Source organism: Citrobacter sp. MGH103 (genome assembly GCF_001034475.2).
GTDB classification, from domain to species: domain Bacteria; phylum Pseudomonadota; class Gammaproteobacteria; order Enterobacterales; family Enterobacteriaceae; genus Citrobacter; species Citrobacter freundii.
The window spans coordinates 2,648,010-2,763,352 of record NZ_CP073043.1 but is presented as its reverse complement, the minus strand read 5'-3'; the positions used below and the strand labels follow the sequence as shown (position 1 = coordinate 2,763,352).

The 115,343-nt window shown below is 51.8% G+C and carries 111 protein-coding genes, 2 tRNA genes and 3 pseudogenes (1 of these 116 only partly in view); 52 read left to right on the top strand and 64 right to left on the bottom strand.

Annotation, left to right across the window (positions count from 1 at the left end; translation table 11 throughout):
• Nucleotides 1-430: 430 nt before the first annotated feature.
• From sufA to ldtE, 7 genes are all read left to right on the top strand, one after another.
• The gene (gene sufA, locus SK33_RS13330; protein WP_003029385.1) at nt 431-799 is read left to right on the top strand and encodes a Fe-S cluster assembly scaffold SufA; all 369 of its coding nucleotides are present in this window, start codon (nt 431-433) and stop codon (nt 797-799) included.
• 8 nt (nt 800-807) lie between these two features.
• Nucleotides 808-2,295 (top strand): Fe-S cluster assembly protein SufB, encoded by a 1,488-nt coding sequence (gene sufB, locus SK33_RS13325; protein ID WP_032949159.1) that lies wholly within the window; start codon nt 808-810, stop codon nt 2,293-2,295.
• Between the two features lie 16 nt (nt 2,296-2,311).
• Nucleotides 2,312-3,058, top strand: coding sequence for a Fe-S cluster assembly ATPase SufC (gene sufC / locus SK33_RS13320; protein WP_003029383.1), 747 nt, complete (start codon nt 2,312-2,314; stop codon nt 3,056-3,058).
• Complete coding sequence (sufD, locus tag SK33_RS13315) at nt 3,033-4,304, top strand: Fe-S cluster assembly protein SufD (protein WP_048219009.1); 1,272 nt, start codon at nt 3,033-3,035, stop codon at nt 4,302-4,304. The genes sufC and sufD overlap by 26 nt, the downstream gene beginning before the upstream one ends.
• Nucleotides 4,301-5,521, top strand: coding sequence for a cysteine desulfurase SufS (sufS, locus tag SK33_RS13310; protein WP_048219007.1), 1,221 nt, complete (start codon nt 4,301-4,303; stop codon nt 5,519-5,521). Before sufD ends, sufS begins: the two co-directional genes overlap by 4 nt.
• 12 nt (nt 5,522-5,533) lie before the next feature.
• Nucleotides 5,534-5,950, top strand: coding sequence for a cysteine desulfuration protein SufE (gene sufE, locus SK33_RS13305; RefSeq protein ID WP_003029378.1), 417 nt, complete (start codon nt 5,534-5,536; stop codon nt 5,948-5,950).
• Nucleotides 5,951-6,073: 123 nt separating this feature from the next.
• Complete coding sequence (ldtE, locus tag SK33_RS13300; RefSeq protein WP_003029376.1) at nt 6,074-7,078, top strand: L,D-transpeptidase LdtE; 1,005 nt, start codon at nt 6,074-6,076, stop codon at nt 7,076-7,078.
• A 68-nt stretch (nt 7,079-7,146) separates the two neighbouring features.
• On the opposite strand, the gene lpp is transcribed toward ldtE, so the two are convergent.
• The 3 genes from lpp to ynhH all read right to left on the bottom strand — a co-directional run bounded on the left by lpp (nt 7,147) and on the right by ynhH (nt 9,307).
• A complete protein-coding gene (lpp, locus tag SK33_RS13295; RefSeq protein ID WP_003029373.1) occupies nt 7,147-7,383 on the bottom strand; it encodes a murein lipoprotein Lpp in 237 nt (78 codons plus the stop codon).
• 309 nt (nt 7,384-7,692) lie between these two features.
• Entirely contained in the window at nt 7,693-9,105 is a 1,413-nt protein-coding gene (gene pykF / locus SK33_RS13290) for a pyruvate kinase PykF (RefSeq protein WP_003029366.1), read from the bottom strand.
• Nucleotides 9,106-9,112: 7 nt separating this feature from the next.
• On the bottom strand, nt 9,113-9,307 hold the full coding sequence (gene ynhH / locus SK33_RS26440) for a protein YnhH (RefSeq protein ID WP_242637968.1): 195 nt from the start codon (nt 9,305-9,307) through the stop codon (nt 9,113-9,115).
• 376 nt (nt 9,308-9,683) lie between these two features.
• Between ynhH and SK33_RS13285 the strand changes: the two genes are divergently transcribed.
• From SK33_RS13285 to SK33_RS13275, 3 genes and pseudogenes are all read left to right on the top strand, one after another.
• Complete coding sequence (locus tag SK33_RS13285; protein ID WP_048219006.1) at nt 9,684-10,706, top strand: methionine ABC transporter ATP-binding protein; 1,023 nt, start codon at nt 9,684-9,686, stop codon at nt 10,704-10,706.
• Nucleotides 10,699-11,366, top strand: a pseudogene (locus tag SK33_RS13280) (methionine ABC transporter permease). Before SK33_RS13285 ends, SK33_RS13280 begins: the two are co-directional and overlap by 8 nt.
• Nucleotides 11,367-11,387: 21 nt before the next feature.
• A complete protein-coding gene (locus SK33_RS13275; protein WP_003029358.1) occupies nt 11,388-12,200 on the top strand; it encodes a MetQ/NlpA family ABC transporter substrate-binding protein in 813 nt (270 codons plus the stop codon).
• 80 nt (nt 12,201-12,280) lie between these two features.
• Here the strand turns inward: SK33_RS13275 and ttrA are convergent, their stop codons facing one another.
• Genes ttrA through ttrB form a run of 3 tightly spaced genes read right to left on the bottom strand, consistent with a single transcriptional unit; the run spans nt 12,281 to nt 17,096 of the window.
• A complete protein-coding gene (gene ttrA, locus SK33_RS13270; RefSeq protein ID WP_048219004.1) occupies nt 12,281-15,346 on the bottom strand; it encodes a tetrathionate reductase subunit TtrA in 3,066 nt (1,021 codons plus the stop codon).
• Nucleotides 15,339-16,361, bottom strand: coding sequence for a tetrathionate reductase subunit TtrC (ttrC, locus tag SK33_RS13265; RefSeq protein ID WP_048219003.1), 1,023 nt, complete (start codon nt 16,359-16,361; stop codon nt 15,339-15,341). Before ttrC ends, ttrA begins: the two co-directional genes overlap by 8 nt.
• Nucleotides 16,362-17,096: a tetrathionate reductase subunit TtrB gene (ttrB, locus tag SK33_RS13260; RefSeq protein ID WP_003029352.1), complete on the bottom strand. Its 735-nt coding sequence runs from the start codon at nt 17,094-17,096 to the stop codon at nt 16,362-16,364.
• 227 nt (nt 17,097-17,323) lie between these two features.
• Here ttrB and ttrS point away from each other — a divergent pair, with 227 nt between their 5' ends.
• The 9 genes from ttrS (at nt 17,324) to ydhT (ending at nt 26,254) form a co-directional block, all read left to right on the top strand.
• Nucleotides 17,324-19,057: a tetrathionate respiration histidine kinase TtrS gene (gene ttrS / locus SK33_RS13255; protein WP_102191136.1), complete on the top strand. Its 1,734-nt coding sequence runs from the start codon at nt 17,324-17,326 to the stop codon at nt 19,055-19,057.
• Nucleotides 19,032-19,616: a tetrathionate respiration response regulator TtrR gene (gene ttrR, locus SK33_RS13250; RefSeq protein ID WP_003836549.1), complete on the top strand. Its 585-nt coding sequence runs from the start codon at nt 19,032-19,034 to the stop codon at nt 19,614-19,616. Before ttrS ends, ttrR begins: the two co-directional genes overlap by 26 nt.
• A 92-nt stretch (nt 19,617-19,708) precedes the next feature.
• The gene (fumD, locus tag SK33_RS13245; RefSeq protein WP_003029345.1) at nt 19,709-19,918 is read left to right on the top strand and encodes a fumarate hydratase FumD; all 210 of its coding nucleotides are present in this window, start codon (nt 19,709-19,711) and stop codon (nt 19,916-19,918) included.
• 481 nt (nt 19,919-20,399) lie between these two features.
• Nucleotides 20,400-21,026 (top strand): ferredoxin-like protein, encoded by a 627-nt coding sequence (locus SK33_RS13240; protein ID WP_048219002.1) that lies wholly within the window; start codon nt 20,400-20,402, stop codon nt 21,024-21,026.
• A 119-nt stretch (nt 21,027-21,145) separates the two neighbouring features.
• Nucleotides 21,146-23,248: an aldehyde ferredoxin oxidoreductase gene (locus tag SK33_RS13235; RefSeq protein ID WP_003029336.1), complete on the top strand. Its 2,103-nt coding sequence runs from the start codon at nt 21,146-21,148 to the stop codon at nt 23,246-23,248.
• 10 nt (nt 23,249-23,258) lie between these two features.
• Nucleotides 23,259-23,924: a YdhW family putative oxidoreductase system protein gene (locus SK33_RS13230; RefSeq protein WP_003029334.1), complete on the top strand. Its 666-nt coding sequence runs from the start codon at nt 23,259-23,261 to the stop codon at nt 23,922-23,924.
• Nucleotides 23,925-23,987: 63 nt separating this feature from the next.
• A complete protein-coding gene (locus tag SK33_RS13225; protein ID WP_048219927.1) occupies nt 23,988-24,656 on the top strand; it encodes a 4Fe-4S dicluster domain-containing protein in 669 nt (222 codons plus the stop codon).
• The gene (phsC, locus tag SK33_RS13220) at nt 24,653-25,438 is read left to right on the top strand and encodes a thiosulfate reductase cytochrome B subunit (RefSeq protein WP_003029330.1); all 786 of its coding nucleotides are present in this window, start codon (nt 24,653-24,655) and stop codon (nt 25,436-25,438) included. Before SK33_RS13225 ends, phsC begins: the two co-directional genes overlap by 4 nt.
• Nucleotides 25,439-25,441: 3 nt before the next feature.
• Nucleotides 25,442-26,254 carry a protein YdhT gene (ydhT, locus tag SK33_RS13215; RefSeq protein ID WP_048219001.1) on the top strand — a complete coding sequence of 271 codons (813 nt, stop codon included), beginning with the start codon at nt 25,442-25,444 and terminating at the stop codon, nt 26,252-26,254.
• Between the two features lie 9 nt (nt 26,255-26,263).
• Here ydhT and SK33_RS13210 read toward each other — a convergent pair whose 3' ends face one another.
• From SK33_RS13210 to SK33_RS13190, 5 genes are all read right to left on the bottom strand, one after another.
• Nucleotides 26,264-26,941 (bottom strand): amino acid ABC transporter permease, encoded by a 678-nt coding sequence (locus SK33_RS13210; RefSeq protein ID WP_032949181.1) that lies wholly within the window; start codon nt 26,939-26,941, stop codon nt 26,264-26,266.
• Complete coding sequence (locus tag SK33_RS13205; RefSeq protein ID WP_003029324.1) at nt 26,931-27,716, bottom strand: amino acid ABC transporter permease; 786 nt, start codon at nt 27,714-27,716, stop codon at nt 26,931-26,933. Before SK33_RS13205 ends, SK33_RS13210 begins: the two co-directional genes overlap by 11 nt.
• Entirely contained in the window at nt 27,716-28,534 is an 819-nt protein-coding gene (locus tag SK33_RS13200) for an amino acid ABC transporter ATP-binding protein (protein WP_003029322.1), read from the bottom strand. The genes SK33_RS13205 and SK33_RS13200 overlap by 1 nt, the downstream gene beginning before the upstream one ends.
• 1 nt (nt 28,535) lies before the next feature.
• On the bottom strand, nt 28,536-29,369 hold the full coding sequence (locus SK33_RS13195) for an ABC transporter substrate-binding protein (protein WP_003836534.1): 834 nt from the start codon (nt 29,367-29,369) through the stop codon (nt 28,536-28,538).
• 209 nt (nt 29,370-29,578) lie between these two features.
• Entirely contained in the window at nt 29,579-29,719 is a 141-nt protein-coding gene (locus tag SK33_RS13190; RefSeq protein ID WP_003832695.1) for a hypothetical protein, read from the bottom strand.
• 332 nt (nt 29,720-30,051) lie between these two features.
• On the opposite strand from SK33_RS13190, the gene SK33_RS13185 reads away from it, so the two are divergent.
• Complete coding sequence (locus SK33_RS13185) at nt 30,052-31,533, top strand: APC family permease (protein ID WP_048219000.1); 1,482 nt, start codon at nt 30,052-30,054, stop codon at nt 31,531-31,533.
• A 21-nt stretch (nt 31,534-31,554) separates the two neighbouring features.
• On the opposite strand, the gene SK33_RS13180 is transcribed toward SK33_RS13185, so the two are convergent.
• Both SK33_RS13180 and SK33_RS13175 read right to left on the bottom strand, forming a co-directional pair.
• Nucleotides 31,555-32,253 carry a cache domain-containing protein gene (locus tag SK33_RS13180; protein WP_003029308.1) on the bottom strand — a complete coding sequence of 233 codons (699 nt, stop codon included), beginning with the start codon at nt 32,251-32,253 and terminating at the stop codon, nt 31,555-31,557.
• Between the two features lie 24 nt (nt 32,254-32,277).
• Nucleotides 32,278-33,003, bottom strand: a complete 726-nt coding sequence (locus SK33_RS13175) for a FadR/GntR family transcriptional regulator (protein WP_003029304.1) — start codon at nt 33,001-33,003, stop codon at nt 32,278-32,280.
• Between the two features lie 315 nt (nt 33,004-33,318).
• On the opposite strand from SK33_RS13175, the gene SK33_RS13170 reads away from it, so the two are divergent.
• The 4 genes from SK33_RS13170 (at nt 33,319) to SK33_RS13155 (ending at nt 38,424) form a co-directional block, all read left to right on the top strand.
• Complete coding sequence (locus tag SK33_RS13170; RefSeq protein WP_048218998.1) at nt 33,319-34,746, top strand: gamma-aminobutyraldehyde dehydrogenase; 1,428 nt, start codon at nt 33,319-33,321, stop codon at nt 34,744-34,746.
• Nucleotides 34,747-34,757: 11 nt separating this feature from the next.
• The gene (locus tag SK33_RS13165) at nt 34,758-35,231 is read left to right on the top strand and encodes an ester cyclase (RefSeq protein WP_048218996.1); all 474 of its coding nucleotides are present in this window, start codon (nt 34,758-34,760) and stop codon (nt 35,229-35,231) included.
• Between the two features lie 88 nt (nt 35,232-35,319).
• Complete coding sequence (locus SK33_RS13160; protein WP_048218995.1) at nt 35,320-37,212, top strand: NAD(P)-binding protein; 1,893 nt, start codon at nt 35,320-35,322, stop codon at nt 37,210-37,212.
• 3 nt (nt 37,213-37,215) lie between these two features.
• Complete coding sequence (locus tag SK33_RS13155; protein WP_048218994.1) at nt 37,216-38,424, top strand: c-type cytochrome; 1,209 nt, start codon at nt 37,216-37,218, stop codon at nt 38,422-38,424.
• 43 nt (nt 38,425-38,467) lie between these two features.
• Here the strand turns inward: SK33_RS13155 and pdxR are convergent, their stop codons facing one another.
• Complete coding sequence (gene pdxR, locus SK33_RS13150) at nt 38,468-39,943, bottom strand: MocR-like pyridoxine biosynthesis transcription factor PdxR (protein WP_048218993.1); 1,476 nt, start codon at nt 39,941-39,943, stop codon at nt 38,468-38,470.
• A 106-nt stretch (nt 39,944-40,049) separates the two neighbouring features.
• Here pdxR and puuE point away from each other — a divergent pair, with 106 nt between their 5' ends.
• From puuE to SK33_RS13120, 6 genes are all read left to right on the top strand, one after another.
• Complete coding sequence (gene puuE / locus SK33_RS13145) at nt 40,050-41,312, top strand: 4-aminobutyrate transaminase (protein WP_048218992.1); 1,263 nt, start codon at nt 40,050-40,052, stop codon at nt 41,310-41,312.
• Nucleotides 41,313-41,525: 213 nt separating this feature from the next.
• Nucleotides 41,526-43,658 carry a TonB-dependent receptor gene (locus SK33_RS13140; RefSeq protein ID WP_048218990.1) on the top strand — a complete coding sequence of 711 codons (2,133 nt, stop codon included), beginning with the start codon at nt 41,526-41,528 and terminating at the stop codon, nt 43,656-43,658.
• Nucleotides 43,659-43,667: 9 nt separating this feature from the next.
• Nucleotides 43,668-44,678, top strand: a complete 1,011-nt coding sequence (locus SK33_RS13135; RefSeq protein ID WP_048218989.1) for an ABC transporter substrate-binding protein — start codon at nt 43,668-43,670, stop codon at nt 44,676-44,678.
• A 158-nt stretch (nt 44,679-44,836) separates the two neighbouring features.
• The gene (locus SK33_RS13130; protein WP_003029285.1) at nt 44,837-45,892 is read left to right on the top strand and encodes an ABC transporter substrate-binding protein; all 1,056 of its coding nucleotides are present in this window, start codon (nt 44,837-44,839) and stop codon (nt 45,890-45,892) included.
• Nucleotides 45,879-46,883, top strand: a complete 1,005-nt coding sequence (locus tag SK33_RS13125) for a FecCD family ABC transporter permease (RefSeq protein ID WP_003029283.1) — start codon at nt 45,879-45,881, stop codon at nt 46,881-46,883. Before SK33_RS13130 ends, SK33_RS13125 begins: the two co-directional genes overlap by 14 nt.
• Entirely contained in the window at nt 46,880-47,632 is a 753-nt protein-coding gene (locus tag SK33_RS13120) for an ABC transporter ATP-binding protein (RefSeq protein ID WP_048218988.1), read from the top strand. The genes SK33_RS13125 and SK33_RS13120 overlap by 4 nt, the downstream gene beginning before the upstream one ends.
• Here SK33_RS13120 and SK33_RS13115 read toward each other — a convergent pair.
• The 15 genes and pseudogenes from SK33_RS13115 to SK33_RS13045 form a co-directional block, all read right to left on the bottom strand.
• Nucleotides 47,619-48,341, bottom strand: coding sequence for a substrate-binding domain-containing protein (locus SK33_RS13115; protein WP_048218987.1), 723 nt, complete (start codon nt 48,339-48,341; stop codon nt 47,619-47,621). The two genes, SK33_RS13120 and SK33_RS13115, sit on opposite strands and share 14 nt — an antisense overlap.
• A 169-nt stretch (nt 48,342-48,510) precedes the next feature.
• Nucleotides 48,511-48,587, bottom strand: a tRNA-Val gene (locus tag SK33_RS13110).
• Between the two features lie 4 nt (nt 48,588-48,591).
• Nucleotides 48,592-48,668 (bottom strand) — tRNA-Val (locus tag SK33_RS13105).
• 199 nt (nt 48,669-48,867) lie between these two features.
• Nucleotides 48,868-49,345, bottom strand: a pseudogene (locus tag SK33_RS13100) (glutathione peroxidase).
• Nucleotides 49,346-49,557: 212 nt separating this feature from the next.
• Complete coding sequence (gene gap, locus SK33_RS13095) at nt 49,558-50,568, bottom strand: type I glyceraldehyde-3-phosphate dehydrogenase (RefSeq protein WP_048218986.1); 1,011 nt, start codon at nt 50,566-50,568, stop codon at nt 49,558-49,560.
• Between the two features lie 78 nt (nt 50,569-50,646).
• Complete coding sequence (locus tag SK33_RS13090; protein ID WP_048218985.1) at nt 50,647-51,627, bottom strand: GlxA family transcriptional regulator; 981 nt, start codon at nt 51,625-51,627, stop codon at nt 50,647-50,649.
• 72 nt (nt 51,628-51,699) lie between these two features.
• A complete protein-coding gene (locus SK33_RS13085) occupies nt 51,700-52,482 on the bottom strand; it encodes a DUF1120 domain-containing protein (RefSeq protein ID WP_178317598.1) in 783 nt (260 codons plus the stop codon).
• 4 nt (nt 52,483-52,486) lie between these two features.
• Nucleotides 52,487-53,038: a hypothetical protein gene (locus SK33_RS13080; RefSeq protein ID WP_048218984.1), complete on the bottom strand. Its 552-nt coding sequence runs from the start codon at nt 53,036-53,038 to the stop codon at nt 52,487-52,489.
• A complete protein-coding gene (locus tag SK33_RS13075) occupies nt 53,035-55,281 on the bottom strand; it encodes a fimbria/pilus outer membrane usher protein (protein WP_251363587.1) in 2,247 nt (748 codons plus the stop codon). Before SK33_RS13075 ends, SK33_RS13080 begins: the two co-directional genes overlap by 4 nt.
• A 113-nt stretch (nt 55,282-55,394) precedes the next feature.
• The gene (locus tag SK33_RS13070) at nt 55,395-56,375 is read right to left on the bottom strand and encodes an IS5-like element ISKpn26 family transposase (protein WP_000019445.1); all 981 of its coding nucleotides are present in this window, start codon (nt 56,373-56,375) and stop codon (nt 55,395-55,397) included.
• Between the two features lie 364 nt (nt 56,376-56,739).
• Entirely contained in the window at nt 56,740-57,381 is a 642-nt protein-coding gene (locus tag SK33_RS13065; protein ID WP_003029239.1) for a helix-turn-helix transcriptional regulator, read from the bottom strand.
• A 127-nt stretch (nt 57,382-57,508) separates the two neighbouring features.
• Nucleotides 57,509-58,477: a threo-3-hydroxy-L-aspartate ammonia-lyase gene (locus SK33_RS13060; protein ID WP_048218982.1), complete on the bottom strand. Its 969-nt coding sequence runs from the start codon at nt 58,475-58,477 to the stop codon at nt 57,509-57,511.
• A 27-nt stretch (nt 58,478-58,504) separates the two neighbouring features.
• Nucleotides 58,505-58,900 (bottom strand): RidA family protein, encoded by a 396-nt coding sequence (locus SK33_RS13055; protein WP_003029233.1) that lies wholly within the window; start codon nt 58,898-58,900, stop codon nt 58,505-58,507.
• Nucleotides 58,901-59,122: 222 nt separating this feature from the next.
• The gene (locus SK33_RS13050; RefSeq protein WP_003836470.1) at nt 59,123-59,431 is read right to left on the bottom strand and encodes a monooxygenase; all 309 of its coding nucleotides are present in this window, start codon (nt 59,429-59,431) and stop codon (nt 59,123-59,125) included.
• Nucleotides 59,432-59,467: 36 nt separating this feature from the next.
• A complete protein-coding gene (locus SK33_RS13045) occupies nt 59,468-60,259 on the bottom strand; it encodes a PhzF family phenazine biosynthesis protein (protein WP_044699919.1) in 792 nt (263 codons plus the stop codon).
• A gap of 129 nt (nt 60,260-60,388) precedes the next feature.
• Here SK33_RS13045 and SK33_RS13040 point away from each other — a divergent pair, with 129 nt between their 5' ends.
• Entirely contained in the window at nt 60,389-61,087 is a 699-nt protein-coding gene (locus tag SK33_RS13040) for an RluA family pseudouridine synthase (protein ID WP_048218980.1), read from the top strand.
• 39 nt (nt 61,088-61,126) lie between these two features.
• On the opposite strand, the gene mdtK is transcribed toward SK33_RS13040, so the two are convergent.
• Nucleotides 61,127-62,500 (bottom strand): multidrug efflux MATE transporter MdtK, encoded by a 1,374-nt coding sequence (mdtK, locus tag SK33_RS13035; RefSeq protein ID WP_003029224.1) that lies wholly within the window; start codon nt 62,498-62,500, stop codon nt 61,127-61,129.
• 217 nt (nt 62,501-62,717) lie between these two features.
• Between mdtK and SK33_RS13030 the strand changes: the two genes are divergently transcribed.
• The gene (locus tag SK33_RS13030; protein WP_003029220.1) at nt 62,718-63,365 is read left to right on the top strand and encodes a riboflavin synthase; all 648 of its coding nucleotides are present in this window, start codon (nt 62,718-62,720) and stop codon (nt 63,363-63,365) included.
• Between the two features lie 41 nt (nt 63,366-63,406).
• On the opposite strand, the gene cfa is transcribed toward SK33_RS13030, so the two are convergent.
• On the bottom strand, nt 63,407-64,555 hold the full coding sequence (gene cfa / locus SK33_RS13025; RefSeq protein ID WP_003836458.1) for a cyclopropane fatty acyl phospholipid synthase: 1,149 nt from the start codon (nt 64,553-64,555) through the stop codon (nt 63,407-63,409).
• Nucleotides 64,556-64,845: 290 nt separating this feature from the next.
• Nucleotides 64,846-66,051 carry a purine nucleoside transporter PunC gene (gene punC / locus SK33_RS13020; protein WP_003836456.1) on the bottom strand — a complete coding sequence of 402 codons (1,206 nt, stop codon included), beginning with the start codon at nt 66,049-66,051 and terminating at the stop codon, nt 64,846-64,848.
• Between the two features lie 113 nt (nt 66,052-66,164).
• Here punC and punR point away from each other — a divergent pair, with 113 nt between their 5' ends.
• On the top strand, nt 66,165-67,097 hold the full coding sequence (gene punR, locus SK33_RS13015) for a DNA-binding transcriptional activator PunR (RefSeq protein WP_003029215.1): 933 nt from the start codon (nt 66,165-66,167) through the stop codon (nt 67,095-67,097).
• Here punR and purR read toward each other — a convergent pair.
• Nucleotides 67,094-68,119, bottom strand: a complete 1,026-nt coding sequence (purR, locus tag SK33_RS13010) for an HTH-type transcriptional repressor PurR (RefSeq protein ID WP_048218979.1) — start codon at nt 68,117-68,119, stop codon at nt 67,094-67,096. The two genes, punR and purR, sit on opposite strands and share 4 nt — an antisense overlap.
• Before the next feature lie 297 nt (nt 68,120-68,416).
• On the opposite strand from purR, the gene cydH reads away from it, so the two are divergent.
• On the top strand, nt 68,417-68,506 hold the full coding sequence (cydH, locus tag SK33_RS13005; RefSeq protein ID WP_003029209.1) for a cytochrome bd-I accessory subunit CydH: 90 nt from the start codon (nt 68,417-68,419) through the stop codon (nt 68,504-68,506).
• A 176-nt stretch (nt 68,507-68,682) separates the two neighbouring features.
• Complete coding sequence (locus tag SK33_RS13000) at nt 68,683-69,852, top strand: MFS transporter (protein ID WP_016150189.1); 1,170 nt, start codon at nt 68,683-68,685, stop codon at nt 69,850-69,852.
• Between the two features lie 39 nt (nt 69,853-69,891).
• On the opposite strand, the gene sodB is transcribed toward SK33_RS13000, so the two are convergent.
• Complete coding sequence (sodB, locus tag SK33_RS12995) at nt 69,892-70,473, bottom strand: superoxide dismutase [Fe] (protein ID WP_003029205.1); 582 nt, start codon at nt 70,471-70,473, stop codon at nt 69,892-69,894.
• A 127-nt stretch (nt 70,474-70,600) separates the two neighbouring features.
• Nucleotides 70,601-71,431, bottom strand: a complete 831-nt coding sequence (locus tag SK33_RS12990; RefSeq protein WP_048218977.1) for a C40 family peptidase — start codon at nt 71,429-71,431, stop codon at nt 70,601-70,603.
• 334 nt (nt 71,432-71,765) lie between these two features.
• Between SK33_RS12990 and grxD the strand changes: the two genes are divergently transcribed.
• A complete protein-coding gene (grxD, locus tag SK33_RS12985; RefSeq protein WP_003832760.1) occupies nt 71,766-72,113 on the top strand; it encodes a monothiol glutaredoxin 4 in 348 nt (115 codons plus the stop codon).
• 53 nt (nt 72,114-72,166) lie between these two features.
• Here grxD and rnt read toward each other — a convergent pair whose 3' ends face one another.
• The 4 genes from rnt to SK33_RS12965 form a co-directional block, all read right to left on the bottom strand.
• A complete protein-coding gene (rnt, locus tag SK33_RS12980; protein ID WP_003029200.1) occupies nt 72,167-72,814 on the bottom strand; it encodes a ribonuclease T in 648 nt (215 codons plus the stop codon).
• A 94-nt stretch (nt 72,815-72,908) separates the two neighbouring features.
• Complete coding sequence (gene gloA / locus SK33_RS12975) at nt 72,909-73,316, bottom strand: lactoylglutathione lyase (RefSeq protein WP_003029198.1); 408 nt, start codon at nt 73,314-73,316, stop codon at nt 72,909-72,911.
• A gap of 97 nt (nt 73,317-73,413) precedes the next feature.
• The gene (locus tag SK33_RS12970) at nt 73,414-74,511 is read right to left on the bottom strand and encodes an alkene reductase (RefSeq protein ID WP_003029197.1); all 1,098 of its coding nucleotides are present in this window, start codon (nt 74,509-74,511) and stop codon (nt 73,414-73,416) included.
• Between the two features lie 54 nt (nt 74,512-74,565).
• The gene (locus SK33_RS12965; RefSeq protein ID WP_003836447.1) at nt 74,566-75,165 is read right to left on the bottom strand and encodes a TetR/AcrR family transcriptional regulator; all 600 of its coding nucleotides are present in this window, start codon (nt 75,163-75,165) and stop codon (nt 74,566-74,568) included.
• Nucleotides 75,166-75,266: 101 nt separating this feature from the next.
• Between SK33_RS12965 and SK33_RS12960 the strand changes: the two genes are divergently transcribed.
• The 3 genes from SK33_RS12960 (at nt 75,267) to sodC (ending at nt 77,058) form a co-directional block, all read left to right on the top strand.
• Nucleotides 75,267-75,506 (top strand): DUF1289 domain-containing protein, encoded by a 240-nt coding sequence (locus SK33_RS12960; protein WP_003029191.1) that lies wholly within the window; start codon nt 75,267-75,269, stop codon nt 75,504-75,506.
• Nucleotides 75,507-75,555: 49 nt separating this feature from the next.
• A complete protein-coding gene (locus tag SK33_RS12955) occupies nt 75,556-76,452 on the top strand; it encodes an aldo/keto reductase (protein WP_003029189.1) in 897 nt (298 codons plus the stop codon).
• An 81-nt stretch (nt 76,453-76,533) separates the two neighbouring features.
• Nucleotides 76,534-77,058 (top strand): superoxide dismutase [Cu-Zn] SodC, encoded by a 525-nt coding sequence (gene sodC / locus SK33_RS12950; protein WP_048218976.1) that lies wholly within the window; start codon nt 76,534-76,536, stop codon nt 77,056-77,058.
• Here the strand turns inward: sodC and SK33_RS12945 are convergent.
• The 3 genes and pseudogenes from SK33_RS12945 to SK33_RS12935 all read right to left on the bottom strand — a co-directional run bounded on the left by SK33_RS12945 (nt 77,034) and on the right by SK33_RS12935 (nt 80,173).
• Nucleotides 77,034-79,074, bottom strand: a pseudogene (locus SK33_RS12945) (FUSC family protein). The gene sodC and the pseudogene SK33_RS12945 sit on opposite strands and share 25 nt — an antisense overlap.
• Nucleotides 79,071-79,934 carry an efflux RND transporter periplasmic adaptor subunit gene (locus SK33_RS12940; protein WP_048218975.1) on the bottom strand — a complete coding sequence of 288 codons (864 nt, stop codon included), beginning with the start codon at nt 79,932-79,934 and terminating at the stop codon, nt 79,071-79,073. The pseudogene SK33_RS12945 and the gene SK33_RS12940 overlap by 4 nt, the downstream one beginning before the upstream one ends.
• Before the next feature lie 2 nt (nt 79,935-79,936).
• Complete coding sequence (locus SK33_RS12935; RefSeq protein ID WP_003029180.1) at nt 79,937-80,173, bottom strand: DUF1656 domain-containing protein; 237 nt, start codon at nt 80,171-80,173, stop codon at nt 79,937-79,939.
• Nucleotides 80,174-80,365: 192 nt separating this feature from the next.
• Between SK33_RS12935 and slyA the strand changes: the two genes are divergently transcribed.
• A complete protein-coding gene (slyA, locus tag SK33_RS12930) occupies nt 80,366-80,806 on the top strand; it encodes a transcriptional regulator SlyA (RefSeq protein WP_019076732.1) in 441 nt (146 codons plus the stop codon).
• A 47-nt stretch (nt 80,807-80,853) separates the two neighbouring features.
• Here the strand turns inward: slyA and slyB are convergent, their stop codons facing one another.
• Entirely contained in the window at nt 80,854-81,321 is a 468-nt protein-coding gene (gene slyB / locus SK33_RS12925) for an outer membrane lipoprotein SlyB (protein ID WP_003029175.1), read from the bottom strand.
• Between the two features lie 274 nt (nt 81,322-81,595).
• Here slyB and anmK point away from each other — a divergent pair, with 274 nt between their 5' ends.
• The 5 genes from anmK (at nt 81,596) to pdxY (ending at nt 86,176) form a co-directional block, all read left to right on the top strand.
• Nucleotides 81,596-82,717 (top strand): anhydro-N-acetylmuramic acid kinase, encoded by a 1,122-nt coding sequence (anmK, locus tag SK33_RS12920; RefSeq protein ID WP_003029171.1) that lies wholly within the window; start codon nt 81,596-81,598, stop codon nt 82,715-82,717.
• Between the two features lie 87 nt (nt 82,718-82,804).
• A complete protein-coding gene (mliC, locus tag SK33_RS12915; protein ID WP_113772693.1) occupies nt 82,805-83,134 on the top strand; it encodes a C-type lysozyme inhibitor in 330 nt (109 codons plus the stop codon).
• A 59-nt stretch (nt 83,135-83,193) separates the two neighbouring features.
• On the top strand, nt 83,194-83,850 hold the full coding sequence (pdxH, locus tag SK33_RS12910; RefSeq protein ID WP_003029169.1) for a pyridoxamine 5'-phosphate oxidase: 657 nt from the start codon (nt 83,194-83,196) through the stop codon (nt 83,848-83,850).
• 126 nt (nt 83,851-83,976) lie between these two features.
• Entirely contained in the window at nt 83,977-85,251 is a 1,275-nt protein-coding gene (gene tyrS / locus SK33_RS12905; RefSeq protein WP_003029168.1) for a tyrosine--tRNA ligase, read from the top strand.
• Between the two features lie 64 nt (nt 85,252-85,315).
• The gene (gene pdxY / locus SK33_RS12900; protein WP_003843540.1) at nt 85,316-86,176 is read left to right on the top strand and encodes a pyridoxal kinase PdxY; all 861 of its coding nucleotides are present in this window, start codon (nt 85,316-85,318) and stop codon (nt 86,174-86,176) included.
• Nucleotides 86,177-86,259: 83 nt separating this feature from the next.
• Here the strand turns inward: pdxY and gstA are convergent, their stop codons facing one another.
• The 12 genes from gstA to blr all read right to left on the bottom strand — a co-directional run bounded on the left by gstA (nt 86,260) and on the right by blr (nt 96,613).
• The gene (gene gstA, locus SK33_RS12895; protein WP_003029164.1) at nt 86,260-86,865 is read right to left on the bottom strand and encodes a glutathione transferase GstA; all 606 of its coding nucleotides are present in this window, start codon (nt 86,863-86,865) and stop codon (nt 86,260-86,262) included.
• A 104-nt stretch (nt 86,866-86,969) separates the two neighbouring features.
• Nucleotides 86,970-88,475, bottom strand: coding sequence for a dipeptide/tripeptide permease DtpA (gene dtpA, locus SK33_RS12890; RefSeq protein WP_003029162.1), 1,506 nt, complete (start codon nt 88,473-88,475; stop codon nt 86,970-86,972).
• A gap of 613 nt (nt 88,476-89,088) precedes the next feature.
• The gene (nth, locus tag SK33_RS12885) at nt 89,089-89,724 is read right to left on the bottom strand and encodes an endonuclease III (protein WP_003029161.1); all 636 of its coding nucleotides are present in this window, start codon (nt 89,722-89,724) and stop codon (nt 89,089-89,091) included.
• Nucleotides 89,721-90,416 carry an electron transport complex subunit E gene (locus SK33_RS12880; protein ID WP_003029158.1) on the bottom strand — a complete coding sequence of 232 codons (696 nt, stop codon included), beginning with the start codon at nt 90,414-90,416 and terminating at the stop codon, nt 89,721-89,723. The genes nth and SK33_RS12880 overlap by 4 nt, the downstream gene beginning before the upstream one ends.
• Nucleotides 90,417-90,419: 3 nt before the next feature.
• Nucleotides 90,420-91,040: an electron transport complex subunit RsxG gene (rsxG, locus tag SK33_RS12875; protein ID WP_003029155.1), complete on the bottom strand. Its 621-nt coding sequence runs from the start codon at nt 91,038-91,040 to the stop codon at nt 90,420-90,422.
• Between the two features lie 9 nt (nt 91,041-91,049).
• Nucleotides 91,050-92,102 (bottom strand): electron transport complex subunit RsxD, encoded by a 1,053-nt coding sequence (rsxD, locus tag SK33_RS12870; RefSeq protein ID WP_003029152.1) that lies wholly within the window; start codon nt 92,100-92,102, stop codon nt 91,050-91,052.
• Nucleotides 92,103-94,220, bottom strand: coding sequence for an electron transport complex subunit RsxC (rsxC, locus tag SK33_RS12865; protein ID WP_048218973.1), 2,118 nt, complete (start codon nt 94,218-94,220; stop codon nt 92,103-92,105).
• Nucleotides 94,213-94,791: an electron transport complex subunit RsxB gene (gene rsxB / locus SK33_RS12860; protein ID WP_003029148.1), complete on the bottom strand. Its 579-nt coding sequence runs from the start codon at nt 94,789-94,791 to the stop codon at nt 94,213-94,215. Before rsxB ends, rsxC begins: the two co-directional genes overlap by 8 nt.
• Entirely contained in the window at nt 94,791-95,372 is a 582-nt protein-coding gene (gene rsxA, locus SK33_RS12855; RefSeq protein WP_003029144.1) for an electron transport complex subunit RsxA, read from the bottom strand. The genes rsxB and rsxA overlap by 1 nt, the downstream gene beginning before the upstream one ends.
• A 76-nt stretch (nt 95,373-95,448) precedes the next feature.
• Nucleotides 95,449-95,889 (bottom strand): DUF2569 domain-containing protein, encoded by a 441-nt coding sequence (locus SK33_RS12850; RefSeq protein ID WP_003832803.1) that lies wholly within the window; start codon nt 95,887-95,889, stop codon nt 95,449-95,451.
• 91 nt (nt 95,890-95,980) lie between these two features.
• Entirely contained in the window at nt 95,981-96,196 is a 216-nt protein-coding gene (ydgT, locus tag SK33_RS12845; RefSeq protein WP_003029138.1) for a transcription modulator YdgT, read from the bottom strand.
• A 291-nt stretch (nt 96,197-96,487) separates the two neighbouring features.
• The gene (gene blr / locus SK33_RS12840) at nt 96,488-96,613 is read right to left on the bottom strand and encodes a division septum protein Blr (RefSeq protein ID WP_003029134.1); all 126 of its coding nucleotides are present in this window, start codon (nt 96,611-96,613) and stop codon (nt 96,488-96,490) included.
• Between the two features lie 240 nt (nt 96,614-96,853).
• Between blr and SK33_RS12835 the strand changes: the two genes are divergently transcribed.
• Entirely contained in the window at nt 96,854-97,894 is a 1,041-nt protein-coding gene (locus SK33_RS12835; RefSeq protein ID WP_032935818.1) for an oxidoreductase, read from the top strand.
• Between the two features lie 101 nt (nt 97,895-97,995).
• On the opposite strand, the gene add is transcribed toward SK33_RS12835, so the two are convergent.
• The 3 genes from add to malX all read right to left on the bottom strand — a co-directional run bounded on the left by add (nt 97,996) and on the right by malX (nt 101,873).
• Nucleotides 97,996-98,997, bottom strand: coding sequence for an adenosine deaminase (gene add, locus SK33_RS12830; RefSeq protein ID WP_003029130.1), 1,002 nt, complete (start codon nt 98,995-98,997; stop codon nt 97,996-97,998).
• A 100-nt stretch (nt 98,998-99,097) separates the two neighbouring features.
• Complete coding sequence (locus SK33_RS12825; RefSeq protein WP_048218971.1) at nt 99,098-100,270, bottom strand: MalY/PatB family protein; 1,173 nt, start codon at nt 100,268-100,270, stop codon at nt 99,098-99,100.
• Between the two features lie 10 nt (nt 100,271-100,280).
• Nucleotides 100,281-101,873 carry a maltose/glucose-specific PTS transporter subunit IIBC gene (gene malX, locus SK33_RS12820; protein WP_003843555.1) on the bottom strand — a complete coding sequence of 531 codons (1,593 nt, stop codon included), beginning with the start codon at nt 101,871-101,873 and terminating at the stop codon, nt 100,281-100,283.
• Between the two features lie 169 nt (nt 101,874-102,042).
• Here malX and SK33_RS12815 point away from each other — a divergent pair, with 169 nt between their 5' ends.
• Complete coding sequence (locus SK33_RS12815) at nt 102,043-103,071, top strand: Mal regulon transcriptional regulator MalI (RefSeq protein ID WP_032935811.1); 1,029 nt, start codon at nt 102,043-102,045, stop codon at nt 103,069-103,071.
• Nucleotides 103,072-103,118: 47 nt separating this feature from the next.
• Here SK33_RS12815 and SK33_RS12810 read toward each other — a convergent pair whose 3' ends face one another.
• Both SK33_RS12810 and manA read right to left on the bottom strand, forming a co-directional pair.
• Entirely contained in the window at nt 103,119-104,627 is a 1,509-nt protein-coding gene (locus SK33_RS12810) for a YdgA family protein (protein WP_003028973.1), read from the bottom strand.
• 106 nt (nt 104,628-104,733) lie between these two features.
• On the bottom strand, nt 104,734-105,909 hold the full coding sequence (gene manA, locus SK33_RS12805; protein WP_048218970.1) for a mannose-6-phosphate isomerase: 1,176 nt from the start codon (nt 105,907-105,909) through the stop codon (nt 104,734-104,736).
• A 262-nt stretch (nt 105,910-106,171) separates the two neighbouring features.
• Between manA and fumB the strand changes: the two genes are divergently transcribed.
• Nucleotides 106,172-107,818, top strand: a complete 1,647-nt coding sequence (gene fumB / locus SK33_RS12800) for a class I fumarate hydratase (RefSeq protein WP_003028969.1) — start codon at nt 106,172-106,174, stop codon at nt 107,816-107,818.
• 140 nt (nt 107,819-107,958) lie between these two features.
• Nucleotides 107,959-109,362 carry a class II fumarate hydratase gene (fumC, locus tag SK33_RS12795; RefSeq protein WP_003028966.1) on the top strand — a complete coding sequence of 468 codons (1,404 nt, stop codon included), beginning with the start codon at nt 107,959-107,961 and terminating at the stop codon, nt 109,360-109,362.
• On the opposite strand, the gene tus is transcribed toward fumC, so the two are convergent.
• From tus to SK33_RS12780, 3 genes are all read right to left on the bottom strand, one after another.
• Complete coding sequence (gene tus, locus SK33_RS12790; protein ID WP_048218968.1) at nt 109,359-110,288, bottom strand: DNA replication terminus site-binding protein; 930 nt, start codon at nt 110,286-110,288, stop codon at nt 109,359-109,361. The two genes, fumC and tus, sit on opposite strands and share 4 nt — an antisense overlap.
• Nucleotides 110,289-110,361: 73 nt before the next feature.
• The gene (gene rstB / locus SK33_RS12785; RefSeq protein WP_003028962.1) at nt 110,362-111,663 is read right to left on the bottom strand and encodes a two-component system sensor histidine kinase RstB; all 1,302 of its coding nucleotides are present in this window, start codon (nt 111,661-111,663) and stop codon (nt 110,362-110,364) included.
• Between the two features lie 228 nt (nt 111,664-111,891).
• Entirely contained in the window at nt 111,892-112,410 is a 519-nt protein-coding gene (locus SK33_RS12780; protein ID WP_048218967.1) for a membrane protein, read from the bottom strand.
• Nucleotides 112,411-112,644: 234 nt separating this feature from the next.
• On the opposite strand from SK33_RS12780, the gene SK33_RS12775 reads away from it, so the two are divergent.
• Nucleotides 112,645-112,989 (top strand): DUF1294 domain-containing protein, encoded by a 345-nt coding sequence (locus tag SK33_RS12775; RefSeq protein WP_003028959.1) that lies wholly within the window; start codon nt 112,645-112,647, stop codon nt 112,987-112,989.
• A 26-nt stretch (nt 112,990-113,015) separates the two neighbouring features.
• On the opposite strand, the gene SK33_RS12770 is transcribed toward SK33_RS12775, so the two are convergent.
• Entirely contained in the window at nt 113,016-113,807 is a 792-nt protein-coding gene (locus SK33_RS12770) for an MBL fold metallo-hydrolase (protein ID WP_016150203.1), read from the bottom strand.
• A gap of 190 nt (nt 113,808-113,997) precedes the next feature.
• On the opposite strand from SK33_RS12770, the gene SK33_RS12765 reads away from it, so the two are divergent.
• Nucleotides 113,998-114,840 carry an aminoglycoside phosphotransferase family protein gene (locus SK33_RS12765; RefSeq protein WP_032949241.1) on the top strand — a complete coding sequence of 281 codons (843 nt, stop codon included), beginning with the start codon at nt 113,998-114,000 and terminating at the stop codon, nt 114,838-114,840.
• A 115-nt stretch (nt 114,841-114,955) separates the two neighbouring features.
• Nucleotides 114,956-115,343, top strand: the beginning of a protein-coding gene (locus tag SK33_RS12760) for a HoxN/HupN/NixA family nickel/cobalt transporter (RefSeq protein WP_003028954.1). It continues 641 nt past the right edge of the window; 388 of the gene's 1,029 nt are visible here — the first part of the coding sequence; the start codon lies at nt 114,956-114,958; its stop codon lies beyond the right edge, outside the window.

Sequence of the window (115,343 nt, the reverse complement as noted above, 5' to 3'; positions counted from 1 at the left end):
TGTTTAAAATCGGGAACACGCCTCGCATAACCTCCATTTTAGGATTTGGGGGGCAAAATCGCGCTGAGGGCTCAATTTGGGGCGTTAAATAGTCTGTACTTATCTATCACGAGAAAAGACTAAGTTACTGATTATATAATAATCACATGATTTCATTAAATTTTCAAAACCTATCTCTTAAATAGACATTATCTATACATCTTTTGATCTTTGACCTGCCTGAACGATGAGATTTTTATAATCCATTATTAATCAATGTATTGAACAAAAAATTCCATCCCTGTAAACCCTCGCTGCAGGGTCTATGCTTAGTAAAAGTAGTCAAAAAGGGCGGTTAACCCGAATGCCCCTGCTGTTGAGGGGTTGAAGTGATAATCATTATCACTAACATGTTGTTATAGCTTAAAAGCTAGTGACTCGAGGTAACCCTATGGAATTGCATTCAGGAACATTTAACCCGGACGATTTTGCCTGGCGTGGACTGACGTTAACACCTGCGGCTGCGGCGCATATCCGTGAACTGGTGGCAAAGCAACCCGACATGTTGGGCGTACGCCTGGGCGTGAAGCAAACGGGATGCGCGGGATTCGGCTACGTGCTGGATACCGTCCGCGAGGCCCAAAAAGACGATCTGTTGTTTGAAACGGATGGCGCCAGACTGTATGTGCCTTTACAGGCGATGCCGTTCATCGACGGCACAGAAGTCGATTTTGTTCGCGAAGGATTAAATCAGTTATTTAAATTTCATAACCCGAAAGCCCAGAACGAATGCGGCTGTGGCGAAAGTTTTGGGGTATAGGCGGTACTATGTCTCGTAATACTGAAGCAACTGACGATGTCAACACCTGGGCTGGCGGGCACCTTAATTACAAAGAGGGCTTCTTCACCCAACTGCAAACCGATGAGCTGGCGAAAGGGATCAACGAAGAAGTCGTGCGTGCGATTTCGGCAAAACGTAATGAACCCGACTGGATGCTGGAATTCCGCCTGAATGCCTTTCAAGCGTGGCAAACCATGGAAGAGCCGCACTGGCTAAAAGCGCACTACGACAAGCTGAATTATCAGGAGTATAGCTATTATTCCGCACCGTCCTGCGGTAACTGCGATGAAACCTGCGCGTCTGAGCCGGGAGCCGTGCAGCAAACGGGGGCGAATGCGTTTTTAAGTAAAGAGGTCGAGGATGCCTTTGAACAGCTTGGCGTACCGGTCCGTGAAGGCAAAGAGGTGGCGGTTGATGCTATTTTTGACTCGGTATCGGTGGCGACCACCTATCGCGACAAACTGGCGGAACAGGGCATTATTTTCTGTTCGTTCGGTGAGGCGATTCACGATCATCCTGAGCTGGTAAAACAATATCTGGGCACGGTGGTTCCAGGTAATGACAACTTCTTTGCCGCGCTGAATGCAGCGGTGGCATCTGACGGCACGTTTATTTATGTACCGAAAGGCGTGCGTTGCCCAATGGAGCTGTCGACCTATTTCCGTATCAATGCGGAGAAAACCGGGCAGTTTGAACGCACTATTCTGGTCGCGGATGAGGGCAGCTACGTCAGCTATATCGAAGGCTGTTCGGCTCCGGTGCGCGACAGCTACCAGCTGCATGCGGCGGTGGTCGAAGTCATCATCCACAAAGATGCTGAAGTGAAATACTCGACGGTGCAAAACTGGTTCCCCGGGGATGGTAACACCGGCGGCATTTTGAACTTCGTCACCAAGCGCGCTCTGTGCGAAGGTGAAAACAGCAAAATGTCATGGACGCAGTCGGAAACCGGCTCGGCCATTACCTGGAAATACCCAAGTTGCATTTTGCGTGGCGACAACTCTATCGGCGAATTCTACTCCGTGGCCCTGACCAGTGGTCATCAGCAGGCCGATACAGGCACCAAGATGATCCACATCGGTAAAAACACCAAATCGACCATTATCTCGAAAGGGATCTCCGCCGGACACAGCCAGAACAGCTATCGCGGTTTAGTGAAAATCATGCCGACCGCCGCCAATGCCCGCAACTATACCCAATGTGACTCGATGTTGATCGGGGCGGATTGCGGAGCGCACACATTCCCATATGTGGAGTGTCGTAACAACAGCGCCCAGCTTGAGCACGAAGCCACGACGTCGCGCATTGGTGAAGATCAGCTGTTTTACTGCCTGCAGCGCGGTATCAGCGAAGAGGATGCCATTTCGATGATCGTGAATGGTTTCTGTAAAGACGTGTTCTCTGAACTGCCGCTGGAATTTGCCGTGGAAGCGCAAAAACTTCTCGCCATAAGTCTTGAACACAGCGTCGGTTAAAATTTAAGGAAAGCACATGTTAAGCATCAAAGATTTACAGGTCAGTGTGGAAGATAAGGCGATCCTGCGTGGGCTGAGTCTTGAAATTCGCCCCGGAGAAGTGCACGCCATTATGGGGCCAAATGGTTCCGGGAAAAGTACGCTTTCCGCCACCCTGGCCGGACGTGATGACTATGAAGTCACCGGCGGGACGGTAGAATTCAACGGTAAGGATTTACTGGAACTGTCACCGGAAGACCGGGCCGGTGAAGGGATCTTTATGGCATTCCAGTATCCGGTGGAAATCCCCGGCGTCAGTAATCAGTTTTTCCTGCAAACGGCACTGAATGCGGTGCGCACCTACCGTGGCGAAGAGTCACTGGACAGGTTTGACTTCCAGGATCTGATGGAAGAAAAAATTGCGTTGCTGAAGATGCCGGAAGATTTGTTGACGCGTTCGGTAAACGTCGGTTTCTCCGGCGGTGAGAAAAAGCGTAATGACATTTTGCAAATGGCGGTGTTGGAGCCTCAGCTGTGTATTCTGGATGAGTCGGACTCCGGGCTGGATATCGATGCGCTGAAAATCGTCGCCGACGGCGTGAACTCGCTACGCGACGGGCAACGCTCATTCATTATCGTCACCCATTATCAACGCATCCTGGACTATATCAAACCCGATTATGTTCACGTTCTCTACCAGGGGCGAATAGTGAAGTCCGGTGATTTTACGCTGGTCAAACAACTTGAGGAGCAAGGTTATGGCTGGCTTAGCGAACAGCAGTAACGTGCTGCAACAGTGGCACCATCTGTTTGAAACGCAAGGTGAGACGCGCTCGCAACATGCCCAGCAGCATCTGCAGCAGATGCTGCGTCTGGGGCTGCCAACGCGTAAGCATGAGGACTGGAAATACACGCCGCTGGAGGGGTTAACCAATAGCCAGTTTGTCAGTCATGTCTCTGAGATAACGTCTGCCCAGTGTGAAGCGTTAGCGCCGGCAATTGATGCCATACGACTGGTATTTGTCGACGGGCAATTCTCTCCAACGCTGAGCGACAGAGCGGAAGGTAGTGGTTTTGACATTACCATTGACGATGCGCGCCAGATGTTGCCAGCGGCTATCCAACCGGAAGTGTTTCTGCACCTGACCGAAAGCCTGTCGCGTAGCGTCACTCACATTCAGGTGAAGCGTAACCAGCGCCCAGCGAAACCGCTGCTGCTGCTGCACATTACCCAGGGGCTGGCGGGCGATGAGGTGAACACGGCGCACTATCGCCACCATCTGGAGCTGGCGGAAGGCGCAGAAGCCACCGTTATTGAACACTATGTCAGCCTCAGCGAGCTTCGCCATTTCACCGGCGCACGTTTAACCATGAATGTCGCGGCGAATGCGCAATTGCGCCACATCAAACTGGCGTTTGAGAACTCACAGAGCCACCATTTCGCGCATAATGACATTCAATTGGGGGCGGATGCCACGGCCGCCAGCCACAGTTTTTTACTCGGTGATGCGGTGCTGCGTCATAACACCAGCACCCAGCTTAACGGCGAAAACACCACGCTTCGGCTCAACAGCCTGGCAATGCCGGTGAAAAATGAAGTCTGCGACACCCGCACCTGGCTTGAGCATAACAAAGGATATTGCAACAGCCGTCAGCTGCATAAAACGATCGTCAGCGATAAGGGGCGGGCGGTATTCAATGGCCTGATCAACGTCGCTCAACACGCTATTAAAACCGATGGCCAGATGACCAACAATAATTTGCTGCTTGGTAAACTGGCGGAAGTGGATACCAAGCCGCAGCTTGAAATCTATGCCGACGACGTGAAATGCAGTCACGGGGCGACGGTAGGGCGGATCGACGACGAGCAGATGTTCTATTTGCGTTCGCGCGGGATCGGCCAGCAAGATGCCCAACAAATGATTCTCTATGCGTTTGCCGCTGAGCTAACGGAAGCCCTGGGCGAGGAAACGCTGAAACAACAGGTACTGGCATGGATCGCCCAACGCTTGCCGGGAGGCGTAGCATGACATTTCCCATTGAAAAAGTGCGGGCCGATTTTCCGGTTCTGACGCGTGAAGTGAATGGTTTACCGTTGGCGTATCTGGATAGCGCGGCCAGCGCGCAAAAGCCGAACCAGGTGATTGATGCCGAAGCTGAGTTCTACCGTCACGGCTATGCGGCGGTCCACCGCGGTATCCATACGCTGAGCGCTCAGGCTACGGAAAAAATGGAGAATGTGCGCAAGCTCGCTTCGCTGTTTATTAACGCCCGCTCCGCCGAAGAGCTGGTGTTTGTTCGCGGTACGACGGAGGGCATCAACCTGGTGGCGAACAGCTGGGGCAGCAGCAATGTGCGGGCGGGCGATAACATTATCATCAGCGAAATGGAGCACCATGCCAATATTGTGCCCTGGCAGATGCTGTGTGCCCGCGTAGGTGCAGAACTGCGCGTTATCCCGCTCAATGCCGATGGTACGTTGCAGTTGGAAACGCTGCCGACGCTGTTTGACGATCGCACGAAGCTGTTGGCGATTACCCACGTATCTAACGTGCTGGGCACGGAAAACCCGTTGGGTGAGATGATCGCGCTGGCGCATCAATACGGCGCGAAAGTGCTGGTGGATGGCGCGCAGGCGGTGATGCATCATCAGGTGGATGTGCAGGCGCTGGATTGCGATTTTTATGTTTTCTCCGGGCATAAACTTTACGGTCCAACCGGTATTGGCGTTCTGTATGCCAGAGAGTCGCTGCTGCAGGAGATGCCGCCGTGGGAAGGCGGTGGTTCAATGATTGCGACGGTGAGTTTGAGTCAGGGAACGACGTGGGCCAAAGCGCCCTGGCGGTTTGAAGCCGGAACGCCAAACACCGGCGGCATTATCGGACTCGGCGCGGCTATTGAATATATTTCAGCGCTGGGGCTGACTGAAATCAGCGAATATGAACAGTTCATGATGCGCTATGCGTTGGAACAGCTGGCGGATGTGCCGGATTTAACAATCTACGGACCGGATAACCGTCTGGGTGTGATTGCGTTTAACCTCGGCAAGCATCACGCCTATGACGTCGGGAGTTTTCTTGATAACTATGGCATCGCCGTGCGGACGGGGCATCACTGCGCAATGCCGCTGATGGCCTATTATAACGTTCCCGCTATGTGCCGGGCGTCGATTGCAATGTATAACACCCATGAAGAAGTGGATCGCCTGGTAACGGGCCTCAAGCGTATTCACCATTTACTGGGCTAACAAGGAGGCGTTATGGCTGCGCTACCGGATAAAGAAAAGTTGTTGCGTAATTTTCTGCGTTGCGCTAATTGGGAAGAGAAATACCTGTACATTATTGAACTGGGTCAGCGTTTGCCGGAACTAAACGACGACTTACGCTGCCCGGAAAATAGCATTCAGGGATGCCAAAGCCAGGTATGGATTGTTATGCGTCAGAATGGCGAAGGGATTATTGAATTACAGGGCGACAGTGATGCGGCAATTGTGAAAGGGCTTATTGCCGTGGTATTCATTTTGTATGATCGCATGACGGCCCAGGATATTGTGAATTTTGATGTGCGCCCGTGGTTTGAAAAAATGGCGCTCGCACAGCATCTCACACCGTCTCGTTCACAAGGGCTGGAGGCGATGATTCGGGCTATTCGCGCCAAAGCCGCAACTCTTAGCTAAACTGATAAAACACGTCAACTTTCAGACCGACTTGAAAGCGTTCGTGTAAGGCAACGCAGTGACTCGTAGGCCGGATCGGGCGCTCGCCGCCGTCCGGCAAGAACGCCAGGGGGGTGAGTGAGTATGAAACGCGCGTCTGTTATTACGTTAATGCTAATCGGCGCCTACAGCGCTATTCAGGCCGCATGGGCGGTCGATTATCCTTTGCCCCAGGCGAACAGCCGCCTTGTTGGGCAAAACCAAACCTACACCGTGCAGGAAGGCGATAAAAACCTACAGGCGATAGCCCGTAAGTTTGATACCGCTGCAATGCTGATCCTTGAAGCCAACAATACTATTGCCCCCGTACCTAAACCCGGAACGCTGATCACTATTCCCTCACAATTACTGCTACCGGATGCACCACGCGAAGGCATTATTGTGAATCTGGCGGAATTGCGTCTGTATTACTTCCCGCCGGGAGAGAATATTGTTCAGGTATTCCCGATTGGTATCGGTTTGCAGGGGCTGGAAACGCCGGTAATGGAAACCCGGGTTGGGCAGAAAATCCCGAATCCAACCTGGACCCCGACACCAGGCATCCGTAAACGCTCTCTGGAGCGCGGCATCACATTACCGCCTGTTGTACCTGCCGGACCAAATAACCCGTTAGGACGCTTTGCACTGCGTCTGGCGCATGGAAACGGTGAATATCTGATTCATGGCACCAGCGCGCCGGACAGCGTGGGCCTGCGAGTGAGTTCTGGGTGTATTCGCATGAACGCGCCGGATATCAAAGCGTTGTTTGCTCAGGTCCGCACAGGCACGCCGGTCAGGGTGATTAATGAGCCGATAAAATATTCGATAGAGCCGAACGGCATGAGGTATGTCGAAGTGCATCGACCGCTGTCGCCTGAAGAGGAACAAAACGTCCAGACCATGCCGTATGTGTTACCAGCCGGCTTTACCCAGTTTAAAGACAATAAAGCGGTGGACAACAGTCTGGTGGAAAGGGCGTTGTATCGTCGTGCAGGTTATCCGGTCACCGTCACTGCCGGGCAAGCATCGGTCGCGAGCAATGGGCCAGAAGTGAAGTCTGCGCAAAATGGTGTGCCGGGAGAAGATGCTGAGGTGCGCGCTACGCAATAACAGGGAAGGGGAATTCAGAGCAAAAAAAATGGCGCACAATGTGCGCCATTTTTATTACACAGATACTATTACTTGCGGTATTTAGTAGCTGCGTTGTCCAGACGCTGGTTAGCGCGAGCTGCGTCATCTTTAGCAGCCTGAACGTCGGAACGCATTGCGTTCACGTCGTTGCTCAGCTGGTCAACTTTAGCGTTCAGAGTCTGAACGTCAGAAGACAGCTGATCGATTTTAGCGTTGCTGGAGCAACCTGCCAGCAGAGTAGAACCCAGGATTACCGCGCCCAGTACCAGTTTAGTACGATTCATTATTAATACCCTCTAGATTGAGTTAATCTCCATGTAGCGTTACAAGTATTACACAAAGTTTTTTATGTTGAGAATATTTTTTTGATGGGAATGCACTTATTTTTGATCGTTCGCTCAAAGAAGCATCGAATTGTGCAAAAACGGCTAAAAAACCGAGTGAAAACAGAAAGCTTCCATCGGATTCATCTTAGATAATCACGGATTAGATAGTGAAATCCGATTTGATTTTTTATTAATTGTGGCTATCGATTAAATAAAAAAAGCGCCACCAGGGCGCTTTTTTAAGCAAATTAATTCGCGATGGAATTATTACAGCACGTGAACGGATGCGGTGTTGGTGGTGCCGCTCGGAACCAGTGCACCAGAAACCATAACTACAACGTCACCTTTCTGAGCCAGACCGCTTTCCAGAGCGACTTCTTTACCCAGGCGATAGAAATCATCGGTAGAGCTGATTTCTTTAACCACCTGTGCAACAACGCCTTTGCTCAGCACCAGCTGACGCGCGGTAGTTTCGTTGGTGGTCAGCGCCAGGATGGTAGCATCCGGGAAGTATTTACGTACTGCACGAGCAGATTTACCACCCTGGGTTGCGACGACGATCAGCGGCGCGTCCAGTTTTTCAGCAGTTTCAACCGCGCCACGGCAAACGGCTTCGGTGATGCGCAGTTTGCGGCTGTCGTTGTTGAAGTCCAGACGGCTGGTCATCACACGGTCAGTACGCTCACAGATGGTCGCCATGATGGTAACGGCTTCCAGCGGGTATTTACCTTTTGCTGACTCGCCAGACAGCATTACTGCGTCGGTACCGTCGAGGATGGCGTTCGCTACGTCACCGGCTTCTGCACGGGTCGGACGCGGGTTTTTGATCATGGAATCCAGCATCTGGGTCGCAGTGATAACGACTTTACGTGCGCGGATACATTTTTCGATGATCATTTTCTGCGCGAAGATAACTTCTTCAACCGGGATCTCAACGCCCATATCGCCACGCGCAACCATGATGCCGTCAGACGCTTCGAGGATTTCGTCGAAGTTGTTCAGGCCTTCCTGGTTTTCGATTTTGGAGATGATCTGGATGTTTTCGCCGCCGTGCGCTTTCAGGTGCTCACGGATTTCAACGACGTCAGAACGTTTACGGATAAAGGACGCTGCAACGAAGTCAACGCCTTGCTCGCAACCGAAGATCAGGTCTTGTTTGTCTTTTTCAGCCAGTGCTGGCAGTGCGATGGAAACGCCCGGCAGGTTAACACCTTTGTTTTCGCCCAGGTCGCCGTTGTTCAGCACTTTACAGATAACTTTGTTACCTTCGATGGCGGTAACTTCCATGCCGATCAGACCATCGTCAACCAGAACGGTGTTGCCGACGGACAGATCTTTCGTGAAGCCTTCATAAGTAACAGCAACGATTTCGTTGTTGCCTACGACAGATTTGTCGGTGGTGAAGGTGAAGGTCTGGCCTGCTTTCAGGGAAACGTCGTTACCGCCTTCCAGTTTGATGGTACGGATTTCCGGACCTTTGGTGTCGAGCAGGATTGCTGCTTTCTTGCCGGTTTTGCTCATGACGTTGCGCAAATTCTTGATGCGCTGACCGTGTTCTGCATAGTCGCCGTGAGAGAAGTTCAGACGCATGACGTTCATGCCCGCGTCCAGCATTTTGGTTAACATCTCTTCGGATTCGGTTTTCGGACCGATGGTGCAAACAATTTTCGTCTTTTTCATGACAGTCTTAGTCTTTAAGTTGAGAAGGATATGGAAATCTGGCTCCCGCCGCGCACGGACGGGAAGCTAAACCTGAGTTACGAAAGTTGTGATGCCTCGCTCTAAGGATAGGTGACATCGAAAGAGCGTGCAGAGGAATGTGTGCTTGTGTTTCAGCCCAACGGGATGGTGAGTTTTGTAGTCGTTGAGTTTTACAGGTCAATGTGCTGAAACCATTCAAGAGACAATTGGCGCGCATTATACGCTGAAAATTATCAAAAAGGAAAATGGAAACAGCGTTTCAAAACACTTCTGTGCAGTTTTACAAAAAATATTCATTAATTTGTTCAGGTGTATGGATAAAGCAGTTGTTTGCAGCCGTGGTTTGTTGCGCAACACGCTGTAAGCGCCATCCCGATGCCTGTATTTTGCGCGCATTCCGTCACCCACAAAGACATATTTCTAAAAGTTATATCAAATACTTTTTAATTCATTTTAAAAGACCATTCCGCTGATTACACTCGTTTGGACATCCATACTGCTAAACAGCCAAAAGCGATAGCAGAAGAACAATAAGCAGCAGCGGATACCCAAACGACATGATTGTCCTGAAAAATATTTCGAAAGTGTTTACGCCAGGCAGGCTTGCCATTACCGCTGTCGATGACGTCAACCTGACGGTTGAACAGGGACAGATTTACGGCATTATTGGTTACAGCGGGGCAGGCAAAAGCACCTTAATTCGTTTGCTTAATGGGCTGGAAAAACCGACCTCCGGCAGCGTGACGATTAACGGCCACGATATCTCTGCCGCCCGCGGGGAATCGTTACGCCAGGCACGACTGAAAATCAGCATGGTGTTTCAACACTTCAATTTGCTGTGGTCACGGACCGTTAGCGAAAATATTGCTTTCTCTATGCAAATCGCTGGCGCGTCCAAAGCGTCCATCAAACAGCGGGTTGCTGAACTGATTACGCTGGTTGGGCTGAGCGGTCGTGAAAATGCGTATCCGTCCCAGCTCAGCGGCGGGCAAAAACAGCGTGTAGGAATTGCCCGCGCGCTGGCGAACAATCCGGATGTCCTGCTGTGTGACGAAGCCACCTCGGCGCTGGATCCGCAAACTACCGATCAGATCCTCGATTTACTCCTCGATATTAACCGTCGCTTCAAATTGACCATTGTGCTGATCACTCATGAAATGCACGTAGTACGCAAAATCTGCGATCGCGTGGCGGTAATGGAAAATGGCAAAGTTGTTGAGGAAGGCGACGTACTCAGCGTCTTTACCCATCCACAGCAGCCGATCACCCGACAGTTCGTTCGTCAGGTGAGCCAGTACACCGAGGAAGACGAGTTTAATCCGCAGTTGGCAAGCGAGCTTGGCGGCGTAGTTATCAAGCTTACGTTTACCGGGCAACGCACGCACCGGCCTGTGGTTGGCGAGTTGACCCTGCGCTATGGGCTGCCATTCAATATCTTGCACGGCAAAATGACGCAAACCGCACACGGTGTGTTTGGTCAACTTTGGGTGCACGTGGTGGCCTCTGAGGAACAATTGAACAATATTTTGGCCGACCTGCGCCAGAGCGACATTGAAGGCGAGGTGATTCAACATGGCTGAAGAACTGTTTCCCCATCTGAAGTGGGAGCAACTTTAGCGGCAACCCAGGAAACGCTGTATATGACGGCCCTTTCGGGTGCTGCGACCTTTATTCTGGGCATCGCGCTTGGTCTGGCATTGTTCCTGACCGCGCGCGGCGGATTGTTCCCCAACCGAGCGGTATATAGCGCTATTTCGCTGGTGGTGAATATCTTTCGTTCAATCCCATTCATCATTTTGATCGTGCTGCTGATCCCGTTTACCAAAGCGATGGTAGGCACCATTCTCGGCGCCAATGCCGCGTTGCCTGCGCTGATCGTCGGTGCTGCGCCGTTTTATGCACGTCTGGTCGAAATCGCTCTGCGTGAAGTGGATAAAGGCGTTATTGAAGCGACACGTTCGATGGGCGCACGGCTGAGCACGCTTATTTTTCGGGTTTTACTGCCGGAATCCTCTCCTGCTCTGGTGTCCGGGATCACCGTGACGCTAATTGCGCTGGTTAGCTACAGCGCGATGGCAGGGGTAATTGGTGCCGGTGGTTTAGGGAATTTGGCCTATCTGGAAGGATTCCAGCGCAACCACAGCGACGTCACGCTGGTGGCGACGGTGACGATTTTGCTCATTGTCTTCATCATCCAGCTTTGCGGCGATGTGATCACCTCTCTGTTAGATAAACGCTAATAAAATACGGAAACCATCATCATGAAAAAATCACTGACGTTACTCGCCGCAGCGACCTTAAGCGCCCTGAGCTTTGCCTCCTGGGCAGACACTCTGACCGTTGGTGCGTCTAACGTGCCGCACGCGGAGATCCTTGAACAGGCCAAACCGATTCTGGCGAAACAGGGGATCGATCTGGAGATTAAACCGTTCCAAGATTACATTCTGCCGAACACCGCGCTGGCTGGTCGTGAGATTGACGCTAACTACTTCCAGCATATTCCGTACCTGAACAGTGTGATAAAAGATCATGCGGGCGATAAAACGTATGACTTCGTCAGCGCCGGAGCAATTCACATTGAGCCAATTGGTATCTATTCGAAAAAAGTGAAATCGCTTAAAGATCTACCGGAAGGCGGCAAAGTCATCATGCGCGACGCGGTATCTGAGGAAGGCCGTATTCTGTCGATTTTCGAAAAAGAGGGTGTTATTAAGCTGAAGCCGGGCGTGGATAAAGTAACCGCGCGCATTAGCGATATCGTCGAAAACCCGAAAAAGCTGAAGTTCCTGCCAAACGTGGAAGCCGCGCTGTTACCGCAGATGTATAACAACGACGAAGGCGATGCGGTGGTGATTAACGCCAACTACGCCATCGACGCCGGGCTGGATCCGGTGAAAGATCCGATTGCCGTTGAAAGCGGTGAAAACAACCCGTACGCCAACATCATTACCGTGCATCGTGGCGACGAGAAGAAGAAGGATATCGTCGCATTGGTCGATGTCCTGCACTCCAAAGAAATCCAGGACTGGATCCGTACTAAATATAAAGGCGCGGTGATCCCGGTTAATAACTGATCCGCTGTTTGCTGAGTGGCGGCAGTGCCTTATCCGGCCTACGACGTCTTGTAGGCCGGGTAAAACGCGTTCACGCAGAACTACACTCGCTCAATTCTCGCTGGCAACCCCTGACGCACCGACGCACCCGACACCCAGTCAAGCCAGGTATTGGCAACCTGCCGGGTAGGATCCGCAAAGCCCAAATCATTGAGATTAATCCCTGACTTTATCTGTGCATCAAATGCCATTGGCTTGCCGTCGAGCGTATGCTGAGCTGCGCCCATCTCTTTATGCCCGTAACCGTGTTCAATGGCGATGACACCCGGCATGACGCCATGCAGCAGACTTATCTGCGCTTGCGCCTGACCGCCAGGGGTGGTGATACGCACGATATCGCCATGTGCTAAACCATACCGCTGACCATCCTGCGGATTGAGCGCCACCAGATTAACCGGTTTCAGATGATGAAGGCGTGGGATAACCGCCGTGGCGCTGGACATGGTATTGGATTTAAAGGAAATCAGTTTCAACGGCCACTCTTGTTCCGGGAACAACTCCTCGACCGCACGTCCATCAGACAGACGTGAAGGATACCAGGCCGGGCAACCGCTGTAGCGCTCGCCGGTAATTGCATGACGGTGCGCGGCGACGTTCGCATTCCAGATTTGGAGCGGTTTTTCCCAGGCATTGCCGACGCGGTTATCAACTCGTCCGCTGATGTCCGGCGCAAAGCGCCCGCCGCGGGAGTAGATAAACGCAACTCGGCTGATTTCATCGGGTTTCAGCGTTTGGGTCATCACAGGCATGATCCGCTGTACTCCGGTCAGCGCTATGTCTTCCGGCTGTGCCTCTGCAACCGGGGCTTTGCCCATAAACGCAATATTGGCGGCGAGGCGCAGGTAGTAATCTTCCGCACGATTCAACGGATAGTGATTACCTTGCGGATCGGTAATCGCATTGTCGCCGAATCCAGGTAGCCCAATGCGCTTTGCCACTGCGATACAGAAAGATTCGATCGAGGCCGATTGACCGTCAGCCGTGAGGCTGGTCGCAGGTCTGACGACAGGCCAACGCGCGGTGGTGGCTTTGCTGGCCACGCCTGCCCACGGAGCGCTAAATCCCCAGCTTTCGAAGTTGTGGGTATCCGGCACGATGTAATCTGCCAGCGCCGTGGTTTCGTTCATAAAGGCGTCAATCGCGATAAACAGCGGCAAGCGAGCAGGATCCTTGAGCTTTTCTTCCGCCACGCCACGTAATCCCGCAATGCCGTAAAACGGGTTGGTCATGTTTGAGATCCAGGCTTTCAGCGGATAAGGGTAACCTTCAAGCGCTGAGACGAGGAGTTCGGTAAGCTGACCTGCGACAAACGGATACCAAGGGGCCTTAGCCGGGAAGGGGGATTGTCCGGCAGCTACCTTATTGCGGTACTCTTCGGAAGACTCATAAGCGGTTTTACTGCGCGCGATGCTTAACCCTTTCGGCTTTACCTTCCCGGCGAAGCTGTCCATGTTGTAGCGCGGACCGTCGGTGGCACCATTGAATTTGCCGCCACCAACAAACACACCGCCTTCAAGACTGAGGTTGCCAATCAGCGCATTGAGCATCATTACCGACCAGGCATTATAAAATCCATTGCCTGCCATCATTCCACCGTGCGTAATTACTGCCGCTTTACGTCCGTGGCGGGTGAATGCGTCGGCCAGAGCGCCAATGTCTGCTTCTGACACCCCACACTGCTGGCTGTACTGCGTTAGCGACAGTTTCTCTGCGGACTCTTGCAGACACTGGAAGCTGCTTTTTACCGTTACCGTCTGCCCGTCAGCCAGCGTCACCTCGCGGGTAACAAACAGTTGCGCACGCGGGCAACTGTTGGCGGCGACAATCTCACCGGCCTCGTTGACGACCACCGGCTCCTGGGCGGCGTTTGTGCTCAGATGGGCGAGGGTCAGGTGTTGTCCGGCAAGCGTTGGAATTTCATCGGTAATCACAAGATGAGTGGCGTTAGTCCAGCTTTTTTCTCCTGCCTGCTGCATGGCCTGCACGCCGGGAATGGCGAGATAATCAGCGTTATAGCGTTGTTTATCGATAATCCAGCTTATCATCCCCATCGCCAGCGCGGAGTCGCTTCCCGGTCGTACGGGCTGCCAGTGGCCGCGATCGTCAGCCAGCACCGTGGTTAATGGCAGGGCGGGCGCTACCACAACATAGCGGAAGTCGTCACGTAAACGGGCGCTGGCCAACTGGCGGGCCTGGCGCTTAAACGGGTTGCCGGATTGCGCCGGAGAGGTGCCCATAAACAGCGCGAATTCGACGTTATCCCAGTCTGGTTTCACGTGGGTATTTTTATCCAGATCGCCCATTAACGCGCCGGAACCGGCCCGATAGGCCAGACCGCAGTAAGCGCCATGAGCACCGAAATTTTTACTGCCGAAACTGTTCAGTGCGAAGCGACGTAAAAAGGTATCACGTCCTTCATCGCTGGTATTAGTGACCAGCAGTTGATTGGATTTTGGGCCAAAGCCGGGATGTTTCGCATCAAGCGGTGTAGCGGGATCGTGGATGGCTCTCAGACCATCAACGTGGCCTTCACCAAACAGATCTCCGCCTTCCACCACCTCTTTGATCAGCTGTTCGAAGCTGATGCGCTGCCATTTTCCCTCACCGCGCTTACCGACGCGCTTCATGGGCTCCAGAATACGTAACGGGCTGTACAGACCTTCGAGTAAAGTTGCACCACGGGCGCAGGCGGTGGAACGTGCGTCAAGACCTGACTCCCCGGCCAACTGTTCCATTGCCGTGGTAAAGGGGACGGAGGCGTCTATATGGTGCTCGTGCGACAACGGATGATAAGGGTTGCCCGCAATGCGCAGCACCTTGCCTTGCTCAGTGTCAACGCGAACCCGCACGCCACACTGCGTCCAGCAACCAAAACACTGTGTCATGGAGATCACCTGCTGCGGGTTTTGCTGCCAGTGCGGCCGGGCGTTGGCTTCAGGGATGAGCGCGTTTGCAAAGATGCGGTCACGGGTAATTTTGCCCGAGGTTCCGTCCAGCAAACCGTCTATCGCGCGCTTTGCCACATCCCGATAACTCAGGCCAAAAGTCACCATGCCACCTACGGCAAGGCCCACTTTAAGCCACTGACGACGGGTTAAATTAGCCATGTTGCATTCTCCTTGCGATCGCGTTCAGGGCTTCACGAACAATAATAATCAGTGCTATCCACAGGCCGAAGGTACCCACAATGGCCAGCCAGCCATCGGTGCCGCCGGGCAGGGTGTAGGGATTAAACTGCGCGTTAAATTTCGGTATGGTCTGCACCTGGATGAGTAACGTCCAGCGCATTAGCCAGCACAGCGCCATGGCGCTAAAAGCGAGTAATATACGCAGCGGTAGCGACAAGGGGTAACGTACAACCAACCCGCAAAGAACAAGTGAAATAAGCCATAACGCAACCCAACCGATAGCGTAGTGTTGTGCTGAAGAAGCCACATCCAGCCATTGGCGGATAGCCGAACCGGAAAGCGTATTACCGCTCGCCCAGATCAACACCACGATAGCCAGTGCGATCAACGTGACCATTTGCCCCCACGCTAGCTTACGCGGCAGTACGTCCTTGTTATTTGTCGTGGCAATAAGCAGGGCAAGAAACGTTTGCAGCGCGCTGAGGAACATCGCAACCGGAAAGGCGTAACTGAACCAGATGGGACGCGCCTGCACCACCGACACTTCACGGCCGGTGTAAACCAGCAATCCGATGGCGGACAGTGCGCTACCAAGTGCTAACCATTTTGTGACGTTGTAACTTTTTAGCGTTAGCCGTTTAACGTGCTGCGCCAGAAACCACAGACCTAAAAAACCGGTAAACAGCGGTAAGAACAGTGCGCCCCACGGCATCCAGGACCACGGCGTCGGATACGCATAGAAATGCCAGACGCGGGCGGTTTGGTGTAGATCAGCGGTCAGCGCCAGCGGTGCGGTAATCGCGCAGGTCAGGGCGATCAACAGCGTCAGATTCTCCAGATCTGCCGTTTCTTTTTTGCGCCAGTGGAGAACGCAGGCAAACAGTGCGGCGCAGGCGGCAATGCCAATGAAAAAGAAATATTGTACGGCCCAGGGTAACCAGCTTACGTCCTGGGGATGGGCCAGAACCTCGTCGATAATTAGTGAATGGTTCATTTAAACCTCCTGCCAGAGAGCGGGTTGAGCACGTCCAATCAATGGGGTGACAAATGCCTCATCCAGTCCCAGATAGAACACGTGAGGAGACGTACCGCTTTCCGGCTTCAGGACTTTGATGGTGTCATGGTGTTCATGCAGCATTTGTGAAATGCGGCTGTGTGGATCTTTAATATCACCAATGATGCGCGCGCCGCCGACGCAGGATTCTACACAGGCCGGAAGCAGCCCCGCTTCGAGGCGGTGAACGCAGAAGGTACATTTATCGGCGGTTTGCGTTTCATGGTTGATGAATCGCGCATCATAAGGGCAGGCCTGCACGCAATAGGCGCAGCCAACGCAGCGTGTGTTGTCGACCACCACGATGCCGTCTTCGCGTTGGAAAGTGGCCTGTACCGGGCAAACGGGCACGCAAGGGGGATTATCACAATGGTTGCATAGTCGCGGCAGCAGGACGTTGGTGACGCTTTGCTGACCTTCAATCTGTACTTGATACTGGTTGACGAGGGTACGAAATTCGCCCTGTGGCGTCTGGTTTTCAATGGCGCAACTGACGGTACAGGCCTGGCAGCCAATACAGCGTCGCAGGTCAACCAGCATGGCGTAGCGATGCTGTTGTGAGCCTTCATGGCGTTCAGGCGAAAAGGGAAATTGTGCCTGAGCCAGCGGTACCAGTGATGCGCCAGCGGTCAGGACGCCCAGTTGCTGGAGAAACTGCCGTTTACTGCTGTCCATATTTTCTCCCGTCACGATGCAACAACGAAACATTGGTCACGCCGTTGATTTGCGTGTGATGAATAAAGAATCTCAATGATTTACAGTGTAAAAATCGTGACGGGGTATACTCTATTGTGGTTAACCACATACCCGGCTTGTTGTTGATCTAAAACAACATAATTGACAGGGACAATTGAGTGGGACGCAACGTAGTAAGATGTCTGACAGTGCTGGCGTCGCTGTGGATGCTAAGCGGCGCGGTCAGGGCGCAGACATGGAACATTGGCGTTTTGGCGATGCGCGGGGAGGTTTCTACACGTAATCACTGGCAGCCGCTGGAAACCTTGTTGAATCAGCAAATCCCCGGTGAGCAGTTTCATATTCAGCCGCTGGACCTGCGACAGATGCAGGAGGCGGTGAATCGTGGAACGGTGCAGTTTGTTGTCACTAATCCGGCGCAGTTTGTTCAGCTAAACAGCCGTTCTGCGCTGCGCTGGCTGGCTTCGCTACGCTCCACCCGTGGTGGGAAAGCCACCAGTAACGTGATCGGCAGCGCGATCCTCGTCAGACGCGACAGCGGGATAACCTCCCCACACGATCTGATCGGCAAAACGGTTGGCGCCATTGATGCTCAGGCGTTTGGCGGCTATTTGCTGGGATATAAAGCGCTCAGTGATGCCGGTCTGCGCCCTGAACGCGATTTACGTCTGACGTTTACCGGATTTCCCGCCGATGCCTTACTCTATTTATTACGTGAAAAAGCCGTGCAGGCGGTGATCGTGCCGGTGTGCCTGCTGGAAAAAATGGATGAAGAAGGCCTCATTCGTAAAACCGATTTTATGACCGTGTTGAACCATCCGACCTCAATTCCCTGTCTGACCAGTACACCGCTCTATCCTGACTGGTCATTTGCCGCACTACCTGCAGTGAGTGACGAGCTGGCCGATCGCGTCACGCGGGTGCTGTTCAATGCACCGCAAAACGCGACATTTCGCTGGGGAGCGCCCGCCTCGACCCGCGAGGTGGAAGCGTTGTTGCGCGATGTCCGCCAGCATCCGCAGCAGCGTCAGCTGTGGCTGGATGTCAAAAGCTGGTTTATTCAACATCGGCTGGCGATGGGAGCGGCGGCCATCGTGCTGTTGTTGCTGACGCTCAATTACATCTGGGTAATGCTGTTGGTTCGCCGACGCGGCAGGCAGCTAGAGCGGAACAACGTGTTGTTGCACAAACAGGAACAGGCGCTGGAGACTGCCCGACAAATGAGCGTGCTGGGGGAGATGACCTCCGGTTTTGCCCATGAGCTCAATCAGCCGTTGTCAGCTATCCGCCATTATGCCCAAGGCTGTCTGATTCGCCTGCGCGGTCAGGATGAACAGCATCCGTTGCTGCCCGCGCTTGAGCACATCGACGCCCAGGCACAAAGGGGGGCCGATACGCTGCGCAATCTCCGGCAGTGGGTCAGCCAGGCACAGGGCAATCCGGTACTTCCCGATGACTGGCAAGCCATCAACGTTCACGATGCTATCCATCACGTCTGGCAATTACTGCGCATGCCCCAGCAATTCCCGGCGGTAACGCTGCACACACAGGTCAGCAAGGCGTTAACATTGACGCTGCCAAGCGTTCTTCTTGAGCAGGTGCTGGCCAATCTGGTACTCAATGCCGCCCAGGCCGGGGCTACCACAGTATGGTTTAGCGCCCTGCATAAGGATGGTGGTGTGAGTATTCAGGTGCAGGATAATGCCGGAGGCATTGACGAGACTCAGTTGTACCAAGCTTTTCAGCCGTTTATGACCACTCGCAAAGAAGGCATGGGACTAGGACTGGTCATTTGTCAGCGACTGGTGCGCTACGCAAACGGAGATATTGAGATCAACAATCAGCAGGCCCCGGACGGAAAAGCGGGGGCGAGAGTGACATTATATTTTAAACCAAATCGGGAAGGAGGCCGTAGTGGCGATAATTCATCTGCTGGATGACGACATTGCCGTCACCCAGGCCTGCGCGTTTTTATTGGAAAGTCTGGGATATGAAGTGTCTTGCTGGGAGCAAGGTGAGAAATTCCTCGCTGAGGCAAATCTGCACCAGGTGGGTGTACTGCTGCTGGATATGCGTATGCCGGTACTGGATGGGCACGCGGTGCATGAAATCATGCGTCAGAAAGCAAGCACCCTGGCGGTGGTCTTTCTCACCGGGCATGGCGATGTGCCGATGGCGGTTGAGCAAATGAAACGTGGCGCGGTCGATTTTTTGCAAAAACCGGTGTCAGCCGTGCCGCTTCAGGCAGCATTAGAACATGCCTTGCAGGTCTCGGCAGCGGCGTTCTCGCGACAAGAGATCATCTGCTGCTATCAACAACTTACGCCAAAAGAACGGGAACTGGCGCATCTGGTAGCAAAAGGATTAATGAATCGGGAAATTGCTGATGCCATGAATATTGCCGTACGTACGGTTGAAGTGCATCGGGCGCGGGTGATGGAAAAAATGCAGGCGGGAAGTCTTGCTGAGCTTGTAAATCGACTTCAGAGAGTTCAGTAGAATGATGACATTTCTTTGATTTTCATTGAATTTTGTCTAAATCCTCAGAGTGATATATGCTGTTGGTTTGAGTTAATGACGAGCGGGCAAAAATGGGAAATCAGACGAAAGACGACGAGTTGTACCGTGAAATGTGCAGAGTAGTCGGTAAAGTAGTGCTGGAAATGCGCGATCTGGGACAAGAGCCTAAGCATATCGTCATTGCGGGAGTACTGAGAACCACCCTTGCTAACCAGCGTGTGAAGCGCAGTGAGTTAGAAAAACAGGCTATTGAGACCGTAATTAAAGCATTGGCCGGATAATCCGCAAAAAGAGGGCGGTAGTTTCTCTCGCCGTCCTCTTATTCTCATTACGTTAATCTATCAATAATTATAATTTAGTGTTGCAATTAACGCTATCCAACTCGCTATATATTTAATTGTATACCGGATGATATATAAAAATATATATGAGAGTGGAGTCACAAATATTTGCAAGACATATGAAGTGCTATTTCAATTTATCTTAATGATAATAAATCTCACTCCGCATTAATTATATCCCTTCCGTTTTTTAATTGATGACGATCAAGACTAAGCATGCTGAATAACCACATTATTTCTGTGTCTAACCCTAAAGGATTAGATTCATTCAGTTTAACCACCGTCATTTATGCGATCAGGTTAGGGCAAAAATTTACGTGTTGTTGGCAACTTTAACCGCCCGATATGGCTTGAGCTGCGCTGGTTTAAATTAGCCTGAAGGTGTTGCTACCACAGCATTTGCGAAGAGGATGCGAAATAAATGAACCAGGTTGATCGTCCATTTTTAGATTGTGGTTTAACGCGACTAGAATTTCTGCGGATATCAGGAAAAGGACTGGCGGGATTAACGATTGCTCCCGCGCTGTTATCCCTTTTTGGTTGTAAGCAGGAAGATGTCGATAGTGGGACTGTTGGGCTTATCAATACGCCTAAAGGGGTTCTGGTGACCCAGCGAGCTCGCTGTACGGGCTGTCACCGCTGCGAAATTTCCTGTACCAATTATAACGATGGTGCGGTGGGTACCTTCTTTTCCCGGATAAAAATCCATCGCAATTTCTTCTTTGGCGATGATGGTGTCGGGTCCGGTGGTGGGCTGTATGGCGATTTAAACTATACCGCTGATACCTGCCGGCAATGCAAAGATCCGCAGTGTATGAAGGTCTGCCCAATAGGTGCAATTACCTGGAAACAGGAAGACGGTTGTATTGCGGTGGACCACAAACGCTGTATTGGCTGTAGCGCGTGTACCACAGCCTGTCCGTGGATGATGTCGACCGTAAATACCGAAACGAAAAAGTCCTCAAAATGTGTGTTATGCGGGGAATGCGCCAATGCTTGTCCGACTGGGGCATTAAAAATTATCGAGTGGAAAGATATTACTGTTTGATAGATAGCAGGCATACCTGATTCGCGCCATTAATTGCCAAAAATACCGCAGTTTTGGATAAAAAGCTGCCTGAAGAATGGCGGGTATATCTATTAAACCTTCTTGCAAAGGAAAACATGATGGCTAATGGTTGGACAGGTACTATTTTACGGGTCAATCTCACCACGGGTAATATCACCCTTGAAGATTCCAGTAAATTTAAAAAATTTGTCGGTGGGATGGGCTTTGGTTATAAAATTATGTACGACGAAGTCCCGCCAGGCACCATGCCTTTTGATGAAGGGAATAAGTTGGTTTTTGCCACCGGACCATTAACGGGTTCTGGCGCTCCCTGTAGCTCCCGCGTCAATATCACCTCCTTATCGACATTTACCAAAGGCAATTTAGTCGTGGATGCCCATATGGGGGGATTCTTTGCCGCGCAAATGAAATTCGCCGGTTACGACGCCATTATTATTGAAGGCAAGTCCGCATCACCGGTCTGGATCAACATTAAAGACGATAAGGTTAGCATCGAAAAAGCCGATTTCCTGTGGGGTAAGGGGACGCGCGCCACAACTGAAGAAATTTGTCGCATCACCAGCCCGGAAACCTGCGTCGCCGCGATAGGCCAGGCAGGGGAAAATCTGGTGCCGCTCTCCTGCATGATCAACAGTCGCAACCACAGCGGCGGAGCTGGTACCGGCGCAGTAATGGGCTCGAAAAACCTGAAGGCTATTGCGGTAGAAGGGACCAAAGGCGTCAATATTGCCGATCGCAAAGAGATGAAACGGCTCAATGACTACATGATGACCGAGCTCATCGGCGCTAACAACAACCACGTTGTGCCAAGCACCCCGCAGGCCTGGGCAGAATACTCTTCGCCAAACTCGCGCTGGACAGCCCGTAAGGGACTGTTCTGGGGCGCAGCAGAAGGCGGACCAATCGAAACCGGGGAAATCCCGCCGGGCAACCAAAATACGGTAGGTTTCCGTACCTATAAATCGGTGTTCGATCTGGGGCCAGCCGCAGAAAAATACACGGTCAAAATGAGCGGCTGTCATTCATGCCCTATTCGTTGTATGTCACAGCTCAATGTTCCGCGGGTGAAAGATTTTGGCGTGCCGAGTACCGGCGGCAACACTTGTGTGGCGAACTTTGTGCACACCACCATTTTCCCCAATGGCCCGAAAGATTTTGACGATAAAGACGATGGGCGCGTGGTGGGAAACCTGATTGGTCTGAACCTGTTTGACGATTACGGTATCTGGTGTAACTACGGCCAGTTGCACCGTGATTTTACTTATTGCTATTCGAAAGGCGTCTTTAAGCGCGTACTGCCGGCTGAAGAGTATGCGGAGATCCGCTGGGATCAGTTGGAAGCGGGTGATCCTAATTTTATTAAAGACTTCTACTATCGGTTGGCGCATCGCGTGGGGGAACTCAGTCACCTTGCGGACGGCTCGTATGCCATTGCTGAACGCTGGGATTTGGGCGAAGAGTACTGGGGTTATGCCAAAAATAAACTGTGGTCGCCGTTCGGTTTTCCTGTTCACCATGCGAACGAGGCTTCAGCGCAGGTGGGGGCGATCACCAACTGTATGTTTAACCGTGACTGCATGGCGCACACCCATATCAACTTCATCGGTTCCGGTTTGCCGTTGAAATTACAGCGCGAAGTGGCGGGCGAGCTGTTTGGTTCACAGGATGCCTACGATGAAACCAAAAACTACACCCCGATCAATGCAGCCAAGATCAAATATGCCAAATGGACGCTGCTGAAAGTCTGTCTGCATAACGCGGTTACGTTGTGTAACTGGGTTTGGCCGATGACAGTTTCACCACTCAAGAGCCGTAACTATCGCGGAGACTTGGATCTGGAAGCGAAGTTCTTCCAGGCAGTCACCGGTGATGAAACCACGCAGGCGAGTCTGGACCTGGCCGCTGAACGCATCTTTACCCTGCATCGCGCTTATACGGTCAAACTGATGCAAACCAAGGATATGCGCAATGAGCACGATCTCATCTGCTCCTGGGTATTCGATAAAGATCCGAAGATCCCGGTCTTCACTGAAGGAACCGACAAGATGGACAGGGAGGATATGCGTCAGTCATTGACGATGTTCTATCAGGAAATGGGCTGGGATCCAGAGCTGGGTTGCCCAACGCGTGAAACCCTGAACCGACTCGGACTTGAAGACGTGGCAGCTGATTTGGCGGCGCAAGACCTGTTGCCAGCGTAAGGAACGTGAGATGACTAACGTGAGCAACGTTCTGGCACCCGTAGAGGCGCTTCCTGACGAGGTAGATGGTCAAAAGAGACACTGGCTACAGGCGTTTCACCCGCCGGTAGAACAGGTGACTGCGCCGCAGGTTCAGGAGCCTGTCAGCCCGGAGTCGATTGTGGCGGATTTTATCCGTCAGCATTCGGCATCCGGGCAATTGGTGGGGCGCAGCGTATTTCTGCAGCCACCTTATTCGGTCCCTGAAACCGATCTATCCGCGCTGCTGGATGCGCTGTGTCAGGACGCAATTAACGCGGATATCACCCGTGTGCAGGGCGCGGAAGATGTCTATTTCTACTCAACGCAAACCATGACGGCAAACTACGCCGACATGTGCGTGCAGGTAGTGGAAAACGACATCTGCCGTGCAATTGCCGAGGCGGTACGCTTCGACGGCCGCACGTATCCTCGCCCCTATAAGGTCGCCATGTTGACGCAACCGCCGTATAGCTTTGAATCTCAGCAGATTACAGCGGCGCTAACGGCTATGGAAACGCATCCCGATTACGCAGATATACGTACTGTGGAATCGTCAAATGCGGAACCTTATCTGTTTAGCGAACGTTTTATGAGTTATGGCAAAGCGTACGGCCTGTGTGAATGGCTTGAGGTTGAGCAGTATCAGAACCCCTGAATTATTCAGGTTGATGTCATGGAACGTGTGGACGACCACTGTCACAGTTTAGAGGATAACCCGATGTCCTTCACCCGACGAAAATTTGTCATTGGCATGGGGACGGTGATTTTTTTCACCGGCCCAGGTCAAAATCTGTTAGCGAGTACCAGGAGCCCTAAAGCCGTTCGTTACGTCATGATTCACGACGAATCACTGTGTAACGGATGTAATATCTGCGCGCGGGCCTGCAGGAAAACCAACCATGTTCCTGCCCAGGGCAGCCGTTTGTCGATAGCGCATATTCCAGTCTCAGACAACGACAACGAAACGCTGTATCACTACTTCCGTCAATCCTGCCAGCATTGTGATGATGCGCCTTGTATTGAGGTGTGTCCGACCGGTGCCTCCTGGCGGGATGAGAACGGTATTGTGCGAGTAGATACGTCTTCCTGTATCGGCTGCAGTTACTGTATTGGTGCGTGTCCTTATCAGGTTCGTTATCTCAACCCGCATACCAAAGTGGCGGATAAATGCGACTTTTGCGTTGAATCACGCCTGGCGAAAGGTTTTTCACCGATCTGTGTTAACGCTTGCCCGGAACATGCGCTGATTTTTGGGCGTGAAGATAGCCCGGAAATTCAGACCTGGTTGCGAGAAAACAAGTATTACGAATATCAACTTGCAGGCGCCGGGAAACCCCATCTGTATCGTCGGTTCGGTCAACATTTGATTAAAAAGGAAAATGTATGAACGCGTCGCAAAATGCCGAACAGTTTCACGCCCAGCTTGCGCAGTATGTTCCTCTGTTTTCACCGGACTACTGGCCCGTGTGGTTAGTCGTTGCCGGGTTAATGCTGGTGGGAATGTGGCTGGTGCTGGCGCTTCACGCCATGCTGCGCTTTCGGGCGGCACATAAAACGTCGGCAGGGCACGGTGAGAAGGTCTATTTATATTCGAAGGCTGTTCGTTTGTGGCACTGGTCAAATGCGCTGCTGTTTTTGCTACTTCTGGTCAGTGGCCTGGTCAATCACTTCTCTGCCGTCAGCGCACCGGTAATGAAAAGCCTGCTTACCGTTCATGAGGTTTGCGGCTTTTTGCTACTTGCCTGCTGGGTTGGTTTTGTGCTGATCAACCTGATTGGCGGCAACGGACATCACTATATTATTCAACGTCAGGGCTGGATCGCTCGCGCGCAAAGACAAACACGTTTTTACCTGTTTGGCATTATGCAGGGCGAGTCACATCCATTCCCGGCATCGCCGCGTTCTAAATTCAATCCGCTACAGCAGGCGGCCTACGTTGGCGTGATGTATGGGTTGCTGCCACTACTGCTGATTTCTGGGTTGTTATCGCTTTACCCGACGGTCGTCGGAGATCTGTTTCCTGGTGTGCGTTACTGGCTGCTTCAGGCGCACTTTGCGCTGGCAATTGTCAGTCTGTTTTTCATTTTTGGGCATCTTTATCTTTGCACTACGGGCCGCACACCGGGCGAAACCTTCAAGTGTATGGTGGATGGCTACCACCGGCATTAAGCGATGATGATTACACGAAGTGACTTACGGGCCTGGCGTGTTGGGCCCGTCATGTATCGCTGGTTTCTACGCGCGTTTCCCGCAGGAGGAAGCTATGCCGATGTTCATCGCGCGCTCCAGCGGGAAGGGTATACCGATTGGGCAAATAGCCTGGTGGAATACGGCTGGTCGAAATGGCGGGAAGAGGCGAGTTTTGCTCAGCAGGATATTGACGCAATGGGGAATATTTCCTGTGAGCAAGCCGCGGAGGAAACCAGTCGTCCGTTGGCGAGTGCAGAAGATTATGCCCGATTTAGCAGTGCGGGTGACAACGTTAAAATTGCCAGCACCGGGTATGCCGCACAGATCGCCAGTGCCGGTTACAGCGCACGGATTGGCAGTGTAGGCTATAACACGCATATCGGCAGTTCAGGCGATCGTGGGCGAATAGCGATTGCGGGAAATTCGGCGCGTATCAGCAGTGTGGGCGACGGAACGCGTATCGCCAGTACCGGCATGCGCGTACGCATCAGTTCGCTTGGCGACCGAAACCGGGTTGCCAGTAGCGGTGATTTAACCCAGGTAGCCTGTTTTGGCGCAGAGGCAAAAATCGCTAACTGCGCGGATAATATCCACATTATTGCCAGCGGAGAGAACGCCGTTGTTGCCAGTACCGGTGCTGTAGATTCGATAACGCTCGGTCCCGGCGGATGTGCGGCGCTGGCTTATCACGATGGCGAGAGAATGCGTTTTGCGCTTGCCGTTGAAGGGGAAAAAAACATTCGGGCGGGCGTGAAATATCGGCTCAACGAAGACCATCAGTTTGTGGAATGTTGAGCCGAGAGGTCATTTTAGTGCGAAGCGGCGCTGGGTGATTTTCTCCAGGCTAAAGCACAGCAGGTAATAGACCAGTCCGGTAAAGATAAAAATGGCTGCCGGGTAGATTTGCACCCGGCTGTTAACCTGACCGGCAACCGTTGTGAGTTCCGGTACGTTAACGATAAATGCCAGTGACGTGTCCTTCAGTAGCCCAATGAAAATCCCCGTCAACGACGGCAGTACGTTACGCAGCACCTGCGGCAGCAAGATAAGCCACAGGGCCTGATCCGGGCGAAACCCCTGAACGACTGCCGCTTCATATTGCCCACCAGGCAGTGCGCTAATTCCAGCATACACCGAGTGCATCACCGAAGCGGCGGTGAACCATGCTAGCGCCAGCGTCACGGTAACGGCACCGGGCAGATCGCTTCCGGTCAGCATGGGTAGCAAATACCACATCCAGAAAATCACAAAGATGAGCGGAATGCCGCGAATAAATTCCGCCCAGATAAACAACCCGTTGCGAACCGCGCCTGGAAATCGCCAGGCGCAGCAGGCAAGAATGATCCCGCCAGGCAGCGCCAGCAAAGCCGCACCGATAGCCATCAGCAAAGTGAGCAGTACACCGCCGGGTTGCCCCTCAGCTACACGTCCCCACAGGAGATAGTCAAGATTGTCGGTAATGACCGAAATATTAGCGATCATGCAGTATGCTCCTGACGCTGAAGATGCGCATTCTTACCTTTGACGATTTACCCGCCGCCGGCCGCGGCCCAAGACGCGTAAGCAACATACCCAGCACGATGCCGGTAAACAGATAGAGTGCGGTGCCAACGGCAAAGGCTTCCAGCGCGTGCGCGTTGTAGCTCTCAATTTGCCGTACCTGGTAGGTGAGCTCAGCAAATCCAATACCGCTGGCAAGCGAGGAAAGCTTCATCAGGTTGAGATATTGCCCAACAATGGGTTGCCAGGCGTTTGCCAGTCCCTGAGGCAGCAGAATGTGACGAAATATCGCCCAGGATGAAAACCCCTGCGCCACGGCAGCCTCGCGTTGTCCGGCAGAAACTGCCTGTAAACCTGAGGCGATCTCTTCGACCAAAAATGCTGAGGTAAATACGCCCAGTCCCCATGCTGAACAGATAAACTCCGGCGTTAACCACCAGACATCACCCGGCAGAATTGACCATGGATGATCAGCATTGATGAAGCTAATGACGTCACGGGGAAGCCAGTTCCATGCGGCAAAATACCAGAACATCAGTTGCACCAGTAAAGGGGTATTGCGAAACACCGAGACCCACACCCCGACCATCGTTTTAGCGAGACGATTGCCCGTCAGTCGCAGGCTGAGCAGTGAGATGGCAATGAGCGTGGCGAGCACGATACCTGCCAGCGTCACCCAAAGCGTGGTAAGAAAACCAGAAATTATCCATTGCAGGGGTTGCCCGCTCAGCACTCCCTGCCAGTCCATTGCATGCATTATGATGATGACTCCTGGTGTAACGGGTCGAGCACTTTTTTCAGGAAACGCTGGGTTCTCGGGTGCTGTGGTTGGACGAAAAAATCCTCCGGCGGGGCCACTTCAAGAATATCGCCACCATCGATGAAAACCACACGATCGGCAATCTCGCGGGCGAAATGCATTTCGTGGGTCACGACGATCATGGTGATACCGCTGTGGGCGAGATTTTTCATCACCTGCAATACCTCGCCGATCATTTCAGGATCCAGCGCGGAGGTAGGCTCATCAAACAGAATAATTTGCGGTGATGAAGCCAGTGCGCGGGCGATGGCCACGCGCTGCTGCTGTCCACCGGACAACTGTGCGGCATAGGCATTGGCTTTTTCCGCCAGTCCCACCTTTTCCAGCAACTCAAGTGCCCGACGATCTGCTTCCGTCTTATTCCAGCCGTGAACATATTCCAGCGCCAGCGCGATGTTTTGCAGTGCAGTCAGATGCGAATAGAGATTGAATTGCTGAAATACGAAACCGATACGGCTGCGTAGCTGGCGTAATGCCGCCCCGCGCAACTGGCTAATTGGTTTACCATCAATGAAGATTTCGCCATCGCTGAGCGACTCCAACTGGTTGATAAGACGTATAAGAGTGGACTTTCCAGAACCGGAAGGTCCCAGAATGGTCACCACTTCACCGGGCTCAACTGCCAGGTTGACGCCGTTAAGTACAGTTTGAGCGCCATACTCTTTAACCACATTGCGTAGTTCGACGCTCGCCTGACGCAAATGGGTAAAATCCGCAGCCGAAGCTGCGGAACGATGAAAAAGGGCTGAGAGCATATTATTTGGCTTCTATTTTAAAGGCGCGGGCTTGTGGATTTTTGGTTTCAGGACCAAACCAGACATCATAAATTTTGGCCGCCTGCCCGGTAGATTCCAGCTTCAAAAGTTCATCGTTAACGGCTTTTAACAACGCTGGCTCACCTTTTTTCACCCCCACGCCAATCTCTTCTTTGCTCAACAGGTCCGGTAGAATTTTGAAATCTGCTTTATCCGGCGCACCGCCTAATAAACCGGCCAGAATCGTACTGTCCTGGGTGATGGCCTGAACATTGCCGTTGCGCAGTGCGGTTAACGCCAGCGGGATATCGTCATAGGCCAGTACGCGCGACTGCGGGAAGCGCTGATGCAGTGCCTGTTCACCAGTAGTGCCTTTTACCGCGCCGATGCGTGCTTTGCTGTATTGATCGAGCTTATCCGGAGATTTTGCTGGCACAAGGAACTGCTGGCCGGTAACAAAATAGGGGACGGAGAAATCTATTACCTGCGACCGCTCAGGCGTGATCGTGATATCCGCAACGATTAAATCGGCTTTACCAGATTGTAATAACGGAATTCGGTTTGCCGGATTGGTCGCCACCAGTTCCAGTTTTACACCAAGAGATTTGGCCAGCGCTTCGGCAAAATCGACGTCGTAGCCGACAATCTTATGCGTTTTGGCATCGATGGAGCCAAACGGCGGGTTCGCGTCAAATGTTGCGACTTTTACTACGCCTGCGGCTTTGATATCGGCCAGTTGGTCGGCCTGAGCCTGTGAGACGCTAATGCCTGATGCCAGCAGGATGCCGAGTGCCAGCAGTGTTTTTTTCGCGCTGTGAGTTTTTGTTACCATCATTTTGTAAGTCCCTGTCGTTTTTTTTGGTTTGTGCTTTTTACGCTCCCATAACTCAGGTTCAGGACAAAATAAGAAAAAATTCTTATCTATTTACAAAATGTTATTAGTGAAAAAGGTGTTAACAATGGGTAAACGCAATGCGATATGTAGCCAGGCGAGAGGGCATAGCCAGGAGGTAAAAAAAAACCGGCATTGCGCCGGTTCGGAAATCAGATTTTGCAGGCGTCACCGCAATCATTATCAGCAATAATTTCTTGCGCTTTCTTGTCTGCATCTTCCAGACGTTCAGCGTTACGCTCTTGCGCTTCTTCCAGTCCATCAAAGACCAGATTATCGAGATCAATTTCCATCATTCACCTGCTCAGGTTCAGCGTTTAACATCACGTTATTATATTGCAAAAATGTTGCTTAACAGCAGCGATTCTTGCTACTTAGCATCGAACGCAATCCGCTGTGCGTATTTATCCGCCAAAGTGGCCCACGGTTCGCAATTGCTAAAGAATTGTTGGTTGTAAATACCGCAAAATTCTCGCTCTCTCTACCGTTTTATTCCCACTTTTTCATTAACGTGACGCGCGATCATTTTTAACAAATCTGCGACAAAATCACTATACATATAACTTAATATCTTTTATACATTAATTGTTCAACCCTGCGACTATTCCACAAAAGAGAAAGCTATATGGAACAGACACCTGATAAGAAAAACGATAATTTTCAAAAAGATGGCAAAGAACAGTTCAATAGATCGATCGGTTTAATTTCAAACTTCGCGTTGGGTTTTACCTACCTGTCGCCGCTTACCGCCGTCTATTCGCTGTTTGCGCTGGCCGTAACGCTGGCGGGGCCACCTGCAGTATGGTGGATTTTAATCGTCGCATGCGGGCAACTTTTGGTGGCGCTGGTGTTTGGTGAGGTCGCTTCCCAGTATCCGATAACCGGCGGACTTTACCCTTGGGCCAGAAGGTTGTGGGGCAAGAAATATGCGTGGATTGCCGCCTGGATCTACCTGTGGGCACTGGTGGTCACCATTACGTCGATCGCGGAATATACATCAACGTTTGTTGAATCACTCTTCCACTATGGTCAGACTCCAGCCACGATGTTGGTGACTTCCGTTCTGCTGCTGCTGTTGATGATGGCGGTTAATATGTCCGGGACTAAAAATCTGGCCCGGGTGGCGAAAATTGGTTTCTGGTGTGAAATTGTCAGCGTGATCGCGCTGGGGATTTATCTGCTGATTTTCCACCGTTCGCAGCCGTTCTCAGTAATTTTTGACTCGATGGGTGTGCTGGCTCATGACGGCAGCTATTCCACCGCATTTATGTCTGCTGCGCTGATGGGACTGTTTATGTTCTTTGGCTTTGAGGCCTGCGGTAACGTTGCGGAAGAGGTGCAGAATCCCAGTAAAAAGATCCCAGTGGCGATGATTTTAAGCATCGTATTCGGCGCGATTTCCGCCATTATTTCTGTTATGGGTTATCTGCTGGCTTCACCGAATCTGGTCAGCATCGTGAATGGTAAAACGTCCGATCCGATCCCGGCAATCCTTAATGAAGCTCTGGGCGAAACCGGCGCGACTGTCTTTATCGTCGTCGCGATTATCGCCATGTTGTCGTGCATTTTGTCTCTCCAGGCTGCGTTAAGCCGTCTTATCTTTTCTTTCTCCCGCGACAGAATGCTGCCGGGAAGTGAATGGATGGCCAAAATCTCTAAAAATGGTGTTCCGGATAATGCCATGGTCGTCAGTTGCCTTCTGCCAGTGATCATCTGTGTTTGGGTTTATTTCCAGCCAGATAACCTGTCGCGTATCACCGCGTTTGCTGTTATCGGGATTTACATCTCGTTCCAGATGGTTGTGCTGGCCGCGCTGCGTCAGCGCCTGAAAGGCTGGAAACCGGCGGGGGAGTGGACCATTGGCGGTTGGGGCGTAATCGTGAATGTGCTGGCGTTAGCTTACGGATTGTGCGGGATCTGGTTACTGGCGCAACCGGCAGACAGCAGCGACTTCATTGACCGTTGGACGGTCCTGTTCGGCCTGGCGATTGTCGTTGGCTCGGGACTTATTTATATGTTCCTGACCCGTCCGTTTGGTCGTTCAGCGGCGCCGGTAAACGACGCCATTGCGTATGCCAGTAAGCTCAATATGGGGCAGGATAACTAAAAACTAAGGGCCTTCGGGCCCTTAGTTTTGATAGTGATAAAGGATAAAGTAGTCGCTCTGATACACCACGGTACTATTTGCAGGTGACAGCAATTCACCCACGCGAAAACGTGGCCAACTGGAGAAAATGATCCTGTTTTCCAGATTGGTCAGAATCACATAATCAGGATGAGCGCAGGAGAGCAGTTCGGCTTCTATCTGACTGACCAGCAAATCGACCGCGGCAACACCGAGAAACTGGTCGTTGTAGTAGACCGGGACGGCTGACGTTAGGGTATAGGAGATATTGCAAATATAGTCGACGTAGGGACCGTGGATATAGGCTTTGCCAGCCGGAGGAGAATGCTTAAACCACTCAAAGGTTCTGAAATCCAGTCGTTGTTGCGTGGCCTGATCCAAATCCAGATGCGCCTGGCTCAAACCATTATCTTTCTTATACCACCACTCCAGCAACCAGTACTCTTTTGTGTTTGCGGTGCTCTCAATATGGCTGGCGAATCCCGCCCCTGAACAGTAATGGTTGTCACTGAGCGTGCGCTTGATGTGCTGTTGAACGGTGGATCTTACTGATGGGTCGAGAACGACCTCGGCTGAGGCCTTTTGTACCCCTGAAATCGCCTCATGGATGCTCCTCGCTAGCGCAACGGTAGAATCTACGGTAGAAACAGTAATGTCATCAATTTTACGGATTAATGCGCTTAGGGATGTCGAAGAGCTCATTGTCTGTCCTGCCTTCACTGATTGTCAGTTCGAGTTATATTTCAGCTTTTTTTCAATAAGGTAGTAGGTAAACGTGTCGATGATCCGTGTGGCAAACTGTACTGACTCTGCCTCGTTGTGAGCAGCCAGTGCATCGGCCAGCGCTGAATAAAGCGCGATAATTTCCGCATGAATACTGTCTGTGCGATAAAGTATCGCCACAAGTGATGCCCATTCAGCCTGAACTTGCAGCTCCTGATTGGCCAGTCGCGCTGAATGCGAACTGGCGGCAATCGCCAGCAGGCAACGCATATCGGCCTGGGTCATCAGCTCAGGTGAGTTTGCCTTTCTGAGAACCTCGACAAACTCGCGAAATTTGGCGATATCCGCACCGGTCATCCGTCGGGAAGCCAGCCTCGCGCTATGGCTAATAATGGCGCAATGCATTTCACCCAGATCAGACAGATAATCCGTACTGATCGCTTTGAACGGGTGCAGGGCGCTATTTTTTCCATCGATATTTTCACAAACGAAGCTCCCGCCATTACGACCGCGAACCGTATGGATAAGATTATTAGCCCGAAGCGTGTTTAGCGCTTCTCTGATAGTGATATGTGAGACACCCATCATTTTTGCCAAATCAGTTTCGTTGGGAAGCTGTTCTTTTGGCTCCAGCAACCCCGTGATAATGGCATTTGAAAGGCGCTGGACTATCTGGTCTGAACGACTGACCTGCCCGATAGGCGCAAATATGACCGCGTGAGTAATCATAATCTTTTCTGTACTCAATTCCCTGAAACAACGACCATTTTTAACACATGCCTGTCGGGCAAGGAAGGTAAGAATGGCCGAGTTATTTTACATGCCTGGGCGCAACGTCACTGCACAAGCGGATGTGTGTCCCGATAACCTCATGATGAGCTGAGCATAACGCGTCAGCTGGCAATGAAAAGCCTTACCTTGCAAATGTGAGAATTAAGTTAAAAATGCGAGGCTTATCATAGTGTCAATGTTGCGCATTTGAAAAAATTTTACAATATATATATTACATAAGATTCTTTATGTATTAATTGGCAGGAGACAAGCATGAAAACCCTGAAGCATTTTATTAATGGGCACTATGTAGCAGGCAGCAGCGAAGATAGCTTCGAACTGGTGAGTCCGGTTGACGGTGAAACATACGCAATTTCTCCTAACGCTAACGAGGCGGAGGTAGAGCAAGCCTACTCAGCAGCGGAAGCGGCGTTTAGCATCTGGAGAAAATCGACGCCAGCACAGCGGCAAAAGGCGTTATTGCTGCTGGCCGATGAGATTGAACGCAACGTTGAGCGACTGGTAACCGCGCAAAGTCAGGAAACCGGTCAGCTTCGCCATTTTATTGAGAAAGAGGAGATTGCGGCATCCTGCGATGCCATCCGCTTTTTTGCTGGCGCGGCGCGCTGTCTTGAAGGGAAGGCGGCCGGAGAATATTCCGCCGGGTTTACATCGACCATCCGTCGTGAACCGCTGGGTATCGTTGGGCAAGTGACGCCGTGGAACTACCCGTTCATGATGGCGGTGTGGAAGATTGCACCAGCGCTGGCGGCAGGCAACACGGTCGTGTTAAAGCCAAGCGACACCACACCAGTTAGTACGCTGCTGTTGGCTGAACTGGCCGCACTGTTGTTTCCGAGGGGGGCGTTGAACGTTGTGCTGGGCAAAGCCAGCACCGGTTCGCTGGTGGTTTCAAATCCGAAGGCTTCACTGGTTTCGATTACCGGTTCGGTCCGCGCGGGTTTGCAGGTTGCGGCTTCGGCGGCGGCAAACCTGACCAGAGCACACCTGGAATTGGGTGGAAAAGCGCCTGCAGTCGTGTTCGCCGATGCGGATATGGACAAGGCGATAGCGACAATCACTACGGCAGGCTTTTTTAATGCCGGGCAGGATTGCACAGCGGCTACACGGATCCTGGTAGAGCAATCCATCTATGCTGAGTTTCTGGAAAAACTGATCCAGAAAACAAAAAGTATCAAATTTGGACCGCCAGAAGATCAGAATGCGCTGTACGGCGCATTGAATAGCCGGAATCAACTGGAGCAGGTGAAAGGTTTTATTGAGCGTTTACCGGCACATGCAAAAATTGAAACCGGTGGGCTCGCCGGGCCAGGTCCGGGCTTCTATTTTGAGCCGACGATTGTCTCCGGATTGCATCAAAATGATGAAGCTATTCAGCATGAAGTATTTGGTCCGGTAATGACCATTCAGTCGTTTTCTACTGACGAAGAGGCACTACACAAAGCGAATGATGTGGAGTATGGTCTTGCCGCCAGCGTCTGGACCCGTAACCATGGTCGCGCGCAGCGCTTCAGCATTGACCTCGATTTTGGCACGGTGTGGATTAACAATCACATTCCTCTGTGTGCCGAAATGCCGCACGGCGGGTTCAAAAAATCGGGTTATGGCAAAGATCTCTCATCCTATTCACTCGAAGAATATACTCGGGTGAAACATATCATGTGTGACATTTCTGAATAGAGAGGATTACGATGAAAACAGTAAAAATTGCGGTGCTTTCATTAGTGATACTCTCGGGCTATAGCTTTGCAGAAAGTACATCACTGAATACCGTAAAAGAATATATGGCGGCGTGGAATGCGCATGATGCTTCGCGAGCCGCTCAATATCTTGCGGATGATGCGGTTTATTATGATGCCGCCGCGGGTGAACCGGTAAACGGGAGAGAAAAAGCGGAAAAAGAGGTTATCGGCGCTTTTATTAAGGCGGTGCCAGATCTGAACTGGAAAATGGTTGGCAAACCCGTCTACGACGAAGACACCGTGGCATTCCGTTGGGAATTTTCAGGCAAAAATAGTGGTGAATGGGCAGGGAGTCCGCCGACAAATAATTCGATCAAATTTGAAGGCGTAAGCTATATTCATGTTAAAGCAGGAAAAATCACCTGGCAGGGTGATTATTATGATTCTAAAAAACTGGATGAAGAGTTAAAGCCAGTGAAGTAGTCGGTTGTGTCCCTTTATAACTAAGAAGGGGTATTTCTCTTATTTTTGTCGTATTAAAGGCAGTGTGTAGCAATAAGGAAAAAAGTTAATGGCAATTACCAGACGTGATTTTCTCAACGGCGTCGCGGTGACTATTGCGGCGGGACTTACCCCGCTGGAGTGGGTCAGGGCGACAGGAAAGGGAAACGCATTTATAGATGGAAATTATTATCCTCCTGCGCTGACAGGGCTGCGGGGTAATCATCCTGGATCATTTGAAATGGCGCATGCGCTAGGCCGCGAGCAGAAGCATTTTGAATTAAACGCTCTGCCCGTCGAGGAAGAGTACGATCTGGTGATTGTTGGGGGCGGGATTAGCGGGTTAGCTGCCGGTTGTTTTTGGCGTCAAGTTGCCGGGCAAAATAGCCGGATCCTGATCCTCGATAACCATGACGATTTTGGCGGACACGCCAAACGTAATGAATTTACCAGCTCGGGCAAGAAATTACTCGGTTATGGCGGCAGCGAAGCATTCCAGTCACCCGCGCATAATTTCAGCCCTGAAGTACAAAAACTGATGGAAACCGTGGGCGTCAGCGTCACGCGGTTAAAAGAGAGTTTTGACGTAAACTTCTACCCCGACTGGCAGCTCAGTCGCGGGGTTTTTTTCGACAAGAAGAATTTTGGCGTAACAAAAATCGTCAGCGGCGATCCGGGCCGCGCGGTATCTGATGATATTCCGCCGGACAGGCTCAATGGCCGTAAAATTGAAGACTTTATCAATGATTTTCCGCTAGGTGAGAACGACAGAAAAGCGCTGATCGATCTGCACGTGCGCCCTGGCGATTACCTTCCGGGTATGACGGTCGATGAGAAAATGGAATGGCTTGATACCCACAGCTACAGTGAATTTTTAGCAACAAAAGTGGGTTTGAGCAAAATGGCGCTGCTCTATTTTCAGCAGCGTTCCAATGACTTCTTTGCCATCGGCATTGAAGGCATCTCCTGCAGCGATGCCAGGGCGTGCGCCTTACCCGGCATGGAAGGGATGGGGTTACCGCCGTTGGACGGAGAGTCGCTGGCCGACCTCGAAGAACCGTATGTTTACCATTTCCCGGACGGTAACGCCGGTCTGGCCCGACTGCTAGTCAGGTATATGCTGCCGGATGCGCTACCGGGCAATACTATGGAAGACTCTGTTCTTGCCAGATTGCATTACGAAAAGCTGGATCTGCCGGAAAACACCACGCGCCTGCGCCTGAATAGCACAGTGATTAATGCGGCCAACGTGCAGGATGGCGTTGTGGTGACCTATCTGCGTGACGGTAAAATGCACCGTGTGCGCGGTAAGAACACCATCATGGCAGGTTATAACATGATGATCCCGTATCTGGTGCCTGAGATGCCGGAACAGCAGCAGGCGGATCTCAAACTGAACGTGAAGGCTCCGCTGGTGTACACCAACGTGGTGGTCAAAAACTGGCAGGCGTTCAAACAGCTTGGCGTACATGAATTTTATTCTCCAGCGGCACCTTACAGCCGGGTTAAGCTCGACTATCCGGTCAGTATTGGTGGGTATCAACATCCGGCCTCCCCGGACGATCCGATGGTCATTCACATGGTCTATGTGCCGACCTATCCGGGCAGTAACCTGTCGGCCAGAGAGCAGTTCCGTCTGGGACGAGCCTATCTGCTGGGGACCACCTTTGCGGCGCATGAGGAGATGATTCGCTCCCAGTTGCAGGAGATGTTTGGCTCAACAGGCTTTGATAATCAACGCGATATCTCCGCCATTACCGTTAACCGCTGGGCGCATGGCTATGCGTACTACGCCAATTCGCTGTTCGATGATATGGATAAAATGCCAGAAATTATCGAACGGGCGCGTCAACCAGTCGGTCGCATTGCCATCGCTAACTCCGATTCTGACTGGAGTGCTTATGCCCACACGGCAATCGATCAGGCATGGCGTGCGGTTAATGAACTCAAGGATATGGGGTGATCTATGCGTAACGTAACCATTCTCGCCGCCTGTTTATTTACCGCTTCGGTAAGCGCTACTGAATCTAACGGTGAATACATCGCGCGAATTTCAGACTGCGTCGCCTGTCATACCGCTGAAGGTGGTGCGGCGATGGCGGGGGGCAAAAAGTTTCCTACTCCGGTGGGGGATATTTATTCGACCAACATTACCCCGGACAAGGCTCAGGGTATTGGTAATTACTCATACGAGGATTTTGAAAAGGCGGTACGCCAGGGAATTGCCAAAGACGGTCACCCGCTCTATCCGGCCATGCCTTATCCCTCTTATGCAAAACTTTCTGACGAGGATGTTCAGGCGCTGTATCGATATTTTATGCATGATGTCACACCGTCTGCGCAACCCAATAAAGAGAATGCCATTCCGTGGCTACTCTCCGCCCGCTGGCCACTGCATATCTGGAACTGGCTGTTTACCGACGCGCCAGCGACGACAGTAGATAGCGCGAAACCAGATGACAACGCAGCCCTGATAAAACGGGGTGCTTATCTGGTGGAAGGTCCCGGACACTGCGGTTCATGCCATACACCGAGAGGTATGGCGATGAATGAAAAAGCCTATACCCATGCAGATGCCGAGTACCTGAGCGGAGCGATGATTGACGGCTGGTATGCACCTTCGCTGCGGGGCAGCGGAATGTCTGAGCAGGCGTTAAAATCGCTGTTGCTGACCGGTAAGAGTAAGCATGCCGCGGTTTCAGGTTCGATGGCTGAAGTCGTCACGCAGAGTACACAGTATCTGACTGACGAAGATGCCACGGCGATCGCCCAATATCTGCTGAGTCTGAAAAGCGCGAAGCCTGAAACGGTGCGTGCTGCTGCGACTACAGCATCCTGGTCGAATTCACCAGAGGCGGGCAAAGTGACCTATAACCGTTACTGTTCAACTTGTCACGGTCTGGAAGGGAAAGGTACGGATGATAATGCACCTTCTTTGGTCAACAATCCGCTGGTCATGGTTGATGATCCGACGCCGCTGTTCAGAGTGATTGCCCACGGCGCAGAAACACCGACAACGCGTGGCAGCGTCTCCTTTAAGATGCCCGCCTACGGAGGCATGTTAAGTGACAACGAAATGCGCGACGTGATTAATTACGTGCGTAAGACCTGGGGTGAAGGGAATGGCGAAGTAAGCCATGAAGATCTGGCTGGGATTAAAAAAGCATCACATTAAACAGTATGCCGGATAAGGTGCTTGCACCACCATCCGGCAGCGCTTACACGGTGTTTGCCCTGATAATATCCGCGAGTCGGGTAAACGCCGCCGCCATTTCATGCTCTTCAATACTTGCAAACCCCAGCAACAGGCCGCTGCGTTTCTCTTCATTCACGTAGTAGCGTGACAGCGGGCGCACCAACAACCCTTGCGCATTCGCCTGTTGGGCAATGACCGCGTCATCGCTCCCTGCGGGTAACTGTAAGATCATATGCAGCCCGGCGTTGCTGCTGAAGGAACCAAGATAATGCTCACCAAGCTGGCGGCTGATAAGCTCTACCAGCATCTGGCGACGACGACTGTATAGTTGGCGCATTTTCCGAATGTGTGCTGCGTAATAACCCTCGCGAATAAACTCCGCCAGCGCGGCCTGAATCAACAGATGTCCACCACGATAGAGGTCGTTATGAACCTTTTTCAGCGGAGCGGCTAACGATTTAGGTAGCACGACATACCCGAGTCGCAGTGCGGGATAGAGTGTCTTACTGAATGTCCCGATGTAGATGACCGGTGTCTCTTCTTCCAGCCCCTGCAAAGAGGGGATCGGCTGGCCGGAAAAGCGGAACTCACTGTCGTAATCATCTTCCACTATCCAACTTCGCGTTTCACGTGCGCGAAAGATAAGTTGCCGGCGGCGACTGAGGCTCATCACCGAACCGAGAGGGTATTGATGTGACGGTGTCACAAAAATCAGTTTTGGCGGTGTTTCGCCTGCATCCGGTGGGATCATACCTTGTTCATCAACCGGGATAGCCGAAAAATTTACCGCATTGATACGCAGAATATTTTTGATTCCCCAGTAGCCCGGCTCCTCAATCCAGGCGTGATCGCCCGGGTTGCATAACGTTCGGGTCACCAGATCCAGCGCCTGGTGAATACCTTCGGTAATCAGAATTTGCTCCGGCGAACACCGCACGCCGCGAGCGGTGCGCAGATAGTCCGCCAGCGCTTCTTTCAGCTCATTCACACCGCCTGCGGCATCGTAAGTGAGAAACTCCGGGTGCAATCGTCTTGCCAGCCTGTCCTGAATTTTTTTGAGCACCCGGTGCGGGAAATGCTCTACATCAGGTACGCCTGGAATAAACGCGCCCCACTGACGGGGACTGGCGCTGGCATTACCTAACAGCTCAAGGCAGCGGGCAGATAAGCGGGTGTGATCCTCCAGAGCCGCAGCAACAGGTTCTTTATTGGGACGCAGGTTGAGATTGTCCAGCACGCTGTCAGTGACAAATGTGCCGCTACTGGTACGCGCAGAAATATAACCTTCGGCCTGCAACTGCTCGTAAACCCGCAGAACGGTATTGCGCGATAGCGCCAGCTCTCCTGCCAGGTCACGCGACGGAGGCATTCGGGTAGCCGGTTTCAGGCTACCTTCGAGGATGCAACTACAAATGGCGGCATACAGGCGGCGATGTAGTTTTTCGTCAGTCTGCTGACTAAATGCCTGCTTGATCACATCTCCGGCAAGTGAACGCATTTGGATCCTTAAAATAAAACGATTTGGCTCTCGATTAAAGTACCAGACGGCGTCTAAATTTAAAGGGTAATTCAACCGAAATGTATTAATGGACAAGGTGTAGAGAATGAACAATAAAAACCTGCAACAACGTCGTCTGGATGCCACCCCGCGTGGCGTGGGTGTGATGTGTGATTTTTATGCCCAGTCGGCAGAAAACAGCACGATTACCGATATCGAAGGCAATCAGTACATTGATTTTGCCGCCGGGATTGCCGTGCTGAACACCGGACACCGCCATCCTCGCCTGGTGCAGGCAGTCGAAGCGCAACTTCAGGCTTTTACCCATACGGCTTATCAGATTGTCCCGTACGAAAGCTATGTGTCTTTGGCTGAGAAAATCAACGCCGTCGCGCCAATCGATGGCAAGCGTAAAACCACATTCTTCACCACCGGGGCTGAAGCGGTAGAAAACGCGGTGAAAATTGCACGCGCACATACCGGGCGTCCTGGCGTTATCGCATTTGGCGGTGGTTTTCATGGTCGTACTTACATGACGATGGCGTTAACCGGCAAGGTGGCACCCTATAAAAAAGGTTTCGGTCCGTTCCCTGGCTCTGTTTACCATGCTCCGTATCCTTCTGAATTACAGGGTATTTCCACGGAGGATTCCCTAAAAGCGATTGAGCGTCTGTTTAAAGCCGATATCGACCCAACCCAGGTTGCGGCGATTATCTTCGAACCCGTCCAGGGCGAAGGGGGCTTCGTGGTGGCACCGCCGGAATTTGTGGCTGCCATCCGCCGTATTTGCGACGAGCATGGCATCGTGATGATTGCCGATGAAGTACAAAGCGGGTTTGCCCGTACGGGCCAGCTGTTTGCGATGGATCATTACGCCGATAAAGCGGACCTGATGACCATGGCGAAAAGCCTCGCGGGCGGCATGCCACTGTCTGGCGTCGTGGGCAAAGCCGAAATCATGGATGCACCTGCGCCGGGTGGTCTGGGTGGAACTTACGCCGGGAACCCGCTGTCGATCGCGGCGGCCCATGCAGTACTGGACATTATCCATGATGAACAGCTGTGCCAGCGTGCGGCGGCCCTCGGCGAACAGCTGCGCGCCGCTCTGACAGATGCGCAAGCAGGGTGTCCTGAACTGGCCGAAGTGCGTGGTTTAGGTTCTATGATTGCTGCTGAATTCTGTGATCCAGCGACAGGGGAACCCAACGCTTCCGCCGCACAACGCGTGCAGAAGAAAGCCCTTGAGCAAGGACTGCTGCTGCTGACCTGCGGTCAGTATGGCAACGTTATTCGTTTCCTTTACCCGCTGACGATTCCGCAGGATCAGTTCGCCAAAGCGCTTCAGATCATCAAAGCGGCAACCAAATAATTCGTTAGTTGTCCTTTACCTAAAGCCGACGGTCGTCATTACCGTCGGCTTTTTTGTTGCAGTAAATTTACCAATCACACCTCGTTATATATTTACATATATATCGATTAGATCTATCCTATTCATCATACAAATATAATAACTGTACTCTTCAAGAGAAGGTGTTTGCGTTAGCAGCCTCCAGTCTTTCTATCTAACGAATTGAATTAACGAATGTTAAATAACAAAATTACCCCAGTGGCCTCTGGGTTGTTGACCTTTGCCTGTCTTTCCACTGTCGTAACGGCTCATGCTGAAGATACCGTCATCGTTTCGGCGCCCGCCACGTCACAATCCTCGTTATCGGAACATGAACCTCCTGCGAGCGAAAAAAAAGCAACGTTAGGTAGCCTCGGCGAGCGAGAGCTGATAGACGTTCCCTGGTCGGTGCAGACGCTGTCGAAAAAAGTGCTGGATCAGCAACAAATCAAAGATGTGAAAGACGCCTATCGCTACCTACCGTCCGTTCAGGGTGACGGCGTCCGCCCGCAAACCCGGGGCATGCAGGGGAGTGTGGTACAAAACCATATGATTGATGGCCTGAACGCCGTCTCCACGACTGAATATTCGACCGAACAGTTCCAGAACATTGAAGTGTTGAGCGGCATCGCCGGGTCGCTGTATGGCCCCGCCAATCCAGCAGGGATGTTTAATCTGGTGTCCAAACGACCCGTCGATACGCCGTTACACCGCGTCACCGTGGGGCAAGGTACAGGGTCGGGTACGCTGACGTCGATGGATTTCAGTGGCCCAATCGATGCGGGAGACCGGGTGAAATATCGTCTCAACTTGCTAAATGATGAGGGCCATAGCTACACCACCGATAGCCATGTCCGTCGACAGTACGCTGGCTTGGGGCTGGACTTTCAACTGACAGATCAAACGGTGCTGGAGAGTAATTTCAGCTATTACCATTATTACGAAAAAGGTATGCCGGGGAGTTTTGCTCTGGCGAAAGGCGTTCACTTCCCCGCGGCATTTGATCCTACGGACAGTAAGTATGGTCAGTCTTATGCGGGTCATGATGACGAAACAACCACCGTCGATATGCATATTAAGCATGATTTTGACGGCAACTGGATGCTGGATCTGGGGGCGCTGCACCAGGTTGCAGACCGAGAATCGACGGCAGTGACCAATACTCTGACGAATAACCAAGGAGATTACACCACCACAACCGCCAATTCGGCGGCCAGTCGCTTTACCATCAACAGCTATTTAGCGAACCTGACTGGTAGCGTTGATACTGGCTGGCTGACGCAGGACATTGCTACCGGAATGCGTGGATTTGTGTGGAAAAACTATAATCCAAGAAACGGTGGCACTTTCACTCTGGGGCATTCTTCTCTCAATCAACATCCCGACTATCCACGACCACCGTATCCAGATTTTAACGATCGCTATCATTCGGCGACCACCACTCAGCATGCATTTTTGCTAAGCGATACGCTGCATTTTTCCCCGCAGTGGAGCTTGCTGCTTTCCGGCAGCGAGAACCTGTTTACCGTCAGTAACTACAACAAAGCTGGGCATGAAAGCAGCCGTCAGAAAGACAATGGCATGAGCGGTTCCACCAGCCTGATGTATAAACCGGTGGAGAACGTCACGCTGTATACCACCTGGGCGGACAGTTTGCAGCAGGGCGATACCGCACCCGCCGGGGCGCGCAATGCCGGGCAGGTGTTAGATCCCTACCGAAGTCGTCAGATCGAAGTGGGCGCAAAATATGCGCCTGTAAAAGACCTGCTGCTTACCGCTGCGCTGTTTGAAGCCAAACGCCCCTTTGCCTATACCAACGACAACGGCGATTTTGCTCAGGACGGTACGCAAAAAAACCGTGGGCTGGAGCTGATGGCTGATGGGCATATTACTCATAATTTACGCGTGTTAGGCGGCGGAGCCTGGCTAGATCCAACGCTTCATAATACCGCGGCCAGCAATGCGGATGGTAAGCAAGTTGTTGGTTTGCCGCGTTTCGCCTCGAATATTCTCGCGATCTACACCATCGAACGGGTTCCGGGACTGGATGTCGACACGAACGTGCATTACGTCGGACGTCGGGCTACCGATAATGCCAATGACAGTTGGGTCGGGAGTTACACCACGGTGGACATCGGCACGCGTTATGCCACCAGACTGTGGAACACGCCAACCACTTTCCGGTTTGATATCACCAATCTCACCGACCGTCACTATTGGACCAATATTGTTCCGGGCGCATTGACCGGCTACACGGGCGCAGGGGCTGCCAGCGCTCAACTTGGTGCACCGCGTCAGGCTCAGGTTTCTGTTCAGGTTGATTTTTAGGGGTTGCTCATGAAAACGTGCCACACATGGCTGCTTTGTGTGTGGCTGGCGTTTCCTGCCCTGGCAACGCGCCAGGTTGTGGATGATGCTGGTCACACAGTTACCGTTCCCACACATGTTGAACGTATTGCGGATGGCTGGTTTGCCCATCATTCGGTGCTGATGACGCTGGGCGCAGGTCGTAACATTGTTGTGACGGTCAACCATGAGGATAACCAGCCATGGATGTTCAAAATCAACCCTTCCCTGAGGCAAGCCTTACAGATACGAGGAACATCATTTAATACTGAGGATTTGTTGGCTCGGCACGTCGATGTGGTGTTCGTGGCAAAAGGAAAAGGGGATGCTCAAAGTTACAGTCAGGCGGGCATCCCGGCCCTTGAAATGGCATTTACTGACTATGCTTCGATGGAAAAATCGGTCACTACAACCGCAGAGGTTCTGGGGACGGGGCAGGCTCGCGCCCGGGCGACGGCTTACAATCAGTATCTCAACCGTGTACTCGCGGATGTGCAGGCTAAAACGGCGAAGTTGTCGGCAGATCAGCGCCCTCGGGTACTTCATATTCAGTCGCTGAATCCGCTTAAAGTCGATGGCAGGAACACGTTGATCGATACCTGGATTACGCTGACGGGGGGACGGAATGCGGCAGATGAAGTGGACGGCAACATGAAGGAGGTGTCGCCCGAAAGGGTGCTCTACTGGCAACCGCAGGTCATTATTCTCGGTGCGGGTTGCGGTGATATCGCCAGTTCGCCATATGCGGCATTGTTCAAAGAACTTGACGCGGTTAAGCAGGGTAATGTCTGGCGCAATCCGGCGGGCGTGTTCCCCTGGGATCGTTACGGCACTGAAAGCGCGCTACAGCTGCAATGGGCTGCATCAAAACTGCATCCTACGCTGTTTAGCGGCCTGGATATGGTCAGCGTGACGCGCGATTTTTATCGCCAGTTCTTCGATTATTCGCTCACTCCAGCGCAGGCGATGCGAATTTTAAACGCGTTACCTCCACAGGAGTAACACTTGCGTGTAAAGACAGGCGAGATAAGGATCGCACGCCATTTTTACCCCTCTTAAATGTGGGGTTTGGTGCGTTGCATGATGATAATGGGTTGCCAGTCATCACGTTATATAATTTAATGCATATCGTTTTTACTCCTCTATTCAGATGGTATCCCATGTTAACTTTCCGCTCTTTTGTGCTGGTATGCGCCAGCATGTTGTTTGCGTTTTCTGCTCAGGCCGACCGTACGATCACCGATCAGCTTGGTCGTCAGGTCACGATTCCTGACCATGTGGACAAAGTGGTCGTGCTGCAACACCAGACGTTGAATATTCTGGTCCAGCTCAATGCGCAGCAGGACATTGTTGGCGTGATGTCGAGCTGGAAAAAACAGCTCGGGCCTGAATTTGCGCGCTTTATGCCGACGATTACTACGTTGCCGACACCGGGCGATCTCACCAGCGTGAACATCGAAAGCCTGCTGGCAATTCATCCACAGGTGGTGTTTGTCGCCAACTATGCGCCCGCGGAGATGATCCAGCAGATTCAGAACGCCGGTATTCCGGTCGTTGCTATCTCATTGCGCAAAGATGCCGACGGGCAACAGAATAAAATGAACCCGACTATGGCCGATGAAGAGCAGGTCTACAACGAAGGGTTAAAGCAGGGTATTCGCTTGATTGCGGATGTCGTGGGGCGCAAACCGCAGGCTGAAACGTTAATCGACTACGTTTTTGCGGCACGAGCAAAATTCAATGCGCCGGTTGCAAACATCCCGGATGCGCAAAAAGTCCGTATTTATATGGCTAACCCCGACCTGATGACTTACGGCTCCGGGAAGTACACCGGACTGATGATGCAGCACGCGGGGGGATTAAACGTGGCGGCTGCCAGTGTGAAAGGGGCCCGTCAGGTTGCGCTGGAGCAGGTATTAGCGTGGAACCCGCAGGTGATTTTTGTCCAGGATCGCTATCCGCAGGTGGTAACTCAGATCCAAAACGATCCGAACTGGCAGGGGATTGATGCGGTGAAAAATCATCGTGTCTGGTTGATGCCTGAATACGCCAAAGCCTGGGGCTATCCGATGCCAGAGGCGTTGGCGATCGGTGAACTGTGGATGGCCAAAAAACTGTATCCGGATGCCTATAAAGATGTGGACGTTGATGCGCAGGCGCAAGATTACTATCAGCGTTTTTATCGTGTGAACTGGCAGTCTGATGCAGCTAAGTAACCGTTTTTTGCCCCAGCAACCGCTCTTAATCGTTGTGGTCCTGTTGCTGGGCGTCAGTTCGCTATGCCTCGGACAATATCCGCTGTCGTTAAGCGAGGTGTTTTACCACCTGACGCACTATAGCGACGCTGAGGGAATAGCCAGCCAGGTGATCTGGACGGTCAGATTACCGCGTATTCTGATGGCGCTGCTGGCGGGGGGCGCGCTGGGGTTATGCGGGGCGACGTTGCAAGGAGTATTTCATAATCCGCTGGTCGACCCGCATATTATCGGTGTGACGTCGGGGGCGGCCTTTGGCGGAACGCTGGCCATCCTGCTCGGTCTTTCGCCCTTGCTGATGATGGGGTCAACGTTTTTCTTCGGTCTGACGGCATTGATCCTGGTGTATGCCATTGCTGCGTTACAGGGGCTGGAGAATACGCTGGTGTTGATCCTGTCAGGTATCATTTTGAGCGGCTTTTTTGCCGCGCTGGTGAGCCTGATCCAATATCAGGCTGATACCGAAGAGACGTTACCTAATATTGTGTTCTGGCTGCTGGGGAGCTTCGCGACGGCCAACTGGCATAAAGTACTGCTATTGGCGGTTCCAGTCGGTATCGCCGCGACGGTTTTGTTCCAGCTACGCTGGCGGATAAACCTGTTATCGCTCAATGACAAAGATGCCAGAGCACTGGGGGTGGCGGTGGTTCCTCTGCGACGCAGCGTTTTGGTGTGCTGCGCATTTTTGGTCGCCGCTCAGGTGGCGGTCAGCGGCAGTATTGCCTGGGTTGGGTTGGTTATTCCGCATCTGGCGCGTTTGCTGGTGGGCGTTGATCATCGTCGTCTACTGCCGTGTGCTTTCTGGTTGGGGGGCGGTTTTATGATTGTCGTGGATGATATTGCCCGCACCCTGATGCACGCGGAGATACCGCTGGGGATCATCACCGCATTGTTCGGTGCGCCGTTGTTTGCTTTCTTGCTCATTCGTACCAGCCGTCGGGAGAAATCATGATACCTGCCGCACTGCGCGTAAATCAGCTTTCTTATGGGTATCGCGCGCCGCTATTTGAGCCGCTAACGTTCTGTTGCCAGAAAGGTGATATTTGGGCCGTGCTTGGACGTAACGGTCTGGGTAAAAGTACGCTGCTTGATACGCTAACCGGCACGCTGCCTGCTTTAGGCGGGAGTATTGAAAATAACGGTGGGATAGGAATTGTGGCACAGCATAGCCATCTACCGTTTCCTTATACGGTCAGCGATGTGGTGCTGATGGGGCGAGCACAGCACGTGAAGCTTTTTGCGCAACCCAGCCAGCAGGATCAACAAAGAGCAATGCAGGCATTAGAGCAGTTGAGTATTGCGCATTTTGCCTCCATCTCATTTGGCTCACTTTCTGGTGGGCAGCAACAGTTAGTGATGATTGCCCGGGCTCTGGTGACTGAGTGTCAAACGTTGTTACTTGATGAACCGTGTTCCGCGCTGGATCTCGCCAATCAGCAGGTGGTGCTCCAGCTCATCAGCGATTTGGCCCATCAACAGAGATGCAGCATTCTCTTTTCGACCCACGATCCGCTTCACGCGTTGCAGGTTGCTTCCCATACTTTGCTGCTACTCCCTGAAGGTAAATGGCGGGCAGGGCCAACGGACAGCATTGTGACCGAAGAGAATCTGTTTCTGGCCTATGGCTTACCGCTGCGAAAACTTAGCGTGGAGAATCACTCTACGCCGTTTATCGCACCGTTGTTTTCTATTCGGCGTTAAGCGGTAAGAATCCTGCGGCGGTAAGGAACGCCTGACCGCTGCGGGAAAGTATGAATTCAACCAGCGCCATGACTTCTTTGGATGCATCAAGCACCGCCAGTTGGTATTCGCAAAAAATATTGTGCTCGTCCGGAATAGCCACGTAATGTACGTCGGTCATCGCGTGCAGCGCGTGTGCGTAATGCGCGTAACCGATAAACAGATCGGCCAGCCCCTGGCGCAGGATCCAGGCGCTCGCCAGTTCTCCTTGCGGGATTTTAACCGTATCACGGCCACCAACCAGTGGGATAGCGCGCGCCCGAAGTTGCTGCCCGAGTCCTGGTTCCAGTACATCCATATTGTCGAAAAATGCCCAGGTATAGTCTCCGGAAGGGTCGCAGCCGGGCGTTGATGTACCTGGTCGCAGCGTTGGGTCGCGGAGTAAATCCAGCCAGGTCCCGATTCGGTTGCTGACAAGGCTCAGTTTGTTCCAGCAAAAGGTGTGCGTTGAGACGGCTTTATTACGTACCAGCAGGTTTTGCGGATGTTCCCGGTTAGCGGAGGCAAAGAGCGCACACGGTTCACCCGCTTCAATACGCTCGCGCAGTAAACCGGCCGGACCATATTCAACCTTGACGTCTATTCCACTCATGCGCGTGAACTGGCTTACCAGCGGGGTAAATGCTGGGCGTAAACTGCCCGCGGCGAACAGGAGAATGGAAGAGGGCATGGTATCCGGGCTCTGACGAAAGACATTATACGAAAAAGATGAATGATACGCGTTGAGCATGGAATTTAGAATGATTTAACGCATTGCTATTGTAGCAACGTAGGAAATGATAAAACTGAAGATAAACGATAGTTTTGAGGAGAAATAGCACCAAATCGAAGAGATGATTTGGTGCGTCCGAGTGGACTCGAACCACCGACCCCCACCATGTCAAGGTGGTGCTCTAACCAACTGAGCTACGGACGCAAGATGGTGCGTTCAATTGGACTCGAACCAACGACCCCCACCATGTCAAGGTGGTGCTCTAACCAACTGAGCTATGAACGCAACGTTGTAGGTGACAACGGGGACGAATATTAGCGGCACAGACCGAATGAGGCAAGAGGGAAATGGCATTTTTCTTCCTGATCTCACGCGATTGCAGAGTAATTAAGCAAGTTGATTATATTTTGTTGATTTTGCAGCGTGTTTTTTATTCATGCAGCAGGCAGGGGCATAATGGGAACGGTTTGAATGACATGAGCACTCAGTCTTTTAGCGTTGCAAGGATCGTGGCTTCTATTTTCTCTTGAGTCGTGTAGGGGGCAAAACGCTTAAGCGGCTTACCGTCGCGCCCGATCAGGAATTTAGTGAAGTTCCACTTGATCCACCCAGCACGCCGGGTAATTCATCTTTCAGGAAACGAAACACCGGATGCGTCCCAGCGCCGTTGACGTCCACTTTCTCAAACATCGGGAAGCTCACACCGTAGTCGATGTGACAGGTTTGTGCGATTTCATCGGCTCCACCAGGTTCCTGTTTACCGAACTGGTTGCAGGGGAAACCCAGCACCGCCAGACCCTGTGCGGCGTACTTCTTATAGAGCACTTTGAGGCCTGCTATTGTGGCGTGAATCCACAATGACTGGCGGTATTAACCACCAGCACCAGTTTGCCAGCGTAATCGGCCATCGAGATGGGTTGGCCATTGAGACTGGTGGCAGTAAGTTGATGAAAGGTGGTCATACCGGAATCCTCAATTAAGTTCACATTACTCATATTGCCTGGGGGTTATAGGCTTCGCTTAGTGACTTTTTATTATGGTAGCAACCGTAAGATTAATAAAATGACTAAGTTGAGAGGAATTGCTCCGCCATCAAACTCACATTTAATCTGCCGTGGCAGAGTTAAAAAATCCACGCCAGGCGTGGATTTTAAGAGGGCGTGGGAAGCAGGAGTTAGCGCTCGTTTTTTGCCATTAACAGCGCCAGGTCGACGAGCCGATTGGAGAATCCCCATTCGTTATCGTACCAGGCGAGAATTTTGACCATATTGCCACCAATTACCAACGTTGACAGGGCGTCGATAATGGATGAACGCGGGTCACCCTGGTAGTCGCTTGAAACGAGCGGTTCATCGCTATAGCCCAGGATCCCTTTCAGCGGCCCCGTCGCGGCGGCGTTACGAAATGCATTATTGACTTCTTCTTCCGTTACATCCCGCTCAAGCGTGACGGTCAGGTCGACAATTGACACTACCGGAACTGGTACGCGCAGCGAATAACCGGTTAAGCGACCATCCAGCTCAGGGATGACTTTGCCAAGCGCCTTTGCAGCACCGCTTGAGTAGGGCACTATCGACAATGCAGCGGCGCGGGCGCCACGAAGATCTTTTTCCGGTTGGTCGTGCAGCGCCTGGCTGTTGGTGTAGGCATGGGTGGTGTTCATCAGACCATGCTTAATACCGAAATGTTGGTGCAAAACCTGCGCGGCAGGTGCCAGACCGTTGGTGGTGCAGCTACCGTTGCTGACGACAAAGTGTTTATCCGCCGAGTAGAGATGATCGTTAACGCCCATCACGATGGTTAAATCATCGTTTTTACCTGGAGCAGAGATAATTACGCGCTTTGCGCCACCGCTGTGGATATGTACTGCCGCCTTGTCTCGTTCAGTGAAGAAGCCGGTTGCTTCAATGACAATATCGACTTCACGTTGACGCCAGGGGATTTTGGCTGGGTCGCGTTCGCTAAAAACAGTAATGGAATTACCGTTAACGACCAGTTGCCCCTCACTGGCGGCGACGTCGGCATCGAGTTTACCCAGCAGCGAATCGTATTTCAGCAGGTGCGCCAATGTTTTACTGTCAGTCAGATCGTTGATTGCCACAATCTGAATATCCGAGTTACCCAGTGCAGCACGCAGTACGTTACGTCCGATACGGCCAAAACCGTTAATACCGACCTTTACCATGATCAACTCCTTATCTGTTGTCTCTGGCATAAATTTAGGCCGATCACTGCTTGGCGTAAACGACAAAAAAGGATCACTTTAGGCCATTTTACGACAATGAAAACGCTGGCGATATTCGCCCGGGGTCAGGTGAAGCTGTTTTTCGAATAGTCGTCGCAGGTTGATGCTGCTGCCGAATCCCGTTTGTTCGGCAATACGCTCCAGCGTCTCGTTGGTCTGCTCCAGACGCTGCCGGGCGGCGGCCAGACGAGCTTCAGCTACATAGCGCGCCGGTGAAGCTCCTGTTTCCCGGGTAAACACGCGGGTGAAGTTACGTGGACTCATGGCGACTTTTTCCGCCAGTTTATCCACGCTGAGGTCGGCGGTGAGGTTCTCAAGCAGCCAGACCAGCAGATCGTTAATCGGGCCCAGAGTACTGGTATGCTGAAGGTTGTAGCGGCTAAACTGCAGCTGGCCCCCAGGACGGCGCAGGTACATGACGAAGTCTTGAGCGACGTTGCGCGCCAGACTGAAACCATAATCCTCTTCAACCAGCGCTAGCGTTAGATCAAAGCCGGAGCTCACGCCACCCGATGTCCAGATGTGTTCGTCCTGAATATAAAGCGGACCGCTTTCGACGCGCACCTGAGGGAATTCTGCCTGCATGGTTTCAAGTAGTTTCCAGTGGGTGGTGGCTCGTCTGCCGTCCAGCAGCCCGGTTTGTGCCAGCAGCATCGCACCGCCGCAAATGGATGCAATGCGGCGGGCATGGGGAGCGGCAAGGCGCAGCCAGTCAACCACAGCAATTCCTTCCTGCGGATTTTGACCTCTGCCGGTGATAATGATGGTATCGAGAGGTTCGCGAGGATCTATCTCATGCAGGCGATGATCTGCCAGTAGGTTCAGGCCGGACTGACCATGGATCACCTGATGTGGTTGCGTTGTGGCTAACTGAACCTGATAACAGGTTTCCGTAGCGCTTTTGGGATGCAGGCGGTTGGCCTGCATCATGATGTCGGCAATACCGGCGGATTCAAACAGCATGCCGCCATCGGGAACAATGATGAGTATCTTCTTCATGTCCTGAAAAGTAGTCTTTTTACAAAATAAGTCAACAGACATGTGTTGCGGGATACTATTCTTGTCCCAATATTACAAATAAATCAGGCTGATTGTGGCCTCGCCCTGTAACTCAGTCTCATCCTGTAAGCTCAGGCCATCGGAGGCAATGGCGGCAGAGATCCTGAGGGGGATTGTCAACTGACGAATTGCCACGGGATTATTTTTCGCATCCACCGGAGTCAGTCTCATGATGCCTGAAATCAGTGTTAGTGCTGTCCCGGCTGATTGCCACATGCTCCGTTCTTGTTCCCCCGTCTGATACCCCCATGACGCGATATCGCCTTCCACGGCGCTCTCCCCGGCTAATGCGGTTATCAGGTAACCACCAATCGGTTTTTGACCTGAGGTAACACCCAGTCCAAAGAGGGTGTCAGATGAATGCCGACCAGATGTCTTATCATCGTGAGAGTCAATTATCAGGTTACGGACCCGGGTTTCCGCTTTTTCATCATTGACCATCCATGCCACCTGTCGCAGGCTCTCGCACTGTATATGCAAGCCGATAACACGTGGCGTCAACAGATAGGGAGATGAAGAACGGATCGATGAGAGACTCAGCGTACCGTAATCCACAGTGCCGCCATTATCCAGCGATACCCGGCATGCCGCCGGGATCATTTCAGCTGAAAAGCTCACATCCACCGTATTTTCCGCATACGCCTTCGTAATCAACAGGCAAAATATCCCCCCGGCACAACAAAGCCACCGATGTATCCGGCGTTTAATAAGCGAAATCAGGCGCATCTTTCCTGTAACACTTGACTGGTGGTATATAACACGCTGAAAAATTTCCTTGAACCAAAATGAAATCATCGAGTTATTCTCTCTCTGGTACGGTCATACGTAATGACAATGTTGACGCCTGCTGATCTGAAACCTGAAAGCTGCGGGCCTGTACACGGGGAATAACCGTAAGCAGGAAAGTGGCCGACATCCCGTTCACGGGCTGATGATGCTGCTGGAGCTCAATTGTGTCTCCGTTGAGAACAGCAATAGGGGTCTGCGACTGTGATTCAGACGATTTATTAAACTCGTGGTGAACAACGAACTGGCTGCTCTTATTATCGACAAACGCTTCACTGAACATCACCGTTGCCCGTCCCTCCTCACCGAAACTGAAGTCGAGTCCTCGACGGTCATTGTCATCAAACCGGATATGTATGGGTTGAGGAACATCACACCGCACCTGTACCTGTACCTGGCGGGCGGGCAACTGCTGCCATTGTACCTGCCCGGTGGGCTCAGTATCCTGAAACCGGACTTTGCCGTATTCGTGGCGCAACTGGCTGGCAATAATATTGCACTGCGCTTGAACGACCGGACTGACAATAAAATAGATGCCGCAACATAATGATATTAAACGAATCATTCGCATACTCCCGTTAACTCTTCATATAAACCATCCTGAGGTGGTGTTGGGGGCAGGGAATACTGTAGCTGGCACATGGGGCTACCGTTGTCATCCCCCACAAAGAACGACTCACCGGGCTGCAGGTTGCTAAAGAAAACCAGGCCTTTTTCCAGAGAATTCGTCACGTACTGCCCATCGCTGTCTACGATCCCTTTTCCTTTAGACAGAAGCTTTCCGTCAGTACGTCTGACTGTCATGAGTACCCTGCGGGTGTCTGATACCCTGGATTGTGTGAATGCGACGGCTCCTCGCGAAACGGTAAGCTCCGCGGAACCATTGGTTAAGTCGACATGTCTGGGTAACGTTTTAACATCAATATCCAGACGAGAGAGCTGCCACGGTGTTAAGCCGGGAACCAGCGCTTTGCCGCGATAATCCGTCCAGACGGGGCCCTGCGGGGTAGATACTTTGATCCCGGAAAGCGGAGAATTTAATGAAAGCGCGCCGTATGATTCCTGAATCGCATAAGGTGAAAAAAGTATCCCTTCCTGATTAACGGAAACCCCGCCGCTGAGCGAACCGCCATACCCCCAATAATTGGCGGTCTGGCTGGCATACCCACTCATCTGGGCGTAATGCAAATTTTGCCCAAAACTGCCGCTGACGGTATTTTGGGCATTTTGCCAGTCCCGTCCTGCCGATAGCGAATATGACATATCGTCCCATTGTCCGCTGGTCTGAACATCGTTATAAGTCCGGGAGCCCTGTCGACGAAGGGACAGATTTACGCGATCCTGTCCCAGAGGCAGCCCAAGTCGGATATAAAAGACATCATCGTCACGTTGCGTACTCGTCCGGGAGCCAGAAACACGTTGCCATGTGGCCGACAGGTTAATCTGACCATGTCCAGCCCAGCGCCAGTTTTTTGACCATGAGGCATACCATGATTTCGGCGTGGCGGCATGGTCATGCGCGGAGGAAGTCGAGTAACTCAACGAAAACAGACCTAAATATTCATGAGCCCAGTTACCTCCCACATTGTAGTAACTGTTCGCTGTGGACGTCGTATGATTCACAGCGTCGCTGAGCTCACGAAATCCCGCAGATGTAGTGGTCCAGGCCGCCTGAATACTGGCTGAAGGGTTAAGCTGGTAGCGGAGACTGAGGCTTTCCTTGCTGCCCGCATGGTGCGTGTAATGTTCCTGTGCCATCGTGGTTTGCAGCGACAGTGACCATGCCGGTATCGGAATAATACTCAGGGATGCCGCCGCGGATTGATACTGTGCTGAGGCCAGAGCGCTACCGCTTAGCGTTGCCTGTCGGGAAATCCGCATCCCCTGACTTCCGGTAATGAGCCAGGGGGCCGATTCATCGCTGGCAACTGTCTCGCGTACTTTACCGAGTGCCACAGAACCATAAAGGGGAGCGTCGGCCGGAGTTTGTAAGGCCGTGACAGGTACTGAAAACGTTGTGAACTGGCCATCCTGTTCCGTCACTTTCACATCCAGCGGAAACTGCGTGCTGAGCATGGAAATGTTATCTAATGAAAACGGTCCTTCAGGAACCTGTGTTGCCTCGATTAACTGTCCGTTTTGATAAACCTCAACACGAGCCTGCGCGGAACGCGCTATTCCCTGAACAGAAACGCCGCTACGAGCAGGACGCAGTGCACTATCAGGAAACAGTTGAAGCCCCGTTAATCCAGGAATGGCGAGTAGCGTCTGACGAGCGTATATCTCTCCTGCCTGAAAGGTCTGTTGTAGCGACTGAAACGTCTTCTGGACATAAGTATATAGTCGCTGAGAACGACGTGTTCCGTCACTGTACGATACCGTATGACGACTGCGAAGCAGCCAGTCATTCAGATTCAGTCCTGATTCAAATAGTCCCAGTTGATAAGTTTCGTGCTTTCCGGACTGAACTGTGGTTGACGACTGCAGATTATAATTAAGCAGCCCCGATGTGCCTCCCTGAATAATATCCTTCCGTAATAAGATGCTTTCTGGCGTCAGCGCAGATGTCGGAACTGTAAAACTAATCTGATTTTTATACGGGTCTGCCGTTAACTGTGCTGCGGGATAAAGCGTCTGATAATCCAGACATCCTTGATTAAACTCATACGCAAGTCCGAGATTTCGGGATGTTTCAGGGGTTATACAGGGTTCGCCCTGCGCATTAAATCGCGTCATAAGCTGACGTTTATTGCGCCCGTTAATCATCCAACTAAGGAAGGTGCGAATAAGCAGGTCATTTCTTCCCAAGCTGACTCGCTGATTAAAATTTCGCGGATCTGGGCCGATTTTTTTCCCGCAAACACATCGAATCAGCCTATTTAGGCTATTTTTTCCACCATTTCTGGCGTTATTTCCGGTTTTTACTGAGATCTCTCCCACTGACGTATCATTTGGTCCACCCGAAACAGGTTGGCCAGGGTGAATAACATCGCCAGTTGGTTATCGTTTTTCAGCAGCCCCTTGTATCTGGCTTTCACGAAGCCGAACTGCCGCTTGATGATGCGAAACGGGTGCTCCACCCTGGCACGGATGCTGGCTTTCATGTATTCGATGTTGATGGCCGTTTTGTTCTTGCGCGGATGCTGCTTCAAGGTTTTTACCTTGCCGGGACGCTCGGCGATCAGCCAGTCCACATCCACCTCGGCCAGCTCCTCGCGCTGTGGCGCTCCTTGGTAGCCGGCATCGGCTGAGACAAATTGCTCCTCTCCATGAAGCAGATTACCCAGCTGATTGAGGTCATGCTCGTTGGCCGCGGTGGTGACCAGGCTGTGGGTCAGGCCACTCTTGGCATCGACACCAATGTGGGCCTTCATGCCAAAGTGCCACTGATTGCCTTTCTTGGTCTGATGCATCTCCGGATCGCGTTGCTGCTCTTTGTTCTTGGTAGAGCTGGGTGCCTCAATGATGGTGGCATCCACCAAAGTGCCTTGGGTCATCATGACGCCTGCTTCGGCCAGCCAGCGATTGATGGTCTTGAACAATTGACGGGCCAGTTGATGCTGCTCGAGCAGGTGGCGGAAATTCATGATGGTGGTGCGATCCGGCAGGGCGCTATCCAGGGATAATCGGGCAAACAGGCGCATGGAGGCGATTTCGTACAGGGCATCTTCCATGGCACCGTCGCTCAGGTTGTACCAATGCTGCATGCAGTGAATACGCAGCATGGTCTCCAGCGGATAGGGCCGTCGGCCATTGCCCGCCTTGGGATAAAACGGCTCGATGACAGCGGTCATATTCTGCCATGGCAGAATCTGCTCCATGCGGGAGAGGAAAATCTCTTTTCGGGTCTGACGGCGCTTAGTGCTGAATTCACTATCGGCGAAGGTGAGTTGATGGCTCATGATGTCCCTCTGGGATGCGCTCCGGATGAATATGATGATCTCATATCAGGAACTTGTTCGCACCTTCCCTAAATCAATGGGTTAGATTTTGTTTGTTTTATTATGATGTTTAATCAATGCTGATGGAGTTATTAGAGGAAAACGTAATCTCACTATGTATGTACAAAAATAAATCATTTATTGACCCAGCGCCAATAAATACCTACGAAAATAAAGGTTTATTTTTTTCCCTGCGGCGGGCGTTGTTTACTGGTTGATGGCTATATCGGATACGAAGCGGGCCAAAGTATAGCGGGAGCGCTTCGTGTCGGTAATCAAGAACAGACTTTTTATACTGCGGCTGGTGCGGTTCAACAGAACCCGTTTATTCACCCGCCTGAACTGACTGGCGGGCATACAGGTAGGCGGTGGCCCTCGATACGCCCAGATGCTGCGCCACCGTATCCATAGATTTGCGTACGTTGAGCAAACCGTCCTGGCGTAATTGTTGAATCAGCAGCTTACGGTCTTGAGGTTTAAGGGCTCGGGCCGTCGTAGCGCGTTTAGCGGCAAAGTCATCAATACGCTGGCGGATGACTTCGTTACTGCCGGGATCGATATGTTCCTTAATGGGGGAGTTTTCGGTTTCAGTAAAACGCGCAAGAGCACTCTGCATACCACGAAACAGCGTCATATCTACATTCAGACAGAGAGCTGCTACGTATCTGCCTTCTTCGTCCTTGATGCCAATTGAGGTACTTTTCACCGGGCGACCATCGGCAAACTGATTACTGTAGTTCGCAATGATGCTGGGAAAGTCAGGCGATGCGATTCTCGCCAGGCCAAGCTCGGTTGCTGGCTGGCCGGGTTGACGTCCGGACAGATTATTATGGATGGATAAAATGGCATGTTCAGGATTTTTGAGATCATGAACCACCACTTCGCAAAACGGAGAGAAGGTCTCACTCAATCCCCTGGCGATAGTATCAATTTGGCTGAGAAGCGAGTTATTGTCGGTTTTTGGCATGCCAGTCTCCTGCGGTGATGCCTGTTGCCATGATTGCGAGCAGTTTACAGTGACCTGGGATCGTTTTTCCAGACGGCAATGTACAGACAGTAACATTAGGGTATCTGCATGACAGATACCCTGTTTATCATCCGGCCAGAAATTCACTGTAGCGGCTGATATCCACGTTTCCGCCGCTGATGATAATGCCGACTTTTTTGCCGCGAAGTTCAGCTTTGCGCGCTCTGGCGGCAGCAAAACCCAGACACCCGGTCGGTTCTACGACGATTTTCATGCGTTCAGCGATAAATTTCATTGAGGTGATTAATTCAGCGTCTGAAACCGTCAGAATATCGTTCACGTTTTGCTGGATAATCTGAAACGTATAGTTCCCGAGATGTTGGGTCTGAGCACCGTCAGCAATGGTTTTGGGCGTATCGATATGAACAATCTTTCCGCTACGAAACGACTGTTGACCATCGTTACCCGCCTCAGGTTCAACACCATAGACGATGCAGTCAGGAGACAGATGTCTGGCCGCCAGAGCGGATCCTGAGAGCAGGCCGCCACCGCCCAGACAAACGAAAAGGGCGTCTAACTGACCCACTTCTTCAATCAGCTCTTTTGTGGCGGTGCCCTGGCCTGCAATCACGTGCGGATGGTCGTAAGGGGGGATCAGCGTTAATCCCTGTTTCTCTGCCAGGTCCCGACCAATTTTTTCACGATCTTCAGTATAGCGATCGTAAGTTACCACCTTTCCGCCATAGCCTTTTGTTGCTGCAACTTTAGCTACCGGAGCATCATGCGGCATAATAATTGTTGCTGGAATCCCCAATAATTTTGCCGACAGTGCAATGGCCTGCGCATGGTTACCGGAAGAAAACGTCACGACACCCGCAGCACGTTGTTGTGGTGTGAACTGGCGTAGCGCATTCATAGCGCCGCGAAATTTGAAGGCACCCATTCTCTGGAAGTTTTCGCACTTAAAGAAGACTTCCGCGCCAAATTCTTCATTAACCGTTCGGGATGTCATCACCGGCGTTTTGTTAGCATAATCTGCGATGCGCTCTGCCGCAGCGGCAACATCGTTATAATCAGGCAGTGTTATTTCAGTCATTGTTGTTCACCTGTATGTTGTTAAATGTCACGCTTGCGGGGCCAGCGCCATAGCTTCAACTTCCAGCGCAAAACCATAATGAAGTTCCGCAACACCGGCTACTGCACGGGATGGACGGAAATCGCCGATCCACTCCCCATAGATTTTGTTAAACGTCGGCCACTGATTCATATCCGTCACATAGACGCGAACTGACACCAGATGCTGGCGGGAAACTCCAGCACCTGCCAGACAAGCATCAATATTCTGTAGCACCAGCCGGGTTTGATCTTCAAAAGAGGCATCCGCTTTTTTCTCACCGTCGAAAGTGACCGGCAATTGCCCGGAAATGAAGACGAAACCGCCAGCCGTTGTACTGTGCGAGTAATGACCTGCTGGCGGGAAGCTTCCAGCAGATGAGTTCAGTGTAATGTCCGCGGACATAATAAACCTCCAGTAGCTGATGATTCATTTTGTATAAAATAATACGATTTGTATTATTTTATACGCCTTTATGCCACATTCGGCTAGAGATAATTTTCGCGGGTGATGATTTTGTGAACTATTGCAAATGTGGCTAACGTAAATAGCTAACCTGGGTAGGAACGAAGAGGGGAAGGCAGGAGAGTGAAGAAACGCCCCGGGCGGGGCGTCTAAGGCAAAATACTAGCCGATGTGACCGTGGTTAATTTTAGTTAACGGTTCATTGATATCGAAGATTTTGAACGTCACGTCTTCCACACCCAGATGCTTCAGACGGGCGGTATGCTTTTTGATATAGGCCTGAGCGGTGTCTTCGTCCCGGAACAGGTAGATGCCACCCGCTTCGTGATTTGCTTCGTTCTCGGTCCAGATTTTCCAGATGAACCCCGGCTCCTGGTTGATTGATTCGGCCAGTTCAACGAGCTGACTCGACATCTCAGCCCCAAACGGACCATGAAAATCAAAGTGTATCTGCACGAGTTTGTTCGACATAAATCCTCCATGGATTGGTTATTTCGGGTAAGGTTGCTAGCGCAGCAGCACTTTACCGGTCAGATAAGTTATTGCCTGTCCACTGATATAAACACGCGTTCCTGCTAACTGACAGCGTAAATCCCCGCCGCGCTCAGAGACCTGGCGCGCCAGCATCTGTGTTTTATTCAGTTTTGCAGCCCAGTAAGGGATCAGCATGCTATGTGCCGAGCCTGTGACCGGGTCTTCCGCGACGGCTTCACCCGGGCAGAAGAAACGGCTGACAAAATCGTATTCCCCGTCACCCGGCGCGGTGATGCACACCATTTTCCCCAGCGGAAGCATGGCGTGGATGTTTGGGCGAACAGCCTCAACCTGCTGTTGATTTTCCAACACCACCATGTAATCGCGTGCCACGCGCATCTCTTTGTATTCGGTGATGCCTAATGTTTCCAGCAGTAAAGCGGGCGGCATGGCAGATTCGCTTTGCCAGGCTGGAAAATCGAGCGTCAGCCATTCACCGCTGCGCGTGACCGTCAGCGGTCCCACAAAGCGGGTAGCAAAATGGATTTTTGTATCCGGGTAATCCAGATGTTCAAAGATGACATGCGCGGCGGCAAGCGTGGCATGCCCACACAGATTGATTTCACCCTGAGTGGTAAACCAACGCAGCTCAAAACCATTCTCATTGGCGACAAAAAAAGCGGTTTCTGACTGGTTATGCTGCTGCGCCATCTTTAATAATGTTTCATCGGGCAACCAGTCCGTGAGCGGACAGACTGCTGCGGCATTACCGCCAAACGTCGTGGTGGTAAAAGCATCCACCATGTAAAAATCGATTTGTTGCACAGAATAACCCTCTCATCGCACTCAGGATAAATCACACTCTATCATGCCAGCCATTGGGTCAGCGCTCCGATTCGCCACTGCGGTGAAAATTCGTTATCATCCGTCCCCACACCTCATTCTGGCTGCCTGATGTCTACGATCCTCGATACCTTTATTGCCCCGCCTTGTCATGACGAGATAGAGATCCTCTATCGGGACGAGCATCTGGTGCTAATCAATAAACCCAGCGGGTTACTTAGCTTGTCGGGCAAAAATCCGCAGAATCTCGATTCGGTACATCACCGGCTGGTACAGATTTACCCTGGCTGCACGCTGGTACATCGGCTTGATTTCGGCACTTCTGGACTGATGGTGGTCGCCCGTAACAAGGCTATCAACGCTGCGCTTTGCCAGCAGTTCAGCCAGCGTACGGTCACTAAGGTGTACAGCGCACTGTTATGCGGGCATCTGGAAAACGACGAAGGAGTTATCGATGCAGCGATTGCCAAAGACCCGTCGCTGTTTCCATTAATGTCAATTTGTGTTCTCAACGGCAAACCCGCACGTTCGCGCTATCAGGTTGTCGAGCGCTTTTATCATCGTCAGGAAAAGGGGGCGTTGCTCCCCTTGACGCGGGTACAACTGATGCCTGAAACCGGGCGGACCCACCAACTGCGGATCCACTGTCAGCTGTTGGGACATCCGATTTTAGGCTGTGATTTGTATGGCGGGCGTCTGCTGCCTGGCACTGAAAGGGTGCCGCGACTGATGCTGCATGCCAGTGAACTGCATTTCAGGCATCCCATTAGTGAAGCGTGGATGAACGCCCAAAACGCCAGCCCGTTCTGAGGATGTAAAAAAAGCCGCCAGACGGCGGCTATTTAGGCATTATCGTGCAGCTCGTTGCAATATAACCGCTGACGGCTGGCGTTGCAGAAAGCGCATCCGCAGCATCATCAGCACCGCCGCAGAGGTCAGGCCGATAATAAAGCCCATCCAGAATCCTGCTGGCCCCATGCGGTCAACCACCAGATCGGTCAGCGCCAGTATATAGCCGCTCGGCAGACCCAGCACCCAGTAGGCTGTAAAGGTTATAAAGAAAATGGAACGCGTATCTTTATAACCACGCAGGATCCCGCTGCCAATAACCTGGATAGAGTCCGATATTTGATACACCGCGGCCAGTAACATGAGCTGCGCGGCCAGGGTGACGACTTCCGGATTATTGTTGTAGAGCAGGGCAATATGCTCGCGGAATGTCACGGTGAAAAGCGCCGTTACGACCGCCATGCAGACACCGACACCCAGACCCGTTCTGGCTGCAGTTTGTGCATCCAGCGTGGAGCCCTGGCCCAGACGATAACCGACACGAATGGTGACGGCAGCAGCCAGAGACATCGGCAGGACGAACATTAACGAACTGAAGTTCAGTGCGATCTGGTGTCCGGCCACGTCGACAATCCCCAGCGGGGAAACCAGCAGAGCGACCACCGCAAACAGCGTTACCTCGAAAAATAACGCCAGCGCGATAGGTAAACCCAGTTGCACCAGACGCTTCATTACTGCGGTGTCAGGTTTCTGGAAACCACGCTCATTACGGATATCGCGCATCGAGCGCGCACGTTTGATGTAAGAGAGCATGGCGATAAACATCACCCAGTAAACAGCCGCCGTAGCCACGCCGCAGCCTACGCCACCCAGTTCCGGCATGCCTAAATGTCCATAAATGAAAACGTAGTTAACCGGAATGTTCACCAGCAGGCCGAGAAAGCCCATCACCATCGCTGGTTTAGTTTTGGCTAATCCTTCGCACTGGTTACGGGCTACCTGGAAGAACAAATACCCCGGAGCGCCCCACAGCAAGGCACGCAGGTAGCCAACGGCTTTATCCGCCAGCGCCGGGTCAATGTTATGCATGGAGCGAATAATGTACCCTGCGTTCCATAGCACAACCATAATCAGCACGGAGACGCTGCCCGCCAGCCAGAATCCCTGACGTATTTGATGGGCGATTCGATCCCGGCGTCCGGAACCATTGAGTTGCGCAATTACCGGCGTCAATGCCAGCAGTAGTCCATGACCAAACAGAATGGCAGGTAACCAGATAGAGGTACCAATGGCGACTGCCGCCATATCAGTAGCGCTGTATCCGCCCGCCATGACGGTATCAACGAATCCCATTGCGGTTTGAGCGATTTGCGCAAGAATCACCGGTATTGCCAGAGCTAATAACTGACGCGCTTCACTTACATACTTTTGCACGTGTACACCACTATATTGTTGTTATTTGAGAGACTAAAAAAGCCGCCTTATATGGCAGCAAGGAGAAAAAGCAGGGGAAATTTCAGTCTATTGTAGCGAGGAATACGTAATTCTCCAGTGAAAAAACAGGCGCTGGTGGCGCATTGCTGGCAACCTGAATTTCCACCTGCTATTGTGCTGTGCAGAGATGTCTTAATTGAGTTCAGGAGTAGGAAGTATGTTTACGGGTATTGTGCAGGGCACCGCAAAATTGGTGTCCATTGATGAAAAACCAAATTTTCGTACGCATGTTGTGGAGTTGCCTGAATATATGCTGGATGCGCTGGAGACCGGCGCATCGGTTGCCCACAATGGGTGCTGCCTGACGGTCACCGAAATTAACGGGAACCAGATAAGCTTTGACCTGATGAAAGAAACGCTGCGTATCACCAATCTGGGCGAACTGAAGGTCGGTGATTTGGTTAACGTTGAGCGTGCGGCAAAATTCAGTGATGAGATTGGCGGACATTTAATGTCGGGCCATATTATGACCACTGCCGAAGTGTCGAAAATTCTGACCTCGGAGAATAACCGCCAGGTGTGGTTTAAAGTCCAGGACCCGTCGCTGATGAAATATATCCTGTACAAAGGATTTATTGGTATTGACGGTATCAGTCTGACGGTCGGTGAAGTGACGCCGACGCGTTTCTGTGTGCACTTGATCCCGGAAACGCTGGAGCGTACGACGCTTGGCAAGAAAAAGCTGGGCGCAAGGGTTAATATCGAAATCGATCCCCAAACGCAGGCGGTGGTTGATACTGTTGAGCGTGTGCTGGCGGCGCGTGAAAGCGCCATCAGCAACATAACGGGAGAAGCGGGAGCCTAAGCCTGAGAGTTAAGCCCTCGTTGATACGGGGGCGATAACGATTAACGGGGAACGCGCAGGCCGTGTTCAACGCCGCGAGAAAAAACCACCTGCCATAACTGAATATCGCGAGCTCGAAACGCTCCGGCACAGGCGTTCAGATAATAGCTGAACATCCGTTTGAAACGTTCGGTATAGTTATCGGCGATTTCAGGCCAGGAGTTAATGAAACGTTCGTGCCAGGCCATCAGCGTCGTGTCGTAATCCGCGCCAAAATTATGCCAGTCTTCCATTACAAAATGTGGCTCGCTGGCGTTGGCAATCTGGCGAACTGATGGTAAACAGCCGTTCGGGAAGATATATTTATTGATCCACGGATCAACGTTATTGTCGGTCTTTTTGGAGCCGATACTATGCAGTAAAAAGAGACCATCCGGTTTTAAATTGCGATCGACCACGTCAAAATAGGTGGCGTAGTTTTTCGGCCCTACATGCTCAAACATGCCGACGGAAACAATACGATCGAATTTGTCATTCAGGTCACGATAATCCTGCAGCAAAATTGTGACATCAAGCCCCGCACACCGTGACTGCGCCATTTTCTGCTGTTCTGCCGAAATGGTTACACCCACCACGCTGACGCCATATTCTGATGCCATAAACTGGGATAAGCCGCCCCAGCCGCAGCCTATATCGAGCACCCGCATCCCTGGCTTCAATTGCAATTTTTCAGCAATCATTTTTAGCTTCGCCTGCTGGGCAGATTCCAGGGTATCGGCATCTTTCCAGTAGGCGCAGGAATACTGCATATAGGGGTCCAGCATGCGAGTAAAGAGATCGTTGCCTAAATCGTAATGTTCTTTGCCGACAACCCATGCACGCTTTTTGGTCTGCAAATTGAACAAGCGAGCAGCGGCAATTCGTAACGTATCTTTGAAGTGGCGGGGGAGTTGGTTTTCAAGACCGGCGCGTAGGACTTTACTAAAAAACATGTCCAGCCGGTCGCATTCCCACCAGCCATCCATATAACTTTCACCCAACCCTAACGATCCTTCCTGCAATACACGTTTGAAAAAATCGGGGTTCTTTACACGAATATCCGCCGGTGCCGGGCCATTAATGGTAATGCCTGCACGGCTCAATAATTCATTGGTGATGCGGTACCAGTCATCATCCGGTACTCTGACGTCTTCTATACACGATGAACTCATAGCTTCTCCATCACTGGTCGGTGATCAGAACCTTAAAACAGCGTAGACGCTTTTTTGGGCTTTGTGAGAAATCTCACGGAATTAATCCGTGAATCTATAATCCGACGTAGAACAGAGGAAGGGAGGAACCCTTGCCGAAAAGACCATCCGTGGGAATACGGGAACATTCTTGTTCCCGCTAACACATAAAAATTATCGTTTTTTTAACATCCAGAAATCAGTATAGGCCTGAATTTTTGACGATTCAACCGATAATTCTTAGCGGGCTAATTAATTGCCCGCGACAATTATTAGTGAGACTCTCCATGGGCAATTTGCGCGCGGTCATCTGTTTGCGGGGCGTCAGTTTTCTGCGATTGCATTTTGTAACCTACAGCAGCCAGCAATACCGTGGTCAGCATAACGCTGGTAGTGGTGAGCAGCGGGGTAGCAATCAACCAGGAAACGACAAGGCTTGCCAGGAAGCATAAACCCAGTTGCAGCGTATTCTGCAATGCGGCAGCGCGTCCAGTGGCCTGTGGGAAAGGGCGTAATGCCTGCGCGACAACGATAGGGTAGATTGCGCCGTTCGCAATCGCCATAACGCAGAATGGGATCAGGATTTCAGCCAATGCGACATGATGAATAAAGCCGGTCGCCCAGGTGCCTACAACGCTGAAGGCATACAGAATGAGTAACCAGGGCAGCAGCTGACGACCCTGCCATTTTTGCAGCGCAGCACGACAGCCGTAACCACCGATTAAAAAGGCGATAGTTTGCGGAACATAGCTCAGACCAATTACCGCTGGGCTATAACCCATTTCGCTAAGGATGAACGGGGAACCCGTCAGCCATGCAAAAAAGCTCGCGGAACAGGCGGCATAAATCAGCACGTTTCCACGGTAAGTTTTCGAGCGCAGCAAGGTGGTGAAAGTCAGTTTATCCTGGCTGTCATCGCGTGCTTTAGCTGTAGGCTTTAAACGCAGCGCCGGAAGCATCAGAATCAGAGTAATGGCGAACAGGGTGGCAAAAATGGCCTGCCAGGAAAAATGTACCAGGATCCAACTACCTAATAACGGGGCGAGGGCAGGTGATAACCCGACCAGCGGCATAATGGTGGCAAAGATGCGGTTTACTTTTTGTGAAGGATAATAGTCGGTAACCAGCGCTTGCCAGATAACCGATGCTGCACAGACGCCAACGGCCTGAACAAATCGCAGTACCAGCAGGCCTGTGGCGTTTTCAACCCACAGCATGCCCAGACTGCCCAGTGCGAAGATAGATAAACCCAGCAGCAAAATAGGCTTGCGACCATAGTGGTCAGAGAGCGGTCCCCACAGCAGTTGTGCGACGGCAAAACCGGCTAAGAACAAGCTCAGGCTAGCGCTGACGGCAGATGCAGGCGTTTGCAGATCGGACTGAATTGCGGCGAAGGCGGGCAGATACATATCTGTTGCCAGAAAGCCGAGCACGCTAAGGCCCGCCAGCCAGACTAAAAACCCTTTCCCAGGTTGCATCATCATTTCTCTTTTTTTAGCAGTAGAACAATGCCGCTGAGTGTAGTGAGTGTAATTCTCGCTGTGAAACGCTAATATTTGCTTACTGATTTCAAAATTTTTGCAGGCAGAATATGTGGTCGGAATATTCACTTGAAGTGGTTGATGCGGTTGCGCGTAACGGTAGCTTTAGTTCGGCCGCACAGGAGCTACACCGTGTACCTTCGGCGGTAAGCTACACTGTGCGCCAACTGGAAGAGTGGCTGGCGGTACCACTTTTTGAGCGACGTCATCGGGATGTGGAATTAACGCCTGCCGGGGCATGGTTTTTAAAAGAAGGTCGCTCTGTTATCAAAAAAATGCAGATCACGCGCCAGCAATGTCAGCAAATTGCCAACGGCTGGCGCGGACAGCTGGCGATCGCAGTCGATAACATTGTCCGCCCGGATCGTACCCGACAGATGATCGTGGATTTCTACCGTCACTTTGATGATGTGGAGTTGTTAGTTTTTCAGGAAGTGTTTAACGGCGTATGGGACGCGCTGTCCGATGGACGCGTGGAGCTGGCCATCGGCGCCACACAGGCGATTCCGGTAGGGGGACGCTATACCTTCCGCGATATGGGAATGCTGAGCTGGAGTTGCGTGGTAGCCAGCCATCATCCACTGGCATCAATGCCCGGACCGCTAAGTGATGATACGTTGCGCAACTGGCCGTCACTGGTGCGCGAAGATACCTCCCGTACGTTGCCAAAGCGTATTACCTGGCTGCTGGATAACCAAAAGCGCGTCGTGGTGCCTGACTGGGAATCATCCGCTACCTGCTTATCAGCAGGGCTGTGTGTTGGCATGGTACCGACGCATTTTGCCAAGCCGTGGATCGATAGCGGCAAGTGGGTTGCGCTGCAACTGGAGAACCCCTTTCCTGATGCCGCATGCTGTCTGACATGGCAGCAGAACGATACGTCACCGGCATTGAGTTGGCTGCTGGACTATTTAGGGGATAGTGAAACGTTGAACAAGGAATGGCTGCGGGAGCCAGATGAGACTCCCGCACAACAGGCTTAACGGCGGTAATCTCGGAACGGACCGTCGGCAACGGAGCGACGCTCAACCAGACGTGGATGCACCTCGATAGACTGTGACTCTTCACGTTTATTCACGATACGGTCTAACAGCATGTTGAAGGCCGTTTCACCTAGTGAATCCTTCGGCTGGTGAATAGTCGTTAAGGCCGGCGTGAAGAAACGGGCGTTGCGCACGTTGTCGTAGCCGATGAGTGAGACATCCTGTGGTACGCGCAGACCCATTTCGTCAGCGGCGCACAGCGCACCCATCGCCATAATATCGCCACCGCAGAAGACAGCGGTTGGACGATGCGATTGCGACAGAATTTGCTGTATGGCGCGATAGCCGGACTCAGGCTCGAAATCGCCCTGGACAATCCAGTTATCAGGCACTTTAATCAGCGCTTCTTCCATCGCTTTCATAAAGCCCGCCAGACGCCCGGCCCCGGTATTACGTTCCATTGGACCTGGGATCACGCCAATTTCACGATGACCGCGTTCTACCAGATACCGACCCGCCATGTAACCGCCTTCGAAGGCGTTATCAATGACCGTATCGGTAAAGTCGGCTTTAGCTTCGCCCCAGTCCATGACGACCATCGGAATATGGCGATACTCTTCGAGCATCGAAAGCAGCGACTCCGGATACTCAGAACACATCACCAGCAGACCATCAACGCGCTTTTGCGCCATCATCGACAGATAGGCCTGCTGCTTTTCGAGACTGTTCCATGCGTTACCCAGAATCAGCGTATAGCCTTTCTGGAAACAGTTTTTCTCCACGGCTTCGATAATTTCTGCGAAATAGGCCGCTTCGCTGCTGGTCGCCAGCAAGCCAATAGACTTGGTGTGATTCACCTTCAGGCTGCGGGCAACTGCGCTCGGAGAATAGTGCAGTTCTTTGATCGCTGCCCAGACAGCATTACGCGTTTCTTCCGCGACAAAGCGCGTCTTGTTAATTACGTGTGATACGGTTGTAGTGGAAACGTTTGCTCGCTTCGCTACATCTTTAATTGTTGCCATTACATCTCACTCCAGACCATATCCTAAGCTCCTGAGAATACTCCAGGTAAACGTTTGCCTTTACACACCCTTAGCGCAACGTAAGGGTTGCGGCACGCCGGGAAAACGACACGGAACGTCAGGAAGGGGTCAATGGCCGGTACGCTAATCAAGTAAGCGTGGAATTTTGTCTGATCTTAACGAAAAGGGGAAGAGTTAAAAGCAGTTATCAATATAAATCGTGAGAGATTTTTGCTTTCAAGTGTGTAAAAATGCGCAATATCACTTTTTGTGTGGGAATAAAAAGGAGAAAACTTGATGAGCACCGATCTGAAATTTTCGTTAGTGACTACCATTATTGTTCTGGGTTTGATCGTCGCGGGTGGCCTGACCGCAGCGCTGCATTGATGTCCCCCGAGGGAGTTAGCTCTCCCTCACTCTTTCCGCTCGTCTATCTCTTCTATTGTTTGCGAATTAGCAAAAGTCTTTTGCAATTTTGTTAACTTTATTAATTTTGCGATCAATGTCATGCTTTTGACTCTTATTTTATGTCGCGCCACGGCTCGACGTTACGGAGTCGCAATATGAAACTCAATTATCCTTTACTGGCGCTGGCGATCGGAGCGTTTGGCATTGGCACCACCGAATTTTCGCCAATGGGATTATTGCCCGTCATAGCCAAAGGTGTGGATGTCTCGATTCCGGCGGCCGGCATGCTGATCAGCGCCTATGCGGTAGGTGTGATGGTAGGTGCACCGCTGATGACATTGCTGCTGTCTCATCGCGCGCGACGTAATGCTTTGATATTCCTGATGGCAATTTTCACGCTGGGTAATGTGCTTTCGGCTATCTCGCCGGATTACACCACGCTAATGCTATCGCGTATTTTGACCAGTCTTAACCATGGGGCCTTTTTTGGTCTCGGTTCAGTGGTTGCTGCCAGTGTTGTACCCAAACATAAGCAGGCCAGCGCCGTAGCAACGATGTTTATGGGGTTAACCATCGCCAATATTGGCGGCGTTCCGGCGGCGACATGGCTTGGTGAAACCATCGGTTGGCGCATGTCATTTATGGCCACTGCGGGTCTGGGCGTCATTGCTATGGTCAGCCTGTTCTTCTCCTTACCCAAGGGTGGAGCCGGAGAGCGCCCGGATGTTCGCAGCGAACTGGCGGTACTTATGCGCCCACAGGTGTTGTCGGCGTTACTGACTACCGTACTGGGTGCTGGGGCGATGTTCACGCTTTATACCTACATCTCGCCGGTTCTGCATACTATCACTCATGCCACTCCGGCATTTGTTACCGGGATGCTGGTGTTGATAGGCATTGGTTTCTCGATCGGTAACTACTTTGGTGGCAAGTTTGCTGACCGTTCAGTCAACGGTACGTTGAAAGGCTTTTTACTGCTGCTGATGGTTATTATGCTGGCCATTCCTTTCCTTGCGAGTAATGAGCTGGGGGCGGCGATCAGTATGGTGGTCTGGGGCGCGGCGACGTTCGCGGTCGTTCCACCGTTGCAGATGCGTGTGATGCGCGTTGCCAGTGAAGCACCTGGATTATCATCGTCAGTCAATATTGGCGCGTTTAATCTGGGGAACGCTCTGGGTGCAGCGGCCGGTGGGGCGGTGATATCAGGCGGCCTGGGCTACAGTTTTGTGCCAGTGATGGGGGCGATTGTGGCGGGTCTTGCGCTGCTGCTGGTGTTTATTTCCGCAAGAAGACAGCCAGAAGAGGCTTTCACGACCACGAATTAATGCAAAAACGCAGAAGGAAGCCCTTCTGCGTTATCTTTTTTATGCTGCGAAGTTCTTCGCAACAAATTCCCAGTTCACCAGCGCCCAGAAATGTTCCAGGTAGCCAGGACGGGCATTGCGATAGTCGATGTAGTAGGCGTGTTCCCATACGTCAACGGTCATCAGCGGCGTCGCGTCGGTGGTCAGCGGAGTACCTGCGTTGGAGGTGGAGACGATAGCCAGTTTGCCATCAGTTCCTTTAACCAGCCAGGTCCAGCCAGAACCGAAGTTTTTGATAGCGGCATCGGTGAACTGCGCTTTGAAATCTGCAAAGCTGCCAAAGGAGGCGGCAATTGCATCGGCCAGTTTACCGGTTGGTTCGCCACCTGCGTTCGGTGCCAGGCAGTTCCAGTAGAACGTGTGGTTCCATACTTGTGCTGCGTTATTAAATACACCGCCTTCAGAGCTACGAACGATCTCTTCCAGTGATTTGCCTTCAAACGCCGTGCCTTTAATCAGATTGTTCAGATTGGTCACGTAGGTTTGATGGTGTTTGCCATAGTGATATTCCAGCGTTTCGGCAGAAATGTGCGGTGCCAGAGCATCTTTGGCATACGGTAATGCAGGTAATTCAAACGACATTGCTTCTCTCCTTATTATTTATATTGAGTACACACAATAGCCTCATTGTGAGTAAGGATAGGGTAGCAAATTGAAAGGTTATGCAAAAGAAGAACTTACCCTACAGTGTGTTCTGTAGGGTAAGTTTTTAGCGAATTGTTTTTGGCGTCATTACCCGACGAGCGCCCACATAGTGGCGCTGCCAGTAATCTTCGCTCAGAGAGGTGATTTGAATTTCCTGCCCGCTACGCGGTGACTGAATAAACTTACCGTTTCCGACGTAGACGCCGACGTGATCGGCAGTTCCGCGACCCTGGGTACGAAAGAAGACCAGATCGCCATTTTTCAGTTCGCCACGTTCAATCGGTGCTGCATCACGCAGATGATACATTTCGTTCGCGGTACGCGGAATGCGGAACTTCACCAGATCTTTATAGGCGTAATAAACCAGACCGCTGCAGTCAAACCCGGTTCTTGGCGAGGAGCCGCCCCAACGATAAGGTTTACCGATTTGGTTCATCAAGGTGGACATAGCGGTTTTAGTCGCTTTCTGCACTTTCACTTTATGTGCGTCAGCAAGTGTAGTCGGTGCAGTGGTTTTCACCTTCACGCAGCGTGGTTTATGGCCTTTGCGCGGTGTGCATTTTTCAGTCCAGATAACGGCTGCGGTTTGTGCTACGGCAGTTTTACCACGACGATTTGCAGTTTTAGTCGACTTTGCCGGAGTGGCAGTGCGTTTTTTAGAAGAGGAAGCGGTTTTGGTGCTGGTTTTACTGGTGGTTTTTGTCGCCGTTTTCTTGCTGGTCTTTGTTGTTTTTTGGCTGGTTGTTGCGCTTTTCTTTTTATCTACCGTTTTGATGGTGTGAGAATTGGTAGGTGTCGTCCTGGCCTGCTTGGAAGCATGAGCCATAGGCGTAAAGGGCAGTGTAGTAAAAAGTAAAGCACAGAGCGTGATCGAGATTCGGTTTATCCGCGCCACTGAGCAGTCCTCTGGTAAGGCAGGTCTATCGTGCCTGCGTGTGATTTTCAAAACTTGACGATTCTAATCTATAGAAAGAGGGAAAGTTAATAGCTTTTTTTGTTTAAAACTATGTTTCGTAACCGACCGCAAAAAAAAACATCAATTAACGTTGGAGTTGGTGAACAGATAATCAAAACCACATGTTTGAAGGGGATAAATGAGATTATGAATGCAACTTTTAGCGTCAGGGGATAAAATAATAACGCGTAATGAAAATGTTATTTTCCGTTGCCTGTCTGACCCGTTACAATGTCAGACTACTGCCGTAAAAGAAGTTTAAGGAAGCAAGATAATGAGCACCACTATCGAAAAAATCCAGCGCCAGATCGCTGAAAACCCGATTCTCCTGTACATGAAAGGTTCTCCTAAACTGCCAAGCTGCGGTTTCTCCGCTCAGGCTGTGCAGGCGCTGTCAGCCTGTGGTGAACGCTTTGCTTACGTTGATATTCTGCAGAACCCGGATATTCGCGCCGAACTGCCGAAATACGCAAACTGGCCAACTTTCCCACAACTGTGGGTTGATGGTGAGCTGGTTGGCGGTTGTGACATTTTGATCGAAATGTACCAGCGCGGTGAGTTGCAGCAGCTGATTAAAGAAACAGCTGCGAAATACAAAACCGAAGAGCCGGACGCTGAGTAATATCAGCAGAAGTAAAAAAGCGACCTGAAATGGTCGCTTTTTTTATGTCGCCGTTACGCTTCTTCAGGCACGGGAAGAGGCCAACCACCGAGACGTTTCCAGCGGTTAACGATTTCGCAAAACAGCACGGCCGTACGTTCGGTGTCATACAGTGCTGAGTGTGCCTGATTCCCGTCAAACTCCATTCCCGCCGCCAGACACGCTTTTGACAACACCGTTTGCCCCAATGACAGACCGCTTAATGCCGCCGTATCAAAGGTGACAAACGGATGAAACGGATTACGTTTCAGCGAGGCGCGTTCTGCCGCTGCCATCATGAAACTGTGGTCGAACGTAGCGTTATGCGCCACCATGATTGCCCGATTGCAGCCGCTGTCTTTAATGCCTTTACGCACCATTTTGAAGATGGCATGCAGAGCGTCATATTCGCTGACCGCGCCGCGTAGCGGATTGTTCGGGTCAATACCGTTAAAGGCGAGGGCCTCCGGCTGCAGATTCGCGCCTTCAAACGGCTCTACGTGGAAATGCAACGTCGTGTCCGGCATCAGCCAGCCTTGTTCATCCATTTTCAGTGTGATGGCTGCAATCTCAAGCAGCGCATCGGTTTTGGCATTGAACCCTGCGGTTTCGACATCAATGACGACAGGATAAAAACCACGAAAACGGTCACACAGACCGGAAAGTTGAGCGTTATCGGACATCTGGGTCTCTTAATACGGGAAAATTGCAGCGCGTATTATGGCAAAATGATGAGTATAAAACTACGGGCACAGACGATCTGCGCCCGAGGGGATGTTAGTCGCCCAGGCCGCGCCCGGCGTCTTTCTCTTCGATCAGCTCAATTTTATAGCCGTCCGGATCTTCAACGAACGCAATCACTGTGGTGCCGCCTTTTACCGGACCCGCTTCACGCGTTACGTTACCGCCATTCTGGCGAATACGTTCACAGGCTTCAGCCGCGTTGTCTACGCTCAGGGCGATATGGCCATAGGCAGTACCCAGCTCATACTTGTCGACACCCCAGTTATAGGTCAGTTCGATTACGGCTTCACTGGTTTCAGGACCGTAGCCGACAAAAGCCAGAGAGTACTTGTATTCAGGGTTTTCGCTGGTACGTAGCAGCTTCATGCCCAGCACGTTGGTATAAAACTCGATGGAACGCTGCAGGTCACCCACGCGCAGCATGGTATGGAGTAAACGCATCTTTTTCCCCTTCGAAAATGGCTAATACATTCAAAATGTTGTTTTAGTATAGCGGCGTTGTTACGCCGCTATCAATGGCAGAACGGAGATTGTGACGTTAGAGGGTAGGATAGTCGGTGTAACCTTCCGCGCCGCCGCCGTAGAAGCTCTCAGCACGTTGTGGATTCAGCTCCGCTTTGCGTTGCAGACGCGCCACCAGATCCGGGTTAGCAATATAGGCACGACCAAAAGCAACGGCGTCGATCAGACCTTTCTCGATCAGCGCTTCTGCCTTTTCAGGGGTGTAGGCACCAGCACCAATGATAGGACCGTGGAAGCGCGCGCGAACTTTTTCGCGGAACGCATCGGAATACGGCTCACCACCGGCCCAATCCGGCTCAGACATGTGCAGGTAAGCGATTCCACGCTTGCCCAATTGTTCAATCAGATACAGCGCATCGGCTTCTTCGTTCGGACCGTTGTCAACGTTCTGGAATGAGCCAATCGGGGAGACGCGAATACCAATACGATCGGCACCCCATTCTTTAATACCGGCATCTACCACTTCCAGCACAAGACGCGCACGATTTTCGACGCTACCGCCGTATTGATCGGTACGCTGATTAGAGGTTGGCGACAGGAATTGGTGCAGCAGGTAGCCGTGGGCAGAGTGCAGTTCAACCATGTCGAAACCCGCTTCGCGCGCGTTGGCTATCGCCTGGCGGAAGTCATTAACGATGCCCGGAATCTCTTCGGTTTCCAGCGCACGTGGCATTGAGGTATCGGCACGCGTTGCCAGGCCGTTTTCATCGCGCAGCGAGGTGCGGGTTCCAGCACTAATCGCGGAAGGTGCAACTGGAGCTTGACCATTTGGTTGCAGACTGGCGTGAGAGATGCGTCCGGTGTGCCACAACTGGACAGCAATATGACCTTGCTCAGCGTGTACGGCAGCGGTGATTTTCTTCCATGCGGCAATTTGCGCTTCGCTGTGTAAGCCGGGTGCTCCGGCATAGCCTTTCGCCTGTGCGGAAATCTGCGTCGCTTCGCTGATAATAAGACCCGCGCTGGCGCGTTGACGGTAATACTCGGCCATCAGCGGAGTCGGGATGTCGCCAGGCTCAATACTGCGCAGACGCGTCAGTGGCGCCATGAATACGCGGTTTGCTGCCGTAATGGCACCCACTTTCAGTGGGGAAAACAGTTTTTCAGATGACATGTGGCACTCCTGAATAGACCGGTCGTCTAGTAATAAAAGAAATAAAAACGCCTGTTAAACGGCAGGCGTTGTGATGATGTTTTTAACGTGCGCCAGCGCATTTTCCAGCGGAGTAGCGCTACGAGAAATCTTGGCCTGTAGGTTGGCGCCAAGCCACAGCGCATACAGTACTTGCGCCTGCTGTAACGGCTCGCCAACAAAGGACAGACAATGGCTGGCCTGACCTTTCTCCAGTGCCTGCGCTAACAGCACAATAATGTGCCGCGCGCCTTTATCCATCGCTGTGCGCATATCTTCTGACAGATCGCACACTTCGGCAGACAGTTTTACAGTTAAACAGCCGCTAATAATGCCGTGCTGGCTAAACTGGTTCAGGGTTTCCTGATAGTAGGCCAGAATGCGGTCGCGGTAGTTTCCCGCACCCGTATCAAAGTGCGTAGCCAGTCGCTGATGATAGGCCGCATAGTGGCGTTCCAGCATCGCGACACCGAACGCTTCTTTAGAGCGAAAATAATGATAAAACGAACCTTTGGGCACTTCAGCGGTTTTCAGTAGTTCGCTTAAACCCATGCCGGTGAAGCCGCGCTGCATACACAGCAGTTCGCCAGTCGCCAGTAGATGTTCGCGTGTATCGTGTTCAGTGATTTTGTTCATGAACAGGAGTGTAATAGACCAGTCGGTCTAATGCAATAGCGCTTGCGAGAAATTCAGTTAACGTCTTCAATAAGTATATCAATCTTACTAAAGGAGGGGATGTGGCCGAACAGCTGGAGTTTTTCCCCGTCCAGAGCCCATGCCGTGGAATATGTCAGTCTGACGAACGCGGATTTTGCCGTGGCTGTTTTCGCAGTCGGGATGAACGTTTTAACTGGCAAAAGATGAGCGATGCCCAAAAGCAGGAAGTGCTACGGCTTTGTCGTCAGCGCCTGATGCGTAAATTACGAGCGAACAAAGCCAACCCTTCGGAAGAACCGCAACAACCTTCACTCTTTTAAAAACGTAATTGCGTATACTCGAGGCACATTCACTTAAAAGGAAGCTGCTATGGTTCAGCGTATTACTATTGCGCCGCAAGGCCCGGAATTTTCTCGCTTTGTGATGGGGTACTGGCGCCTGATGGACTGGAATATGTCCGCGCGCCAGCTAGTCAGCTTTATTGAAGAGCATCTGGATCTGGGCGTGACCACCGTCGATCACGCCGATATCTACGGTGGATACCAGTGTGAAGCGGCGTTTGGTGAGGCAATGAAACTGGCTCCGCATTTGCGTGAAAAAATGCAGATTGTGACCAAATGCGGGATCGCGACGACGGCGCGCGCGGAAAATGCGCTGGGACATTACATTACCGACAGCGCGCATATTATTGCCAGTGCGGAAGAATCGCTGAAACTGCTGGCGACCGATCATATTGATCTGTTGCTCATCCACCGTCCCGATCCGCTTATGGATGCTGACGACGTCGCCGACGCTTTCAAAAAATTGCACCACAGTGGCAAAGTGCGTCACTTTGGTGTCTCTAATTTCACCCCGGCACAGTTCTCATTGTTGCAATCGCGTCTGCCGTTTACGCTGGCGACCAACCAGGTTGAAATCTCTCCGGTACATCAGCCGCTCCTGCTGGATGGCACTTTAGATCAACTGCAACAGTTGCGTATTCGTCCAATGGCCTGGTCCTGCCTCGGCGGCGGTCGCTTGTTTAATGACGATGCGTTCCAGCCATTACGAAATGAACTTGCCGCGATCGCAGAAGAGTTAAACGCGCAGTCTATTGAGCAGGTGGTGTACGCCTGGATTTTACGTTTGCCGTCTCAGCCGCTGCCGATTATTGGCTCAGGAAAAATAGAGCGCGTACGCGCCGCCATTGAGTCTGAGACGCTGAACATGTCTCGCCAGCAATGGTTCCGCATTCGTAAAGCTGCACTGGGTTACGACGTACCTTAATCGTGTTTTTGGTGCATCACCGTTCAAAATTGTGTCACTGGTTTACACTTAACAATCAGACACCTTTTGGACGGAGGTCTTATGAAGCGTTTGAGTTTGGCCATCATCACTCTACTCGCCTGTGCAGGTGCGCAGGCTGCCATTGAAGAAAAAGTGACGATGAATCTGGTCACGTCGCAAGGCGTTGGCCAGGCGATTGGTACGGTCACTATTGCTGAAACCGCAAAGGGGCTGGAGTTTTCGCCCGATCTGAAAGCGTTGCCGCCGGGAGAACATGGTTTCCATGTGCATATGAACGGCAGCTGCCAACCGGCGATTAAAGAAGGGAAAGCCTCAGCCGCGGAATCGGCTGGAGGCCATTATGATCCGCAGCAAACCGGCAAACACGAAGGCCCGGAAGGCGCAGGTCATATGGGTGACCTGCCGCTGCTAGTGGTGAATAACGACGGAAACGCCATAACACCGGTCATTGCGCCGCGCCTCAAAACCCTCGATGAGGTTAAAGGCAAAGCGCTGATGATCCATGTGGGCGGCGATAATATGTCCGATCAACCGAAACCGCTTGGCGGTGGCGGAGCGCGCTACGCCTGTGGTGTTATCAAATAATCAACTACTGAGAGTGCCCGGCGGTGGCGCCTGTTCGAGTTGTGAAAGCGAGCAGTGTAGTCGCCAGACCAATGCCGATAACTCCTGTGCAGCAGGTTGATGATGGTGGGCAAGCGTATCGCAGATGCGTTGTAGCTCACTCAGCGTGGCATTCAGTGGTCGTTGCTGGACGCCACGTTCGCTCATTACATCGCGCAGCAGAGAGATACACACGTCCCTGACGCGAGCCAGCGGATCCGAACGCGCCTCCCAGGTGCGCAGTTGCCACACCACGTGCGAGCAGTTCAGCAATACGACCCCCCAACGTAATAACCAGCGTCGAGCCAGCGCATCCTGACTGCTGCTGAGTTGGCTGACGTGATGATAGGTCAGCGATTCAAATTCGTTTTCACTGAGTGATGGGTGTCGGCTGAGCTGATCGACAAAATCCCGGCGCAGGGCGCGAATATGGCGGCGACTTTTCCGTGCATCCGATCCGGGCCGCAGAATGGCGAAGGCCAGCCATGACAGCGCCACACCAGTTATTTTCGCCATATTGTCATTCAGGAAATCAGCAAAATCATATACCGGCGGATTGGTCACCGCGATAAACGAACCCATAAATACAATCAGTTGCCCCCAAAGACCTGCCAGGGCTGGCATTTGCAGCTTTAACAGTTGCATGGTGGCGAGTAGCGGGAAGAGAAAAAGAATGAATTGCCAGAGGTCGGAAATTTGCACCATCAGGCCAAACTTAACCACAAAGCTAAACAGCGACAGCAGAACCAGTGTGCGCATCAGCAAAGAAAGCGACTTGAACGGCGTGGCAACGGCGGAATACAGCACGCTGCTGATGGCGGCGAGTGTGAGTGCGCCAGAGCCTGATTCCCATTGTGCGCCAATGCTCCATGCGCCGATAAGCATCAAAGTGCAGAACGTACGTAACCCGCTCCAGATAGCTTCCGCATTATCGGTATGACGGGCAAGCCCCGGCGTGCGGACGATATTAATACGCTCGGCGGTAACGCCATTTTCCAGTAAATGCAGATAATGACTGCTGCGCAGGTAGAGCCGACAAAAATAACGCAATCGTTGCCAGAAGGCGACGTGTCGATAGTCGCGTGCATCGACGGGTCGCAGTGGGGCAATAATACGTGCAACGGTGTAGCTATTAGCATTGGATTTTATCAGTTCGCTGAGCAACTGTTCGATAATTTCCCGGGTATTGGACGGGGGATTAGGCCAGTTCAGCAGCATCCTGCGCAGACTGGAAATCACGCTGGTCATCCTTAACTGCTGATGCAACAGCGAATTGAGCAAAGCATTTTGTCGGCGAAAACGGTAGTGGCTCCAGAACGCCTGAATACGCAGCAGGTTCATGGTAAGAATCTGACCGATAACACCTTCATGGGCTGTGCGAATGGCGTCCGTGGTTTCTGGTTGCCAGAGTAGGCTGGCATGTTCCAGTAAACGTGAATGCATGTTTTTCAAAGCAGTCAGTAACGTGATGCCATCAGAGGTGCTGGGCAGGATCATCATCATCACACCGCCACACAAGATACCGACGATGACTTCACACACGCGTGCTTGCGCGATATCCCATAACTGCGTAATTTCCACGGTATTGACCATGGGAAACGCAATGATCGCCGCCGTATAACCTGCCAGTTGAAAGGCGTAGGCAACGTTATTGGTGAAATGCGCACAAGCCCAGGTACAAAAACCGATCCACACCGACATGCTCAGCAAGAACAACCACGGCTCATTAAGGGTATGACCGGCAATAATCAATGCGGCGGTGGCACCCAGTAAGCTACCCGCCACGCGACCCAGACTTTTGCTGATAACCCCGCCAACGGTGGGAAAACTGACTACCGCCGCTGAGGTCATCGCCCAATAGGGTTCGTCCAGATTCAGATAATAAGCAAAAGTTAACGCCAGACACATCGCAATGGTGTTACGCAGCGCATAACGCCACTGTGCCGCCGTGGCTTTAAACCACGGCAAATTGCCAGGTGTCAGGCGAGGTAGTTTCATTTACGCTGGCCGATGGATACGCTGCAGGTTGTACCTGATACCAGCGTGACATCCCGCGGCAGGGCGTCGAATTCGATGCGTACCGGGATACGCTGCGCCAGACGCACCCACGGCACGTTGGGCTTGATATCTGGAATCAGGCCGGAATCACTTTCCACACTTTGATCGTAGATAGCACGACCAATACTGGAAACGTGACCCTGTAACTTTATATCACCGCTGTAGAGCGTGATGAGGGCTGGTGCACCTTCGCGAATGTGACGCAACTTAGTTTCTTCAAAATACCCCATCACATAAAAAGAGTGACTGTCGACGAGAGCAAACAGAGGCTTCCCGGTTGAAGCGTAGTCTCCGGTACGGGTTGAAAGATTGGTGACCCAGCCCGCTACGGGGGCTTTGACCACCGTTTGCGTCAATTGCCACTGTGTCTGGCGCAGACTGGCCTCTGCTGCTTCAACACTCGCCTGCATGGCTTTCACGTTGAGATTTGCGGTATCCAGATCCTCGGCTGAGATGTAATTTTGCGATAAATGACGGCGACGGTTGGCTTCGTTATTGGCTTTCGCCAGGTCAGACTGCGCTTTTGCGAGTTGCGCTTGCGCATTCAGTTCAGCAATGTGAAATGGCGTCTTGTCGATAATAAAAAGGACATCGCCTTTATTCACAAACTGGTTATCTTTTATATAGAGTTCGCTAATGCTACCTGACACCTGTGGCGTAATGCTGACCTGCTCTGCTCGCACTTTGCCATCACGTGTCCAGGGCGATTGCATATAGTAATTCCACATCCACCATCCGGCGAAAACTGCGATTGCAGCGACTATAATAGTGGAGAAGTATTTAACGGTTTTAAGCGACATAATCACCACGCTATCAGCATAACAAAGGCCAGACATACGCAAAGCGTAAAGAGTGACAGATCCATTAACAAGGGATGCCAGATTTCGCCAGAGTAAATCCAGTCGCGCAGTAGGCGATGAACAACCAGCCAGAGAATAAATCCTGCTACAATCGCCTTGAAAACAGGAGGGAAGTAGACAGATGCGCCGATCATTAAATCTTGTAGGGGCAATCCTGTTGCATTAAACATAAACTTCACGGGCAAAATCCTTGGCGGAAGAGAGCATTGCTATAGGTTTAGCAAAAAAGAGACAATGAGTCTCCGTAACGCATAATGTCTGAAAAAATGTCAGCCGGTAAGCAAATTTGGCAATACATTTGTTTTGGGAATACAAATGCTGCACACTATTCTAAAATCAGCACAATAACTTAGCAAGCTAATTATAAGGAGATGAAATTGGAATCGCCATTAGGTTCTGATCTGGCACGGTTGGTGCGCATTTGGCGTGCTCTGATTGACCATCGCCTGAAACCTCTGGAGTTGACGCAGACGCATTGGGTTACGCTGCACAACATTCATCAGTTGCCGCCGGATCAATCGCAGATTCAGTTGGCTAAAGCGATTGGCATCGAGCAGCCTTCGTTGGTACGTACGCTTGACCAGTTAGAGGAAAAGGGACTCATTTCACGACAGACTTGCGCCAGCGATCGTCGGGCAAAGAGAATTAAACTGACAGAAAAAGCAGAGCCGCTGATCGCTGATATGGAAGCGGTTATCAACAAGACGCGTGGAGAAATTTTGGAAGGGATTTCAGCTGAGGAAATTGATCTGCTGATTAAACTGGTCGCCAGGCTGGAACACAATATTATTGAGCTGCAGTCACAGGGCTGAAGCAAAAAAATGACGTGTGGCCAGGGTCTGACCACACGTGAATTAGATTAGCGTGGAGACACGGTAACCTGGCTGCCGTTGTTAGCCATAACAACGCGCTGGCCGGCTGAAAACTTGGTCGCACCCTGTTTCTGAACCACCATGATGGTATTACCATCATCCTTACGGATTTCCAGTTCCACACCCTGGGTTTTATTCATCGCACCTTGTACGCCTTGACCCGCTACGCCACCGGCAACTGCGCCTGCAGCCGTCGCTAATGAACGACCCGTACCGCCGCCGACGGTGTTACCGAGGAACCCGCCGAGTACCGCACCACCAATAGCACCAATCACGTTTGCGTCATCGCCACCCTGGATTTGCACCGGACGAACATGAACAATCGTACCGTAGGTAACGTTCTGAACTTGTTTCGCTTCGGATGCGGTATACACGTCACCTGAAAGGCTATCATTGTTAACGCAACCCGCTAAAGATACGCCCATTAATGAAACAATCAGCACACGTTTAATCATTTACAAATCTCCTTTGTCACCACGAAACGCTAATAAAGCACCCTTCATGGTTAAATTATATGGCATTTGTGAGCCTAAGATCACATGTTCTACTGGAACAATATGAAAATCTTAACCGAAATCGGATCAACCGAGTATAAACGAATCATTCATGTAATTGATGTAATTAAACGATCATTGTAATGATTAGCCACCAAAAATCATTAAGGAAGCATGGCATTAGTCGACACTTTATGGTTGAGTGTCAAGGCTAATTTGCTTAAAAGGATGACCTATGAAATCGGGCCGTTTTATCGGTGTAATGTCTGGAACCAGCCTTGATGGCGTAGATGTTGTGCTGGCGACAATAGATGAAACGATGGTTGCGCAGCAGGCGAGTCTGACCTGGCCCATCCCCATTCATGTTAAACAAGCGATTCTGGATATCTGCCAGGGGCAGCAGCTTACACTTTCTCAGTTTGGTCAGTTGGACGCACAGCTCGGTTATTTATTTGCTGAGGCAGTGAATGCGTTATTGGCGCAAGAAAAATTGAAACCGCAGGATATCGTTGCGATTGGTTGCCACGGGCAAACCGTGTGGCATGAACCGAACGGTGCTGCGCCACACACGCTGCAAATTGGCGATAACAACCAGATTGTTGCGCGTACAGGGATAACCGTAGTCGGCGATTTTCGTCGACGTGATATCGCCCTTGGCGGGCAGGGTGCACCGCTCGTTCCCGCGTTTCATCAGGCACTGCTGGCACATCCAACGGAACGGCGGATGGTGTTAAACATCGGCGGGATTGCCAATCTGTCTCTGCTTATTCCGCAACAACCCGTTCGCGGATACGACACCGGGCCGGGCAATATGCTGATGGATGCCTGGATCTGGCGGCAATGCGGTCAACCTTACGACAAAGATGCACAGTGGGCCATTTCGGGAATGGTTATCCTGCCGTTACTGCAAAATATGCTTAACGACCCTTATTTCTCCGCGCCTGCGCCGAAAAGTACTGGTCGTGAGTATTTCAATTATGGCTGGATAGAACGTCATCTGGTGCAGTTCCCGGGGATTAGTCCGCGGGATGTGCAGGCGACGCTTGCCGAACTGACCGCGGTGACCATTTCAGAGCAGGTCTTGCTAAGCGGCGGTTGTGAACGGCTCATGGTCTGCGGTGGAGGAAGCCGTAATCCGCTGCTGATGATGCGTCTGGCGGCACTATTGCCGGGAACAGAGGTCACCTCAACTGATGAAGCCGGGATCAGCGGCGATGATATGGAAGCGTTAGCCTTTGCCTGGCTGGCGTGGCGGACACTGGCCGGATTACCTGGAAATCTGCCTTCCGTGACTGGCGCATCAGAGCCGAGCGTTTTAGGGGCTATTTATCCTGCTAATCCACGAACTCAGAGTTAACTGAAATTATTCAGCACTGTATGCCGGTAAACTAGGGATATTAGGGAGGGTTCCATTACCCTCCGGGACCAGGAAAGTCTTCAGGATATGGCTATGAAAAAACTATTGTTAGTGTGTCTGCCGGTACTGCTTAGCGGGTGTAGCGTATACAACCAATTTGTTGAGCGTATGCAAACGGATACGCTCGAATACCGCTGCGACGAAAAACCGCTTGCCGTCAAGCTGAACAATACCCGCCAGACGGCAAGCTTTGTTTATGATAATCAGCTATTGAACCTCAAACAGGGCGTGTCGGCATCAGGTGCGCGCTATACCGATGGGATCTACGTTTTCTGGTCTAAAGGCGACGAGGCAACGGTCTATAAACGAGACAGAATTGTGCTAAATAACTGTCAGTTACAGAACCCGAAGCGTTGAGATTTTCACCTGGGCGGCGCACAATAGCGTCACCCACTGACAATCCGTAGCCCAACATCATGTCTGATAACGACGAATTGCAGCAAATCGCGCATCTGCGCCGTGAATACACGAAAGGCGGTCTTCGCCGCCGCGATCTTCCCGCCGAACCCCTTGCGCTGTTTGAGCGCTGGCTGGGGCAAGCCTGTGACGCCAAACTGGCCGATCCCACCGCGATGGTCGTTGCGACCGTCGATGAAAATGGCCAGCCGTATCAGCGTATCGTGTTACTCAAACATTATGATGACAAAGGGCTGGTGTTCTATACCAACCTTGGCAGCCGTAAGGCGCATCAGATCGAGAAAAATCCACGCATCAGCCTTTTATTTCCCTGGCATACGCTGGAACGGCAGGTGATGGTGATCGGCAAGGCTGAGCGTCTCTCCACGTTAGAAGTAGTGAAATACTTCCACAGTCGCCCACGCGATAGCCAGATTGGCGCCTGGGTCTCTAAGCAATCCAGCCGGATCTCAGCTCGTGGTATTCTTGAAAGTAAATTTCTCGAGTTGAAGCAGAAGTTTCAGCAAGGAGAAGTTCCGCTGCCCAGTTTCTGGGGCGGCTTTCGCGTGAGTATTGAGCAAATGGAGTTCTGGCAAGGTGGTGAAAACCGCTTACACGATCGTTTTTTATACCAACGCGAAGATAACGCGTGGAAAATTGATCGCCTGGCCCCCTAAAGATGCAAATTTCTTGTTTTAAGCGCTGGTGCTGATCAATCCGGCGCTTTATTCTATGTTTCTTTCGCATCAGGCGAAAAGTCGTGTACCGGCAAAGGTGCAGTCGTTTTATACATGGAGATTTTGATGGCAAGCAGTAACTTGATTAAACAATTGCAAGAGCGGGGGCTGGTGGCCCAGGTGACGGACGAGGAAGCGTTAGCAGAGCGACTGGCGCAAGGCCCGATCGCGCTCTATTGCGGCTTCGATCCTACCGCTGACAGCTTGCATTTGGGGCATCTGGTTCCATTGTTATGCCTGAAACGCTTCCAGCAGGCAGGCCATAAGCCTGTCGCACTGGTAGGTGGCGCAACCGGTCTGATTGGTGACCCGAGCTTTAAAGCCGCCGAGCGTAAACTGAATACCGAAGACACTGTGCAGGAGTGGGTGGATAAAATCCGCAAACAGGTTGCACCGTTCCTCGATTTCGACTGTGGCGACAACTCGGCGATTGCTGCGAACAACTACGACTGGTTTGGCGGTATGAACGTACTGACTTTCCTGCGTGATATCGGCAAACACTTCTCCGTTAACCAGATGATCAACAAAGAAGCGGTTAAGCAGCGTCTGAACCGTGACGATCAGGGGATCTCCTTTACTGAGTTTTCTTACAATCTGCTGCAGGGTTATGACTTTGCCTGCCTGAATAAGCTGCACGGCGTGGCACTGCAGATTGGTGGTTCTGACCAGTGGGGTAACATTACTTCGGGTATCGATTTGACCCGTCGTCTGCACCAGAATCAGGTGTTTGGTCTGACCGTACCACTGATTACTAAAGCTGATGGCACCAAATTCGGTAAGACGGAAGGCGGCGCAGTGTGGCTGGATCCGAAGAAAACCAGTCCGTACAAATTCTACCAGTTCTGGATCAACACCGCCGATGCGGACGTTTATCGCTTCCTGAAATTCTTCACTTTCATGGATATTGAAGAGATCAATGCGCTGGAAGAAGAAGATAAAAACAGCGGTAAAGCGCCGCGTGCCCAGTATGTTCTGGCCGAACAGGTTACGCGTCTGGTTCACGGTGAAGAAGGTCTGGTCGCGGCAAAACGCATTACCGAAAGCTTGTTCAATGGCAATCTCAGCGATTTGAGTGAAGCAGATTTCGAACAGCTGGCGCAGGATGGCGTGCCGATGATCGAGATGGATAAAGGTGCCGATTTGATGCAGGCGCTGGTAGACTCCGAGCTGCAACCTTCTCGCGGTCAGGCCCGTAAGACCATTGCGTCTAACGCGGTGACCATCAACGGTGAGAAGCAGTCCGATCCGGAATATTTCTTCCAGGAGAGTGATATCCTGTTCGGGCGCTATACCTTACTGCGCCGTGGCAAGAAGAACTATTGTCTGATTTGCTGGAAGTAAGATTGAGTTAGCAGGGGCGTGGGAAACTACGCCCCTTTATTTTTTCAGGGTTGTGATAAGTAAAATGAAGAATATCCTCGCCATCCAGTCCCACGTTGTTTTTGGCCATGCGGGCAACAGTGCAGCAGAATTTCCGATGCGTCGTCTTGGCGCAAACGTCTGGCCGTTGAATACCGTCCAGTTTTCAAACCACACGCAGTATGGCAAATGGACCGGTTGCGTTATGCCGCCGAGCCACCTGACTGAAATTGTCCAGGGCATTGCTGATATTGATAAACTCCAGACCTGTGACGCAGTACTGAGCGGCTATCTTGGCTCAGCTGAACAGGGCGAGCATATTCTGGGTATTGTACGTAAAGTAAAAGCGGCCAACCCGCAGGCAAAGTACTTTTGCGATCCGGTGATGGGACACCCTGAAAAGGGATGTATCGTAGCTCCGGGTGTGGCGGAATTTCATGTTCGTCATGCGCTTCCAGCTAGTGACATTATTGCCCCGAATTTGGTTGAGCTCGAAATTCTGTGTGAGCATGCGGTGAACAATGTTGATGAGGCTGTTGCGGCGGCGCGTGAACTGATCGCTCAGGGACCTGAAATTGTACTGGTGAAGCATCTGGCACGCGCAGGTATTAGCACCGACCGTTTCGAGATGCTGTTGGTCACCGCTGAACAGGCGTGGCATATCAGTCGCCCGCTGGTCGATTTTGGCGCACGTCAACCGGTTGGTGTGGGTGATGTTACCAGTGGCTTGTTGCTGGTGAAACTGTTGCAGGGCGCGTCTTTACAGCAGGCGCTTGAGCATGTGACTGCGGCAGTGTACGAAGTGATGATCGCCACTAAAGAGATGCACGAGTATGAGCTGCAGGTGGTGGCCGCGCAGGATCGCATCGCGAAGCCTGAACACTACTTCAGCGCAACGCAGCTGTAATCAATGCCCGATGGCGTTCACGCTTATCGGGCATATTTTTAGCTGTAGGCCGGGCAGGCGCAAGCACCACCCGGCAACAACAATTAATTTAACCCTTCTGCTTTAAGCGCCGCGGCAACCGCCGGGCGTTCAGCCATACGCGCCATATACGCGTCGATATGGCTTAATCCTGCCATATTCAGCTTAACGGCATAGGCCCAACGCAGTACGGTAAACAGGTAGGCATCGGCGATGCTGAAGCGCGGGCCGCAGATCCATTGGTTATCTTTTAGCGAGTCGTTCACATACTGCATTTTTTTCTCCAGCAGCGCGCGAACGGTTGGCTTGAAGTCTTCCGGCGTATCGGGACGGAACAGTGGCGTAAAGCCTTTATGCAGTTCTGTTGCAATGTAGTTAAGCCATTCGATGGTTTTGTAACGGGAGAGACTGCTGGTAGGGGCAAGGAGCTGACGGTCTGGCACGCTGTCCGCCAGGTATTGCATGATGGCGACACCTTCGGTAAGTAGTGTACCATCATCCAGCAGCAGTGCGGGAACTTGCCCTTTTGGGTTTACCGCGAAAAAATCATCGCCATTTTCCAGACGTTTCTTCATCAGATCAACACCATCCAGCGTGAAATCTTTACCGCTCTCACGAAGTGTGATGTGGGAAGCAAGAGAACAAGCGCCCGGTTTGTAGAACAGTTTCATCGGTAACTCCTTTTGGCTGAGGTATATCGTATGGTAGTGCTACCTCATGCAAAAAAAAAGCCGCTAACAACAGTTAGCGGCCTGAAAATGAGTTTCCCTGAGAATTACGCTGTCGCGGCCTTAGCGGCTTTCTCATCGGCTTCGTCATCCTGAGTCATACGGTTCAGTTTCGGAGCCGTCAGCAGCATCAGAACAGCAATAACAGCCGTCGCAACACCAATCTGCAGGAACACACGACCGTAGACTTCAAGGGACATCAGCGGGTCAGTCACGTTCTCTGGTACAGCCATCATGTTAGCGACGTAGCCACCGATGATGTTTGCACCGGCAGTGGTCAGGAACCAGCTACCCATGATGAAGCCCATCAGGCGTTGCGGAACCAGCTGTGCCACCATTGCCAGACCCAGACCGGAGATCATCAGCTCACCGATACTTTGCAGGCCATAGCAGATAATCAGCCAGTTAACGGAAACGATGCCCGCATCGGTAGCGAATTTCGCGCCCAGCGGCAGGATCAGGAATGCACCGGAACACAGCACCATACCAATCGCAAACTTGGTCGGCATCGGCAGGGTATCGCCCATCTTGTTATAGATAGCGGCGAGGATTGGGCTACCAATGATGATCCAGAACGGGTTCAGCGCCTGGTACTGTTCAGGTTCGAAAGCAATGCCAAGAATAGAGTGCTCAACGTTACGAATCGCAAAGAAGTTCAGTGAGGTCGGCATCTGGCTGTACAGCACGAAGAAGATAATCGCTTCCAGCATCAGAATGAAGGCGACGATCATTTTACGACGTGCAGCGCCTTTCATGGTGAAGGCTTCTTTACCGAAGATAAACACGATACCGATAGCAATTACACCCAGAACCATACGTGCGATCTGCTGGTTGTGCAGCAGCCAGGTCGCAATCGCGATCAGAACTACAACGCCAACGATAGTCAGCAGCAGGTTACGGAAGTTGATTGGTTCAAAGTCAGGTTTAGAACCGTATTGTTTAACCCAGCGCTGACAGAATGCGAAGTTAACAACGGTAATCAGCATACCCACGACGCTCAGCGCGAACGCAGTGCTCCAGCCGTAACGCGCAGCTAACCATGGCGTTGCCAGCATAGAGAAGAATGAACCGATGTTGACGGACATGTAGTACATGGTAAATGCACCATCAAGACGCGGGTCATCTTTGGCATAGCAGGTAGAGAGCAGGGAGGATGGGTTTGCTTTAAACAGGCCGTTACCGACCGCGATAGCCGCCATGCCCATATAAACGATACCCGCATCGTGACCGGACCATGCTACCAACGCATAACCGATGGCCAGGACAACGGCACCCAGCATAATGACACGTTTTGTTCCCAGAACTTTATCACCTAACCAGCCGCCAATGGCAACCAGACCGTACACCAGGGCGCTAAAGGACGAGAAAAGGGTGATGGAATCCGCTTCTGACATACCCAGCTGTTTAACCAGGTAGACGGCCATAATCCCTTGCAGGCCGTAATAACCAAAACGTTCCCACAGCTCAATAGAGAAAATGAGATAGAACGCTTTTGGTTGTTTGAAGGCGTTTAAACTTACGCTTTCTGTTGGTTTATTGTTTGCAGTAGACACTTTTACCTCTTTTTTTACATCCCATATCAACGGGGGTGTTCAGGTACGTGATGAGTCAAGTTCATCCGTCCGATTGTTATAGTGGGAGGGGAAACGGCAAGTAATGTTCACTATCTTGACCATTCAGACAAGTGGTTTGTAATAATCTGTTACATATATCATGACTGGTGAAATCGTCGGGGCTGCGAAATGTTATCTAGCGTTAAATTTCTTCATTTGTAAAATGGCAGATTTTTACACTGTTTAATCACCGCTAAAACCGCAATGTGGCGATATGTTCTGCTAATTAAGGTTGAATCCAGTGATATAGGCCATTATCTGAAAAATAGGCAGTGTAATGTTTTGTTTATAAACTGTGCAGTTAGGTCATCTAATTGTCATCTTAACTAAAAAATAAAAACTTATTAACATTGTGTTAGCTGGATGATCTGGATCACGTATAGATAGAAATTTCTTTTGCTAAAAAAACGATTAACCTGCTCAGGTGTTAATTAACAAGAATATTGCATTAGATTTGAGCAATTGAATGGCATCATTGTCGGGAAAAGAAACATTGGGGAGTGCATAACTAAACGTTATGTATGTATGGGGCAAAGAGGATGCCCCGGCAGCATTAGATATCGACTTTCTCTTTGAATTCGCAGAGATCTTCGATGATACAGGAACCACAACGTGGCTTTCTGGCTATACAGGTGTAGCGGCCATGAAGAATTAACCAGTGGTGGCAATCGACTTTAAATTCACTGGGTACGACTTTCAGTAGCTTTTCTTCTACCTGCTCGACGTTTTTACCTGGGGCGAATTGTGTCCGGTTACATACCCGGAAAATGTGGGTATCTACGGCAATAGTGGGCCAGCCAAAGGCGGTATTTAACACCACATTAGCCGTCTTGCGCCCAACGCCGGGGAGAGCTTCTAACGCAGCACGGTCTTCAGGCACTTCACCATTATGTTGTTCCAGCAGAATGCGGCAGGTTTTAATTACGTTTTCCGCTTTGCTGTTAAACAAGCCGATTGTCTTGATGTAGGACTTAACACCTTCAACTCCGAGCTCCAGCATCGCAGCAGGCGTATTGGCGACGGGGTATAGTTTAGCCGTCGCTTTATTGACGCTGACATCGGTGGCCTGAGCGGATAGCAAGACCGAAATCAGCAGTTCAAACGGCGATGTAAAATTAAGCTCGGTTGTCGGATGCGGGTTGTTATCCCGCAGGCGAGTCAGTATTTCCAGACGTTTTGCTTTGTTCATGAGACATTCCCTGTTTCACCAGCCGGACTGTCCGCGACAGCCGCTTCGGCACGACGTTTCTTCATTCTCTCATCAATCAGGTACTTAACTGCCAGCATCAAGCCCAGACCAATAAACGCGCCTGGTGGCAGCATGGCCAGCAGAAACGGCGTATCAGTATGGAAGATCTCAACGCGCAATACTTTGGCCCAGTTACCCAACAAACCGTCTGCGCCATCAAACAGGGTACCGTTACCAATTATTTCACGCAGCGAGCCCAGAACAAACATGGCGCCGGTCGCCCCCATACCGATGGAAAAACCATCGAGTGCGGATAATGCAGGGCCTTTTTTGGCGGCGAAGGCTTCTGCGCGGCCAACAACAATACAGTTGGTCACAATCAGCGGGATAAAGATGCCCAGAGACTGATACAGGCCAAAGGCATAGGCATTGATCAGCATCTGCACCGCACTCACCACGGAGGCGATGATCATGACATAAATTGGAATACGGATTTCAGGCGGAGTCCAGCGACGAAGGGCCGAAATCGTAAGGTTGGTCAGCGTCAGAACGAGCGTCGTCGCGAGCCCCAGTCCCAGCGCGTTAGTGGCGGTAGAGGTAACAGCCAACAGCGGACACATCCCGAGTAGCTGCACAAGCGCGGAGTTATTTTTCCATAACCCCTGGACTATAACGTCTTTAATTTCGCTCATGGTTTATTCTCCACAGGCGCTAAGTTGAGGAAGCTGCGCGGGTAGCGTCTGCGCATACAAACCGGCGCGTTTTACTGCGTTCACTACCGCCCGCGGCGTAATGGTTGCACCAGTAAACTGGTCAAAGTCGCCGCCGTCTTTTTTCACAGCCCAGTGGGCATCGTTACCCGTAGCGATCGTTTTGCCGCTAAAGTGGGTGATCCAGTCGGACAGTCGCAGTTCGATTTTATCGCCCAGTCCCGGGGTTTCATGATGTTCGGTTACCCGCGTACCCAACACGGTACCCGTAAAATCGACACCGACCAGCAGTTGAATCGCCCCGGAATACCCATCTGGCGCCGTAGCTTCAAGAATTGCTGCAACGGGACGGTCGTCCTGGCGGGCAATATACACGCGGTGAGTACCTTTGCCCAATGCCTGCGCATTGACCAGATAACAGCTCTCAGACAAGTTATTATTGTAGCGATCGCCAGGTAGCACCTGATCGAACAGTGCTTTTTGCTGCAGCGCGGCCTGTTCATCAATGGTGGACTTGGTTAATTGATTGATTGCCGCGGTTAATCCCGTTGAACCAGCAGCAAACAGTGCCAGCGTAATACCGTGTTTACGAATCGTTTTCAGCATTGGGAGTCCTTAGCGATGTCCGTACACGCGAGGGCGGGTGTAATAATCAATCAGGGGAACCGTGATATTTGCCAGTAATACAGCAAAGGCTACACCGTCAGGATAACCGCCAAAACTGCGAATCAACCATACTAACAACCCCGCAAGTGCGCCAAAAATCAGGCGGCCGCGGTTAGTTGTCGAGGCCGTAACGGGGTCGGTAAGAATAAAAAATGCACCCAGCATGGTTGCGCCGGAAAGCAGGTGTAACTGAGGAGACGCGAGTGACTCAGGTGAGAACAACCATCCCAGAGTGGCGCAAACGGCGAGCGACAGCAGGAAGCTAACCGGGATATGCCAGCGAATCGCCCCCTGCCATAACAGAACGATACCACCCGCCAGCCAGGCAAGATTAACCCACTGCCAGCCCGCGCCTGCCAGCACACCGCTGTAAATCGGGTATTGCATCACCTGTTCAACGGTATGCCCGGCATGCAGTGATGTCTTAAAGGTATCGAGAGGCGTTGCCTGGCTGATACCATCAATGCCCATACGCAGTGTATTCATATCCCCACCGCTGACGGTATGACCGCTAAAGATAACGTTCAGCGCGTCAAAGAACCCAGGCACTGTAGCCGCAATTTCGTGCGGCGGCAGCCAACTGGTCATCTGTACTGGAAATGAGATTAGCAGCACGACGTAACCAATCATGGCAGGATTAAACGGGTTCTGACCGAGACCGCCATACAGTTGTTTCGCAATGATAACCGCGAATACCGTGCCCAATACCACCATCCACCAGGGGGCGAGCGGGGGAATACTCACGGCCAGCAGCAACCCGGTGAGTAACGCAGAGTTGTCTTTTAAAATCGGCACAATGGGTTGTTTACGCAGTTTAAGCACGCCCGCTTCGGCTGCGATAGCGCTGATGGCGGCCAGAATTATCTGGAACAACGTACCCCAGCCGAAGAACCACAGCTGTGCGGCGATCCCCGGCAATGCCGCAAGTAACACCAACATCATGATACGTGATGTCTGGCGCTGGTTATGGGTATAAGGGGAGCTTGCTATTCTGAATACCATTTATTCCTCGTTAACAACCTGCTGCTGTGCGGCTTTCTTTGCCTGAGCGCGTGCGATAGCGGCCGCGACGGCGGCTTTGCGTGGATCAACCGGCTCGGCTGTTTCCGGTACCGCCTGCTGTTCGAGCTTGCGGGCCTTGGCGCGGGCGATGGCTGCTTCCACGGCGGCTTTACGCGGATCAACCGATTCGGCTGTTTCCGGTACCTCCTGCTGCTCGAGCTTGCGGGCCTTAGCGCGGGCGATTGCCGCTTCCACGGCGGCTTTACGCGGATCAACCGATTCGGCTGTTTCCGGTACCACCTGCTGCTCGAGCTTGCGGGCTTTGGCGCGGGCGATGGCCGCTTCCACGGCGGCTTTGCGTGGATCAACCGGCTCGGCTGTTTCCGGTACCGCCTGCTGTTCGAGCTTGCGGGCTTTGGCGCGAGCAATTGCCGCTTCGACGGCAGCTTTACGCGGATCTGTACCCGTGCTGCTGCCTTCACTTTGCGGCGAATTTTCCTTACGGGAAGCACGAGCTTGCGCCTTACGCGCCTCGCGTGCGGCAATCACTGCGCTATTGTCAGGTTTTTCACCTGCCTGAATTACTACCGGCTGCAGCGCCTGAGCCTGTTTTTCTTTTACGCGAGCCAGCGCGGCGGCAATGGCATCATGGTCTTTGGCCGCCGGTTGAGCAGCGGCGCTCTTATGGCGTTCAAGACGCGCTGCTTTTTCACGTTCAAGGCGCGCCTGTCGGGCTTCAAACCGTGCTTTCGCTTCAGCGGCTCGTTTTTCTTCCTGGCTAATGGCGTAAATCTCGGCTTTTTCCTGGCGGAAATACTGCACCAACGGAATATTGCTTGGGCATACCCAGGCGCAGGCACCGCATTCAATGCAGTCGGCGATATTGTGGGCCGTTGCTTTGTCGTGCTGTTGCCCTTTACTGAACCAATAAAGCTGTTGTGGCAGGAGATCCGCCGGACAGGCATCGGCGCATGCGCTACAGCGAATGCAGCCTTTCTCTTCCGGCGTTTCACCCATTTCACTGGCAGAAGGGGCCAGAAGACAGTTGGTAATCTTCACCACCGGGACATCCAGCCATGGCAGCGTAAACCCCATCAGCGGTCCGCCCATAATCACCATCTGGTCGGCGGAAGGGCAAAAGCCCGCGTCGTTGAGCAGATGACGAACCGGCGTGCCCAAACGCGCCCAGACGTTGCCCGGGCGGCTGACGGCTTCACCGGTAAGTGTCACGACACGTTCGGTGATCGGCTCACCGTCAATTACTGCACGTTTAATTGCATAGGCGGTTCCGACGTTTTGCATCAATACGCCGATATCTGAGGAGCGTCCACCGTGGGGAACCTGCTTGCCAGTCAGGATTTGTGTTAACTGTTTAGCCCCGCCGGAAGGGTACTTGGTGGGGATCACGCGCAAACTGATGTCATGTGAATCAGCCAGCACCGCGCGCAGCATAGATATTGCCTGCGGCTTGTTATCTTCTATGCCGAGGAGGATCTCGCGTGGCTGAAGAATGTGCGCCAGGATGCGGATCCCTTCAACGACCTGCGCCGCACAGTCCTGCATCAGGCGGTCATCTGCTGTAATGTACGGCTCGCATTCAGCGGCGTTAATGATCAGCGTTTCAATTTTATCTCCGCCGCCCTGCAGTTTAACGCCGGTGGGAAAACCTGCGCCACCCAGCCCGGCGACGCCGAACTGATGAATACGCGCAATCAGCTCTTCCCGGCTGTGGGAGCGGTAATCGGTCCAGCCGTCTCGCTCAATCCAGCGGTCTTCGCCATCGGCGTCTATGATAACGCTCAACTCAGCCAGTGCCGAAGGATGTGCGGTGGAGTGCGGGGCAATGGCAACCACGGTACCTGATGTTGGCGCATGGACTGGAAGCATTTTGCCACGCCCGCGGGTTAATGCCTGACCACGCAGCACGGTGTCACCCACGTTTACGCACAGTTCACCCTCCGCACCAATATGTTGTTTCAGCGGAATAACAAAACGCGGTGCCAGCGGAACCTGTCGCAACGGTGTTCCGTTTGACTGGGTTTTCATTTCTGGTGGATGAATGCCACCATCAAAGTCCCAGATTTTATTTTTTCTGAATGCAGAGAATAACTTAAACATGTTGTTCCACGGGAATGATGCGCACAGGGATGGTGTTTAAATCCCATTTCCAGCTATCGGGTGTCTCGGCTACCGGGCGTAATTCAATGCATTGCGTCGGGCACGGGTCAACACACAGGTTGCACCCAGTGCAGAGATCGCTCATTACCGTGTGCATGGCGCGGGTCGCGCCCACGATCGCATCGACCGGGCAGGCCTGAATACACTTAGTGCACCCGATACAGTTATTTTCATCAATGACCGCCAGCATACGCACCGGCGTAACGTCTTGTTCATCACCATCAATAGGCTGCGGATCGACGTTCAGCAGGGCGGCAATTTTTAACATCACCGCTTCGCCACCGGGGGCGCAACGGTTAATTTTTTCACCCTGAGAGCCGATCGCTTCAGCGTAAGGATGACAGCCCGGATAGCCGCACTGCCCACACTGGCTTTGCGGGAGAATTTCATCAATTTTCTCCACGACCGGATCATCTTCAACGGCAAAACGTCGTGAGGCGTACCCCAAAATAGCGCCGAACGCCAGACCCAGTACACTCACTGCGGCAACGGCAATCCAGATAGCATTCATTACAACTTCACCAAACCACTAAAGCCCATAAAGGCCAATGACATTAAACCAGCGGTAATCAGCGCAATCGCATTCCCGCGAAACGGCGCCGGGACGTCCGCCACGGCGAGGCGTTCGCGGATCGCGGCGAACAGTACCATCACCAGCGAGAAGCCGACGGCGGCGGAAAAACCGTATAGCGCCGACTGTAAAAAGTTATGGCCGAGGTTGATGTTCAGCAGCGCCACACCTAACACTGCGCAGTTAGTCGTGATCAGCGGTAGGAAGATCCCCAGCAGGCGGTACAGCGCAGGGCTGGTTTTGCGCACAACCATTTCGGTAAACTGCACGACGACGGCGATAACCAGAATAAAAGCCAGCGTGCGCAGATAGATGAGATTGAGCGGGATTAGGATCCAGGTATCAATCAGCCATGCGCAGATGGATGCCAGTGTCATGACAAACGTCGTGGCAAGGCCCATACCCATTGCGGTTTCCAGTTTTTTGGAAACGCCCATAAACGGGCAGAGGCCCAGAAACTTGACCAGTACAAAGTTATTGACCAGTACAGTTCCGACAAACAGCAGCAGGTAATCAGTCATTTTTCGGCCTGAAATAAAAAAGCCGCCTATTATCTGACAATCTACAACAGGCGACAACAGGTTAACTGTAGGGTTATTACGGGTTCACAAACGTCGATTTAACGCGCTGCGATCGCTTGAAGTAGGGCACCAACAGTGCTGCGGCCAGTAATGGGAACAGCAGTTGGCGCACGGCAAAAGCGTCTGGGACGGGTGAAAATGCAAACGCTTTAATCGCCAGCAACACGGAGATCAGCAGCCACAGAATGTAATGCTTGGGCACACAGGCTCTGCGTTTGAAAAACGCAATTGTCAGCCACAGTGTGTAATACCACATGGCGATCGCGGTAACAAAGGAGACGCCCCATAACAGCAAATTTGCTGTACTTTGCTCACCCAGCGTTTTGAAGGTTTGCGGTGTTGCCAGCGCAGTGACATAAAGTAATAACGCCAGCGAAGCGCTCAACAACGCGACTAACAGCCAGGCCAGTGGCCCAAGTAGCCAGCCTCCGATACGTTGTGCCGGTGTGGTAGTCATCTCTTCTCCAGTTTTACGCGCGCAATCAATCATGCCATTCATTTTGGGGCGATTATTATAAAGCTTTTAACGTTGAGCGCTACTTTCTTCTCTATTGCACGTAATGCCAGACTGATTTAGGTACCTGACCAACATCAAACAGACGGCCTCCGGATATAAGCTCCGCACGGCGATGGTCTGCGGCACGGTACATATTGATCATGTCGCTATCGTCGGTGAGCGTGTAGTTTAAATGGTCGAAAAGTTTTTCCAGACTTTCGAGTGAACTGATTTTGCGGAATTTTAATAAGTAATCCTGAACAGTCATAAATGCAGATCCATATTAATAAAATAATACCAACGGAGTAGAAAATATAAAAATAAACAACGTGCACAGTTAAAAGCGGATTTACGTGCAAATGTAAGAAGAGTGTTCATACCTGTGAAAAAGCAGGCGCTATGCGCGTCTTCGGCAAGGGTAACGCGCTTAGCGATCGCTGGCAATATGCAGCGGAGCGGGATGCGGCATAATTCGCTTTTTTTGACAGAAAGCGATCTTTTACCGACAAACCCTGCAACTACCAATGTTAATTGCCGGGCAATAAAAGGTTGCGGATGCTTATTTCTTCTGCACTGCCGCAACGGGCTCTGGTGGCTGGTAATTGTCAATATGATTGGCAACACCCAGCAGGATCACGGAGACGGCGAGAACAATCCAACCTGTTAATTCAATAAGACGATTCATTACTGATGACATTTGCTTTGATTTATCCATAAACACAGGCTGCAAATGTTACTAATCTCTCATTAATACAGCAAGATGGTTGGGAACGATTTCTCCCTCTTTTTCGCTGCAAGTTAAGCATAAGTGGCATATGTTTGACTTAAGTTAAAAGCAACCTTTGTAGCGCAAAGGTTATTAAACTATTGAGACGTTGCAAGGTATGGTGTGAAATAGGTCAGTCCTGAATTGAGAGGCAATAACATGAATGACAACATCCGCGTTGGGTTAATTGGCTATGGTTATGCCAGTAAAACCTTCCATGCCCCCCTGATTGTGGGCACGCCGGGCCTGGAACTGGCTGCAGTTTCCAGTAGTGATGAAGCAAAAGTGAAGGCAGACTGGCCTACGGTGGCGGTTGTTGCTGAGCCTAAGCATCTTTTTAACGATCCAAATATCGACCTGATTGTGATCCCCACGCCTAATGACACACACTTTCCATTAGCGAAAGCTGCGCTGGAAGCGGGCAAACATGTGGTTGTTGATAAGCCTTTTACTGTGACACTGTCACAAGCTCGTGAGCTGGATACGCTGGCGCGCAGCCTCGGGCGCGTGCTGTCTGTGTTCCATAACCGTCGCTGGGACAGTGATTTTCTGACGCTGAAAGCTCTGCTGGCGGATGGTGTTTTGGGAGAGGTGGCGTATTTCGAATCCCATTTCGATCGTTTCCGCCCGCAGGTTCGTGACCGTTGGCGTGAACAGGGCGGTCCGGGAAGCGGTATCTGGTACGATTTAGCACCGCATCTTTTGGATCAGGCGATTAATCTGTTTGGTTTGCCCGTCAGCCTGACGGTAGACCTGGCCCAGTTGCGTCCAGGCGCGCAGGCGACGGATTACTTCCATGCCATCCTGACGTATCCGCAGCGTCGTGTGATCCTGCATGGCACCATGCTCGCTGCCGCAGAATCGGCCCGTTATATTGTGCACGGATCGCGTGGCAGCTATGTGAAGTATGGTCTTGACCCGCAGGAAGAGCGTCTGAAAAATGGCGAGCGACTACCACAGGAAGACTGGGGTTATGATATGCGCGATGGCGTTTTGACGCGAGTAGAAGGCGAAGAGCAGGTTGAAGAAACCTGGCTTACTGTACCAGGCAACTATCCGGCGTACTATGCTGGCATTCGTGATGCGCTAAACGGTAACGGTGAAAACCCGGTACCGGCGAGACAGGCTATCCAAATTATGGAGCTGATTGAGCTGGGTATCGAATCTGCGAAACATCGTTCGACGCTGTGCCTTGCTTGATTGGACTAATGCCGGATGGAGATGCTCAGGCATCTTATCCGGCCTACAATGAAAACCAACGTAGGCCGGATAAGCGTTAGCGCCATTCAGCACTTTACCCGTTACGCTGCGGCGACTTTCTCGCGCAAGGCTCGTTTTTCTTCGTTACTCAGGAATGCCATTTCCAGACCGTTGATTTGCGCCTGGCGGATCTGTTCGCGCGTTAGGCCTGCAGCTGGTGCGGCAATGGTGTACTCGTGAATAATATCCACACCCTGAACAGCCGGGTCGTCCGTATTCAAACTGGCAATAACGCCATGCTCAAGGAACGTTTTCAGCGGATGGTTCGCTAGTGAGGCAACGGTGCTGGTCTGAATGTTTGATGTCAGGCAGGATTCGATGCCGATACGATGCTCGGCGAGGTAATCCATCAACGCACGATCTTCAACGGCTTTAACGCCGTGACCAATACGCTCAGCGCCCAGCTCTTTAATGGCCTGCCAGATGCTTTCTGGTCCCGCGGCTTCGCCCGCATGCACGGTAATATGCCAGCCGGCGTCGCGTGCCTGGTTGAAATGGGACAGGAACAGACTGCCAGGGAATCCCAGTTCGTCACCGGCTAGATCCAGTGCCGTAATATGATCTCGGTGGGCTAACAGCGCATCCAGTTCCTGCAGACAGGCGGCTTCGCCAAAAGTACGGCTCATAATGCCAATTAAGCGTGCTTCGACGCCAAAGGTCTTGCAGCCCTCGCGCACGCCTGCGATGACGGCTTCAACCACACCTGCCACCGGGAGTTGATGCGCCATCGCCATATAGCCTGGTGAAAAACGTAATTCTACATAGTGCAGACCGTTACGTGCTGCATCCTCAATATTTTCAAATGCCACGCGGCGACAGGCATCCAGCGAGGCCAGTACCTTCACGCCCCAGTCGAGCTTGGATAAAAAACTCACTAAATCTGGCTCAGTGGATGTCACTTGCACATGAGGGATCAGCGTTTCCAACGTTTGTGCCGGGAGCGTTAAATTGAACTGACGACCCAGATCCAGAATCGTTTGGGCACGGATGTTACCATCAAGGTGGCGATGGACGTCGGTCAAGGGGAGGGAAGTATCAATCATGGTCGCACTCGTGTATTTAGGTAAAGTGCGTCGTATTATAAGAAAAAATCGGGATAAAAATCTATGTTGCGCAATGAATAATTTCATTGCGCAAACTTTATTAGCGTACAGAACGTATGCCGTTAATCAACCCCTGAACGCCTTTTTCAAGTTTGGATCGTGGACATCCGGCATTCAGGCGCACAAAACCGCGTCCTTCTTCGCCGTATGTGTATCCGGGCATGATGGCGACTTTCTGCTGGTGGATGAGCGCTTCCTGCAATGCGTGGTCATCAATGTTGAGCGGACGCAGGTCAATCCATGCCAGATAGGTGGATTGCGGAACCTGCCAGTTCAGTTCGGGGAATGCGGCATTAAGCTCGCGGGCGACGTAATGCAAATTGCTGGTAAGGTAATCCCGCAGCGCATCAAGCCAGCTTGCGCCCTGATGATAGGCGGCAATATGTGCGCTCAGCGCGAGCACTGCTGGTGAGGAAAGACCATCGCGACCTTTTAATGCGCAGAGATAATCGTTACGGCTTTGAGCGTCTTCAATAATTCCGTAAGCCCCGGTCAGTGCCGGAATATTAAAACTTTTTGAACCGGAAGTGAGCAGCGCCCAGCTGTCACGCGCGACATTACTCCAGGGGATATGTGGGTGATCCCCCCATACCATATCCATATGGATCTCATCGGAAATAACTTTTACACTATGGCGCTGACACAGTTCTGCCATGGTTTCCAGCTCATCACGCGTCCACACTTTGCCCGTCGGATTTTGTGGGCTACAGAGCAGAAGAATTTTGCTCTCTGGACGAGACAGCGCATTCTCCAGCGCGGCCATGTCGCAGTACCAACCGTCAGTGCGTTTTTCCAGTTCGACAGCGCGCACCACGCGCTGATTACCTTCAATTGCTTTGTAAAACGCGTCGTACGCCGGCGTATGAATCACCACCGCATCACCCGCAGAAGACCACTGGCGGATCAGCTCCGATACCATATAGATGACCGAGGGGCCATAAACCAGCGACTGAGGATCGATTTGGGTATTATGACGCGATAGAAACCAGTGACTAATCGCCGCAAGAAATTCATCATTTTTCCAGCGACTGTAACCCAACACGCCATGTGACAGGCGCTGAGTCAGCGCCTCCAGAATACAGGGTGCGGTGGCAAAATCCATATCGGAGATGGTGAACGGCAGCAGGTCGGCTGAACCAAAACGGTCGGCAACGTAATCCCACTGAGTGCACCAGGTACCATGCCTGTCCACAACCTTTGAAAAATCAAACATATCATTGTCCTTAAGCTTGTACGGTGTTCATCAGAACTGCGATCTCGTCTTTCACTGACTGGACCTGTGGGCCAATAACGACCTGAAGATTATGCTGATTGAGTTGCACTACGCCAATGGCGCGATTGTCCTTCAGTGCCTGTACATTCACAAGAGACATATCCTTCACTGACAAACGCAGACGGGTAATGCAGTTATCCAGGCTGACGATGTTTTCCGCACCGCCAAGCGCCGCCAGAATGGCAGGGACGTTGTAACCGGATTTACCTGGCGCTCCAGCCATTACTTTTTCGATATTGCTGGCAATTTCGACGTCCCGACCCGGTGTCTTCAAATTGAAGCGTGTGATGGCGAAACGGAAGATGACGTAGTACACCGCGAACCAGATCGCCGCTACAACAGGGACCAGATACCACTTGGTAGAGAGTCCATGCAGGATACCGAACACCACGAAGTCAATCAGGTTACCGTCGGTGTTACCGATGGTGACGCCAAGCACTGCCATCACAGTGAAGCCAAGACCGGTCAGCAGGGCGTGGATCACATACAGAACTGGGGCAACGAACAGGAATAAGAACTCAAGGGGCTCGGTGGTACCGCCGATCACACAGGCAATAAGACCGGAAATTAATAACCCTTTAATTTTATGACGATTTTCAGGGCGAGCACAGTGGTACATAGCGAGCGCTGCCCCCGGTAAACCACCGAGGAACGCAGGCATTTTGCCCTGCGACAGGAAGCGGGTTGCGCTTTCAGAGAAACCTTGTGTTGTCGGGCAGCTCAGTTGGGCCTGGAAAATAGTCAGTGCGCCGCTCACGCTGTGACCGCAGACTTCTTGCGTGCCGCCAGCCTCGGTGAAGCGAATGAGCGCCACCAGAATATGATGCAGACCAAACGGCAGCAGCAGACGTTCACCGGTACCAAACAGCATTGGGCCAAATTCTCCCGCGCTGTTGATGATGTGGCCGAGCCCGGTAATGCCCATGGCGAAAACCGGCCAGATCAGGGGAATAACCAGCCCGACCAGCCCCATCACCACCGAGGAGATGATAGGCACAAAGCGGGTGCCGCCGAAGAAAGCCAGCGCATCCGGCAGACGAATGTTGTGGAAACGTTCATGCAGCATCCAGACGATGATCCCGGCAATAACAGCACCGAGGATCCCAGTATCGATCGACTGGATCCCCAGGATATTCTGCACGTTGTTGGCCTTCAGGATCGCGGCATCCGTGGTAGGTAAGATACCTTTCGCGGTTAACCAGAAGTTGACGGCAAGGTTCATGACCGCATAACCAACAAAACCGGCAAATGCCGCTACACCTTTGTTCTCGCGAGCAAGGCCGAGAGGTATGGCAATACAGAACATCACCGGTAAGAAACTAAACGCAAATGAGCCTACTTTGCTCATCCAGGTAAAGATGGCCTGCAGTACCGGATTCCCCAATGCCGGGATCAACGTCAGGACATCATGGCTGCTTAACGAGCTGCCGATCCCTAACATGATCCCGCAAAATGAGAGCAGCGCTACGGGGAGCATAAAGGTTTTGCCCAACTGCTGGAAAAATTCCCATAACGTTATTTTTGGTGTGGTTCTCGTCGTCATCAAACGACTCCTCGTAAAAGCTAGCTGACTAATGATGGCGAGAAGATAAAACGTTTTACCTAATTTTAGTGCGGTATAAATCACATTATCGAACGATAATAGGGCGTATAAATATAAGTGATTGATAAAACGTTTTATCCGTCACGTTATCAGGGAGTTTTCCGTTTTTATGGCTATAGCCAAAAAAATAACCATCCATGATGTTGCGCTGGCCGCGGGCGTTTCGGTCAGTACTGTCTCATTGGTGCTTAGTGGAAAAGGTCGTATTTCATCCGCGACAGGCGAACGCGTGAATGCCGCTATTGAGCAACTCGGATTTGTGCGTAATCGCCAGGCATCGGCGCTGCGTGGCGGGCAGAGCGGGGTAATTGGTTTGATTGTGCGCGATCTTTCTACGCCGTTTTACGCCGAGTTGACAGCGGGTCTGACGGAAGCATTAGAAGCGCAGGGGCGCATGGTCTTTTTATTACATGGTGGCAAAGATGGCGAACAGCTCGCGCAGCGTTTCGCTATGTTGCTAAATCAAGGAGTTGATGGTGTGGTGATCGCCGGGGCTGCCGGCAGTAGCGACGACCTACAACAACTGGCCGCCGATAAGGGGATTCCGGTGGTGTTTGCCTCTCGGGCAAGCTACCTGGATGATGCCGACACCGTCAGACCTGACAACATGCAGGCTTCGCAATTGCTGGTTGAACATCTTATCCGCCACGGGCATCAGCGAATCGCGTGGTTGGGGGGGCAGAGTTCCTCATTGACTCGCGCAGAGCGTGTCGGCGGCTATTGTACGACGTTGCTAAAGTATGGTTTACCGTTTCATAGCGACTGGGTGCTGGAGTGTTCATCCAGCCAGAAGCAGGCCGCAGAGGAGGTAACCGCGCTGTTACGTCGTAACCCAACGATTAGCGCAGTGGTGTGCTACAACGAAACCATTGCCGTTGGCGCCTGGTTTGGCCTGATGAGAGCAGGGCGTCAGAGTGGTGAAATTGGCGTAGATCGCTATTTCGAACAGCAGATCTCCTTAGCGGGATTTGCCGATGTAGCGGAAAATGCACTGGACGATATCCCCATTATTTGGGCCTGCACGCCTGCGCGTGAAATGGGATATACCCTTGCTGAGCGCATGCTGCAGCGCATTGGGCACGATGATGGTCATTCGCGTAACCTGACGCTTTCCGCCCGTCTGGTGGTGGCCAAATAAAAAAGGCCCGATAAACACACGGTTATCGGGCCTGTTGTCACGCGTATTTACTGTTGCGGGATAGCCGGGGCATCCGGTTCGCCGAGAGAAGGCATACCGAACATGCCAACAAACTCATCCAGCGGCATTTTTTGTCCGTTTAACGTAACCTGTCCGTTTGCGTATTGCAGGCTGGAGCCGATGACGTTGTCCTGCATCGTTGTAATACGGAACATCTGACCCATTGCCGCCAGGCCATTCACCTGTTGCTTCGCAAGATCGGCCGCTTGCTCCTGCTGATAGCCTTCAATTTTGGCGATCTGCGTCATGAACTCAGTCGCCATATCGACCGGAATCGTCAGCTTGGCATCCAGTGATTTGACCGAACGATCCACTTCCTGAGCCAGCGTTTGTGGTTCCTCAGTATTTGCTGTCGGATCTTTTAGCAGCAGTGACAGATTAAATGCGGTTTCACCTTTCGCATTTTTCCAGCTCAGCGGGGCAATGGTGATAACCGGCTCGCCTTTCATCAGTATCGGCAGCGCATTGAAGAAAGCTTCGGTGACTTTTTGCTGATAAAGCTCAGGATTTTGTACCACATCGATCTGCGCCATCAGCGCCTTGGTTTGGGCGCTATACTGCTGACTGAACTGATGCAGGGCTTCACCGTCAATCTGGGCAACTTTCAGCGTCAGCTTACCGCTACCCATATCCTGGCCCTGCAATTTAAGGCTGTTCAGCGTGTAATCCAGCTGGCTGTTGACAGTTTTACCGTCGTTAACCAGATCGGATTTGCCATCGATACCCATGCCTTCCAGAACCGCCAACTCTTTACCCTCGACCGAGATCGATAGTTTTTCGAGTGACAATTTCTGGTCGCCGATGCGCTCACCAAAGCTGGCAATACTGCTGGAACCCTCAGTCTTCAGATTATTGAAAGTCATTTGTACTTTCTGGTCATACTCGTTGACCGCATTGACCACGCCGCTTTGCGCATTGCCTGTCAGCGAGACAGCGTTACCTTCTTTGTCTGCTGTAAACTGGAATTCCCCGCCGCTGAAGGCTACTTTTTCGTCGCCTTTCTCGTAGTTCAGTGGTTTAAGGGAAAGATCGGAACGGGTATCGCCGCTGTAGCTGATACGGGAGTTGATGACAAATGGCGACTCACCCTTGGCAATATCAAACAGCGGTTTGGTAACGTCGTTATTCACCAGCGTCGTTTTCACGGAGGCCATAGCCGGAACCAGATTCAGTGACTTCAGTTGGGCCAGTGGGAAGGGACCGTGATCCACCGTTTCATCCAGGACAATACTTTGCCCCGGTTTCAGCCAGGAATCTGCCTGCCCGGCTATTGGTTTCACCACCAATTGCAGTTGGCTATTGAACACCCCGCGCTGGTAGTTTTGATAACTCAGTTCAATACCCGCCTCAGGGGAGAAACGTTTTAACTGATCGTTTGCCTGCGTCACCATCTCGGCGAGATGCGTTTCAAGTTTCTTACCTGTGTACCAGGCGCCGCCCGTCCAGACGATACCCAGCGCAACCACCACACCCGCAGCTACCAGCGATTTTTTCATTTCGATATCCATAAAATAAAACCAGGCGTTTTAAGACGCCTGGAGGAGTGACATGTCTTTAACTCACTACAGCTTAGCAAGAGTTGTTAAAAATATCAGTATCTTGCTAAAGCTTGTTATAAACCCGGGCTAAACGACCTGCGCCACTGATGTTAACCGGCGATTCATTCGCGCCAATAAAGGCCGATTCACCCGGTCGCAGAACCAGACGTTGCTCGCCTTTGCTCAGTACAGCTTCACCTTCGATGCAGAACAAAATGGCCGCACTTTGCTGGCTGATATCTGCGCCACTGGTAGTAAGCTCATGCAGGGAGAACGCAAAATCGTCAACCGGGATCGGGAAATCCAGTTCGCCATCAGACTTAACCGGCGTGGTCAGTAACTGGTTTGCTGGCTTGGCGACAAACTGCACGTTGGCGACCAGTTCCGGGATATCAATATATTTTGGCGTCAGTCCGGCACGCAGCACGTTGTCCGAGTTAGCCATCACCTCAAGCGCCACACCTTGCAGGTAAGCATGCGGGGTTTCGGCAAATAAGAACATAGCTTCGCCTGGATTGAGTTTCACCACATTGAGCAGCAGCGGGGAGAAGAGCCCACTGTCGTTCGGGTAGACGTCGGCGATCAGACGGATGGTTTGCCAGGGTTCACCCTGCTGGCTGTTCAGCGCTGATTTCAGGATCGCCAACGCATGGGATTTCTCCTCATCCTGCATATTCAGCAAGCTGGCGAAAAGATAGCTCAGACGTTCTGCACTCGGCTCTTCCAGGAAATGCGCAATAGCCGGATGTGCGGCGGAGACGGGTTGTAACAATGCAACAATGTCAGAGAACTCGCGGAATGCGTTCATCGCCAGGAAAGGCGTCAAAGCAAAAACCAGTTCCGGTTTGTGGTTAGGATCTTTGTAGTTGCGCTCAGCCGCATCCATCGGGATCCCTGCGGCGTTTTCTTTGGCAAATCCAATTTCAGAGTTGTGCTTGTTAGGATGAACCTGAATCGAAAGCGGTTGTGCAGCGCAGAGCACTTTAAACAGGAAGGGCAGCTCACCAAAACGCTGCGCAACGGCATCGCCCAGCAGTGCGGATTTATCGTGCTCGATAACGTCGCGCAGAGCAACCATCTGGCCGTCAGCGCCCAGAACCTGCGAACTGCTTTTCGGATGCGCACCCATCCACAGCTCAGCCATCGGTTGCTGAGTGGGGTTGGCAATGCCATAGAGTTCCGTTAACGCCGTTTTACTTCCCCAGGCGTAGTTTTGCACTGAGTTGATGAGTTTTTGCATTATCAAGCCCTGTTTCAATGTGGAATTTTCTACGGCTATTAAACCAAGAAACCCTGAGGGAAGTAACCTGCACATGTAAAAAGTCGTACTTGTCTCAGTTTTTGTTAAAAAAATGTGTAGGATATGGAGACTCGCTTTTAATACCCTGAGTGATTCCGGTTGCAGACAGCCCTTCCTTCTACAACCGGATCTGCGGCAGGGAAGCAGGGCAACGGAACATCTGCCCAGAGAATAACCAGACCGAGCAGTAAGTGAGAGCACAATGTCAAACAAACCCTTTCATTATCAGCATCCTTTCCCCCTCAAAAAGGATGATACCGAATACTATCTGCTGACCAGCGACTATGTCTCTGTTGCCGAATTTGAAGGGCAGGAGATTGTTAAAGTCGCGCCACAAGCTTTAACCCTGCTGGCTCGTCAGGCCTTTCATGATGCGTCGTTTATGCTGCGTCCCGCACATCAACAGCAGGTAGCCGATATTCTGCGCGACCCGGAGGCCAGCGAAAACGACAAGTATGTGGCCCTGCAATTTCTGCGTAACTCTGACATCGCGGCAAAAGGCATTTTGCCGACCTGTCAGGACACCGGAACCGCGATTATCGTGGGTAAAAAAGGTCAGCGTGTCTGGACCGGTGGTGGCGATGAGGAGGCGCTGGCTCGAGGCGTCTATAACACCTACATCGAAGACAACCTGCGCTATTCACAAAACGCAGCGCTGGATATGTATAAAGAGGTGAACACCGGCACCAACCTGCCAGCACAGATTGATTTGTATACCGTCGACGGCGATGAATACAAATTCCTGTGTATTGCCAAAGGTGGCGGTTCGGCGAACAAAACCTATCTGTACCAGGAAACCAAAGCGCTGCTCACGCCGGGCAAATTAAAAAATTACCTGGTTGAAAAGATGCGTACGCTGGGTACTGCGGCTTGTCCGCCGTATCACATTGCGTTTGTGATCGGCGGAACGTCAGCGGAAGCTACGCTGAAAACGGTGAAACTGGCTTCGGCTAAATACTACGATGAGCTGCCGACCGAAGGTAACGAGCATGGGCAGGCATTCCGTGATGTGGAGCTGGAAAAAGAGCTGCTGATTGAAGCGCAGAATTTGGGGCTGGGTGCGCAGTTTGGCGGGAAGTACTTCGCGCATGATATCCGCGTGATCCGCCTGCCGCGTCACGGCGCGTCGTGCCCGGTTGGTATGGGCGTCTCTTGTTCTGCTGACCGTAATATCAAAGCCAAGATCAACCGTGAAGGTATCTGGATCGAAAAACTGGAACATAATCCTGGCAAATATATACCGGAAGAGCTGCGCCAGGCTGGAGAGGGAGAAGCGGTACGCGTTGACCTCAATCGTCCGATGAAAGAGATCCTGGCTCAGCTGTCGCAGTATCCGGTCTCTACGCGTCTGTCACTCAACGGTACAATCATCGTTGGCCGAGATATTGCGCATGCGAAACTGAAAGAACGTCTGGATAACGGTGAAAGTTTGCCGCAGTATGTTAAAGATCACCCGATCTATTACGCCGGTCCGGCAAAAACGCCGGAAGGCTACGCCTCTGGTTCGCTTGGCCCAACCACGGCCGGACGTATGGACTCGTATGTTGACCAGCTTCAGGCCGCTGGTGGGAGCATGATTATGCTGGCGAAAGGCAACCGTAGCCAGCAGGTGACCGATGCTTGCCATAAACATGGCGGCTTCTATTTAGGCAGTATTGGCGGCCCTGCCGCGGTGCTGGCCCAGGGCAGTATCAAGAGTCTGGAGTGCGTGGAATACCCGGAACTCGGGATGGAAGCCATCTGGAAAATTGAAGTGGAAGATTTCCCGGCGTTTATCCTGGTGGATGACAAAGGCAATGATTTCTTCCAGCAAATTCAGACGTCGCAGTGCGCACGCTGCGTTAAGTAACGTCAACCGCCCTTCGGGGCGGTTTTTTTACCGCACGAACCACCAAACGACAGTTTTATCCTCGTTAATACTCATAAGACCAACGCAAGTGGGCAATGTCGAAACATAACCTAATCAATTGTTAATGTAAGGAGCAGGTAATGGTAACGGTACGCCGCGAGAATGATTCAATGGGGGCGATTGATGTTCCTGCCGATAAGCTTTGGGGCGCGCAAACCCAACGTTCACTGGAACATTTTCGTATCTCTACGGAGAAAATGCCGGTCTCGTTGATCCATGCGCTGGCGCTGACTAAACGCGCCGCGGCAAAGGTTAACCAGGATCTTGGGCTGCTGGCGGAGGATAAAGCCAGGGCTATTATGCAGGCTGCAGATGAGGTGTTGGCAGATAAACACCGCGATGAGTTCCCGCTGGCCATCTGGCAAACTGGGTCCGGCACGCAAAGCAATATGAACATGAACGAGGTGTTGGCAAACCGGGCCAGCGAGTTGCTGGGCGGCGTGCGGGGGATGGAGCGAAAAGTACACCCCAACGATGATGTCAATAAAAGCCAAAGCTCGAACGATGTCTTCCCGACCGCAATGCACGTTGCCGCACTGCTGGCGCTGCGTAAGTCACTGATCCCTCAATTAAATGTGTTGACCAAAACGCTCAGTGATAAGTCCCACGCTTTCGCCGATATCGTTAAAATTGGTCGTACACATCTGCAAGATGCAACTCCACTTACGCTTGGCCAGGAGATTTCCGGCTGGGTAGCAATGCTAGAACATAACCTCAGACACATTGAAAACAGCTTACCACACGTGGCGGAGCTGGCGTTGGGGGGAACCGCGGTAGGTACCGGACTGAACACTCATCCCGAATACGCCCGCCGGGTTGCGGATGAACTGCGGGTCATCACCTGTGCGCCGTTCGTTACCGCACCGAATAAATTTGAAGCGCTCGCCACCTGCGATGCCCTGGTTCATGCTCACGGCGCGCTAAAAGGACTGGCAGCGTCGCTGATGAAAATCGCCAACGATGTACGCTGGCTGGCATCCGGTCCCCGGTGTGGTATTGGCGAAATTTCAATTCCGGAAAACGAACCGGGCAGCTCGATCATGCCGGGCAAGGTCAATCCAACCCAGTGTGAAGCGCTGACTATGCTTTGCTGCCAGGTGATGGGCAACGATGTCGCCATCAACATGGGCGGGGCGTCAGGTAACTTTGAGCTCAACGTTTATCGACCAATGGTCATCCACAACTTCCTGCAATCGGTACGCCTGCTGGCGGACGGTATGGAAAGCTTCAATGAACATTGCGCGACGGGGATTGAGCCTAATCGTGAACGAATCGATCAACTGCTCAACGAGTCGCTAATGCTGGTGACCGCGCTCAATACCCATATCGGTTACGATAAAGCGGCTGAAATTGCCAAAAAAGCCCATAAAGAAGGGCTGACCTTAAAAGCCTCCGCTCTGGCGCTGGGATATCTAACCGAAGCGGAGTTCGACAGCTGGGTACGCCCGGAGCTGATGGTTGGCAGCATGCGGCCAGGCAGTTAATCCGCAACGTACAGGTGCAGCCGGGGAATAATCAATCTCAACGGCTGCGCCTGAGGTTTAAAACGATGCTGAACGTTTTCGGCATCGTAATTAAGTAACTCGCCGATATCCGGTACGGTCATACCGTTGTCGTTATTAAGCAAAGCAATCAGCGGCGTCGGGCAGGCATATTGCACCTGTTTTTGCTCTCCTTTGTACCAGACACGGGCTATAGGCTGCACTTTTACCGGCCTTTTGATCTTCAGGCGGGCCTGCTGCGGTAAGGCGGCGATATCCTGATATTCGCGTTCAAGCTTCTCCTGCCATTCTTCACGTGTCCAGGGATGTACGCTGCGCGGTGACGTCAGGCTTTTTTCCAGTTGCTGCAGTACTTCATCGCGTTTCAGGTTTTTAATGATGTGCTTATTAGCCCAGCCAAATCGTAGGGTGGCAGGATCGCGGACTACAGTTAGCGTACGATAGGCATTCAGAGTAATCAGCCCTGGCAGATGACGATGCACCCATTCGAAACGTGCTGCCGGCGCCAGCCCTGATTCCACTGTAACAATGCGCTCGAAGGTGGTTTTCAACTGGTTTATACGCTGGATTTGTTCTTCCAGAGTACATTGCGCCGCGTTATCAACCTGATAGCACAATACACCCGGTAGGCGGACGGCCGCTTTGCTGCTGCGGTTTTCGGACTGCTGCTGAATAAACAGGTGACGGTAATGGAGCAGTGCCAGCGCTTCAGCCTCTTTGCCTAAATGCTGCTTAACATTAATGCTCTGCAGAGGGGCATGCTCTGCCTCTTTAGCCACTTCCGGTAACGAGAATACGCGCGCAATCAGCAGCGTCTGCTGCAACAGGTTTTCGTTCAAAAGTGCCAGTTCTTGTTCCATCTGGCGAAAGGTGCCGTTCAGGCGGTCAACAAGATCGTAACGGGCCATAGGTTTACCATTTTAGTTACAACATACTTTTTTATAGCACAACCTCCACTGCCTGACCACCGAGCAGAATAGGTCAGGCAGCTGAAATTTCGGGAATGTTATGCCAGACGGGCCAACGGAAAGTAAACCGGGCACCGCCAAGTTCACTTTCATCACAGACGACCGTCCCCCCCATAGCCAAAGCAATTGAGTGGACGATGGCTAACCCAAGCCCACAACCCCCGGTTGCCCGGTCACGGCTGGGGTCAAGGCGTACAAACGGTTCAAAAACCTGTTCGCGAGCGTCTGGTGCAATACCGGGACCGTCGTCTTCCACTACCAGCGTGGCTTGATTGCCGTTCAGCAGCAGACTGGCTTGCACTGTAGACTGGCAATAGCGCAGGGCATTGTTCAGCAAATTATCCAGGACCCGCTCCATCAGGCGCATATCCAACGCGCCGTAGTCGCCAGTTTCGAGATGACGTAAGTGCACCGTACGGCCAGGATTCACGCTTTGCACATCCTCCAGATGGGTTGTCAACCAAACAGGCAGGTCAGGTACACTGAGCTTCAGTTCATTTTGCGGGCGATCCAGGCGGGCGTAGGTCAGTAACTCTTCGATCAACGCTTCCAGTTGGCCGATATCACGATTAAGCGCCTGAGATTCCTGCCCGGTGAGGTTATCACTCATTTCCAGCCGGTAACGTAAACGTACCAGCGGAGTACGAAGCTCATGGGCAATACCATCGATGAGCTGTTTTTTACTGGCGATCAGCGCATTGATATTGTCGGCCATTTGGTTAAACGCTACGCCCAGGCGCTCAAAGCTGGAACCGTTGTCAAAATGAAGGCGTTCACTCAGATGTCCTTCACCAAAACGTTGTGCGGCGGATTCGAGTCTTAGCATTTCTTGCCAGTGTGGACGCATCCAGATCAGTACCGGGAAGGCCAGTGAGATAGCAATAAACGCCATCAGCGCGATGTCCAGCAGGCGCATTTGATGAAGAAAATAGAGGTAAGGAACCGGGCCGACTGCCAGCACATAATGGCTGCGAGGAATGCGTTGAATAAAGGTGTATTGATCGTCAAGAGCCACAATATCGCCTTCGCGCAAACGCTGCATGGTTGGGGCATCCAGTGTGTACTTATTCAGCGGTTCAACACGCAGGTCAAATGAGAGGTTTAAGTCCATCTCCTTCAGCGTCTTACCCCAATCGCGTGGCGGGATTTCGCGTAGTTCACTGCGCATCAGGTACAACGAGCTTTTCATCAAATCGTCGAGCGATTGTCTGCCTGCGCGTTCTGCGGTGAATTTGTATACCAGGCCGACCAACAGGGTCATCACCAAAAAGCAGACAAACAGCAGGAGGTAAAACTGCACAAACAGTTTCTTCATAAAAATCACCGAACGCTCAATAAGTTAGCGAGTTCTCGTGTCCCTCAGGGGAAAAGGGGCACAGCAGTATCTGCCGATGCGTCGGATCAGAAAGGTTATCTGATCACCATCTGGCGTATTTATCCAGGCAGAGTACACTGTATAACTCTTTTCTGCATTCTTATGGCCCCTACGGGGGCGAAATGACCTTTCGCTTGATAACGCATTGCTTTGTAAGCGGCAAGTTAATCAAAATCGGGATGGTGTTGTTCTGGCGTATGTTACGACCGCACCTAAAAGGTTACTTCGTTTCTCAACATAGATTGTGTTGTTATATTCGTAGTTACCTTCGGGATAGCAAATTCTGATGTTAGTCCCGAGATCCGGATCGTCAACATCAGCCCCCGAACAGCTTTTAGAACTTCCTGTAGAGTAGGTGTATGGAGCAGTATAGGACGAGGGGACACCTGGAATGAACCAGGTTATCGCCATAATTGTGATCACTGAAAACAGCACCATGGCAATGCTGATGCTACCAAATAATTTCAGATAAGTTTGGAAGGGACTTTTTTTCATTATCCCATTACCTACCAGAAATAGGGTAATTAAAAATGACACTGCCAGAGAAATAAGCATGAGGTATTTTGATGTGAGCGGGTAGAGAAAAGTCGCTCTGTATATCGATACCTTCCACCAGTAAAAAAGAAAAATTGCGCCGAGAGATAATACGGTGACAAAAAACAAATATGGATATGAGTATTTTCTCATCCCTGTGACTCCAGAACAATTTTTCCATTTGGGTTTAATAAATTATCATTTGTTCAGAATAATGAAAACGGTTCTCTTGTTTGAATTGTTAGGTACGCCGCAGACCAGAGAATTTCCGCTATTTCTGGGGATATAGGCATAAAAATAAAAGGGGTATTCTCACCCATGGCAGGGATGACTGACCTTGCGTATAATGGGTGACGAAACTTCCTGAAAAGTGCTGTGACTGAAAATATGAATCTCAATCGCTGTTGTTATTCGCTACTCATTTTTGCAGCGATCGGCTGCATTTTCACCGCTCACCCTCTTGTCATATGGTTTCTACTCGCCAACATACTGACGTTGCTGTTATACGGCGTGGACAAAATGGCGGCACGCAAGGACTGGCGTAGAGTGCCGGAATCCACATTGCTGGTGTTTGGCGTTGTGGGCGGATGGGGTGGCGCGATAGCGGGTCAACAAATCTTTCGCCATAAAACACAAAAGCAGCCTTTCAAAACCTACTTCATTATCAGTGTGATAGTGAGTATTTCTGTGATGGGCGTGGTTTATCAGTTCTATCCATTTTTACCTTCCTGAGTCTGGTTGGTGAATAAACTGCCGGTTTATCTGAGGCAGGAAATATACTTTTCACCTGAACGCCGCACAATTTCATCGGCATTTTGCGTAATATCTTTTCCTGCAAATGCGCCGTAAAGTTGCTTAAATTTCACTTTACTCAGTCTCTGGGTAATGTTGCTGACCGTTGCAGCTGGCAACGGTAGCATATTAGGGTAGCTCCACATAAAAGAGACGGCATGCGCACCTGGCGTAACCTGGACGATGTCGCCGGAAAGCACCACGCCTTCGTCACGCGCCCAGTGCAGGACGCAGCCGCCAGCAAAGTGTCCGCCGAGACGTATTACCGTGACGTCACGGGTTAACTCAATGGTGTCGCCATCCCAGAATCTAATCCACGGGCTGTCGCGCATTACCCACCTTCTGTCGCTGGCATGAAGGTAAATAGGCGCGTTAAATTCTGCAGCCCAGTCCTGCATGGTGGTGTAGTAATGAGGATGCGATATCGCGATAGCCTTAAGCCCGCCAAGGGACGTTATTAGCGTTTTTGTGGCATCGTCGAGCGAGGCAATGCAGTCCCATAAAATATTGCCTTCAGAGGTACGCAGAATAAACGCGCGCTGATCAATTGCAAAATCAGGAACGGTGCGGATGCTGAGGAGAGTACTGTCGTGTTGCTTCCACTTATTTGTATGCGATGCACACAGGGCGGTAAAATCGACCCATTCCTGTCCGCTCGCAGGGACATACTGGCGTTCATCCTGGCAGATATCGCACTGTTCCGGATGGGCACCAGTTACCTCATAGGATGTTCCACAGGTTTTGCATAACGTGATCATCGTGTCCTCCTTATTTACCGAACACAGTCAGCATGGCACACAGATACACAAGGATGTGCCTGTTAGTGCTCAACCCGTTAAGTCAGTGATGACGGCTGTGGGAGGTTGTAGCTCAACCAAAAGAAAACAGGAATAATGCCGACACGGATCCTTTTGGTTACCATCTTCCAGAGAAAAATGAGGATATTGTTTGGAAAATCGCCTGTTCAACACCTGGCTCAACCGTTGGGGACTCACTCCAGATGGTGAACCGGTTGAAACACACACATCACAGCTTTTGCCTGTAGTGGTCATCAGGGACGGTCAGAAAGCCATACTTAAAATCACCGACGATGACAGTGAACGGATCGGCTGTGAACTCATGGTCTGGTGGAACGGAAATGGCGCAGCGAAAGTACTTGCTCATGCAGCAGGGGCGATTCTGCTGGAACGTGCGACAGGGACAGGGTCTTTAGCGGACATGTCCTGGACTGGTAACGATGCGCAGGCTTGTCGCATTATTTGCCATGCTGCCAGTAGACTCCATTTCTCCCGGAATGCGTCTACGCCAGCGTTAACACCTCTACACCATTGGTTTAGCGATCTGGCTCCTGCCGCGAAAAAGCATGGCGGTATCCTGACGCGTTGTGCAGTGGTGGCAAATGTACTGCTATCTTCACCCCATGATGAAGTCGTATTACACGGTGACCTACACCACGGCAATATTCTTGATTTCGGAACGAGAGGATGGCTGGCTATCGATCCCAAAGGGCTGCTAGGCGAGCGTGGCTTTGATTACGCCAATATTTTTACTAACCCTGATCTTGCCGAACCCACCAGACCTGTTGCCATTGAGCCGGAAACATTCACACAACGAGTCAACATTGTGTCTGAAATCGCAAGAATTGAACGGCAACGTTTGCTGATGTGGATTGTTGCCTGGTGTGGGTTGTCGTCCGTCTGGTTTCTGCAAGAGGGGGACAGCGCAACGGTACCTCTGCGTATTGCGGAGCTAGCGATGGCGGAACTTGCTTCAGGTGATAATCAACTTTGATCTACGACACTGGGTTAGTAATTCTTAAGAGTTATCATTAGCCTGATAAACGTTATATTAATTAATCAGTGAGTGGTGGTGTGTTGTTTAGCTCAAATTTAATTGGCGGGAAACAATGAACGCATTGTTTTCATTATTTAAAAAACGCCCGAATATTCTTTTGTTGATGGTCTTACTCATCGGGGCAAACATCGTGGCGTGGCTGTGGGCTTTCACCGCGTTTAGCAACAACACGTCATTGCTTGCACTGAGTCTGATTGCGTGGTGCTACGGTTTACGCCATGCTGTCGATGCCGATCATATCGCCGCGATAGACAGCGCTACACGTAAACTCATGCAGCAGAAAAAACGCGCCCTGACGACGGGAGCCTGGTTTTCTTTGGGGCACTCCACCATTGTGGTACTGGCAAGCATTGGCATTGCACTGACCACCAGCGTGTTTAAGCAACATATGGCATGGTTTCAGAATGTCGGCGGTCTGATAGGAACTTCGGTTTCTGCCG

Bases quoted from the DNA above. Each gene is read 5' to 3' on its own strand.
- rsxD (WP_003029152.1), bottom strand. From the start codon at position 92,102: ATGGTATTCAGAATAGCAAGCTCCCCTTATACCCATAACCAGCGCCAG.
- pdxR (WP_048218993.1), bottom strand. From the start codon at position 39,943: ATGCGTTCACTTGCCGGAGATGTGATCAAGCAGGCATTTAGTCAGCAG.
- SK33_RS13080 (WP_048218984.1), bottom strand. From the start codon at position 53,038: ATGATTCGTTTAATATCATTATGTTGCGGCATCTATTTTATTGTCAGT.
- SK33_RS13050 (WP_003836470.1), bottom strand. From the start codon at position 59,431: ATGTCGAACAAACTCGTGCAGATACACTTTGATTTTCATGGTCCGTTT.
- SK33_RS13115 (WP_048218987.1), bottom strand. From the start codon at position 48,341: ATGCCCTCTTCCATTCTCCTGTTCGCCGCGGGCAGTTTACGCCCAGCA.
- SK33_RS13205 (WP_003029324.1), bottom strand. From the start codon at position 27,716: ATGCATGCAATGGACTGGCAGGGAGTGCTGAGCGGGCAACCCCTGCAA.
- gstA (WP_003029164.1), bottom strand. From the start codon at position 86,865: ATGAAACTGTTCTACAAACCGGGCGCTTGTTCTCTTGCTTCCCACATC.
- ttrC (WP_048219003.1), bottom strand. From the start codon at position 16,361: ATGAACCATTCACTAATTATCGACGAGGTTCTGGCCCATCCCCAGGAC.
- sufE (WP_003029378.1), top strand. From the start codon at position 5,534: ATGGCTGCGCTACCGGATAAAGAAAAGTTGTTGCGTAATTTTCTGCGT.
- mliC (WP_113772693.1), top strand. From the start codon at position 82,805: ATGGCTATGAAAAAACTATTGTTAGTGTGTCTGCCGGTACTGCTTAGC.
- SK33_RS13210 (WP_032949181.1), bottom strand. From the start codon at position 26,941: ATGATCGCTAATATTTCGGTCATTACCGACAATCTTGACTATCTCCTG.
- rsxB (WP_003029148.1), bottom strand. From the start codon at position 94,791: ATGAATGCTATCTGGATTGCCGTTGCCGCAGTGAGTGTACTGGGTCTG.
- cfa (WP_003836458.1), bottom strand. From the start codon at position 64,555: ATGAGTTCATCGTGTATAGAAGACGTCAGAGTACCGGATGATGACTGG.
- purR (WP_048218979.1), bottom strand. From the start codon at position 68,119: ATGGCAACAATTAAAGATGTAGCGAAGCGAGCAAACGTTTCCACTACA.
- sufA (WP_003029385.1), top strand. From the start codon at position 431: ATGGAATTGCATTCAGGAACATTTAACCCGGACGATTTTGCCTGGCGT.
- SK33_RS12780 (WP_048218967.1), bottom strand. From the start codon at position 112,410: ATGAGAAAATACTCATATCCATATTTGTTTTTTGTCACCGTATTATCT.
- SK33_RS13065 (WP_003029239.1), bottom strand. From the start codon at position 57,381: ATGCCAAAAACCGACAATAACTCGCTTCTCAGCCAAATTGATACTATC.
- sufC (WP_003029383.1), top strand. From the start codon at position 2,312: ATGTTAAGCATCAAAGATTTACAGGTCAGTGTGGAAGATAAGGCGATC.
- SK33_RS13090 (WP_048218985.1), bottom strand. From the start codon at position 51,627: ATGAAGAAGATACTCATCATTGTTCCCGATGGCGGCATGCTGTTTGAA.
- SK33_RS12955 (WP_003029189.1), top strand. From the start codon at position 75,556: ATGGTTCAGCGTATTACTATTGCGCCGCAAGGCCCGGAATTTTCTCGC.
- fumC (WP_003028966.1), top strand. From the start codon at position 107,959: ATGGTAACGGTACGCCGCGAGAATGATTCAATGGGGGCGATTGATGTT.
- SK33_RS13140 (WP_048218990.1), top strand. From the start codon at position 41,526: ATGTTAAATAACAAAATTACCCCAGTGGCCTCTGGGTTGTTGACCTTT.
- SK33_RS13000 (WP_016150189.1), top strand. From the start codon at position 68,683: ATGAAACTCAATTATCCTTTACTGGCGCTGGCGATCGGAGCGTTTGGC.
- SK33_RS13275 (WP_003029358.1), top strand. From the start codon at position 11,388: ATGAAAAAATCACTGACGTTACTCGCCGCAGCGACCTTAAGCGCCCTG.
- SK33_RS12850 (WP_003832803.1), bottom strand. From the start codon at position 95,889: ATGACTACCACACCGGCACAACGTATCGGAGGCTGGCTACTTGGGCCA.
- ldtE (WP_003029376.1), top strand. From the start codon at position 6,074: ATGAAACGCGCGTCTGTTATTACGTTAATGCTAATCGGCGCCTACAGC.
- SK33_RS13085 (WP_178317598.1), bottom strand. From the start codon at position 52,482: ATGATTTCATTTTGGTTCAAGGAAATTTTTCAGCGTGTTATATACCAC.
- punR (WP_003029215.1), top strand. From the start codon at position 66,165: ATGTGGTCGGAATATTCACTTGAAGTGGTTGATGCGGTTGCGCGTAAC.
- SK33_RS13200 (WP_003029322.1), bottom strand. From the start codon at position 28,534: ATGCTCTCAGCCCTTTTTCATCGTTCCGCAGCTTCGGCTGCGGATTTT.
- ttrB (WP_003029352.1), bottom strand. From the start codon at position 17,096: ATGGACAGCAGTAAACGGCAGTTTCTCCAGCAACTGGGCGTCCTGACC.
- tyrS (WP_003029168.1), top strand. From the start codon at position 83,977: ATGGCAAGCAGTAACTTGATTAAACAATTGCAAGAGCGGGGGCTGGTG.
- rsxC (WP_048218973.1), bottom strand. From the start codon at position 94,220: ATGTTTAAGTTATTCTCTGCATTCAGAAAAAATAAAATCTGGGACTTT.
- manA (WP_048218970.1), bottom strand. From the start codon at position 105,909: ATGCAAAAACTCATCAACTCAGTGCAAAACTACGCCTGGGGAAGTAAA.
- SK33_RS13070 (WP_000019445.1), bottom strand. From the start codon at position 56,375: ATGAGCCATCAACTCACCTTCGCCGATAGTGAATTCAGCACTAAGCGC.
- SK33_RS12810 (WP_003028973.1), bottom strand. From the start codon at position 104,627: ATGAAAAAATCGCTGGTAGCTGCGGGTGTGGTGGTTGCGCTGGGTATC.
- SK33_RS13190 (WP_003832695.1), bottom strand. From the start codon at position 29,719: ATGGAAATTGATCTCGATAATCTGGTCTTTGATGGACTGGAAGAAGCG.
- pdxY (WP_003843540.1), top strand. From the start codon at position 85,316: ATGAAGAATATCCTCGCCATCCAGTCCCACGTTGTTTTTGGCCATGCG.
- rstB (WP_003028962.1), bottom strand. From the start codon at position 111,663: ATGAAGAAACTGTTTGTGCAGTTTTACCTCCTGCTGTTTGTCTGCTTT.
- SK33_RS13235 (WP_003029336.1), top strand. From the start codon at position 21,146: ATGGCTAATGGTTGGACAGGTACTATTTTACGGGTCAATCTCACCACG.
- SK33_RS13165 (WP_048218996.1), top strand. From the start codon at position 34,758: ATGAAAACAGTAAAAATTGCGGTGCTTTCATTAGTGATACTCTCGGGC.
- SK33_RS12965 (WP_003836447.1), bottom strand. From the start codon at position 75,165: ATGAACAAAATCACTGAACACGATACACGCGAACATCTACTGGCGACT.
- puuE (WP_048218992.1), top strand. From the start codon at position 40,050: ATGAACAATAAAAACCTGCAACAACGTCGTCTGGATGCCACCCCGCGT.
- pykF (WP_003029366.1), bottom strand. From the start codon at position 9,105: ATGAAAAAGACGAAAATTGTTTGCACCATCGGTCCGAAAACCGAATCC.
- tus (WP_048218968.1), bottom strand. From the start codon at position 110,288: ATGGCCCGTTACGATCTTGTTGACCGCCTGAACGGCACCTTTCGCCAG.
- fumB (WP_003028969.1), top strand. From the start codon at position 106,172: ATGTCAAACAAACCCTTTCATTATCAGCATCCTTTCCCCCTCAAAAAG.
- blr (WP_003029134.1), bottom strand. From the start codon at position 96,613: ATGAATCGTCTTATTGAATTAACAGGTTGGATTGTTCTCGCCGTCTCC.
- SK33_RS13120 (WP_048218988.1), top strand. From the start codon at position 46,880: ATGATACCTGCCGCACTGCGCGTAAATCAGCTTTCTTATGGGTATCGC.
- fumD (WP_003029345.1), top strand. From the start codon at position 19,709: ATGGGAAATCAGACGAAAGACGACGAGTTGTACCGTGAAATGTGCAGA.
- add (WP_003029130.1), bottom strand. From the start codon at position 98,997: ATGATTGATACTTCCCTCCCCTTGACCGACGTCCATCGCCACCTTGAT.
- SK33_RS13225 (WP_048219927.1), top strand. From the start codon at position 23,988: ATGTCCTTCACCCGACGAAAATTTGTCATTGGCATGGGGACGGTGATT.
- SK33_RS13180 (WP_003029308.1), bottom strand. From the start codon at position 32,253: ATGAGCTCTTCGACATCCCTAAGCGCATTAATCCGTAAAATTGATGAC.
- SK33_RS13230 (WP_003029334.1), top strand. From the start codon at position 23,259: ATGACTAACGTGAGCAACGTTCTGGCACCCGTAGAGGCGCTTCCTGAC.
- anmK (WP_003029171.1), top strand. From the start codon at position 81,596: ATGAAATCGGGCCGTTTTATCGGTGTAATGTCTGGAACCAGCCTTGAT.
- SK33_RS13130 (WP_003029285.1), top strand. From the start codon at position 44,837: ATGTTAACTTTCCGCTCTTTTGTGCTGGTATGCGCCAGCATGTTGTTT.
- SK33_RS13160 (WP_048218995.1), top strand. From the start codon at position 35,320: ATGGCAATTACCAGACGTGATTTTCTCAACGGCGTCGCGGTGACTATT.
- ttrA (WP_048219004.1), bottom strand. From the start codon at position 15,346: ATGGCTAATTTAACCCGTCGTCAGTGGCTTAAAGTGGGCCTTGCCGTA.
- sufD (WP_048219009.1), top strand. From the start codon at position 3,033: ATGGCTGGCTTAGCGAACAGCAGTAACGTGCTGCAACAGTGGCACCAT.
- SK33_RS12770 (WP_016150203.1), bottom strand. From the start codon at position 113,807: ATGATCACGTTATGCAAAACCTGTGGAACATCCTATGAGGTAACTGGT.
- sodC (WP_048218976.1), top strand. From the start codon at position 76,534: ATGAAGCGTTTGAGTTTGGCCATCATCACTCTACTCGCCTGTGCAGGT.
- lpp (WP_003029373.1), bottom strand. From the start codon at position 7,383: ATGAATCGTACTAAACTGGTACTGGGCGCGGTAATCCTGGGTTCTACT.
- SK33_RS13060 (WP_048218982.1), bottom strand. From the start codon at position 58,477: ATGACTGAAATAACACTGCCTGATTATAACGATGTTGCCGCTGCGGCA.
- phsC (WP_003029330.1), top strand. From the start codon at position 24,653: ATGAACGCGTCGCAAAATGCCGAACAGTTTCACGCCCAGCTTGCGCAG.
- SK33_RS12775 (WP_003028959.1), top strand. From the start codon at position 112,645: ATGAATCTCAATCGCTGTTGTTATTCGCTACTCATTTTTGCAGCGATC.
- ttrS (WP_102191136.1), top strand. From the start codon at position 17,324: ATGCTAAGCGGCGCGGTCAGGGCGCAGACATGGAACATTGGCGTTTTG.
- pdxH (WP_003029169.1), top strand. From the start codon at position 83,194: ATGTCTGATAACGACGAATTGCAGCAAATCGCGCATCTGCGCCGTGAA.
- grxD (WP_003832760.1), top strand. From the start codon at position 71,766: ATGAGCACCACTATCGAAAAAATCCAGCGCCAGATCGCTGAAAACCCG.
- ydhT (WP_048219001.1), top strand. From the start codon at position 25,442: ATGATGATTACACGAAGTGACTTACGGGCCTGGCGTGTTGGGCCCGTC.
- SK33_RS12970 (WP_003029197.1), bottom strand. From the start codon at position 74,511: ATGTCATCTGAAAAACTGTTTTCCCCACTGAAAGTGGGTGCCATTACG.
- rsxG (WP_003029155.1), bottom strand. From the start codon at position 91,040: ATGCTGAAAACGATTCGTAAACACGGTATTACGCTGGCACTGTTTGCT.
- SK33_RS13175 (WP_003029304.1), bottom strand. From the start codon at position 33,003: ATGATTACTCACGCGGTCATATTTGCGCCTATCGGGCAGGTCAGTCGT.
- SK33_RS12940 (WP_048218975.1), bottom strand. From the start codon at position 79,934: ATGTCGCTTAAAACCGTTAAATACTTCTCCACTATTATAGTCGCTGCA.
- nth (WP_003029161.1), bottom strand. From the start codon at position 89,724: ATGAACAAAGCAAAACGTCTGGAAATACTGACTCGCCTGCGGGATAAC.
- slyA (WP_019076732.1), top strand. From the start codon at position 80,366: ATGAAATTGGAATCGCCATTAGGTTCTGATCTGGCACGGTTGGTGCGC.
- SK33_RS12835 (WP_032935818.1), top strand. From the start codon at position 96,854: ATGAATGACAACATCCGCGTTGGGTTAATTGGCTATGGTTATGCCAGT.
- sodB (WP_003029205.1), bottom strand. From the start codon at position 70,473: ATGTCGTTTGAATTACCTGCATTACCGTATGCCAAAGATGCTCTGGCA.
- SK33_RS13285 (WP_048219006.1), top strand. From the start codon at position 9,684: ATGATTGTCCTGAAAAATATTTCGAAAGTGTTTACGCCAGGCAGGCTT.
- gloA (WP_003029198.1), bottom strand. From the start codon at position 73,316: ATGCGTTTACTCCATACCATGCTGCGCGTGGGTGACCTGCAGCGTTCC.
- punC (WP_003836456.1), bottom strand. From the start codon at position 66,051: ATGCAACCTGGGAAAGGGTTTTTAGTCTGGCTGGCGGGCCTTAGCGTG.
- SK33_RS12825 (WP_048218971.1), bottom strand. From the start codon at position 100,270: ATGTTTGATTTTTCAAAGGTTGTGGACAGGCATGGTACCTGGTGCACT.
- SK33_RS12815 (WP_032935811.1), top strand. From the start codon at position 102,043: ATGGCTATAGCCAAAAAAATAACCATCCATGATGTTGCGCTGGCCGCG.
- ydgT (WP_003029138.1), bottom strand. From the start codon at position 96,196: ATGACTGTTCAGGATTACTTATTAAAATTCCGCAAAATCAGTTCACTC.
- SK33_RS13195 (WP_003836534.1), bottom strand. From the start codon at position 29,369: ATGATGGTAACAAAAACTCACAGCGCGAAAAAAACACTGCTGGCACTC.
- slyB (WP_003029175.1), bottom strand. From the start codon at position 81,321: ATGATTAAACGTGTGCTGATTGTTTCATTAATGGGCGTATCTTTAGCG.
- SK33_RS13170 (WP_048218998.1), top strand. From the start codon at position 33,319: ATGAAAACCCTGAAGCATTTTATTAATGGGCACTATGTAGCAGGCAGC.
- cydH (WP_003029209.1), top strand. From the start codon at position 68,417: ATGAGCACCGATCTGAAATTTTCGTTAGTGACTACCATTATTGTTCTG.
- SK33_RS13055 (WP_003029233.1), bottom strand. From the start codon at position 58,900: ATGTCCGCGGACATTACACTGAACTCATCTGCTGGAAGCTTCCCGCCA.
- SK33_RS13135 (WP_048218989.1), top strand. From the start codon at position 43,668: ATGAAAACGTGCCACACATGGCTGCTTTGTGTGTGGCTGGCGTTTCCT.
- SK33_RS13155 (WP_048218994.1), top strand. From the start codon at position 37,216: ATGCGTAACGTAACCATTCTCGCCGCCTGTTTATTTACCGCTTCGGTA.
- SK33_RS13030 (WP_003029220.1), top strand. From the start codon at position 62,718: ATGTTTACGGGTATTGTGCAGGGCACCGCAAAATTGGTGTCCATTGAT.
- SK33_RS13040 (WP_048218980.1), top strand. From the start codon at position 60,389: ATGTCTACGATCCTCGATACCTTTATTGCCCCGCCTTGTCATGACGAG.
- sufS (WP_048219007.1), top strand. From the start codon at position 4,301: ATGACATTTCCCATTGAAAAAGTGCGGGCCGATTTTCCGGTTCTGACG.
- SK33_RS13240 (WP_048219002.1), top strand. From the start codon at position 20,400: ATGAACCAGGTTGATCGTCCATTTTTAGATTGTGGTTTAACGCGACTA.
- SK33_RS12880 (WP_003029158.1), bottom strand. From the start codon at position 90,416: ATGAGCGAAATTAAAGACGTTATAGTCCAGGGGTTATGGAAAAATAAC.
- SK33_RS13125 (WP_003029283.1), top strand. From the start codon at position 45,879: ATGCAGCTAAGTAACCGTTTTTTGCCCCAGCAACCGCTCTTAATCGTT.
- gap (WP_048218986.1), bottom strand. From the start codon at position 50,568: ATGGTAAAGGTCGGTATTAACGGTTTTGGCCGTATCGGACGTAACGTA.
- rnt (WP_003029200.1), bottom strand. From the start codon at position 72,814: ATGTCCGATAACGCTCAACTTTCCGGTCTGTGTGACCGTTTTCGTGGT.
- rsxA (WP_003029144.1), bottom strand. From the start codon at position 95,372: ATGACTGATTACCTGCTGCTGTTTGTCGGAACTGTACTGGTCAATAAC.
- sufB (WP_032949159.1), top strand. From the start codon at position 808: ATGTCTCGTAATACTGAAGCAACTGACGATGTCAACACCTGGGCTGGC.
- SK33_RS13185 (WP_048219000.1), top strand. From the start codon at position 30,052: ATGGAACAGACACCTGATAAGAAAAACGATAATTTTCAAAAAGATGGC.
- malX (WP_003843555.1), bottom strand. From the start codon at position 101,873: ATGACGACGAGAACCACACCAAAAATAACGTTATGGGAATTTTTCCAG.